General features: G+C 47.1%; 101 protein-coding genes, 1 tRNA gene and 4 pseudogenes (2 of these 106 running past the window's edge). 72 read left to right on the top strand and 34 right to left on the bottom strand.

The window, feature by feature from the left end; translation table 11 throughout:
* Positions 1-628, top strand: partial view of a carbohydrate-binding family 9-like protein gene (locus HMPREF0980_RS14155; protein ID WP_198146285.1) — the 3' portion only. Its footprint begins 17 nt before the window's first position; 628 of the gene's 645 nt are visible here — the last part of the coding sequence; its start codon lies beyond the left edge, outside the window; its stop codon occupies positions 626-628.
* On the opposite strand, the gene HMPREF0980_RS14160 is transcribed toward HMPREF0980_RS14155, so the two are convergent.
* Positions 625-1,539 (bottom strand): AraC family transcriptional regulator, encoded by a 915-nt coding sequence (locus tag HMPREF0980_RS14160; protein ID WP_049729758.1) that lies wholly within the window; start codon positions 1,537-1,539, stop codon positions 625-627. The genes HMPREF0980_RS14155 and HMPREF0980_RS14160 overlap by 4 nt on opposite strands.
* 207 nt (positions 1,540-1,746) lie before the next feature.
* On the opposite strand from HMPREF0980_RS14160, the gene HMPREF0980_RS14165 reads away from it, so the two are divergent.
* The 6 genes from HMPREF0980_RS14165 (at position 1,747) to galE (ending at position 8,127) form a co-directional block, all read left to right on the top strand.
* On the top strand, positions 1,747-3,102 hold the full coding sequence (locus tag HMPREF0980_RS14165; RefSeq protein ID WP_049729759.1) for an ABC transporter substrate-binding protein: 1,356 nt from the start codon (positions 1,747-1,749) through the stop codon (positions 3,100-3,102).
* A gap of 102 nt (positions 3,103-3,204) precedes the next feature.
* Entirely contained in the window at positions 3,205-4,110 is a 906-nt protein-coding gene (locus HMPREF0980_RS14170; RefSeq protein WP_049729760.1) for a carbohydrate ABC transporter permease, read from the top strand.
* Positions 4,111-4,125: 15 nt separating this feature from the next.
* The gene (locus HMPREF0980_RS14175; RefSeq protein ID WP_049729761.1) at positions 4,126-5,010 is read left to right on the top strand and encodes a carbohydrate ABC transporter permease; all 885 of its coding nucleotides are present in this window, start codon (positions 4,126-4,128) and stop codon (positions 5,008-5,010) included.
* A 40-nt stretch (positions 5,011-5,050) separates the two neighbouring features.
* Positions 5,051-5,977, top strand: a complete 927-nt coding sequence (locus HMPREF0980_RS14180) for a nucleotidyltransferase family protein (protein WP_049729762.1) — start codon at positions 5,051-5,053, stop codon at positions 5,975-5,977.
* Positions 5,977-7,095, top strand: coding sequence for a phosphotransferase enzyme family protein (locus tag HMPREF0980_RS14185; RefSeq protein ID WP_049729763.1), 1,119 nt, complete (start codon positions 5,977-5,979; stop codon positions 7,093-7,095). The genes HMPREF0980_RS14180 and HMPREF0980_RS14185 overlap by 1 nt, the downstream gene beginning before the upstream one ends.
* Positions 7,096-7,107: 12 nt before the next feature.
* Entirely contained in the window at positions 7,108-8,127 is a 1,020-nt protein-coding gene (galE, locus tag HMPREF0980_RS14190; protein ID WP_049729764.1) for a UDP-glucose 4-epimerase GalE, read from the top strand.
* Between the two features lie 64 nt (positions 8,128-8,191).
* Here the strand turns inward: galE and HMPREF0980_RS19940 are convergent.
* Positions 8,192-9,055 (bottom strand): annotated as a pseudogene (locus HMPREF0980_RS19940) (AraC family transcriptional regulator); the annotation flags it as partial.
* Between the two features lie 142 nt (positions 9,056-9,197).
* Here HMPREF0980_RS19940 and HMPREF0980_RS14195 point away from each other — a divergent pair.
* Entirely contained in the window at positions 9,198-10,385 is a 1,188-nt protein-coding gene (locus tag HMPREF0980_RS14195) for an MFS transporter (RefSeq protein ID WP_049729765.1), read from the top strand.
* A 47-nt stretch (positions 10,386-10,432) separates the two neighbouring features.
* On the opposite strand, the gene HMPREF0980_RS14200 is transcribed toward HMPREF0980_RS14195, so the two are convergent.
* From HMPREF0980_RS14200 to HMPREF0980_RS14210, 3 genes are all read right to left on the bottom strand, one after another.
* Positions 10,433-10,504, bottom strand: a tRNA-Val gene (locus tag HMPREF0980_RS14200).
* A gap of 86 nt (positions 10,505-10,590) precedes the next feature.
* Positions 10,591-12,123, bottom strand: coding sequence for a response regulator (locus HMPREF0980_RS14205; protein ID WP_049729766.1), 1,533 nt, complete (start codon positions 12,121-12,123; stop codon positions 10,591-10,593).
* Positions 12,098-13,882: a sensor histidine kinase gene (locus HMPREF0980_RS14210; protein ID WP_242847413.1), complete on the bottom strand. Its 1,785-nt coding sequence runs from the start codon at positions 13,880-13,882 to the stop codon at positions 12,098-12,100. The genes HMPREF0980_RS14205 and HMPREF0980_RS14210 overlap by 26 nt, the downstream gene beginning before the upstream one ends.
* Before the next feature lie 185 nt (positions 13,883-14,067).
* Between HMPREF0980_RS14210 and HMPREF0980_RS14215 the strand changes: the two genes are divergently transcribed.
* From HMPREF0980_RS14215 to hxlB, 5 genes are all read left to right on the top strand, one after another.
* A complete protein-coding gene (locus HMPREF0980_RS14215; RefSeq protein ID WP_049729768.1) occupies positions 14,068-15,123 on the top strand; it encodes an autoinducer 2 ABC transporter substrate-binding protein in 1,056 nt (351 codons plus the stop codon).
* 74 nt (positions 15,124-15,197) lie between these two features.
* Entirely contained in the window at positions 15,198-16,721 is a 1,524-nt protein-coding gene (locus tag HMPREF0980_RS14220; RefSeq protein WP_049729769.1) for a sugar ABC transporter ATP-binding protein, read from the top strand.
* On the top strand, positions 16,718-17,707 hold the full coding sequence (locus HMPREF0980_RS14225) for an ABC transporter permease (protein WP_049729770.1): 990 nt from the start codon (positions 16,718-16,720) through the stop codon (positions 17,705-17,707). The genes HMPREF0980_RS14220 and HMPREF0980_RS14225 overlap by 4 nt, the downstream gene beginning before the upstream one ends.
* Before the next feature lie 11 nt (positions 17,708-17,718).
* A complete protein-coding gene (locus HMPREF0980_RS14230) occupies positions 17,719-18,732 on the top strand; it encodes an ABC transporter permease (protein ID WP_049729771.1) in 1,014 nt (337 codons plus the stop codon).
* Positions 18,726-19,304 carry a 6-phospho-3-hexuloisomerase gene (hxlB, locus tag HMPREF0980_RS14235; protein WP_049729772.1) on the top strand — a complete coding sequence of 193 codons (579 nt, stop codon included), beginning with the start codon at positions 18,726-18,728 and terminating at the stop codon, positions 19,302-19,304. The genes HMPREF0980_RS14230 and hxlB overlap by 7 nt, the downstream gene beginning before the upstream one ends.
* Before the next feature lie 107 nt (positions 19,305-19,411).
* Here hxlB and HMPREF0980_RS14240 read toward each other — a convergent pair whose 3' ends face one another.
* A complete protein-coding gene (locus HMPREF0980_RS14240; RefSeq protein ID WP_049729773.1) occupies positions 19,412-20,263 on the bottom strand; it encodes an AraC family transcriptional regulator in 852 nt (283 codons plus the stop codon).
* Positions 20,264-20,503: 240 nt separating this feature from the next.
* Between HMPREF0980_RS14240 and HMPREF0980_RS14245 the strand changes: the two genes are divergently transcribed.
* From HMPREF0980_RS14245 to dnaB, 3 genes are read left to right on the top strand one after another with little or no spacing between them, the layout of a single operon-like run.
* Entirely contained in the window at positions 20,504-22,558 is a 2,055-nt protein-coding gene (locus HMPREF0980_RS14245; RefSeq protein ID WP_049729774.1) for a DHH family phosphoesterase, read from the top strand.
* A gap of 1 nt (position 22,559) precedes the next feature.
* Complete coding sequence (gene rplI / locus HMPREF0980_RS14250) at positions 22,560-23,009, top strand: 50S ribosomal protein L9 (protein ID WP_049729775.1); 450 nt, start codon at positions 22,560-22,562, stop codon at positions 23,007-23,009.
* Positions 23,010-23,021: 12 nt separating this feature from the next.
* A complete protein-coding gene (gene dnaB / locus HMPREF0980_RS14255; RefSeq protein WP_049729776.1) occupies positions 23,022-24,362 on the top strand; it encodes a replicative DNA helicase in 1,341 nt (446 codons plus the stop codon).
* Here the strand turns inward: dnaB and HMPREF0980_RS14260 are convergent.
* Positions 24,345-24,701: a hypothetical protein gene (locus HMPREF0980_RS14260; protein WP_049729777.1), complete on the bottom strand. Its 357-nt coding sequence runs from the start codon at positions 24,699-24,701 to the stop codon at positions 24,345-24,347. The genes dnaB and HMPREF0980_RS14260 overlap by 18 nt on opposite strands.
* Positions 24,702-24,912: 211 nt before the next feature.
* Between HMPREF0980_RS14260 and HMPREF0980_RS14265 the strand changes: the two genes are divergently transcribed.
* From HMPREF0980_RS14265 to HMPREF0980_RS14310, 11 genes are all read left to right on the top strand, one after another.
* Complete coding sequence (locus HMPREF0980_RS14265; protein WP_049729778.1) at positions 24,913-26,601, top strand: hypothetical protein; 1,689 nt, start codon at positions 24,913-24,915, stop codon at positions 26,599-26,601.
* Between the two features lie 38 nt (positions 26,602-26,639).
* A complete protein-coding gene (locus HMPREF0980_RS14270; protein ID WP_049729779.1) occupies positions 26,640-28,946 on the top strand; it encodes an FHA domain-containing protein in 2,307 nt (768 codons plus the stop codon).
* 12 nt (positions 28,947-28,958) lie between these two features.
* The gene (locus tag HMPREF0980_RS14275; protein WP_049729780.1) at positions 28,959-29,450 is read left to right on the top strand and encodes an FHA domain-containing protein; all 492 of its coding nucleotides are present in this window, start codon (positions 28,959-28,961) and stop codon (positions 29,448-29,450) included.
* A gap of 1 nt (position 29,451) precedes the next feature.
* Positions 29,452-31,458 carry a serine/threonine-protein kinase gene (locus tag HMPREF0980_RS14280; RefSeq protein WP_049729781.1) on the top strand — a complete coding sequence of 669 codons (2,007 nt, stop codon included), beginning with the start codon at positions 29,452-29,454 and terminating at the stop codon, positions 31,456-31,458.
* Positions 31,458-31,595 carry a hypothetical protein gene (locus tag HMPREF0980_RS18955; RefSeq protein WP_157039372.1) on the top strand — a complete coding sequence of 46 codons (138 nt, stop codon included), beginning with the start codon at positions 31,458-31,460 and terminating at the stop codon, positions 31,593-31,595. Before HMPREF0980_RS14280 ends, HMPREF0980_RS18955 begins: the two co-directional genes overlap by 1 nt.
* A 14-nt stretch (positions 31,596-31,609) precedes the next feature.
* Positions 31,610-32,590, top strand: coding sequence for a hypothetical protein (locus HMPREF0980_RS14285; RefSeq protein WP_049729782.1), 981 nt, complete (start codon positions 31,610-31,612; stop codon positions 32,588-32,590).
* A gap of 20 nt (positions 32,591-32,610) precedes the next feature.
* Positions 32,611-34,389 (top strand): WG repeat-containing protein, encoded by a 1,779-nt coding sequence (locus HMPREF0980_RS14290; RefSeq protein WP_049729783.1) that lies wholly within the window; start codon positions 32,611-32,613, stop codon positions 34,387-34,389.
* Between the two features lie 14 nt (positions 34,390-34,403).
* Entirely contained in the window at positions 34,404-34,664 is a 261-nt protein-coding gene (locus tag HMPREF0980_RS14295) for a zinc ribbon domain-containing protein (RefSeq protein WP_049729784.1), read from the top strand.
* Between the two features lie 69 nt (positions 34,665-34,733).
* On the top strand, positions 34,734-35,354 hold the full coding sequence (locus HMPREF0980_RS14300; protein ID WP_049729785.1) for a YARHG domain-containing protein: 621 nt from the start codon (positions 34,734-34,736) through the stop codon (positions 35,352-35,354).
* Positions 35,355-35,370: 16 nt separating this feature from the next.
* Positions 35,371-36,201 carry an N-acetylmuramoyl-L-alanine amidase family protein gene (locus HMPREF0980_RS14305; RefSeq protein ID WP_049729786.1) on the top strand — a complete coding sequence of 277 codons (831 nt, stop codon included), beginning with the start codon at positions 35,371-35,373 and terminating at the stop codon, positions 36,199-36,201.
* A 30-nt stretch (positions 36,202-36,231) separates the two neighbouring features.
* Entirely contained in the window at positions 36,232-37,137 is a 906-nt protein-coding gene (locus HMPREF0980_RS14310; RefSeq protein ID WP_049729787.1) for a serine hydrolase, read from the top strand.
* A gap of 39 nt (positions 37,138-37,176) precedes the next feature.
* On the opposite strand, the gene HMPREF0980_RS14315 is transcribed toward HMPREF0980_RS14310, so the two are convergent.
* From HMPREF0980_RS14315 to HMPREF0980_RS14325, 4 genes are all read right to left on the bottom strand, one after another.
* Positions 37,177-38,124 (bottom strand): C-terminal binding protein, encoded by a 948-nt coding sequence (locus HMPREF0980_RS14315; protein WP_049729788.1) that lies wholly within the window; start codon positions 38,122-38,124, stop codon positions 37,177-37,179.
* A gap of 13 nt (positions 38,125-38,137) precedes the next feature.
* Entirely contained in the window at positions 38,138-38,980 is an 843-nt protein-coding gene (locus HMPREF0980_RS14320) for a 2-dehydro-3-deoxygalactonokinase (protein WP_330375932.1), read from the bottom strand.
* A gap of 20 nt (positions 38,981-39,000) precedes the next feature.
* Positions 39,001-39,144 carry a hypothetical protein gene (locus tag HMPREF0980_RS19495; protein ID WP_242847414.1) on the bottom strand — a complete coding sequence of 48 codons (144 nt, stop codon included), beginning with the start codon at positions 39,142-39,144 and terminating at the stop codon, positions 39,001-39,003.
* Between the two features lie 68 nt (positions 39,145-39,212).
* The gene (locus HMPREF0980_RS14325; protein ID WP_049729789.1) at positions 39,213-40,076 is read right to left on the bottom strand and encodes a MurR/RpiR family transcriptional regulator; all 864 of its coding nucleotides are present in this window, start codon (positions 40,074-40,076) and stop codon (positions 39,213-39,215) included.
* A 247-nt stretch (positions 40,077-40,323) separates the two neighbouring features.
* On the opposite strand from HMPREF0980_RS14325, the gene HMPREF0980_RS14330 reads away from it, so the two are divergent.
* From HMPREF0980_RS14330 to dgoD, 9 genes are all read left to right on the top strand, one after another.
* Positions 40,324-41,472 (top strand): sugar ABC transporter substrate-binding protein, encoded by a 1,149-nt coding sequence (locus HMPREF0980_RS14330; protein ID WP_049729790.1) that lies wholly within the window; start codon positions 40,324-40,326, stop codon positions 41,470-41,472.
* 71 nt (positions 41,473-41,543) lie between these two features.
* The gene (locus HMPREF0980_RS14335) at positions 41,544-43,037 is read left to right on the top strand and encodes a sugar ABC transporter ATP-binding protein (RefSeq protein WP_049729791.1); all 1,494 of its coding nucleotides are present in this window, start codon (positions 41,544-41,546) and stop codon (positions 43,035-43,037) included.
* A gap of 21 nt (positions 43,038-43,058) precedes the next feature.
* Positions 43,059-44,024 carry an ABC transporter permease gene (locus HMPREF0980_RS14340; protein WP_049729792.1) on the top strand — a complete coding sequence of 322 codons (966 nt, stop codon included), beginning with the start codon at positions 43,059-43,061 and terminating at the stop codon, positions 44,022-44,024.
* Between the two features lie 18 nt (positions 44,025-44,042).
* Positions 44,043-44,729, top strand: coding sequence for a cyclase family protein (locus HMPREF0980_RS14345; RefSeq protein WP_049729793.1), 687 nt, complete (start codon positions 44,043-44,045; stop codon positions 44,727-44,729).
* 18 nt (positions 44,730-44,747) lie between these two features.
* Positions 44,748-45,635 (top strand): dihydrodipicolinate synthase family protein, encoded by an 888-nt coding sequence (locus HMPREF0980_RS14350; protein ID WP_049729794.1) that lies wholly within the window; start codon positions 44,748-44,750, stop codon positions 45,633-45,635.
* A complete protein-coding gene (locus HMPREF0980_RS14355; RefSeq protein WP_049729795.1) occupies positions 45,635-46,660 on the top strand; it encodes a 2-dehydro-3-deoxygalactonokinase in 1,026 nt (341 codons plus the stop codon). Before HMPREF0980_RS14350 ends, HMPREF0980_RS14355 begins: the two co-directional genes overlap by 1 nt.
* Positions 46,657-47,628 carry a C-terminal binding protein gene (locus HMPREF0980_RS14360; RefSeq protein ID WP_049729796.1) on the top strand — a complete coding sequence of 324 codons (972 nt, stop codon included), beginning with the start codon at positions 46,657-46,659 and terminating at the stop codon, positions 47,626-47,628. The genes HMPREF0980_RS14355 and HMPREF0980_RS14360 overlap by 4 nt, the downstream gene beginning before the upstream one ends.
* A gap of 20 nt (positions 47,629-47,648) precedes the next feature.
* Positions 47,649-48,308 carry a bifunctional 4-hydroxy-2-oxoglutarate aldolase/2-dehydro-3-deoxy-phosphogluconate aldolase gene (locus HMPREF0980_RS14365; protein ID WP_242847415.1) on the top strand — a complete coding sequence of 220 codons (660 nt, stop codon included), beginning with the start codon at positions 47,649-47,651 and terminating at the stop codon, positions 48,306-48,308.
* Positions 48,295-49,443 (top strand): galactonate dehydratase, encoded by a 1,149-nt coding sequence (gene dgoD / locus HMPREF0980_RS14370; RefSeq protein ID WP_049729797.1) that lies wholly within the window; start codon positions 48,295-48,297, stop codon positions 49,441-49,443. Before HMPREF0980_RS14365 ends, dgoD begins: the two co-directional genes overlap by 14 nt.
* A 115-nt stretch (positions 49,444-49,558) precedes the next feature.
* Here the strand turns inward: dgoD and HMPREF0980_RS18710 are convergent, their stop codons facing one another.
* The 4 genes from HMPREF0980_RS18710 to pflB form a co-directional block, all read right to left on the bottom strand.
* On the bottom strand, positions 49,559-49,729 hold the full coding sequence (locus tag HMPREF0980_RS18710) for a DUF362 domain-containing protein (protein WP_082912677.1): 171 nt from the start codon (positions 49,727-49,729) through the stop codon (positions 49,559-49,561).
* Positions 49,730-49,861: 132 nt separating this feature from the next.
* The gene (gene pflA, locus HMPREF0980_RS14375) at positions 49,862-50,614 is read right to left on the bottom strand and encodes a pyruvate formate-lyase-activating protein (protein WP_049729798.1); all 753 of its coding nucleotides are present in this window, start codon (positions 50,612-50,614) and stop codon (positions 49,862-49,864) included.
* A gap of 99 nt (positions 50,615-50,713) precedes the next feature.
* A complete protein-coding gene (grcA3, locus tag HMPREF0980_RS14380; RefSeq protein WP_049729799.1) occupies positions 50,714-50,956 on the bottom strand; it encodes an autonomous glycyl radical cofactor GrcA3 in 243 nt (80 codons plus the stop codon).
* Between the two features lie 59 nt (positions 50,957-51,015).
* Positions 51,016-53,130, bottom strand: coding sequence for a formate C-acetyltransferase (pflB, locus tag HMPREF0980_RS14385; protein WP_049729800.1), 2,115 nt, complete (start codon positions 53,128-53,130; stop codon positions 51,016-51,018).
* 242 nt (positions 53,131-53,372) lie between these two features.
* On the opposite strand from pflB, the gene HMPREF0980_RS14390 reads away from it, so the two are divergent.
* Both HMPREF0980_RS14390 and HMPREF0980_RS14395 read left to right on the top strand, forming a co-directional pair.
* The gene (locus HMPREF0980_RS14390) at positions 53,373-54,563 is read left to right on the top strand and encodes a substrate-binding domain-containing protein (RefSeq protein ID WP_049729801.1); all 1,191 of its coding nucleotides are present in this window, start codon (positions 53,373-53,375) and stop codon (positions 54,561-54,563) included.
* A gap of 53 nt (positions 54,564-54,616) precedes the next feature.
* Positions 54,617-56,053 (top strand): C45 family autoproteolytic acyltransferase/hydrolase, encoded by a 1,437-nt coding sequence (locus tag HMPREF0980_RS14395; protein ID WP_049729802.1) that lies wholly within the window; start codon positions 54,617-54,619, stop codon positions 56,051-56,053.
* Between the two features lie 5 nt (positions 56,054-56,058).
* On the opposite strand, the gene HMPREF0980_RS14400 is transcribed toward HMPREF0980_RS14395, so the two are convergent.
* The 3 genes from HMPREF0980_RS14400 to HMPREF0980_RS14410 are packed head-to-tail and all read right to left on the bottom strand — an operon-like array spanning position 56,059 to position 60,585.
* Positions 56,059-57,474 (bottom strand): sensor histidine kinase, encoded by a 1,416-nt coding sequence (locus tag HMPREF0980_RS14400; protein ID WP_049729803.1) that lies wholly within the window; start codon positions 57,472-57,474, stop codon positions 56,059-56,061.
* Positions 57,475-57,485: 11 nt separating this feature from the next.
* Positions 57,486-58,190, bottom strand: coding sequence for a response regulator transcription factor (locus HMPREF0980_RS14405; protein WP_049729804.1), 705 nt, complete (start codon positions 58,188-58,190; stop codon positions 57,486-57,488).
* A 19-nt stretch (positions 58,191-58,209) separates the two neighbouring features.
* On the bottom strand, positions 58,210-60,585 hold the full coding sequence (locus tag HMPREF0980_RS14410; RefSeq protein WP_049729805.1) for an endonuclease MutS2: 2,376 nt from the start codon (positions 60,583-60,585) through the stop codon (positions 58,210-58,212).
* Positions 60,586-60,703: 118 nt separating this feature from the next.
* On the opposite strand from HMPREF0980_RS14410, the gene HMPREF0980_RS14415 reads away from it, so the two are divergent.
* The 3 genes from HMPREF0980_RS14415 (at position 60,704) to rlmD (ending at position 64,400) form a co-directional block, all read left to right on the top strand.
* Positions 60,704-61,978, top strand: coding sequence for a S1C family serine protease (locus HMPREF0980_RS14415; RefSeq protein WP_084002864.1), 1,275 nt, complete (start codon positions 60,704-60,706; stop codon positions 61,976-61,978).
* 16 nt (positions 61,979-61,994) lie between these two features.
* Positions 61,995-62,936, top strand: coding sequence for a 3'-5' exoribonuclease YhaM family protein (locus HMPREF0980_RS14420; RefSeq protein WP_049729807.1), 942 nt, complete (start codon positions 61,995-61,997; stop codon positions 62,934-62,936).
* Positions 62,937-63,026: 90 nt separating this feature from the next.
* Positions 63,027-64,400 (top strand): 23S rRNA (uracil(1939)-C(5))-methyltransferase RlmD, encoded by a 1,374-nt coding sequence (gene rlmD, locus HMPREF0980_RS14425; RefSeq protein ID WP_049729808.1) that lies wholly within the window; start codon positions 63,027-63,029, stop codon positions 64,398-64,400.
* Between the two features lie 247 nt (positions 64,401-64,647).
* Here rlmD and HMPREF0980_RS18715 read toward each other — a convergent pair whose 3' ends face one another.
* Positions 64,648-65,580 (bottom strand): DDE-type integrase/transposase/recombinase, encoded by a 933-nt coding sequence (locus HMPREF0980_RS18715; protein WP_084002819.1) that lies wholly within the window; start codon positions 65,578-65,580, stop codon positions 64,648-64,650.
* 108 nt (positions 65,581-65,688) lie between these two features.
* Positions 65,689-66,720, bottom strand: coding sequence for an IS110 family RNA-guided transposase (locus HMPREF0980_RS14435; protein WP_242847416.1), 1,032 nt, complete (start codon positions 66,718-66,720; stop codon positions 65,689-65,691).
* 299 nt (positions 66,721-67,019) lie between these two features.
* Between HMPREF0980_RS14435 and HMPREF0980_RS14440 the strand changes: the two genes are divergently transcribed.
* The 9 genes and pseudogenes from HMPREF0980_RS14440 (at position 67,020) to HMPREF0980_RS14470 (ending at position 73,521) form a co-directional block, all read left to right on the top strand.
* Positions 67,020-67,589, top strand: a complete 570-nt coding sequence (locus HMPREF0980_RS14440) for a deoxynucleoside kinase (RefSeq protein WP_049729810.1) — start codon at positions 67,020-67,022, stop codon at positions 67,587-67,589.
* Positions 67,590-68,170: 581 nt separating this feature from the next.
* Complete coding sequence (locus tag HMPREF0980_RS20040; protein ID WP_442855435.1) at positions 68,171-68,275, top strand: GNAT family N-acetyltransferase; 105 nt, start codon at positions 68,171-68,173, stop codon at positions 68,273-68,275.
* Positions 68,276-68,541: 266 nt separating this feature from the next.
* Positions 68,542-69,486 carry an HTH domain-containing protein gene (locus HMPREF0980_RS14445; RefSeq protein WP_049729811.1) on the top strand — a complete coding sequence of 315 codons (945 nt, stop codon included), beginning with the start codon at positions 68,542-68,544 and terminating at the stop codon, positions 69,484-69,486.
* A gap of 186 nt (positions 69,487-69,672) precedes the next feature.
* Complete coding sequence (locus tag HMPREF0980_RS14450) at positions 69,673-70,062, top strand: helix-turn-helix domain-containing protein (protein ID WP_049729812.1); 390 nt, start codon at positions 69,673-69,675, stop codon at positions 70,060-70,062.
* A 6-nt stretch (positions 70,063-70,068) separates the two neighbouring features.
* A complete protein-coding gene (locus HMPREF0980_RS18960; RefSeq protein ID WP_157039373.1) occupies positions 70,069-70,242 on the top strand; it encodes a hypothetical protein in 174 nt (57 codons plus the stop codon).
* Between the two features lie 31 nt (positions 70,243-70,273).
* On the top strand, positions 70,274-70,705 hold the full coding sequence (locus HMPREF0980_RS14455) for an ImmA/IrrE family metallo-endopeptidase (protein WP_049729813.1): 432 nt from the start codon (positions 70,274-70,276) through the stop codon (positions 70,703-70,705).
* A 438-nt stretch (positions 70,706-71,143) separates the two neighbouring features.
* On the top strand, positions 71,144-71,467 hold the full coding sequence (locus HMPREF0980_RS14460) for a hypothetical protein (RefSeq protein WP_049729814.1): 324 nt from the start codon (positions 71,144-71,146) through the stop codon (positions 71,465-71,467).
* A 225-nt stretch (positions 71,468-71,692) separates the two neighbouring features.
* Positions 71,693-73,029, top strand: a pseudogene (locus tag HMPREF0980_RS19945) (hypothetical protein).
* Positions 73,030-73,105: 76 nt separating this feature from the next.
* A pseudogene (locus HMPREF0980_RS14470) lies at positions 73,106-73,521 on the top strand (phage holin family protein).
* Positions 73,522-73,606: 85 nt separating this feature from the next.
* On the opposite strand, the gene HMPREF0980_RS14475 reads toward HMPREF0980_RS14470, so the two are convergent.
* Entirely contained in the window at positions 73,607-74,866 is a 1,260-nt protein-coding gene (locus tag HMPREF0980_RS14475) for an IS110 family RNA-guided transposase (protein ID WP_084002822.1), read from the bottom strand.
* Between the two features lie 314 nt (positions 74,867-75,180).
* On the opposite strand from HMPREF0980_RS14475, the gene HMPREF0980_RS14480 reads away from it, so the two are divergent.
* From HMPREF0980_RS14480 to HMPREF0980_RS14535, 13 genes are all read left to right on the top strand, one after another.
* Positions 75,181-76,146, top strand: coding sequence for an N-acetylmuramoyl-L-alanine amidase (locus HMPREF0980_RS14480; protein WP_049729816.1), 966 nt, complete (start codon positions 75,181-75,183; stop codon positions 76,144-76,146).
* 119 nt (positions 76,147-76,265) lie between these two features.
* The gene (locus HMPREF0980_RS19500) at positions 76,266-76,514 is read left to right on the top strand and encodes a hypothetical protein (RefSeq protein WP_242847417.1); all 249 of its coding nucleotides are present in this window, start codon (positions 76,266-76,268) and stop codon (positions 76,512-76,514) included.
* 27 nt (positions 76,515-76,541) lie between these two features.
* On the top strand, positions 76,542-76,670 hold the full coding sequence (locus tag HMPREF0980_RS19620; protein ID WP_255351360.1) for a hypothetical protein: 129 nt from the start codon (positions 76,542-76,544) through the stop codon (positions 76,668-76,670).
* A 2-nt stretch (positions 76,671-76,672) separates the two neighbouring features.
* Positions 76,673-78,055 (top strand): recombinase family protein, encoded by a 1,383-nt coding sequence (locus HMPREF0980_RS14490; RefSeq protein ID WP_049729817.1) that lies wholly within the window; start codon positions 76,673-76,675, stop codon positions 78,053-78,055.
* 297 nt (positions 78,056-78,352) lie between these two features.
* On the top strand, positions 78,353-79,630 hold the full coding sequence (locus HMPREF0980_RS14495; protein ID WP_049729818.1) for a DNA cytosine methyltransferase: 1,278 nt from the start codon (positions 78,353-78,355) through the stop codon (positions 79,628-79,630).
* The gene (locus tag HMPREF0980_RS14500) at positions 79,605-81,197 is read left to right on the top strand and encodes an ATP-binding protein (protein WP_049729819.1); all 1,593 of its coding nucleotides are present in this window, start codon (positions 79,605-79,607) and stop codon (positions 81,195-81,197) included. Before HMPREF0980_RS14495 ends, HMPREF0980_RS14500 begins: the two co-directional genes overlap by 26 nt.
* A gap of 5 nt (positions 81,198-81,202) precedes the next feature.
* A complete protein-coding gene (locus tag HMPREF0980_RS14505) occupies positions 81,203-83,377 on the top strand; it encodes a Z1 domain-containing protein (RefSeq protein ID WP_049729820.1) in 2,175 nt (724 codons plus the stop codon).
* Complete coding sequence (locus tag HMPREF0980_RS14510) at positions 83,367-84,323, top strand: PD-(D/E)XK motif protein (protein WP_049729821.1); 957 nt, start codon at positions 83,367-83,369, stop codon at positions 84,321-84,323. The genes HMPREF0980_RS14505 and HMPREF0980_RS14510 overlap by 11 nt, the downstream gene beginning before the upstream one ends.
* 168 nt (positions 84,324-84,491) lie before the next feature.
* A complete protein-coding gene (locus HMPREF0980_RS14515; RefSeq protein ID WP_049729822.1) occupies positions 84,492-85,679 on the top strand; it encodes a restriction endonuclease in 1,188 nt (395 codons plus the stop codon).
* Between the two features lie 600 nt (positions 85,680-86,279).
* Positions 86,280-86,546 (top strand): hypothetical protein, encoded by a 267-nt coding sequence (locus HMPREF0980_RS14520; protein ID WP_049729823.1) that lies wholly within the window; start codon positions 86,280-86,282, stop codon positions 86,544-86,546.
* Between the two features lie 136 nt (positions 86,547-86,682).
* Positions 86,683-86,814, top strand: a complete 132-nt coding sequence (locus HMPREF0980_RS19625) for a hypothetical protein (protein ID WP_255351361.1) — start codon at positions 86,683-86,685, stop codon at positions 86,812-86,814.
* Between the two features lie 46 nt (positions 86,815-86,860).
* Positions 86,861-87,868, top strand: a complete 1,008-nt coding sequence (locus HMPREF0980_RS14530) for a PDDEXK nuclease domain-containing protein (RefSeq protein ID WP_049729825.1) — start codon at positions 86,861-86,863, stop codon at positions 87,866-87,868.
* 476 nt (positions 87,869-88,344) lie between these two features.
* Positions 88,345-89,541: an IS256 family transposase gene (locus HMPREF0980_RS14535; protein ID WP_198146308.1), complete on the top strand. Its 1,197-nt coding sequence runs from the start codon at positions 88,345-88,347 to the stop codon at positions 89,539-89,541.
* Between the two features lie 511 nt (positions 89,542-90,052).
* Here HMPREF0980_RS14535 and HMPREF0980_RS14540 read toward each other — a convergent pair.
* The 6 genes and pseudogenes from HMPREF0980_RS14540 to HMPREF0980_RS14565 all read right to left on the bottom strand — a co-directional run bounded on the left by HMPREF0980_RS14540 (position 90,053) and on the right by HMPREF0980_RS14565 (position 95,432).
* On the bottom strand, positions 90,053-90,772 hold the full coding sequence (locus tag HMPREF0980_RS14540) for a DUF4238 domain-containing protein (protein WP_049729827.1): 720 nt from the start codon (positions 90,770-90,772) through the stop codon (positions 90,053-90,055).
* A 1,124-nt stretch (positions 90,773-91,896) separates the two neighbouring features.
* On the bottom strand, positions 91,897-92,775 hold the full coding sequence (locus HMPREF0980_RS14545; protein ID WP_049729828.1) for a hypothetical protein: 879 nt from the start codon (positions 92,773-92,775) through the stop codon (positions 91,897-91,899).
* Entirely contained in the window at positions 92,772-93,191 is a 420-nt protein-coding gene (locus tag HMPREF0980_RS14550; RefSeq protein ID WP_442855436.1) for a class I adenylate-forming enzyme family protein, read from the bottom strand. The genes HMPREF0980_RS14545 and HMPREF0980_RS14550 overlap by 4 nt, the downstream gene beginning before the upstream one ends.
* Positions 93,192-93,236: 45 nt before the next feature.
* A pseudogene (locus tag HMPREF0980_RS14555) lies at positions 93,237-94,249 on the bottom strand (class I adenylate-forming enzyme family protein); the annotation flags it as partial.
* Positions 94,242-94,490: an acyl carrier protein gene (locus tag HMPREF0980_RS14560; RefSeq protein ID WP_049729831.1), complete on the bottom strand. Its 249-nt coding sequence runs from the start codon at positions 94,488-94,490 to the stop codon at positions 94,242-94,244. The gene HMPREF0980_RS14560 and the pseudogene HMPREF0980_RS14555, both read right to left, overlap by 8 nt.
* Positions 94,491-94,568: 78 nt before the next feature.
* Entirely contained in the window at positions 94,569-95,432 is an 864-nt protein-coding gene (locus HMPREF0980_RS14565; protein WP_049729832.1) for a hypothetical protein, read from the bottom strand.
* 362 nt (positions 95,433-95,794) lie between these two features.
* On the opposite strand from HMPREF0980_RS14565, the gene HMPREF0980_RS14570 reads away from it, so the two are divergent.
* On the top strand, positions 95,795-96,193 hold the full coding sequence (locus tag HMPREF0980_RS14570) for a hypothetical protein (RefSeq protein ID WP_049729833.1): 399 nt from the start codon (positions 95,795-95,797) through the stop codon (positions 96,191-96,193).
* Between the two features lie 225 nt (positions 96,194-96,418).
* Here HMPREF0980_RS14570 and HMPREF0980_RS14575 read toward each other — a convergent pair whose 3' ends face one another.
* Entirely contained in the window at positions 96,419-98,518 is a 2,100-nt protein-coding gene (locus tag HMPREF0980_RS14575) for a PTS sugar transporter subunit IIC/EAL domain-containing protein (RefSeq protein ID WP_049729834.1), read from the bottom strand.
* A gap of 362 nt (positions 98,519-98,880) precedes the next feature.
* Here HMPREF0980_RS14575 and HMPREF0980_RS14580 point away from each other — a divergent pair, with 362 nt between their 5' ends.
* From HMPREF0980_RS14580 to HMPREF0980_RS14600, 5 genes are all read left to right on the top strand, one after another.
* Entirely contained in the window at positions 98,881-99,333 is a 453-nt protein-coding gene (locus HMPREF0980_RS14580) for a DUF3788 domain-containing protein (protein ID WP_049729835.1), read from the top strand.
* 129 nt (positions 99,334-99,462) lie between these two features.
* A complete protein-coding gene (locus tag HMPREF0980_RS14585) occupies positions 99,463-101,454 on the top strand; it encodes a GGDEF domain-containing phosphodiesterase (protein ID WP_198146291.1) in 1,992 nt (663 codons plus the stop codon).
* 161 nt (positions 101,455-101,615) lie between these two features.
* Positions 101,616-104,426 carry an ATP-binding protein gene (locus HMPREF0980_RS14590; protein ID WP_049729836.1) on the top strand — a complete coding sequence of 937 codons (2,811 nt, stop codon included), beginning with the start codon at positions 101,616-101,618 and terminating at the stop codon, positions 104,424-104,426.
* Between the two features lie 21 nt (positions 104,427-104,447).
* Positions 104,448-105,464, top strand: coding sequence for a diguanylate cyclase domain-containing protein (locus tag HMPREF0980_RS14595; RefSeq protein WP_049729837.1), 1,017 nt, complete (start codon positions 104,448-104,450; stop codon positions 105,462-105,464).
* On the top strand, positions 105,445-106,179 hold the full coding sequence (locus HMPREF0980_RS14600) for a class I SAM-dependent methyltransferase (protein WP_049729838.1): 735 nt from the start codon (positions 105,445-105,447) through the stop codon (positions 106,177-106,179). Before HMPREF0980_RS14595 ends, HMPREF0980_RS14600 begins: the two co-directional genes overlap by 20 nt.
* A gap of 10 nt (positions 106,180-106,189) precedes the next feature.
* Here HMPREF0980_RS14600 and HMPREF0980_RS14605 read toward each other — a convergent pair whose 3' ends face one another.
* Positions 106,190-107,860 (bottom strand): FUSC family protein, encoded by a 1,671-nt coding sequence (locus HMPREF0980_RS14605; protein ID WP_084002870.1) that lies wholly within the window; start codon positions 107,858-107,860, stop codon positions 106,190-106,192.
* Positions 107,861-108,017: 157 nt separating this feature from the next.
* Here HMPREF0980_RS14605 and HMPREF0980_RS14610 point away from each other — a divergent pair, with 157 nt between their 5' ends.
* Complete coding sequence (locus HMPREF0980_RS14610) at positions 108,018-108,464, top strand: MarR family winged helix-turn-helix transcriptional regulator (RefSeq protein WP_049729839.1); 447 nt, start codon at positions 108,018-108,020, stop codon at positions 108,462-108,464.
* 22 nt (positions 108,465-108,486) lie between these two features.
* Here HMPREF0980_RS14610 and glgB read toward each other — a convergent pair whose 3' ends face one another.
* Positions 108,487-110,274, bottom strand: coding sequence for a 1,4-alpha-glucan branching protein GlgB (gene glgB / locus HMPREF0980_RS14615; RefSeq protein WP_049729840.1), 1,788 nt, complete (start codon positions 110,272-110,274; stop codon positions 108,487-108,489).
* A 187-nt stretch (positions 110,275-110,461) separates the two neighbouring features.
* On the opposite strand from glgB, the gene HMPREF0980_RS14620 reads away from it, so the two are divergent.
* Both HMPREF0980_RS14620 and HMPREF0980_RS14625 read left to right on the top strand, forming a co-directional pair.
* Entirely contained in the window at positions 110,462-111,004 is a 543-nt protein-coding gene (locus HMPREF0980_RS14620) for a TetR/AcrR family transcriptional regulator (protein WP_049729841.1), read from the top strand.
* A 72-nt stretch (positions 111,005-111,076) separates the two neighbouring features.
* Positions 111,077-111,427: an Hpt domain-containing protein gene (locus tag HMPREF0980_RS14625; protein ID WP_049729842.1), complete on the top strand. Its 351-nt coding sequence runs from the start codon at positions 111,077-111,079 to the stop codon at positions 111,425-111,427.
* A 138-nt stretch (positions 111,428-111,565) separates the two neighbouring features.
* Here the strand turns inward: HMPREF0980_RS14625 and HMPREF0980_RS14630 are convergent, their stop codons facing one another.
* The 4 genes in view from HMPREF0980_RS14630 to HMPREF0980_RS14645 are tightly spaced (at most 59 nt apart) and all read right to left on the bottom strand, a layout consistent with a single transcriptional unit that may run on beyond the window.
* Complete coding sequence (locus HMPREF0980_RS14630; protein ID WP_049729843.1) at positions 111,566-112,384, bottom strand: Cof-type HAD-IIB family hydrolase; 819 nt, start codon at positions 112,382-112,384, stop codon at positions 111,566-111,568.
* A gap of 59 nt (positions 112,385-112,443) precedes the next feature.
* Entirely contained in the window at positions 112,444-113,817 is a 1,374-nt protein-coding gene (locus HMPREF0980_RS14635) for a UDP-N-acetylmuramoyl-tripeptide--D-alanyl-D-alanine ligase (protein WP_049729844.1), read from the bottom strand.
* Positions 113,818-113,822: 5 nt separating this feature from the next.
* Complete coding sequence (locus tag HMPREF0980_RS14640) at positions 113,823-114,887, bottom strand: D-alanine--D-alanine ligase family protein (RefSeq protein ID WP_049729845.1); 1,065 nt, start codon at positions 114,885-114,887, stop codon at positions 113,823-113,825.
* Positions 114,888-114,905: 18 nt separating this feature from the next.
* On the bottom strand, positions 114,906-115,343 hold the end of the coding sequence (locus HMPREF0980_RS14645) for a nicotinate phosphoribosyltransferase (RefSeq protein ID WP_049729846.1). The gene runs 1,017 nt beyond the window's last position; the window shows 438 of its 1,455 coding nt (coding positions 1,018-1,455); its start codon lies beyond the right edge, outside the window — the gene reads right to left on this strand; its stop codon occupies positions 114,906-114,908.

A 115,343-nucleotide genomic window follows, 5' to 3' on the forward strand; every position in this document is an offset into this window, starting at 1 on the left:
CGAAGTAATTCAGAGCGCTGATGATTTGGAAATGCTGTCCCCTTTTAAAGTGGACAATAACTTGTGGGGCACGAAGACCGTCCCGGAAACGTATGGGTATCTCGGATTTGTCCCGGAGGACGGATTCTATCTGAAGATGATATGTAAGGAGCCGGATCCGCTGCGGAAATACAAGGATATGAATGCGCCTGTTTACCGTGACAGCGCCATGGAAGCCTTCTTTCTGTTTGAATCGGAGCGGGAAAGGTACATACAGCCGACGTACCTGAACTTTGAAGTGAATGCCAACGGTGCCCTGCTGGCGGCCTATGGCAAGGAACGTATATACCGCACTTATTTTGCAAAAGAGGAGCATCAGGAATTCGCGTGCAGCACCTTTATAGAAACAGACCGGTGGAGCGCAATGCTGCGCATACCGGTCTCGATTCTGGAACATATATACGGTCCCCTCTGTCTGGAGGCCGGCAGTACATTTACCTGTAATTTCTACAAGATATCGGAGGCGGCAGAGATAGAGCATTATGCCTCCTGGTCGATGATAGAGACGGATGTGCCGAGCTTTCATCTGCCGGAATACTTTGGAACGGCTGTGATATCCGACAGACGAAGGGGCCGCGGGCAGGACTAGAAGCTGCCCTCTGCCATCGCTTTTATGGAGGAGGCGTATTCGGAAGGCGTCATTCCAGTAACCTTTTTAAACTGCCTTGAAAAATAATGGATGGAAGTGTAGCCAAGGTGCTCGGATACCTGCGTGAAGTTCATGCGGTTCGTCCGTATCATTTCTTTGGCTGCATCTATCTTCATCTGGGAAAAATACTCGATAATGCCGAGGGAACTCCTCTCCTTGAAGATTTTCTGCAGCTGTGAACGGCCGATGAGATTATCGCGGCAGATCTGTTCTATCGTTACGTGCGAACTGATATTGCTTTCAAGATAATCGACGACGCGGTTGAATATTTCATTGTCGCTTCTGTTTTTGGTCGTCTTCTTCGGCGTAGTCTTTGGCAGCTTCTTATCAAATATGATCGGATTGGAATACCTTCTTATTATATGTATGAGAAACTGTTCCAGGAAGAGCCGGATGAGCTGTTCAGAACCGAACATGTCAGGTTCCTTCTGAGGCATGTTCTGCAGATAAGGATCGTCCAGCCTGCAGTCGAAACAACGGCGCGCTTCAATAATAATAGAGGCGAGGAGGTTGCGCTCCGTCTCGTCGATTTTCAAAATACGTTTTTTAAAAAAGCGCATGGCTTCATTGCGGCATTGGAACGACACTACGACGAGGTTAGGGGCAGAGTCGCCGGTCGCTTTTACATTATGAAATTCGTTTGGCTGGTGGAATGCCACATCGCCCTTCTTCAGCACGGTGAAAGAACTGCCGCCTGTCACTCCGACCTCCCCTTTGTCCACGCAGATGAACTCCCAGAAGTCGTGGGATTCTCCTTCAAATGAGAAATCGCTCATATATTCAAAGTAATGGATACTGTAGATCTTGCCGACAGAAATAGAATCTTTTAATTCAACTCCGTTATATCCCATAATAATCCCCCTGTTTTGTGTGTTTTGTAATATGAATGATGTAGATTTTTGTCTAATCTTACTAATATTATACCTCTTGTTTTGTGAAAAATCAAAACTTAAATGCTGATAGTGCAAATTAAGAGGATTTTAGGACAAAGATTTTTGTGCATATTTGTAATACAATAAATCTAGACACAAAGTAAACTTTATAGGAGGTAAAGTATTATGAAAAAAAGAGTTTTGAGCGTATTATTGTGCGTAACAATGATCGCTGCCATGGTTGTCGGATGTGGCAAGAAGTCTGACGGCGATGGGGGAGACAAGGGCGGAAAGAAACTTGTATACTGGGCGATGTGGAGTGAAGGCGAACCACAGGCGAAGGTAATCAAATCCGCCATTGAAAAGTATACGAAAGATACAGGAGTGGAAGTTGACGTACAGTTCAAAGGACGTAATGGACAGCGCGAAGGTCTGCAGCCTGCACTGGATGCAAAGCAGCAGATTGACCTGTTTGACGAAGACGTTAACCGTGTAAATGGTTCATGGGGCAAATACCTGCTCGATTTGGAAGACCTTGCAAAAGACTTTGAAGCGGAGCATGGCAATGAGACGCTGTACAAGATTGCCCGCAATGCTTATGCACAGAACAACGACGGAGACGAGACGCTGCACTCTATTCCTTACCAGCCGTCAATCTTCGGATTCTTCTACAACAAGACATTATTTGACCAAGCCGGCGTTGAAGCAATTCCTACAACATGGGAAGAATTAGATGCAGCATGCGCTAAGATAAAGGATGCCGGCATTACACCTATTACAGGCGATACTACATACATGACATCTTTCATGGGATACCACTTAGGACGTTACCTTGGACAGGACGGCGTGAAAGCTCTCGTCGGAGACCCGGCTGTTGCTGATAAGGTTGAGTCAGGCGATATCGAGAAAGTATCATGGGAGGATGAGAAAGTAGTTCAGGCTGCAAAAGATATCGAAGACTTCGCAGCAAAGGGATACTTCTCCAAGAACATAGCTTCCAACATCTACCCTGCAGGACAGAATCAGGAATTTGCTCCTGGTGAAGCTGCAATCATTCTCTGTGGTTCCTGGCTGCCGAACGAAATCAAGGTCGGAGAAAATGCGGAGGGCGATGACAAGATTGAAGTAGCAGATGACCTGACATGGGGTTACTTCAACTACCCATCTGTGAAAGACGGAAAAGACGACAGCACAGCAAACAATATTGCAAACCAGGTGCTGGCAATCAACAAAGATTCCAAGATGACAGAAGAAGCTTTTGAACTCATCACATATATCACGGCAGGAGATGCTGACAAGCAGATGACGACGGACGCTCTGTGTATCCCGGCAGACAAAGCTAACGCTGACGCATGGCCGACAGAGCTTACAGAAGTGAAACCAGGATTCGACGCTACGACGACATACTATGACTGGGCTGTAGGCGCAGAAAACAATGGTGACCTTACACCGGTTCTCAACGAAAATGTTGTGAAGCTGATGGCAGGAAGCATGACGGCAGATGATTTCATCAAGTCTTGTAAAGAGGCAGCAGGACAATAGGGCCTGCGCGGTTGACAAGAACAGAAGTAAATAGGTAATATATATATGGTGGCATGGCGTCATACGCCGCCACCATATTTTTTAAGACAAGGAGGTTGTCTGATGAAGAAAAATAAAGGAATGATTGTGGGGTTCCTCGCACCGGCCGTTATTATCTTTCTCATTGTATTCCTGTACCCGATTGTCCGTACGGTAATGATGAGCCTGTATAAGATAGAGGCCGTGACAGACACCATGGACTTATGGACATTCGTAGGAGTACAGAACTACCAGAAGCTTTTTACAACGGCTATTTTTAAGACGGCTATGATGAACATCGTGAAGATATGGCTTATCGGCGGCATTATCGTAATGGTCATATCGCTGTTCTTCGGCGTAATACTTACAAGCGGTATCAGAGGAAAGAAATTCTTCCGTGCCATCATCTATCTGCCGAATATCGTGAGTGCGGTGGCACTGGCTACGATGTGGCTGCAGTACGTGTACAGCCCGAAATTCGGACTTTTGAAGAGCGTGCTGGATGCGCTCGGATTACATAAGCTGGCAGAGACGCAGTGGACTGCCCCGGAAAACGTATTCTGGGCCCTGCTGCTTGCATACTGCTTTGGTATGATTGGCTACCATATGCTGATTTGGATGAGCGGAATCGAAAGAATCAGTCCGGACCTGTATGAGGCGGCCACGATTGACGGGGCGAACAAGCCGCAGCAGTTCCGCTACATGACGCTCCCTCTGCTAAAGGGCGTGTTTAAGACGAACATTACGATGTGGACCGTCAGTACGGCTGCTTTCTTCGTGTGGTCACAGCTGTTCTCGTCTGTTACGGCCAACCGGGCCACGATAGTGCCTGTACAGTATATGTACATGCAGATATTCGGCGCGGGCAATGCAGTGACAGAGCGTAACGCGGGATACGGCGCGGCAATAGGTATCATTCTGTGCCTGTGCGTAGTTCTTGTATTTACGGTATGTAACAAGTTCATCAAAGATGACGATTTGGAATTCTAGGAAGGAGGAGCGGTCATGTCTAAGAATAAGGAAAAGAAAGTTAGAGAGAAGATCAACTGGAAAAAAGAAGCAAAGCTGGCTCCGGGCTATATCGTCATCATTTTGTGGGTATTATTTACCTTGATGCTGCTTGGCTGGATTATCGCGGCCAGTCTGTCAACCACCGGAGATATATTCGCGGGGAAGGCGCTGAAGTTCCCTTCCGGGCTTCATTTTGAAAACTATATCGAGGCGTGGGGATCCGGAGGTGTCGCTACCTTCTTCATGAATTCCCTGATGTACTCGATCGTATCCTGTATACTGCTCATACTGATATGTGCGCCTGCGGCATATGTTCTGGCCAGATTTACGTTCCTTGGCAATAAGATTATCCAGACCGGGTTCGTATCGGCGATGGGCGTACCGATTACGATGATTGTGCTTCCGCTGTTCTGCATCGTCGCTAACATGGGGATCCTGAACAGTATCGTGGCGAGCAAGGCGACACTGATGTTTTTGTATATAGGCATTAACATACCATATACGACCATATTCCTGCTGACGTTCTTTGCGAACCTTTCTCGTACCTATGAGGAAGCGGCGGCTATCGACGGCTGTCCTCCGACGAAGACATTCTGGAAGATCATGTTCCCGATGGCGCAGTCAGGAATTGTGACAGTGACAATCTTTAACTTCATCAATATATGGAATGAATACTTCCTGTCCCTCATATTCGCAAACAGCGACGCGCTGCGTCCTGTAGCCGTAGGACTATACGGAATGCTTCAGTCCATGCAGTACACGGGCAACTGGTCTGGTATGTTTGCGGCCGTCGTCATCGTGTTCCTGCCGACATTTATCCTTTATATCTTCTTGTCGGAGAAGATTATCGGCGGTGTTACCGGTGGCATCAAAGGTTAACTGTTACTGTTGAATAAGAATAGAGCTTGGAGGAAAGACAATGAATAAACCGGTATTGGTCATCATGGCGGCAGGAATGGGCAGCCGCTATGGTGGATTGAAACAGATTGACCCAGTAGACGAAGAAGGACATATTATCATGGATTTCTCCATGTTTGATGCGAAGAGGGCTGGATTTGAAAAGGTCATCTTCATCATCAAGAGGGAGAACGAGGCTGACTTCAAGGCGGCCGTGGGTGACCGTATGGCGAAGTACATGGATGTATCCTATGCGTTCCAGGAGATTGATAATATTCCAGACGGCTATCAGGTTCCGGAAGGGCGTGTAAAGCCATGGGGAACGGCTCACGCTGTCTTAAGCTGCATCAATCAGATCGATGGTCCGTTTGCGGTCATCAATGCAGACGACTACTATGGACAGGAAGCGTTCCGGCTTATCTATGACTATCTTGCATCCCATGAGGATGATGATAAATACCGCTACACCATGGTCGGCTATGAGCTTGGCAATACGGTAACGGATAACGGGCATGTGGCACGTGGCATATGCGATATGAACGAAGAAGGCGAGCTACAAGCCATCCATGAGAGGACGCGCATTGAGAAGCGGGACGACGGAATCGCCTTCACGGAGGATGACGGCAAGACGTGGGTGAACGTACCCGCTGATACGACGGTGTCCATGAACATGTGGGGATTTACGCGTAGCATCCTGGAGGAAGTCGAGGCCGGTTTCCCGGCATTCCTGGACGAGGGGCTCAAGGTCAATCCGATGAAATGCGAGTATTTCCTGCCGGCCGTAGTAAGTGACCTGCTCGGTGAGGGCAAGGCTGCGGTTGCGGTGCTTAAATCTGCGGATAAGTGGTACGGTGTTACGTACAAAGAGGATAAGCCTGTCGTCATGGCAGCAATAAAAAAGATGAAAGAAGATGGCATCTATCCGGCTCATCTTTGGGAGGAAGCGTAATGTCACAGATAACAAGGGAGCAGCGTGATGAGGTAATTGCGCATTTCCAGTATGAAGGTATGCTGGTAGAGGAAGGTCCATATGGAAGTGGACATATCAACGATACGTTCCTGCTCGTGTTCGAGATTGCTGAGATGGGACAGATTAAAGTGATTCTTCAGCGGATGAACAAGGACGTATTCGAGAAGCCGGTGGAACTTATGGAGAATATCCTTGGTGTTACGTCCTACCTCAGGCAACAGATTATAGAAAACGGCGGAGACCCGGAGAGGGAGACGCTTAATGTGATTCCCACCGTGGATGGACGGCCATACTATCTGGATTCCAGGGGCGACTACTGGCGGTCCTATAAATTCATCACAGATGCCACAAGCTATGACCAGGTGGAGAAGCCGGAACATTTCTACCAGAGCGCGGTTGCTTTCGGCAACTTCCAGAGGCTGCTGGCGGATTATCCCGCAGAGACGCTGCACGAGACGATTAAGGGCTTCCATGACACGAAAGCCAGGTTCGCGGCATTTAAAAAAGTAGTGGAAGAAGATGTGATGGGCCGGGCAGCGTCTGTACAGGAAGAAATCCAGTTCGTGCTCGACAGGGAAGAGATTGCAGATTATTTCTGCGACCTGCTTGCCAAAGGGGAGATTCCGCTCCGGGTAACGCATAATGACACGAAGCTTAACAATATCATGATCGACAACAAGACCGGGAAAGGTATCTGCGTGATCGACCTGGATACGGTCATGCCCGGGCTGGCTATGAATGATTTCGGCGATTCCATCCGTTTCGGTGCCAGTACCGCGGCAGAGGATGAGCAGAATCTTGACAAAGTATCCTGCAGCATGGACCTTTTTGACTTATATGCCAAAGGATATATCGAAGGATGCGCAGGAAAGCTGACCCAAAGAGAGATAGAGCTGATGCCGATGGGGGCCAAGACGATGACTTACGAATGCGGCATGCGGTTCCTGACAGACTATCTCCAGGGTGATACCTATTTTAAGATACACAGGGAAGGCCATAACCTTGACAGATGCCGTACGCAGTTCAGGCTGGTTGAAGATATGGAGAAGAAGTGGTATACTATGCAGGACATCGTTAACAAGTATAGCAACAGCTAGGAGGCAGAACATATGGCAAAGATATTGATAACAGGCGGTGCTGGCTACATTGGCAGCCATACGGCGCTGGAACTGCTGAATGAAGGTTACGAAGTAGTCGTATATGACAACCTGAGCAATTCTTCCAGAGAATCGATCAAAAGAGTGGAGGAACTGACAGAGAAGAAGATTGCATTTTATGAAGGGGATGTGCTGGATGAGGCTGCGCTCGAGAAGATGTTTCACGAGCAGAAGGTGGATGCTGTCATTCACTGTGCAGCGCTCAAAGCTGTAGGAGAATCCGTACAGAAGCCTTTGGAATACTATCACAATAATATAACCGGAACGCTCAGCCTTATGAAAGTGATGAGGAAGGTGGGGGTGAAGAACATCGTGTTCAGTTCCTCTGCAACGGTGTACGGAAGCCCGGAGATCATACCGATTACGGAAGACTGCCCGAAAGGAGAGTGTACGAATCCTTATGGGTGGACGAAGTCTATGATGGAGCAGATTATGACAGATGTGCAGAAGGCGGAGCCTGAGTGGAATGTCATTCTGCTGCGTTACTTCAATCCGGTTGGCGCCCACAAGAGCGGCCGTATCGGGGAAGATCCCAAGGGAATCCCGAACAACCTTATGCCTTACATCTCCCAGGTGGCGGTCGGCAAGCTCGACAAGCTCGGCGTCTTTGGAGATGATTATGATACGCCGGACGGGACCGGCGTTCGGGACTATATCCATGTCGTAGACCTGGCGGTCGGCCACGTTAAGGCGATTCAGAAGATATTCGACAAGCCGGGGCTTGCGGTATTCAATCTCGGAACCGGTAAAGGATATTCTGTCCTTGACATGGTCAAAGCGTTCTCCAAGGCGAGCGGAAAAGAAGTGCCTTATGAGATCAAGCCCCGCCGTGAAGGTGACATCGCCATGTGCTACGCAGACCCGAAGAAAGCAAGAGAAGAGCTTGGATGGGAAGCGAAGCACGGGCTGGATGAAATGTGTGAGGATACATGGAGATGGCAGTCCATGAATCCGGACGGATATAGAAGTTAAAGGAAGTAATGTCAGACAATGAAGCGGAAGCCTTACGGCCTCCGCTTTTTTTATTTTTGTAATCCCTTGGCGTACAGCTATAGAAGCGACGGAACATTTTAGAAAAATTGCTTGGGCTGTCAAAGCCGCACAGGGCCGCGATTTCTGAGATGCTGCCGGAAGGACGTTCCGTGAGAAGCCTGGCACCGTGCATCATCCTATATTTCAGCAGGTACTGCATGGGAGAAAGCTGGATGGTCCGTTTAAAGCATCTCAGACACTCACGCTCCCCGATACCCGCTGTCTCTGCTATATCTGCCAAGCTGATGTCATTGGGAAAATTACAGTGAATAAATGTAAGCATCTTTCTGACACGAAGACTGTCCTGATCTAAAGTGCTGTCATCGGCTGGATTCTCCCGGCAATATTCCTGATAAAGCAGGAAGCATAGCCTGGATAACATTTCCCTTACGAAAAATTCGTAACCAGGCGTTTCCACGTCCAGTGCATGGAATGCGTTGCTGAAAAGTTCCGCTATGCTACAGTCCGCATTCCATAGATAACCATGAAATGCGGTGGAGGACAGAAGGGGATTCATATACTTTTGTGCATATACAGTCCCGGTATCCCCGGTAATGAGTGCAGAAGCAAAAACTACCGACTGTAGCTCGCAGAAGGGTGTCGCGGCGGCATAATGGAGGACGTTAGAATTTATGGCAAGGCAGTCGCCCTTTTTCAGTTCAAACGATGCTTGTGGAATACGAACCCGCATCCTCCCTTCTTTGATGAACACGATTTCCAATTCGTCGTGCCAGTGCCATGGAATTGCATCCTCCGTCCTGTCTGTATGCAGAGATGTGTAGCCTGCACATGGAAAGCCTGGAGTTCCGTGTGGCTGCAGTTCTCTGGATACGTGGTTTAAGTTTAAGCCGCATTTTTGTAGTGCCATACTGAACCCTCCCAAAAGTCGCTTTTGTTATATTATACGACGGTAATCGAATTGAATCAACCGCCAGATGGCGGTATTATTGTGATACATCAATATCACCTGCGCTGTTTCTGAGCAGGAGTCGTAATTGGAGGGTAATAGGATGTTTCAGTTATTATTAACAGTTATTTATGTGGCGTTTATCAGCCTAGGTCTACCAGACTCGCTTTTAGGTTCGGCCTGGCCGGCTATGTACCGGGAATTCGGGGTACCGTTCTCCTATGCAGGTGTAATCTCTATGATGATTGCAGCAGGAACTATCATATCCAGCCTGCAAAGCGATCGTCTGACAAGAAAGTGGGGTACGGGAAAGATTACAGTTATCAGCGTATTTCTGACCGCCGCCGCTCTGCTTGGTTTTGCCGCAAGCAGGTCCTTCTGGATGTTGTGCCTGTGGGCGCTTCCATACGGATTGGGCGCAGGAAGTGTGGATGCTTCGCTGAATAATTATGTGGCACTCCATTATGCAAGCAGACATATGAACTGGCTGCACTGTATGTGGGGGATAGGCGCTTCCTTTGGCCCATATGTCATGGGATATGTATTGACGGGAGGGCAGGGCTGGAATATGGGATACCGATATATTGGAATACTTCAGATTGGTTTGACGGTGATTCTGATGCTGAGTTTACCACTTTGGAAAAAGAGAGAAGATACCGGTAATGTTGTGGAAAAAGACTCTTCTGGTAAACCGCTCACATTGAAGCAAATTGTTAAAATACCCGGGGCTAAAGAAGTAATGGTTACCTTCTTCTGCTACTGTGCACTGGAACAGACGACGGGCCTATGGGCGAGCAGCTATCTGGTATTGTACCGGGGAGCATCGGCGGAATCTGCGGCCGGCTTTGCCAGCATGTTTTTCATTGGTATAACTTTGGGCCGGGCGCTTGGTGGCTTTTTGACAATCAAGCTGGACAATACACAGATGGTCCGGATTGGCCAGGGATTCATATTGACAGGTGTTTTATCCTTGCTGCTTCCATTTGGAGAAAGTTCTTCCCTTTTAGGGCTGATTTTCATTGGCCTTGGATGTGCTCCGGTATATCCGTCTTTGATACATGCGACACCTTCGCATTTTGGCGCGGACAGATCCCAGGCAGTTGTCGGCGTACAGATGGCTTCCGCTTATGCGGGAACCTGCCTGATGCCTCCCTTGTTTGGACTGATGGCAAACTATATCAGCGTAATGATGCTTCCGTTTTATCTGCTGGCTGTCCTGGCGCTGATGGCTGTAATGCATGAAAGACTGTTAAAAGAGGTTTCGGGCATTCAGACATCTATCTGTCTATGAAAAGAGCATAATTCAGTGTTTAATTAAAGTCTATCGGCATAAAAAAATGGAGACAACAGGACTTGAACCTGCGACCCTTCGCACGTCAAGCGAATGCTCTCCCACTGAGCTATGTCTCCATGACAGTATTATATCAATAGAAGGCAGGAAAAGCAACATATAATATAGCGGTCGGCAAGAAAGGGCGGGAGCGGACCGCTTTCTTCTACTCGATTCCGACGTCGCCGTGAAGCATCTTTATATATCTGCTTGGCGACATGCCGGTGGATTTCTTAAATATCTGACTGAAATATTGCGGATTGTTTCCGCAGCCTACCATATCCGCCACATTCTGAATGGAGTCAAGGTCGGAGGACGCGAGTATCTCCTTTGCCCGTTTTATCCTCATGTCCGTCAGATATCTGGAGAATTTGCAGCCGGTTTCTTTTAAAAATCTTTTGCTGAGATAGTCAACGTTCATAAATAGGTAATTTTCTGCAATCCATTTCAGAGAAAGTCCTGAATCACAGATATGTGCCTCCACGTATTCCTGTATCTTGTGGCTGATATCGCCGGTGTACCGCTGTGAATGGTATTCTTCAAAAAAGGAGGTAAGCTGCGCATCTAACAGTTTGGCTATTTCACCGCAGTCTTGTTCCTTTTCCAGCCTTATGAGGAATTCAGCGGCATCTACCATATCGAATGAGCGCAGCCTGGCGACAGAAAAGATTATCACTGAGGCCGCAAGCTGTTTTAAAAAGTCGGCGTCAGAGAGGGAGGCCAATGTACCTTTGAGCTCCAGATATGCCTGGGAGGAGGATGGCTTTTCCGGCGAGTATACGGATGCAGTCAGCCGTTGTACCTCCTTGATGATATTCTGGTAATTGTAGATGGACAGTGTATTGCTGCCCTCTGAGAAATATATGATTTCATATTTTCTAATGTGGGGAATAAGTTCTGTCAGCATATCCGCAAGGCTCGGGCAGTGACTGTGCCTGTGCTTAATGGAGACGGTCTGTTCCAAATCAACGGAATCGAGAAAATCATATATCTGTTCCTGATTGTCGTTTACCGACTTAAAGAAGAATATCATTGTGTTATATACGTAGATGATATGGAACGTAATGCCGGGGCAGGACCTATCGCGGAAATGCTGCAGCTTATCCAGCAGTATCGGATAGTTTTCCGGTGTTACAAAATAAATATAAAATATCTCATAAGATATATTGTCAAAATCAATGTAGCGCTTGTAGTTTGAAAAAACATAAGTAAAATCTGCATCTGTCTCCTGGCTGAGACAGTCATTGATAATGCCGACCATCAGATTCAGATTCATATTTCTGACGATAAAAGTCTGTGTGGGGTTATCTTTGGATGTGAGATAATTGGCATAATCCTTCTGCACGTCCCGCAGGCTTTCTATTATCTGATCCTCGTTGCAGGGCTTTAGCAGATAATGCCTGACGCCGTACTGCATGGCTTTTTTGGCATATTCAAACTCCCCGTACCCGGATAGAATGATAAACTGGGTATCTTTGTTGACCGCGTGTATACGTTGAATGAGGTCGAGGCCCGAGAGTCCGGGCATCTTGATATCCGTGAGAACAATCTCCGGGTATTCGTCCAGAATGATATTGTAAGCTTCTATTCCGTCTTTCGCAGTTCCGATGAGCTGAAGGGAGAGGGAATCCCAGTCAATCAGGTCTGCTATAGTCTCGCGTATTATTTTCTCATCATCTACTATCAATACTTTCAGCATGCGTTCCTCCTGGTATTATGATTCTTGCCACGGCGTGCTCTTCATCCCTGTTAAAGAGAATCAGGCCATAGCCGGTTCCGTAAGTAAGCTGGATACGTTTGTGGATATTAAGAAGCCCGATGCCAAATCCGTGTGGGGTGATGAGGCCATTTTCGAGCTTCTCGAGCAGATCAGCTTCAAACTGGGAGCCGTTATTGATGACATCTATGATAATCGTGTCTTCCAGACGGGTGCCCTCCAGCCTTATATGACACACCTCGGTGCTTTTTTCCATCGCGTAGTTGACAGAATTTTCTACGAGCGGCTGAATCGTAAAGTGAGGCAGGGAAATATCAAGTATGCCGGGCTCCACTTCTTGGGAGTAAGTCAGCCTGTCCTCAAAACGGATGCGCTGAATTGTCAGGTAGCACTGTACAATTTCCAGTTCGTGGTTCAGAGTAAAGTTCCGTGTGCCGGAACTTAAGGTTTCCCGCAATAGAGTTCCGAGTGCCTCTACCATGGAGGATATATCCTTTTCACCGATTGCCTTAGCCCGCCAGTTCACCGCCTCCAGCGTGTTATAAAGAAAATGAGGATTGATTTGGTTTTCCAGCGCCTTCAGCCGGGCGTCTTTGGAAAGAATTTCATTGACATAATTCTGCTGTATCAAGTCCTGTATCTTTATGGTCATCTGGTCAAACTGGTTGTGAAGAACGCCGATCTCATCTATCCTGCTGCTGTAATCGTAGCCGATATCAGGCGCTTTTGACTCATCTTTCCCAAAGGCCTTCATCTTATTAACAAGACGCCGGAAATCTTCTGTCACAGAACGGATCAGCATTCTGGACAGCAGAATCGCAATCAGCACGGAAATGAGGATGATGGCCAGCGCCAGCAGCATGGTAAAGCTCAGTGTCTGAAAGATGCGGTCATAGGGTATCAGGCATATATAATCCCAGGAAGTGTTCTTAATCGTTCCCTGCACCGCAAAATACCTGTCTGAATCAACAGTTACAACTCCATAGTCCGAACCTAGCTGACGGTTTATGTCCTTGAGCTGCTTTGAGCTGATGCCGTCGGAATGATAGAATTCCGTACCATTTTCCAGCAGTGCGTACTGTGTCTCTTCAGACGGCAGGACGGAACGGGTTGAAGACCGAATCAGCCGGTTCATGTCTACACATACAACGACAGTGCCGAGCCTGTGAAAATTCATCTGCTCCACCCTTCGGGAATCACGCCCGAGAAAGAGGCCGTATGAATTGCAGTATTCTGTAACAGCGCACGGGTATCCCGATACATTATTCGCCGCAGCAATCACTTCCTTGTGAACCTGTTCGGGTACGGAGGAGCTTTGGGCCTCATAACTTTGTACGACTCCGCCAGGATAATAGAGATTGATATAGCTGATGCTGTTGTTTTTGTATGTGGAATAATAATCTGCCAGCAGTGTTTCCAGAGCATTTTCCGCATTGCCGGTACGGATCCCAGATTCCTCATCATTCAGGGTAATCAGGTTCTTGCGTATATTTGAGTTAGAGACTATGGCACTTGTCATAGATTCTATATTGGATATTTTTCTGGAAATATCCTCGGCGCTGTAGGTTAAGGAACCGGCAAGGGCCTGATACAGCAGTTTGTTGCTTGAATTCAATACCATTGTAATACCTGCTATGGAGGAAGATATCATAAGCAGCATTACAATTAGTATGATGCCTACGATTTTAGTCCCAAGCTGCAGATTAGCGATTCTGTTTATCATTGTTTTTTTATTCTTCATCGTAAATATCTCCATGTCCGTGTGTCAACAATACTTATTATAATGTATATAAGCCGCAGGAAAAAGGCCTGAAACAAATAGAACGGAATTTTAGAAGAACAAGACGGAAAAGTTTATATCATATTAAAAATAAAGCCTCTATAATGTGCTTATGCAAAAGTAAACAAATGTAAGGAGGAATGAAGATGAAAAAATTGGTTTCAGTATTATTGTGCTTGATGCTGACAGCTGCAATGGTGACAGGTTGCGGGAGCAGTGATGCAGGTTCTGGGACAGGGGGCAAGAGTACAAAGGAGACAAAGGAGACGGGGGAGGAAAAGACTGCAGACCCGGAGGAGTATCAGGTTGTCATGGTCGTAAAGCAGAGCGATTCATGGTTCGATGACATGGCTACAGGCGTAGAGCAGCTGAAAAAGGATACGGGACTGAACGTCTCGGTCCAGGTTCCGGAGACGGGAGATGCCGCAAGTCAGATTTCTATTATGGAAGATTTGATTGCACAGGGAGTAGATGCAATCTGCGTCGTTCCAAATGACCCGGAAGCGCTTGTGCCGACGATTGAAAAGGCAAGGGAATCTGGTATTGTGGTAGTTACACATGAAGCGCCGGGTATTGCAGAAGATGTGGATCTGGATGTAGAGGCCTTTGTGAATGAGGAGTTCGGCAAGCTGTTTGGAGAAAAGCTGGCAACGGCCATGGGCGGCAAAGGACAGTACGCCGGTTTTGTAGGCGGGCTGACGATGGAGACGCATATGGCATGGTATAAGGCAGCTGTTGCCTATATAGAGGAGAACTACCCGGATATGGAATGTGTCTCGAAGGAACCGTATGAGGATGGAAACAGCATAGATGGGGCGCATGATAAGGCGTTAGAGATTCTGAAAGCATATCCGGATATTAAGGGATTCTTTGACTGTTCCGCACAGGGAGGCGGTATCTGTGAGACGCTGCAGGAGAAGAACAAGACGGATGATATAAAGGTCGTATCTCTGGCGCTGCCGTCCATGTCCGCCACTTATCTGGAGGACGGTTCCATGGCGGCAGGATTGGCATGGAGACCGGCGGATGCTGGATATGCGACCTGTTATGCCGCGTATCTGCTGGCATCGGGGCAGAAGGTAGAGACAGGAACCGACCTTAAGATTACCGGATACGAAGAGGTGGAAGTAAAGGATGGGGTTGCCTATGGTAATGCGCCTCTCGAATTCTCAGCCGACAACATCAATGATTACAATTTCTAAACAGAATCAAAGCTGCTGCCCGATTATTTCAATCGGGCAGCAGCTTTATGAGAGACATGCTTGGAGGTAGCATTATGGGAACAGTCTTAGAAGCCAGACATATATACAAGTCATTTGTAGGTGTTCAGGCACTGAAGGACATTAATATCAAGATTGAAAGTGGTAAGATTCACTGTCTTGCCGGAGAGAACGGATGCGGCAAATCGACATTTGTAAAAAACATCTCAGGCGTATATACGCCTGACTCGGGAGAAGTTGTCTTAAACGGCAGCCTGTATCATTCCCTGACACCATCGCAGGCCATGCGGGAGGGGATCCAGGTGATATATCAGGACTTATCGCTCTTTCAGCATCTGACGGTGGCCGAAAATATAGCAATCAGCAGACTCAAGTCCGATAAGAAGCGTATCGTAAACTGGAGGAAGGTGCATGCGATTGCGGAAGAGCAGCTGGATAAAATAGGTGTACATATGGACATTAATCAGCCGGTGGGAGAGATATCAATGGCAAACAGGCAGATTACCGCAATATGCAGAGCGCTTGCACAGGATGCCAGAATTCTTTTTATGGATGAACCTACGACGGCGCTTACGAGGACGGAAGTCGACAGACTGATGAAAATCATGCTAGATCTAAAGAAGAAGGGTCTGGCGATTGTCTTTATCAGTCATAAGCTGGACGAAGTGTTTTCGGTGGCAGACACCATTACGATTTTCCGCAATGGTGAGAAGATCGGTGACTTTGAGAGCAAAGAGCTGGATAAGAAAAGCCTTTCCTACCATATGACAGGAAGGGAAGTGGAGTACCCCCGATACCTGCGTTCCGTAAAAGATAACACACCGGTTCTGGAGATAGAAAATCTTTCGAGAAAAAAACAGTATGAGTCGCTCTCTCTTCGAGTACGTCCCGGGGATATCGTAGGGGTAACCGGACTTCTCGGTTCTGGGAGAACCGAACTTGCATTATCGCTTTTCGGGCTGAACCCCGCAGATAGCGGACGGATTAAGATAGACGGAAAGGAAGTTGCCATATCGTCACCCATGGAGGCTAAGAAACTGGGCATCGCCCTGCTCCCGGAGGACCGCTTTCATCAGGGACTGTTCATGGACAGAGAGGTGAAGGAAAATATATCTTCTGCCATCGTAGATGACATTTCTACAAGAGGCCTTCTGGATAAAGACAGAGAGAAAAAGGTTGCAGAAGATTACACGCGGCAGCTGAAGGTGAGGACGCCTTCTGTTGAAACCGCAGTCGGTACCTTGTCAGGCGGCAACCAGCAGAAAGTTGTGATAGGAAAATGGACTGCGTCCAAGCCGAGAGTATTTATCATGGACACTCCAACGGTTGGAATCGACATCGGTTCAAAGGCGGAGATATATGAACAGATACATAAGCTGGCGGCGGAAGGAATGTCAATTATTTTTATCTCTGATGAGATACAGGAGATTATCGCAAACTGCAACAGGGTAATGGTTCTTGCGGACGGAAGATGTGTACGGATGCTGGAAGAGGATGACTTGAAAGAAAATGCAGAGCAGACGATAACAGAACTTATCGGACGGCATGCAGAGGAGACCGCAAAGGGGGAAGCACTATGAAGACGAAAAAATTAGACCGGTTTCAGGGAATTCTTCTGCTGATAATTATCATGTACAGTGTTTTTGTCGCAATAAAGAATCCGGCGTTCATACATATAGAGACTATTTTTGATATCACCCGTGTCGCGTCAACTACGCTGATGGTTGCAATCGGCCTTCTCGTAGTGATGATATCGGGTGGGATTGACGTATCATTTATGGCGGTTGCTCTGTTTGGAAGCTACACGACAATCAACATTATGATTGGAACCGGAATAGACAATCTGGCATTCGCGTTCGTCAGCTCCGCGCTTATCGGGGGACTTCTTGGCGTTATAAACGCGCTGCTCATAAGCTGGCTTAAGCTGCCGCCATTTATCATTACGCTTGGAACGCAGAATCTGTTCCATGGCATCATGACTACGTTTATCAGTGACAAGTCCTTTGGCGCGGGCGTGCTTCCGGAAAGCCTGCATGCCTTCGGCCAGGCGTCTGTATTTAAAATCAAAGATGCCGGGCTGACGGCTTCCGTGCTCCCGGTACTGCTGGCCGGCCTCGCAACCTGGTTTATATTATACAGGACGATGGTCGGAAGAGGCATATTTGCAATCGGAAATGACGAAGAGTCAGCCAGAAGGGCGGGGTTCAACCCGTTTAGGATCCGACTGTTCGTATATGTGTATTCGGGGATACTTGCCGGGATCATGGGTATGATGTATGTGGCACAGACGAATGCCCTGTATCCAAACAAGCTCGTCGGGGATGAACTGATTGTCGTAGCCGCGGTTGTAATTGGCGGGACAAAGATCACAGGAGGACAGGGCAAGATATTTGGGGCAGTCCTCGGCGTAATCATTATCTATCTTCTGAATACAACGTTGATTATGATCGGTCTGTCATCCTCGTGGAACAATCTGTTTGTAGGGACTATTCTGGTCATTTCGGTAGCTGTGACATCATATCAGGAGAAGGTGAAAAATCGAAATAACCTTATCTTTACAGAATAGGGAGGCAGAAGATGAATAAAGTAAATAAAATAATCCGCAGAGATTTGAATCTCAGTATTCTTACAGGAGTGACCGTGCTTGTATTGCTGTGGTCGGCAGTATCCTTCGGGGACGCAATGTACTCCCTGAAAAACATACAGTCTATGACGTTCCAGATACCGGAATTTGGATTTTTGGCTTTGGCGATGATGCTGTCCAATATGATTGGAGGAATCGACCTGTCCATTATCGCCAATGCAAATACAGTTGCCATTACGAGCGCATATATTCTCAATGGACAGTGGGCATTTGGCCTGACTGGCTCATCAAGAATCGTGGCCGCTGTCGCGGCAGCAGTGATTGTCAGCCTGCTGTTCGGGCTCCTGAACGGATTGCTCATTTCCAGGACTTCGGCTCCGCCCCTCATAGCCACGCTTGGGACGATGACACTATTCCAGGGTATCGGGATGGCGGTAACTGGGGGCGCCAGCGTCGGAAATATTGACAGAGGGTTTGCGCAGATAGGCAAGGCCACATTGATGCAGCTTCCCCTCATTTTCTGGCTGTTTCTGCTGACGGCAGTGATTCTGGGCATGGTCTTGTCAAAAAGCAAGTTTGGAAGGAAACTATATCTGTATGGGGACAATCCTACCGCATCCAGATTCTCCGCAATCGATAATGATAAGATGTGCATCTGTACGTTTCTTCTGACAGGCGTTCTCGCAGGAATGGCAGGGCTGATTGTACTCAGCAGAGTCAATTCCGCCAAAGTAGGATACGGCGATTCCTACCTGCTTCAGACACTGATCGTATGCGTGGTCGGAGGGATTGATCCAAACGGTGGCAAAGGCAGGGTGTGGGGAGTGCTGATAGCAGTCGTGCTGATGCAGATTTTGTCCAGTGCCTTTACGATTATGTCATTGTCTCCTTATACGAAGAAATTAATCTGGGGTATTATGCTCGTACTTGTACTTGGACTGAATTATGCATTAAGAAAGTATACCAATAGGGTGGAACTTAGAAAAAGTCTGAAAGAGGGATGTTAGAAGTGAGAGAAGAGAGATATAAGGAATTATATAAGACCATACTTCTGGAACACGTAGAAGTGTTTGAAAAGCAAAATTTGCAAGAATTGGGACAGTTCATGGAACATATAAAAACAGCCGGACGCATATTTGTGATGGGCGTTGGAAGAGAAGGCATTGCCGCGCGTGCATTTGCAATGCGGCTGATGCATCTTGGAAAAGAAGTGCATTGGATCTGGGATGACACGACGCCGGGCATGAGAGACAAAGATCTATTCATCGCCGTCAACGGCTCGGGCAGAATAGGACATATTCACTATGTGACGGAACGGGCGAAAGAGAGCGGCGCGGCTGTTGCGGTCGTCACAGGCGGGCCGAAAGAGAAGACACCGGCGCTTGCAGACTGCGTACTGTTCGTACCGGCGTGCGTCTATAATGGTACGGATGACAGGGCTGTACCGTCCGTACAGCCGATGGGCAACTTGTTTGAACAGCATCTGTTCCTCTTGTTTGATATGATTATTATTCTACTGGAAGAAGAGATGCAGATTACGCATGCGCAGATGGAGGCAAGGCACAGAAATATAGAGTAGCTTCCAGATAACCCAAAGCAGCAGATGCATGACAGAACGCCGTGTTTTTGGCGGCAAGTCAGTATCTGCTGCTTTCATTGACGAAAAGGGGCGCTCCTGGATGTGCTTTATTCCTTCCGCGTGACAGGTATCCATACTTCGAACTTGGCATTGTCCGGATCGGCATTTTGATATACTTCGATATCAGGTGCGTCTCCATATTCATAACCAGAACCCGGCAGCCATTCGGTGACGATTCTCTGCTCCAGCTCCTGGATGGATCGGTTAGTCCCTGAACCAGAGAAGATAGCCCACGTAGCGGCCGGAACATGGTATTCTTCCAGACTGCCGGTCAGCTCCTGGCTGCTTGATACTGCCAGATAGTATCTCCATTCTTCATTGTCATGGCAGGCGCTCACGCCTAACAGCCCCATTGGCTCGCTGTCCATCATCTGTGCCAGTGCTGCGATCGTACCGTCCGCGGCTGCTTTCTGCCACATTCCCGGTACGACGTTAAAGTTCTGCTCAATCTCCTTATGAAGCGGCTCCGACACGCCGATAATGCGGAAAGATTCTTTTGATTCGATGCGGTAATTCATTTCTTCTACTCCTTTTACTGTTATTTGAAAACTTACAGGCGGAAATGACTTGAGCGGTGCACCTTCCTTTTTTGCGGCGGAAGGCGCAATCCCGTGCATGTTCTGAAACGCCCGGTTGAAGGCGGTAGGAGAGGAATAGCCGTATTTTAAAGCGATATCCACAATCTTCGCGCCGGCATCCTGAAGGTCTGCCGCGGCAAGAGTCATCCGTCTGCGGCGGATATATTCGGAGAGCGGTACACCTGCCATGTAGGCAAACATCCGCTGGAAATGATAGGTAGAGCAGCAGGCTGTCCTGGCAGCCTGCGTATAATCTATCTCCTCCGTAATATTTTCTTCTATATAATTCACTGCTTTGTTGAGACGTTCTATCCAGTCCATTCGCACCTTCTCCTTTTCATATGTATTATTATAGTTGCTTTTATTCACAGATACCTCTCTTTCCATGCACGATAAAGAGAGGATTTTTACATAAATGTATGGTGCTATTATTATACAGTTTTACCGAAAAGATACAAGTCCTTTCCTTTCGCCGGGAAAGATGATATAATATTGACGTATATTGTGGCTTTGTTTATGAAAAGAATGTGACTGAGGCCAGTCAGATTAGAGGATGGAGATATGAAAGAAAAGAAGAAAGTCCAACTGAAAGGTCAGCTGAGACTGTATATGCAGTGGCCGGCCATCATGGCGCTGTTCCTTGTGGCCGTGAACATATGGATATATAAGATCGATAAACGTGCAGGGGCGCTGATGTTCATATTCCTGCTCATCTATATCGTAATGGTCGGCATATTGTACCTGTACAGCAAGTCCATCATCATGAAGGATCTGGTTGAATTTGCAGCCCAGTACGGTATCGTGCAGAATACCCTTTTGCGGGAGCTGTCAGTTCCGTACGCGATTCTGCTGGAAGATGGCAAAGCGGTATGGATGAATGATAAGTTTGAGGAGATATTCGGAAAAAGGCCGAAAGGGGAGGCTTATATCAGCAAGTATATTCCGGAGCTGAACAAGAATATATTTCCGAAAGAAGAGAACGAATCCGTGAAGATGGACGTCTACTATGAGAACCGGGAATATAAGGCGGAACTGCGGCGTGTGTCGGTAGAGGGATTCAACGAGACAGAGCAGCTGATGGAACTTCCAGAAGAGAGGGAGTATTTCATCGCGGTACATCTGAATGACGTGACGGAACTGAACATATGTAAAAAGGAAAATGAAGAGCAGCGCCTCGTTTCGGGGCTCATCTATATTGACAACTATGATGAAGTGATCAACAGCGTGGAAGAAGTGCGCCAGTCGCTTCTGATGGCGCTCGTAGACCGCAAGATCAATCAGTACATCGCCAGGGTGGACGGAATCGTCAAGAAGCTGGAAAATGACAAATATTTTATCGCTATAAAGAAACAGTATTTTAAGAAGCTGGAGGAGGATAAGTTTTCTCTGCTGGAAGATGTGAAGTCCGTCAATATCGGGAACGGGATTCCAGCCACTTTAAGCATCGGGCTCGGCCTGAGCAATTCCGCATATTCACAGAGTTATAACTATGCCCGTGTGGCCATAGACCTTGCGCTCGCGCGTGGCGGAGACCAGGCTGTAATCAAGGACTGCAGCGGCATCACCTATTATGGGGGCAAGCGGGAGCAGACCTCGAAGAATACGAGGGTAAAGGCAAGGGTGAAGGCGGAAGCGCTCCGGGAATTCATCACGGTGAAAGAGCATATCCTTGTCATGGGACATAAGCTTACGGATGTGGATTCTTTTGGTGCTGCTGTCGGCATATACAGAGCCGCGGCGGCGCTAGAGAAAAAGGCCCACATCATCATCAATGAAGTGTCGGCGTCTCTTCGCCCGCTGTATGAGGTGTATGCCAATGACCCTGCTTATCCTGAGGATCTGTTCCTGAACTCGCAGCAGGCCATCGACATGGCGGACGGAGATACGATGGTCGTCGTCGTGGACACGAACAGGCCGCAGATGACAGAATGCGAGGAGCTGCTCCGCATGACGCGTACGATCGTCGTGCTCGACCATCACAGGCAGAGCAGTGATAATATCGACAATGCGCTGCTGTCTTATATAGAGCCGTATGCTTCATCGGCCTGCGAGATGGTCGCAGAGGTCCTGCAGTATATCGTGGACGATATCAAGATACCGAATATAGAGGCGAGCAGCCTGTACGCAGGTATTATGATTGACACGAATAACTTCATGAACCGGACGGGCGTGCGTACCTTTGAGGCGGCTGCCTTCCTGCGCCGCTGCGGCGCGGACATTACCCTTGTGCGCAAGATGTTCCGGGACGATATGGACGCGTACCGCGCGAAGGCGGAGATTATCAGCAGCGCGGAAGTATATGAGGAAAAGTTTGCCATAGCAAGGGGGGCAGGCCTTCCTATAGAGAGCCCGACCATCATCGGCGCACAGGCAGCGAACGAACTGCTTGACATCAGCCAGATCAAGGCGTCCTTTGTGCTGACAGATTATAATGGTAAGATATATATCAGCGCCCGCTCTATCGATGAGGTCAATGTACAGATTATCATGGAGCGGCTCGGCGGCGGCGGACATATGAATGCCGCGGGCGCGCAGCTGCTGGACATGGACATCGACGGGGCAGTGGAGAAGCTGAAAGAAGTCATACGTGACATGGTAGAAGGAGGAGACATCTAAGATGAAGGTAATATTAAAAGAAGACGTAAAATCACTCGGTAAGAAAGGGGATATCGTTGAGGTAAGCGACGGATATGCCAGAAACTTTATCCTTAAGAATAACAAAGGTGTAGAGGCCAACAGTAAGAACCTGAATGACCTGAAGCTTAAGAAAGCGAATGCAGATAAGGTGGCGCAGGAGCAGTATGAAGCGGCGAAGGAATTGGGAGCCAGAATCGAAGCCGGAAAGATAGAAGTGTCCATCAAGGTAGGAGAAGGCGGCAAGGCGTTCGGAGCCGTGTCCTCCAAAGAAATCTCCGCAGAGGTGAAGGAGCAGATGGGCCTGGAGATAGATAAGAAGAAAGTGCAGCTCAAGGAGACGATCAAGACGCTGGGGACGCACAATGTCCCGATCAAACTGCATCCGAAGGTGACAGCAGAACTGAAAGTCGTTGTTACGGAAGAAGTATAGGAGGATTGCGGTATGGAAGAGGCGCTCATCAAAAGAGTTATGCCCCATAGCGTGGAAGCGGAACAATCTGTCGTAGGTGCCATGCTGATGGATAAAGATGCCATTCTGACGGCGTCGGAGATTATCGGCGGGCAGGATTTCTATCAGTCCGCTTACGGAGTGATATTTGACTCCATGGTAGAACTCTTTAACGAGGGGAAGCCGGTAGACTTGATTACGCTTCAGGAGCGGCTGAAAGAGAAGGACGTGCCGGCTGAAATCGCTAGCCTTGAATTTGTAAAGGATCTGGTGACGGCAGTACCCACATCCGCCAACGTAAAATATTATGCGGATATCGTGTCCGACAAGGCTATGATGCGTAAGCTGATCAAGCTCAATGAAGAGATTGCCAACATATGCTATGCGGGAAAAGAGCCGCTTGAATCGGTACTTGAAACGACGGAGAAATCGGTGTTCGATCTGCTGCAGAGGCGCAATACCGGTGACTACGTCCCTATAAAAGATGTCGTGCTCAACGCGCTGGACCGCATTGAGAAGGCGTCCAAGAACAAAGGCACCGTGACAGGGATTCCGACAGGATTTGTGGATCTGGACTATAAGCTGTCCGGTCTTCAGCCGTCCGACCTGGTGCTCGTGGCAGCCAGGCCTTCTATGGGTAAGACGGCATTTGTACTGAACATCGCCCAGTATATCGCGTTCAAGAAAGAGAAGGGCGTCGCAATCTTCAGTCTGGAGATGTCCAAGGAACAGCTCGTGAACCGTCTGTTTTCCCTTGAATCGCAGGTGGATGCCCAGGCGCTCAGAACAGGTAACATGAAGGATTCAGACTGGGAGAAGCTCATAGAAGGTGCCGGAATTATCGGACAATCCAATCTGATAATAGATGATACGCCAGGCATCTCCGTATCCGAGCTCCGATCTAAATGTAGGAAGTACAAGCTGGAGCACGGGCTGGACGTGGTCATCATCGACTACCTGCAGCTTATGACCGGAAGCGTAGGTAAGAGTTCCGAGTCAAGGCAGCAGGAGATATCAGAGATATCCCGCTCCCTGAAGGCACTGGCGAGGGAGCTGAGCGTTCCCGTCATCGCCCTGTCACAGCTCAGCCGTGCGGTGGAGAGCAGGCCGGACAAAAGGCCGATGCTTTCCGATCTCCGTGAATCCGGGGCGATAGAGCAGGATGCCGACGTGGTAATGTTTATATACAGGGATGAATATTACAATAAGGATTCAGAATATAAAAGACAAGCAGAGATTATTATTGCAAAACAAAGAAACGGCCCTGTAGGGACCGTTCATCTGGCTTGGCTTGGCGAGTACACAAAATTTGCCAACCTAAGCAGGCAGGAATAATTTTTTGAGCTTTTCCACTGGGCCGGTTCCCGCTGCAGCTTTCCGGTAAGATTGCTGCTGGCGGATGAGCTGGTCCAGTTTTTTGAACTGTTCTTCTTCCTGACGCTCTTTTGCATCAAGCAGGAATGACATCTCTTTGCTGAACATGGAGAGAAGAACTTCATTGTTGTTTTCCAGCATACGCTTCATATACAGCTGCTCCCGCGTACGGCGGATATCAGGGATCAGGGCCTTCAGATCTGAAAAAGGCACCCCCTGCTCGTACAATTCTTTGATACAGCCATACAGTTTTGCGTCGTCTTTTGTCTCGCGTCTCAACTGTTCTAATGCGTTTCCCATTATTATACCCCCTTATGAATAAAGATTCTTTCATGGAGTTATCATAGCATACGAATGTGGTAAAACGAGTCAAAACCCGTCGAGGACAAGCAAAAAATAAAAAAGGCACATTTATTGTATTTTATGCAAAAATTATGAAAAGGATTCTGAAAAAATGATATAATAGACAAGGAAAGCAGATGTAAAAATATGGAAGAAATGAGGGTAAGAAATGTATTGCAGAAAGTGCGGTGCTGAAAATGATGCAGGCAGCAGATTCTGTTGTAGATGTGGTGTTCCGATAATAGAAGTTCAGGAAGAGGAAGCAGGCGGAGGCTCCCATAAAAGAAACAGGAAAATTGCGTGGATTACCGTGACTGCCTGTATCCTTCTGGCTGCTGCTGCAATAGCAGTAGTGATGGTTTCAAAGCAGAGTAGAGAAAAAAGGTTTGGCGACAATGTGGCCAGGGCGGACAAGTATATGGAAGAGCTGGATTATGAAAAGGCCGAGGACAGTTATCTGAAGGCTATCAGTATAGATGAGAAGCAGGAAGAGCCCTACATACAACTGGCACGCATATATGAGAAGAAGAATGAGCCGGAAAAAGCCAGGGCGATTCTGGAAAAGGGTGTACAAAAGACGGGAAGCGGCACTATAAAGAACAAATATAACCTTTATACATATGTGGATGAGGTGCTCATCCCGGAGCTTGGACAGTGCAGTCCGGGCACTTACACGACAGAATATAAAAAGTCCGGCCAATACAGTGCATATGTTGAGAGCATACACAGTGAGAAAGGGGTCGTCACGTCAAGGATAATGGACTTCGATTCCGACGGGGAGGAGGAGCTTCTGGCTGTTGTCATGGACAACACGGCAGAGGATGAACTGTTCCATACACAGAGAAATAAAATAGTTCTGCAGATGTACGAAAATTCAGGCGGTAAAGTTGTCAAGAATGCGGAGTGGGGCGTTATGTCAAATGTTCTCGGAACGATAGACTTTGAAGAGGATATGCTGTTTTTGAAAGAACAGGGAGAAACCGTCTTCATATGCGGGAGCTTTTCAAGCCTGGCATATACGCTGGCTGATGGCTGGGGATTTGAATCGTTCGTGCTGACATATGACGGGGGATTTCAGAAGTATACGGGAACAGATGGAGAGACAGGTGGCTCGTCCTTTGAATTCTACGAGAGCGAATCTTATATTATGGCAGACAGGCTCGAACGTATCGGGCTTACCAGATCTGCATCTGATATCCGGGATACATGGATGATGAAGCTGTCCATGGAAGACGAGAAGGACGATCTTCTGTTTACGATTGCCGGGAAGCGTCAGCAAGATAATTTCCCGTCCCATTACGGAGATATCAACCCGGAGGAGCTTGGAAAAATTGATTTGGAATTTGCTATCTGGCAGCAGGGAGCATACAAGAGGCAGGAGAGCCAGAGTACAGCCGTTTCAGGAAATGATACGAATCCCGGCGTGGATTACAGGGCGGCCTATGCACCCATTGTCGAACAGGTGCTGGAGGAATACGGGAAATATAACACATATGCGCTCTGGGATATAGACGGAGACGGGATACAGGAGCTGTTCATCCTCTGCGGACACTCAGAAGCAGACTACATGTATGAAGTATACACGGTATCGGATGGAAGTGCAGCCTATATGGGAGACTTCAGCGGGTCGCACACTGTTCTTTACGGCCCGGAGGAGGACGGAGAGACTTATGTTACAGCGGCCCAGTGCCATATGGACTGGGAGACGATATACCATGTCTCCGTGGCAGATGGAAAGATAACAAGCGAACAGATATCACAGCGGGAGGTACCCAGAGGTGCGGACTACTATACGAATCCGAACCGGCTGCCATATGCAGACGTGTCGGACTTGTCACTGCTTGAGGGGGCAGAGTAGGAGAGAATACAGAGGAAAGAGAGCGTACGGAAGATAATATGGAGACAAGGACACTGACGATTATTGATACGAACAGCCAGCTTACGGAAGTGAAGCTGGACAACTTCGGCAAAGAGAAGGTCACGCTGGGGCGCAGCCGGGAGCAGTGCGATATCGTCGTACCGGATAACATCGTGTCAAAGCTGCACGGGACATTTTACCTGGACGGAGAAGATACGTGGTATGAAGACAGCGGCAGCATGAACGGAACCTTTGTCGGTGACGGAGAGCAGAGGCGGCTGCTCACAGAAGGCAGCGGTTACTCCAAACTGTATGACAAGACGGTACTCCGTATCGGAGACGTTCACGCGCCGGATAAGATGATACTCATTTTGTACAGGATCGTCCCGGAAGGGGAGGTGTGGAAGAAGGCTTCTCTTGGGAAGGATGGCGCCAGCATCGGACGGGCGGACGGCTGTCAGATTAAGCTGAAGCATCCGGCCGTGTCCAAGGTGCACTGTCTTATCCTTAGACAGAACGGCGGATACGTGCTGAAGGACAACAACAGCGCCAATGGTGTGATGGTAAACGGGCGCAGCACAGCCGGTCCGGTGGAGCTTAAGGATAAGGACCTCATACAGATACTGGATTTCCAGCTGTTCTTTTCCGGCGAGTGCATCTACTATAAGGCAGTCGCTCACGGCATCTCCCTGAGAGCCTGCGGCATCAATAAATATGTGGGCAGGGGGAAGAAAAAGAAGCAGATACTGAAGAACGTAAGCTGTGAGATACAGGGCAATGAATTCGTAGCGATCATCGGGGGGTCCGGAGCGGGAAAGACTACGCTTATGAACGCCGTGAGCGGTTTTGAGCCGGAATTTGACGGCAAGGTATACTGCAATGGCATCGACCTGATAGAACAGTTCCAGAACTTGAAGAATATCATCGGCTTCGTGCCGCAGCAAGATATCATCTATGAGAATCTGACGCTGCGCAGGATGCTCTATTATACCGCCCGCATGAAGATGCCGGAAGATACACTGAAGCAGGAGATTGCGGAACGGATAGACGAGGTTCTCGCCATGGTGGATCTGAAAGATCACGAAAGCACTTACATCCGGAAACTCTCAGGCGGCCAGAAAAAAAGAGCGAGCATAGCGGTAGAGCTTCTGGCGGATCCGAAGCTGTTCTTTCTCGATGAACCGACTTCAGGTCTGGATCCGGGAACAGAGAAGAATCTCATGATGACGCTCAGCTCCCTATCCAAAGAGCAGAACAAGACGATTATCATGGTGACACATACGACGCAGAACCTGCATCTGTGCGATAAAGTCATCTTCATGGGGCCCGGAGGACGACTCTGCTTCTGCGGCGATGTCAACGCGGCAAAAGCGTTCTATGAGACAGATGACCTCGTCAACATCTATAACATGATTGCCGAGAATCCGTGGCTCTGGGAGCGCAGATATGCCGCTTACCGGAAAGATAAGGAGCCGGCTTTGGCGCCTGCGGGCAGATCGGAGCTGATGAAGCCGAAAAAGGTGTCTGCGTTCCGCCAGTTTTCCATATTGACGGTGCGCTATGCGGAACTTATGAAAAATGACCGTCCAAGGCTGGGAGTGCTTCTGCTGCAGCCGCTTCTTATCGCCGTCCTGCTCAACGTGGTGGCAGAGAAGAATATATTTAAGATATACGAGAGCACAAAGTCCATGCTGTTTGCGCTGAGCTGTTCGGGTATCTGGATTGGGCTTTTCAACTCTATCCAGGAGATCTGCAAGGAACGGGTCATACTGAAGCGGGAATATATGGCGAACCTGAAGCTGCCCGGCTATGTGATGTCCAAGTTCGTACTGCAGGCAGTGCTTGGCTTTGTGCAGGCGCTCATTCTGACATTGGTCTTTTTGAATCTGGTCGGAAAGGAACGGGAAGGCATCTTCCTGTCACAGTTCGCTCCTGAGATCGTATTAACGGTCTGGCTTACGATACTGGCTTCTGTTACGATGGGCTTCGTCATCTCCTCCCTTGTGGAGACCGGCGATAAGGCGATGGCGGTGGCTCCCTTCGTGCTCATCATACAGCTTCTGTTTTCCGGCATCCTGTTCACGCTCAAAGGGGCAGGCAAGATCATCTCTTACTGTACCGTCAGCCGCTGGTCGGTGGAGGGGCTTGGAAGCATTGCGAAGCTGAACCGGCTGGATCTGAAGCTGCAGAAAGATTATCCGATGCTGGAGCATACGGCGGAAAGCTTCTTCAAGGCGACAAAAGGGCATGTACTGATGACATGGGGGATTCTCATATGTATGGCCGTGTTGTTCATGGGGGTCAGCATCCTGATGCTGAAGAGAATATCGAAGGACCGAAGATAGGAGGAAAAAGTTATGAATTATCTGGAAGGATGGAAAGAGGCGGGGGAGGTGTACATACCGCCGCTGAAGAACAAAGGGTTTGAAGAGGATATTATCCTGCGCAAAAAGATAGAACCGGTGCAGGGTGGCGTACGTCTCATTGACAGGGAGGAAGAACAGCCTTCGTACTCAGGCAGCGAGCCGACCGTATTCGTAGCACAGACATCGAGGGCGTATCTGAAACGGCTGAAGGATGGAGAGACGACGGAACTGATTGGACGGGAAACCGTGATAGGAAAAGAAGCAGATTCTGACTACATCATAAAAGACAATCCAACCGTGAGCAGGCACCATGCCCGGATTACGGCTTCGGCAGACGGATATTTTCTCGAAGACCTTGGGTCATCCAACCACACATATGTAGACGGCAGTGAAATCGGGCAGCCGGTGAAGCTTATGGACGGTATGCTGTTTATGCTGTCGGATGAAGAATTTCAGTTCAGCATAGAGATGGGGCAGGAATAAGATGGGTATTACAGAACTACTTTCAGATACATATATCATAAGAGAGAAACTGGGAGAAGGCAGCGGCGGTATCGTATACCGGGCCTATCACAAACGGCTGAAAAAGGAAGTTGTCATAAAGCGTATGCGGACCCGGAGCGTGTCCGTGCTCGTGAACAGGCAGGAAGTGGATATCCTGAAGAACCTGCATCACTCCTATCTGCCGCAGGTGCTTGACTTTCTCACGATAGACGGAGAGGTCTATACGGTGATGAGCTATATACCGGGCAAGTCGCTGCAGCAGCTTCTGAAGGACGGCTATCATTTTACGCAGAATGAACTGATCAGGTGGGGCATGCAGCTGTGCAGCGCCTTGAACTATCTGCACAGCCAGAAACCGCCCATTATCCACAGCGATATCAAACCGGCAAATATCATGCTGACGCCGGAGGGGAACATCTGCCTGATCGACTTCAACATATCCTTTTTCATGGATGAGAATACGGTGCTTGGATATACCGACGGATATACGTCCCCCGAGCAGTATATCATCGCTCTGGACAGTGAATCGGTCCACAGCCTGCCGCAATATTCCAGTATTGACGAAAAGACAGATATCTATAGTGTGGGAGCGACGTTCTACCATCTTGCCTCGGGGAAGAAGACGAAGGACTATAAGGATCCGATAGACATGGAGCTTCTTACAAGAAAGACGGGAGAAGCATTTGCAAAGGTCATTGAGAAAGCGATGCAGATAGATCCTGATGACCGGTTCGACAGCGCTTTTGAAATGTTCCAGTCATTTAAGAGCATTACAAAGCAGGACGCCAGATACCGGGCGCTTCTGCGAAGGCAGAGGGGAATGAGAGCCGGAATCGTCGTGCTGCTGGCAGGCTTCATCGTGCTTGGAGGCTATGGCATCCATACCATAAAGGTGGAGAGGACAGCGGCTTACAATGAACTGGTAGCACAGCAGAAAGAGGAGCGGCTGTCCCGTGATTATGAGAAAGCAGAGGATACATATAAGAGGGCGGTAAAGATACTGCCCGGAGCGCTCGAGAGCTATTACCAGAATGCATATGCACTGTATGATCAGCAGAAATACAGCGAATGTATCGAATTTATTGAATACGATGTTCTTGAAAATGAGAAGATAGACACGCTGAAAAAGCGGATGGCGGATATCTATTACCTGAAAGCAGAAAGCCACTTCCAGCTCGGAGAGTATGGAAAAGCGGTGCAGGCGTATGAACAGCTGTTCAAGCTCGGCGGATATGACGGCGGATATTACAGAGACTATGCTGTCGCGCTTGCATATAACGGTTCGGAAGGAAAAGCGCGGGATGTACTGGATGAGGCGGTGGAGTATGGATTGAAAGAAGATTCTGTCTACTATGCTAAGGGTGAAATCAATAAATCGCTGAACGAGCTTGCAGGCGCGGCAAACGATTTCCAGCAGTGTATCAGCCTGACGGAAGACATGGGCCTTAAGAGCAGGGCCTACGTGATGCTCAGTGAGATATATGAGATGCAGGGACAGGACGTGAAGCAGCGGGATATTCTGGCAGAGGCAAGAACTGCCGTGCCGGCGGAATACAGGATGGTCATACTGGAGCGGCTTGCACAGGCAGACATTGATCTGGCAGAAGCCGGACAGTCCAGATACAGATCCGAGGCTGTCGAAGTCTTGAACGAGGTCATCAGCCTCGGATGGGAGACATATGACACGTATGACAATCTTGCCATACTGTACGAAAAGCAGGGGGAGCTTGACAAAGCGGCGGATACCCTTGCGGCTATGACCCGGCTGTACGGGGAGGACTACAATATCTATAAACGCTATGCATTCCTGGAAGTGGACCGGCAGGAGATGAAGGACAATACGGCACGTGACTACAAGGCGTTTGCCGGGTACTATGAGAAGGCGGAACAACTGTATTACGCGCAGCTTGCGGGCAATGACACGGACGCGGAGATGCAGCTTCTGGAACAGGTATATGCACAGGTGAAGTCAGGAGGATGGCTATAATGGGAATAACGGCAGGCTGGATCATCACTGCAGTCAGCGCGGCCGGCATCATCGGCTGTATCGCGGCACTGGCTGCCAGCAGGAAGGTATTTGACAGACAGAGGAAGAAGCTGCTCGACGAGATAGAGACCGAGTAAGAGGGAGGAAAAAGATGAAAGAGAAACTGAAGTACGTAGTGGGTGTATTGCTCGCCTGCTCGCTCATTGCCGGCTTTATGCCGCTTATCGGGGTGGGGGCGATGAAATTGTCGGTAATGGATATCTTAAAAATCGGGGCCGGTAACTACGGCGATACAGAGCTGGTAAGAGAAGTGATGGAATTGTTTAAAGAGTATCTGAGGCCGAGCGTCATCACGGTCATCATACTCATCGTCCTCATCCTGGCGGGAGCGTTCCTGACGGTGGTGCTTGATGCGTCAAAGGCATATATGGCAGCCATAGCAGGCGGGGTGGTCAACAATATTCTTGTCATCATTCTGGGCGTGACGGTAAAGGGCAAGATGGACGAAGTGGAAAATGCATTCAGCTTTTTTGGACTGAGCAGCGGCATTCATTTCCACATATCTACGATAGTGCTGTGGATGATACTTTATGCTGCTGTCTTCGGGCTGTCCGTTTTTGGGATGGTAATGAAGAACGGGGACAAGCCGGTTGGAAAGCCTCAGGATATTATGCCGGAGAGCTTCAGTGACAGGACGAACCCGTGGGATTCTCCCCAGGACCCGAAAAAGCAGGCTTATCTGGATCGCATCGGACAGCTGGAACGGGAGAGGGAGGCGGCGAAAAAGGCTGCCCCGCCTGTGAGGGAACAGACGGCCGCAGAGGACTTCCACGGCGCGATAGGAGGACGGAGCGGCAGATACGATTCAAAGGTATATCCGCTTCGGAAGAGAGTGCAGGTATTCATATCCAGGGACGGTACGGAGGTATATATAGCTGCAGAAAAAAATGCAAATGCCGCCGCCGGCGTATACTATGTGGCAGAGTATGAGGAATACTGTGTAGAGCCTTATGAGAAGAACAGCTTCTTCCTCTTGAGCGGACAGCCGCTTGGAGCGGGCAGGCGCTATTATCTCCCGCGGGGGACCGAAGTGTACATAGGAGACAGAAGCCACGCATTTGTGCTGGCTTAGAGGAAAGGCAGGAAAAGGATATGTATTGCCGAAAATGTGGCAGCCCTAATGAGGAAGGGGCGCGCTTCTGTGCCAAATGCGGGGTGGAAATAGAGCCTCCGCAGGTGCAGGAAGACAAGGTAAAGAAAGTAAAAAAGATCAGACTGTGGGCAGGAGCGGCAGTCATTCTTCTGGCAGCCGCCGTTCTGGCCGGCTACTTTGCGATGAAAAACGTAGATGCGAAGGGCGAGTATGAAGAATATATGGCGAAAGCGGACAAATACCTGGAAACGCTGGACTATGAGAAAGCCGAGACGGAATATCTGAAAGCGATTGCCATAGACCCCAGGCAGGAGGAGCCATACATGAAGCTTGCCGAGTTGTATGAGGCGAACGGGGAACCGGAGAAGGCGGAAAGCATCCTTGCGAAAGCAGATAAGAAAGTACCGGAAAAGAACCGTAAGAAGCTGGAACAGAAAAAGGAAGAGGCAAAGCAGAACACGGAACAGAAAGAGAATTACAAGGCCACGTGGGAGAGCGAACCTCAGATTGAAGCGGATGCCATCTATTATCTGGCGGAGAGCGACTACTATGAGAAGCCGGCAAATGAGCTGAAACGCCAGCTCCTCTCTCCATATGCCGTGATACAGACAGAAGAGGGCAAAGGGCTAGTCGGAATAGATGGCGAGATGGAAGGCGGCCTGGAGTATAAGGAGATACATACCTACGTAGGACAGTATCTGCTGGAACGGTCGGAGCCTGTGTACGATGATGAGATGCAGAACGAATGGACGATGTACCGGATAAGTGAGGACACGGATGGAATAGAGCCGGCATGGGGGCTTGGCGATGGGGCTCCGATGGATATCTTCTACGAATGTGATGGAGAGCTTATAAGTGTGCTTGATAATAGCAGCAGCTTTTATGAAGCACGTAAGGACATGCCGGAAGGGGCATTTCCGGTCCGGCACTACGAGGAGCCATATTCAGATAGCACAATAGGAAATAGCCTCTATGAATGGATGGAAACAGGCGGCCGGTATGCGGTTTACAACGATGGCGAGCCGGTTACGGACTTTATATATGAAGAGTGCGGCACGGCATCTTCTGGCCTGCTGGCCGTAAAGAAGGACGGCAGATGGGGATACGTGGATGAAAGCGGCAAGGAAGTGATTCCGGCAGAGTTCGATGCGTCCTGGCATTATTATTCGACACCGGAATCCTATGGTGAAGAGTACGAAGACTACTGCTATGCCGCAACGGAGGGCTACGTCGTGCTCTGCAAAGAAGGCAAGTGGGAGATGCGTGATACCTCCGGTGAGACTGTCATACCTTCCGGGATATACGAGGAGCTTCTGCCTGTATACGAAGGAAAGTGCTGGGCCAAGAAAGACGGCAGATGGGGCGTTCTAAAGATATACGAATGGAAGGAAGAGGAGACGCAGGAGAATGTCGATGAGGCAGACGCACAGGAAAGCGGGGAAGCAGACAGTGCATATACGGTCTACGAGAGCGGGCCGGTAGAACTGACCGGTACCATCCAGTATGAAAAGGGGATGCACCCGAACGGGGAGGAGCTGGACGTCCTGCTGCTGAAACTGGATACCCCTGCAGGCTTCCGTGTCGGTGGGGGAGCGGAGGAAGAGACGACTTATGATAACTGTACAGATATACAGATTTTTAATCCAATAAGCGATATGGATGAATCATGGAATGGAAAGCATGTAAAGGTAACGGGGCAACTGCGCGGAGATGCGCATACGGCGTATTATTTCCGCAATTATGTTATTGATAGTGCCAACATCAGCGAGATAAGATAAGGAGAGTGGAACATATGAGCGATAACGACAAGACAGTATTTGTAAATTATGAGAAGGGAGGACAGGAACCGGAGCTGGAGCGGGCGTACATGGAACTAGGAAAGGCGTATTACGAAGGACGTTTTGAAGATCCGCTGCCGGAACTTCTGCCGCTGTTCAATAAGATTACGAGGCTTAAGAAAGAAAGCGAGAAAGATGAGAATACATGCCCCCATTGCGGGAGCGAACTGAAGCCGGGCTCGCTGTTCTGTGCACAGTGCGGGCAGAGGGTATAGGGATGAGATATTGTGATAATACGGTAGTAAGAAACGGCTCATTTTGTTACAGTGAGGAGGATCAATGATATGCGGTGTCAGAAATGTGGAACACCTGTAGGAAAGGACGACCTTTTCTGCCCGGAGTGCGGCAGCAGGGTGGAGCAGAAATCAAATACAAAAGTAATTGTCATCGCGGCGGTCATCATGGCAGCCATCGTGGCAGGAATCATCTTCTGGGTCATGTGGGGAAGCGGGAGCAAGGACGGCGACAGCGGCAGGAATGAGACGAAGTCGGCGGATACAAAGGAAAAAGGCAGCGGTGACGAGGCGAAAAAGAAAAAGTCCAAAGGAGAGACCGAAGCAGGCACGGTAAAAGAACCGGCGGAAACAAAGCCCGAGAGCACAGGCTATATTCTGCCCGAAAGCGATGCCCGCTATCTGTCGGAAGCGGACATAGCAAGCCTGTCCCTAAAAGACCTGAACTATGCCAAGAACGAGATATATGCGAGACACGGGCGCAAGTTCAAGTCCAATGAGCTGCAGCAGTATTTTGACAGCCAGAGCTGGTATACCGGACAGTATGATCCGGACGACTTCGACGCCAATTACAGCCAGAGCGTGCTGAATGATTATGAGAAGAAGAATGCGGAGCTGCTGCGCAAGAAGGAGTTCTCTATCAATTCCGGCGGCTATCCGCTGGACCAGTGACGACAGGTGAGGGGATATGAAGAAGAAAAGAATCTATGTCATCATGACGCTTGTACTGCTGCTGGCAGTCGGGGCGGCAGCCATCATATATGTCTCAAAGAGTCCGTTTGACACAAAGAAAAGCCCGGTTTCCAATACGGTGAGAGAGGGTGCAGCTGAAAAGATGACAAAAGTGGACGGTGAAAAGCTCGTGCCGGATACGGCTGAGCCAAAAGGAATCAAGATAGCCATAGATCCGGGACACCAGGGACCTCACGTGGACATGAGCGCCCAGGAAGAGAATGCGCCCGGCTCTGGCGTGATGAAGCAGAAGGCGACATCGGGGACGACCGGTACTTATACCGGACTGGGAGAATACGAACTGAACCTTAACGTTGCCCTGAAGGTAAGGGACAGACTGGAGCAGCTCGGGTATGAAGTCATAATGGCACGGGAGGATAACGATACGGCTGTCAGCAACAAAGAAAGAGCACTGATGGCCAATGAAGCCGGAGCCGACGCGTGCGTCAGAATCCATGCCAACGGCAGCGAAAGCCCGTCGAGCGAGGGCGCGCTCTGCCTTGTCATGTCGCAGGACAATCCGTATGTGGGACATCTATACGGGGAAAGCAGCAGGCTGGCGGAAGCGGTCTTGTCGTCTTACTGTGAGGCGACGGGATTCTCGAATCAGGGCATCCAGGCAAATGATACGATGACCGGGCTCAACTGGAGCGAGATACCGGTGATGATCCTCGAGATGGGATTTATGACGAACGAGCATGACGATACGATGATGGCAGACGCGGCTTTCCAGGAAAAGATGGCAGACGGCATCGTGGCAGGCATAGAGAATTATTTTGCACAGTGACGAAGGGGACGGGAGGTAAGGAGTGTGGGAATGAAAAAAGGCGCGCTTGCAGTTCTGCTCTGTGCGGTTCTTTGCATGACCGCTTGCGGAGGCGGAGATGAAAGTGGAGATAAGAAGGCGGAAGAAGACGCCAGGACCAAGAAAAAGAACCTGGTCATTACGACGGAAGAGAAAGCCCCAGGTAAGCAGGGCGATGCAGGAACCGGACAGACACAGGATCCGCAGGTGCAGGACATACAGGCACAGGTGGACGGCCTGGTGTCGGGGCTTACCGGAGGCGGCGAGTGGGCGGTGTATGTATACGGGCTTGATACGGGCAGGGAAGCGTCGGTCCATAATAAGCCGATGCAGTCGGCCAGCCTCATCAAGCTCTTTATAGCAGGGGCAGCGTATGAACAGAAAGAAAGGTTAGATGCGCAGAGCGGCGCGCAGGACACGGAGGCTCTGCTTAGGGCGATGATAACCGTAAGCGACAATGACGCGGCAAATACGCTTGTGAAGCGGCTCGGGAATGGAGACGCCATTGCCGGGATGCAGGCGGTCAATGCGTTTGCGGCGGCCCACGGGTATGCAGAGACTCATATGGGGCGCCTTATGCTGGACTTTGACGCAAAAGACGACAACTATACGTCTGTGAAAGACTGCGGCGCGATTCTTCAGCATTTATACCACCAGGAGCTGGCAGGCGCGGAACAGATTATCGGATATATGAAGGAGCAGACACGGACGGAAAAGATTCCCGCAGGTGTCCCTGCGGGAATCGTCACGGCCAATAAGACAGGCGAGCTGGACACGGTGGAAAATGACGCCGCCCTCGTCTGGGGTGAACGGGAGCCCTATATCATCTGTGTCATGTCGGAAGGTCTGGCAGATGCGGCGGCAGCAAGAACAGGCATACAAAAGCTCTCGTCCGGGCTGTATGAACTTATGCGGTAGACAGCCATACAAGGTGGTACGCACGGAAGGACGCAGGTGTCATACGACCCGGTGGATTGGCTCGTTTCCCTTCAAGACATTGACGACTTCCTCTGCAGCTTTCTGCTGCAGAGCGTGTATTGCCGTCTCGCTGTACCAGGCGCTGTGCGGGGTGGCGATGACATTGTCCATCTGAAGGAGAGGGTGGTCCGGACGTACAGGCTCTTCTTCGAACACATCGACGCCCGCTCCGGCAATCTTCTTTTCCTTTAATGCATCTATCAATGCCTGTTCATCTATGATGCCCCCCCTTGCTGTGTTTATGAGGAAAGCGGAGGCTTTCATCTTATCTATCTCATCTTTTCCGATAAGGTGGAACGTATCCTTCGTAAGCGGGCAGTGGACAGAGATATAATCGCTCGTCTTCAGCAAGTGCTCTAAAGAGATGAGGTCTACGGACAGTTGGCCGGCCGTTTCCGGTCTGGCATAGGGATCATATGCATGTACCTGCAGTCCGAAGGCCTGCATTTTTTTTGCGACCATCTGGGGAATCCGCCCGAAACCGATGAGCCCGAGCGTACATTCTGAAAGTCTTTTGAGGGGAATTACGCTCGTATAGCCCCAGTCGCCGGATTTCAGCGCTCCGGCGAGGACGGGAAGCTTCCTGGCGAGCGACAGCATCATGGCGCAGGCGTGGTCGGACACTTCTGATACCCCGTAATCCGGCACGTTGCATACGTAGATGCCTTTTGCGGCCGCGGCCCCGCAGTCGATATTATTTACCCCAATGCCGTATTTGATTATCAGCTTGCAATGCTCCATACGTTCGATGACGGCGGATGTGATTGAAGAATACTGGGTAATGACAGCATCGGCATCTTTTGTGACCGGTATGAGCTCTTCTGGTTTTTTAAGCTGATAGTCGTACAGTTCAAATCCTGCACCTTCTATAAGTTTACGCTCTGTATCTATATTTTTATATTCATAATCTGTGATGACTACTTTCATGTTGCTTTCCTCCTTATAACAGCTGCATTTTTTCTGCCACGAGATATGCCCCTAGCGCTGACGCGGAAAAGCCCCGGTCAGGTTCAAAAATGGTCACATGTTCAAATAAATTTTCCGCACGGAGGATATCCCTCAATGCCAGATTCATCGGAGCCTTGCCGCTGATTATCACGTGCGTATCTGCGGGGAGGCTCAGTGCCTGAGAGTTCGTTATGGCAGTGATGTCCCCCTGCAGCACGGCTCCCAGAATGTAGTTCGCTATCTTGGATGGAGTCCTTTCCCTGAAAAGGCTTAGTATACGCCCGGAGAAACAGGCTCTTCCAAGGCCGACCCTTTTCGCGTTGTCATAGCCGAGAAGCAGCCAGTCCCTGTCGTAGTCGCCGCTCTTTACATAGCTTCGTCCGACAGACTTCGCGATAATCGTGTCGTTTGTGACAGATGCCAGCAGTTCACCGGAGATAGAGGTGAGACAACCGGTGATTCTGCCGTCTTTGTCCACGGACACGAACTTATTGTGGGAACCCGGGAGGATAAGGAGCATCGGATGGCCTTCGTGACATTTATGGATGATGGCAAGGCTCTCTACTTCCTCCCCTCTCATAATATCCATGGATTCGTAGTCATCGAAGCTTACATTGCCATCTGCATTCTTGATTCCCGGTATAAAGTGGATTGGTACCGGGCAGACGTCGGAGAGAAGGATCTCTTTCGTGGCCGATGCAATCTCCTCAAGGCCTGCCGGCGCGGTCAGGTGAGGCACCTCCACGATGCCTACGTCAGAAGTTATCATACCGCTTGCTATGACATGGCGGACATCGCGGTATGTAAGGGAGTTGCCGTCCAGAAGCTGTTCCAGACATTCCTTAACTGCATGTTTTAGTTTTTGTTATTGCCGTCTATGGCCGTGTTGCGGACGCCGATTTCCCTTCTGGCCTCATCGACACGGAGCCTGCGGTCATCCCACAGGATGCACCGGGTATTGGTCGTGCCGCCGTCAATGGTAATGGTAAATGTGCTCATATTATTCTTTTCCTTTCACAGTTAGATTTAATATAAGCATTCGTTTTTTCATTCAATCAAAGCGTTTGTCAAAGTTTATATTTCTTAAAGGTGTTCCTCGTATCCTGCAGCCTTGGGAGCATTTCATTCGCGTTCGCGATACTTATCATAGAAAATAATGCATCAATCAGGCAGAACTGGGATACTCTCGAGTTGAGCGCGTCAGTCAGAATGTTCCGCTCCTCGCTGACGGTACTTAATATGACCTGTGACAGTCTGGCGATGGAGGAACCGGGCGCCCCGGTGATGAGGATAGCCGGTATTCTGCGCTGGTACGCCATCTCGATCTGCTTGTACAGATCCGCAGTCTCACCGGACTGCGAGACGCACAGGATGACGTCGCCCGGACGCGGATGGGTTAAGATGGCGGCGTTCATATGTGCGTCCGGATTGCAGACACAATTCAGCCCGAGCTCCGTAAGCCTGAAAAAGGCGTACTGGCAGATGGAAGCGGAAGCGCCGTGGCCAAGGATGATAATCCGGTTTGCGGCTGAGAGCAGCTTTTGGGCGTCCATGCATTCTTCGGCGGCAATATCCGCGTTTTTGCTGAGAGACGACATAGCACCTAAAAAAACCTTTTTCTTGATTTCGGTCGGTTCGTCATCCAGCGTGATGTCGCTTTCCGAGTGATAAAAGGTTCTGCCTACGAGCTCCTGCGCCAGCTTGATTTTAAAAGACTTGAATCCGTCAAAGCCGAGAAGCCGGTAGAACTTTACGACGGAAGCCTCGCTTTTCAGGCTCGTGTGGCTTATGAGGTCGGTGATAGACTTATTTACCACTTCCGACGGATTCTTAAGAATATAGTCGGCCAGCTGCTTCTGCCCCTTTGTAAGCTGCGGATATAAGTCGCTGATCTTCGCCAGCGTGGGATAATGGTTGTTGTCTATATGCATATGTAACCTCCTTTTCCGTTATTTCTTACTACAAATATAACATAACGATATTTAAATTTCAAACTGAAAATAATAAAATTTTTTTATTAACTTAAGCATTATGCATATAAAATGACATGTTAAATAATGGAAAATAGACAAATTTACAAAAAGATATTGACAAAAAAATAAAAAAATTATATTTTATAATCATAAAGCATTTGTCGTATCATTCAATCAAAACAAAAAATTCAAGGAGGAAGACATTATGAAAAAATGGAAGATGCAAATGAAAAAAGCGGCGTCACTGCTTCTCGTCGGTGCGATGGTATTATCGCTGGCGGCTTGCGGCAGCAAAGGTTCGGATGGCAAATCGGACAAGGAAGATAAGAAAGCAGACAAAAAGGCAGAGCAGGAAGGCCAGGATTTTACGAAGGACGTGTTGAAAGACCTTGCATTGAAGGAAGACGGAACGCCGATTAAGGCGGCGATTACTGTTGCCGAGCTGGACAGCGAATATATCATCGCGGTACAGAAGTATATGCAGTACATACTGGAAGAGGCCGGGGCAGACGTCACGGTGAGCAGCGCGGACGGAGACGCTGAGAACCAGTGCAACCAGATATACGACTTTATCGAAAAAGGCGTAGAAGTCGTGCTCATCCAGGCAGCCGACAGCAACGCCGTGGCACCGGCAATCAAGGCATGTAACGATGCAGGAGTAAAAGTCATCGCGGTAAACAGGACTATCTACGGCGACTGCAAAGTTGACTACAGCGTACTGATAGACGACAAGGCGATGGGCGAGATGTGTGCCAAATATATCGCGGACAACGCCTCCGGAAAAGGCACGAAAGTGACGACCATGCAGGGGACGCTCGGAACTGCAACCGCAGATGACCGGGCCGAAGGATTTCATGCAGGCGTCCAGGCAAACGGGCTTGACAATATCAGGGACAATCCGTGTGACTGGTCTTCTGAGACAGCTATGGCAGCTATGAACGATGTGCTGACGACAGACTCTGATGTGGGCGCGGTATTCCTGCACAGCGACTGTATGCTGGCTGGTGTCGTATCTGCCCTTACGCAGTCCGACAAGATGAAGAATGTAGGGGAAGACGGCCATGTCATGATCGTATCAATTGACGGAGCCGCATCTGCCCTGGACTATATCCGCCAGGATGTGCTGGACATGACAGTAGACAATTCTCCACTTGCTATGGCTACGATAGCGGCCAAAGCAGTATTGACGAAAGTAGTCAAAGGCGAAGACCTGGGCGGCAATGTAATCACGGTAGACGCGACGGTCATTACGAAAGACAATGTGGATGACGCCGCGTTCTGGGGCAACTTCAATGTCGACGACGGATACTGGAGCGAGACGGCAAGTGTCTGGGATCAGTACACGATTGAATAGGCTTCTCATAACAAAGAGGGTGTTGCAATATACACCCTCTGACAATTCTATAATCGGAAAGGGAGTTAACTATGGAAAAACAGGGTCTGATTATGAAAAGCATTGGAAAGCAGTTCAACGGTGTCACGGTGCTGGAAGGTGTCGACTTTGAAGTCCGTCCCGGCGAGATACATGGCCTGCTCGGGGAAAACGGAGCCGGCAAGTCTACTCTGATGAAGATTGTAAACGGCGTGCTGCAGCCGACTGCCGGGGAAATCCATATCGACGGAGAAAAGACGGCTTTCGATTCGCCCCATGCGGCGTCCGGGGCCGGCATCCGAATGGTTTATCAGGAACTTGACCTGTTTGCACATCTCACGGTGGCAGAAAATATCTGCCAGGGAAATATACCGAAGAATAGCTTGCGACTCGTCAACTGGACGCGGATGCGGGAGATATCCCGTGAGCTGCTCGCGACGATTGATGTGGATATAGACGTGGACGAGCGGCTGGACAGGCTCAGTATCGCCCAGCAGCAGATTGTGGCAATCGCAAGAGCACTGAATGGAAACTGTAAGATTATCCTGCTGGATGAGCCGACTTCGGCTCTGCCCAAGAAGGATGTAGAAAATCTGTTTAAGATAGTAAGACAGCTGAAGGAAAAAAATATTTCCGTCGTCTTCATATCACACAAACTGGACGAGATGATGGAGATTACGGACCGTATCACCATTCTGAACAATGGAAGGAAGGTTGCCACGGTCGATACCGCGGACATCAATGAAGATATTCTGGCTGAGATGGTCGTCGGCAGGACCATCAAGAATAAATATCCCAAGATTCGCTATAAGGCAGGAGAGACCTTGCTTAAGATGGAGCATGTATCCCTAAAGGGGCGGCTGCATGATGTGTCATTTGAACTGAAAAAGGGAGAGGTACTCGGAATCGTAGGGCTTCTCGGCGCCGGAAAGACAGAGATAGCAAAAGCGCTGTTCGGCGTATATGGAAAAGGAAACAAACGGCTGACAGGCAATATATATATGAACGGCAAGGATGCAAGATTTGCCGCTCCTGCCCAGGCGGTAAAGGCCGGTATCGGATATATCTCAGAAGACAGAGGCTCTGAGGGGCTGCAGGTAGAGCAGGCCATTGACTTTAACATTTCGCTGGCGGCACTGAGAAAGATGAGCAGGCTGGGCCTTCTGAACCTGAAGAGGGAGAGGGAGACGAATACCCGCCTCATAGAGAAGCTTAAGATCAAGTGCGAGACTCCAAGGCAGAAGGTCAGCAGCTTAAGCGGAGGAAATCAGCAGAAGGTCGTCATCGCCAAGTGGTTCGCAACCCAGGCCAGGATCGTCGTGCTGGATGAACCGACGAGGGGCATCGACATTGGCGCCAAGGTAGAAGTCTACAACCTGATCAATGAGATGGTGGAAGCCGGAATCGGGGTGCTCCTGCTGTCCTCGGAAGTGCCGGAGGTGTTCGGCATGGCGGACCGTATACTTGTCCTGAAAGACGGGAAGATAACGGGCGAGATGGAGAACGGAAGCATCACCGAAGCGGAGCTTCAAAGACAAGTAATGTAAATGACACGAAGGAGAAGAGATATGAATAAAAAAGTTAAACTCTTTATGAAATCGCAGGGGTCTGTTTTTCTTATACTGGTGCTCATGTGTCTGGTGGCGTCTTTATTCACCGATAAATTTTTTTCACCTTCCAACTTAAGCAATGTGCTGACTCAGTCTGTGACTTGCGGGATATCGGCGCTTGGGATGACCTTTGTCATATTGACGGGGGGGATAGATCTGTCGGTGGGCGGCTGCATCGTGTTCACAGCGACGATAGGCATGAAATTCCTGGCGGAGGGAACGGTGGGAGTCGGGACGGCTGTGCTTATGATGCTAGGGCTCGGCATACTGGTCGGCGTGTTCAACGGCTTCCTGATTACCGTACTGAAGATGCCGTCCTTCATAGCGACGCTGGCTTCTTCAAGCGTGACGGCGGGACTTGCGCTTTATATATCTATGGGCAAGACCATCATAGGACTGCCGATTGAATACAGCGTCATAGGACTGAAGAAGGTGATGGGGCTGCCCATCTGCGTATGGATGATGTTTGCGCTTTACATCCTGTCATATATCGTACTGAAGTACACGGGGTACGGGCGCAAAGTATATGCCACCGGCAGCAACAGGAAATCGGCGTGGCTGAGCGGTATCAACGTAAGAATCGTAGAGTTCTCCGTCTATGTCATCAACGGACTTATGTCCGCTCTCGTAGGTATCGTCCTGACATCCAAGCTCTTGTCATCTACAAGCACGATCGGAAACGGCATGGAGGTTAACTCCATCGCGGCTGTCGTCATCGGGGGAGCGAGCATGACAGGAGGGGAAGGTGGCGTGGCAGGGACGATTGTCGGGGCGCTTATACTGACAATCATAAGCAACGCCATGAACCTTATGAGTGTCAACGCATATCTGCAGGAAGTCGTGATGGGGCTTATTATCATCATCGCGCTGCTGTTCGATATGCTGCGGAAAGGATATATTTTCAGGAAACCAGATGAAGAGTAAGGGAAGGCGGTGAAACATATGTTGGTTGAATTAAGTTATATGATAGATGAAGATGTGCCGAAATGGCCTACGAATCCGGAAGAAAGGTATGATTACAATCAGGCGTTCCGGTTCGGGGACGGGTGTAACGCGTCATCCGTATACCATCATCTGCACACCGGGACGCATGTGGACGCGCCTTTCCACTTCGACGCGGCGGGAAAGACGATCGACCAGATTCCGGTGGATGATTTCTACTACACTGCCCCGTTTGTGCTGGAGCTTAAGAAGGCAGGAGGGGAGCGGATAGAGCTTAAGGAACTGCAGGCGCATGAAAATGAGATTGCACGGTGTGACATACTCTTTATCTACACCGGGTATTCGGACTTGAGAGAGGGCAGCCCAGAGGCATTCGTGTCTGATTTCCCGTCCGTAGCTCCTGATGCGGCGCGGTATCTGAGAAAGCATTTTCCCGGACTTAAGGCGGTGGCTCTGGATTCTATCAGCTTTGACAGCGCAGTGACCGGGGCGATGGAAGGGTTTCCATCCCACCATGCATTGCTGGAGACGAACGAGGAGCAGAGGGAACGCACCCTCCTTCTGTATGAGGATGTCAACATTAAGAAGCTGATGGAACTGGAAGATAAGGTACGGGTGGTCTGCGCATTTCCTATAAGATTTGCGGGGCTGGAAGCCGGACCTGTGAATATGGTAGCAATAGTATAAAGAAAAGGAGCAGAAGTCATGAAAAAATTAAAAGGTGTGGTACCTCCCATGATAACCCCATTCGACGAGGAAGGACGTCTGGATGAATATAATCTTCAGAAGCTGGTGGAATACCTGTCTCCAAAGGTAGACGGACTGTTCATCTGTGGATCTTACGGCTGCGGGCCGCTTATGACGCTTCAGGAACGGAAGCGGGTTGCAGAAGTCGTAAAGAAGTATTCCGCTCCTGATACGAAGATTGTCGTACATACAGGAGCGCTTACGACGAAAGAGACGACAGAGCTTACGCTCCATGCGGCTGAGACAGGCTGTGATGCCGCTGCTGCAGTCGGCCCTTATTATTTCCACTACGGAGATGAGGAACTGATCCGATATTATTCTGACGTGATTGAGGCGGCAGGGGAGAAGATACCGTTCTACGCATATCACAACCCGAAATTCCAAGGTTACGAGACGAGCCTTCATGTTATGAAGCAGCTGAAGAACGTAGGCCTGTCCGGCATCAAGGACGCTACCTTCGATTTGATGAACTATGCCGTCTACGAGCGGGAGCTTGTGGATGACAACTTCGACCTTGCGCTAGGGACAGAGGCGCTCTGGATATCGGCTCACGCGCTCGGATGCCGTGCATATATCCCGGGTATCGGCAACGTATTCCCGGAACTGTGCCAAGAGATGTTTGAAGCTTCTATGAATGGCGAGAAGGATAAGGCGAGGGAGCTTCAGTTCTTGATCAATCAGCTTAGAGATATCATGTATCTTGCAGGTTCGACTCAGCTTGCCATCTATGCCATTGCAGAAATCAGGGGCATCATGACGGCTTATCCGCGCCGGCCGTTCCTGCCGCCGGCAGACGGGGAGAAGGGGGCTATCAAAGAAGCGCTTCAGGAACTGGGGGTAATCTGATGTATTACATTATCATTGACTGTGGAACGACCAATGCAAGAGCATATGTGGTGGGAGAGGACGGCAGCATAGCAGGACGGGCATCGAAGAAGGTAGGGGTGCGGGACACGTCCATCACAGGATCGAAGGTTGTGCTGACGGAAGGGCTTAAGGATACGGTTGCAAAAGCGGTGCAGGTTGCCGGCTTAGAAGATAAGGATATCCGCGCGGTCTTTTCTTCCGGCATGATTACATCTGAAATCGGGCTCTGTGAGCTGCCACATCTGACGGCACCGTGCGGAGCTGAGGACCTGGCCGCGCATATGGAGCTTGTGGAAGGGCTTGACCTGTACGCAGGCAAGCCGGTCTATTTCGTGCGGGGTATCAAGAACAAGATGGCGGAAGACATAGAGAACCCGTTTGCCGCGGCTGGCTGTCTGGATTTCATGCGTGGGGAGGAGACGCAGACGATGGGGATACTCCAGGACAAGGGCATCGTCCTTCCGGCAACAGTGGTGGTTCTCTCCTCGCATACGAAGTTCATATCCGTGGACAGCAGCGGGAAGATTCTCGGCAGCCTTACGACGATGAGCGGGCAGACGTTCGAGGCAGTAAAGAACAATACATTTCTTACAAAGTCGCTGGAAGATGACGGAAGCGGCGCCCCGGAGGGGTATTTTGATGAGGCTGTCGTTGAGCATGCAGCTTCGTGGATCCGCACGGCAGGGCTTGTGCGTTCCTTCATGTTCCCTCGTTTTCTCGATGTGCTTCTTGATACAAAATGGTATGAAAGGCGTCTCTTCTTTGAAGCGCTCATAGCGGCTGACGATATGCTCTCGCTGGGACAGATGGACATGTTCGGACTAGGGAGGCCGCACCGTTTTGTGCTTGTCGGCCTGAAAGAACGATGCAGGCTCTACGAGTATATCTTAAGAAAGGAATATGGAGAGATAGAGGTGTCAGCTATCTCGGATAAAGAGCAGGTTGACCGGCTGAGTATCGAGGGTATGCTCGCCATCGCAAAGAAGGCAGGGATTATAAGATGATGAAAATAGTGATAGCGGATTATTATTATCCGGATCTGAAAGAAGAATACAAGGTGTTTGACCGGCTAGAAGAGGTGGAAGTTGTCGATTTGACAAAGATAGCAGAGGGCGGCATAAAAGACCCGGCTGCGCTCATTCCTTATGTGAAGGATGCGGATGCGCTTATCGTGCAGTTTGCAACAATAGACAAGTCTGTCATCGACAGTATGGAACGGTGCAAGGTGATTGCCAGGTATGCAATCGGGGTAGACACGATAGATGTAGAAGCGGCAGGAGCCAAAGGCATCTATGTGGCCAATGTGCCGGATTATTGTATCGGCGAAGTGGCGGATACGGCAATCGCCCACATCATGAATGCGCAGAGGAAGATAGCGCTTGCCAACCGGCTTCTTCTGGCGAAGGAATTTGATATGGATAAGATAAGGCCGGTAAGGAGGATGGAGAATGAGGTCCTCTGCCTGATCGGATTTGGGCATATAGCCAGGAACGTGGCAGGAAAGATGAAGGCATTCTTCAAAGAGATCGTGGTATATGATCCATATGTTAAAGACTGTGCTTCCTATCCGGAATTCAGGTTCCTTAGTTTTGAGGAAGCAGTCAGCGGGGCGGATGTCATCTCTCTTCATGTCCCGTTGAACGGCTCGACGGCGCATATGCTGTCCGATGGTGCGTTCCATATGATGAAGGATGGGGTGGCTGTCATCAATACAGCCCGAGGCGGGCTGATTGACGAGGCGGCCCTCATAAAAGCGCTGGACAGCGGAAAGGTAGGGTATTGCGGACTGGATGTCGCAGCGACCGAAGACTTTGCACATTCCCCGCTGCTGTCAATGGAACATGTGCTTCTGACGCCTCATATGGGCTGGTGTTCAGAAGAAGCGATTGTGGAATTACAGCGCAAGACGGCTGAAAATGTTGCAGAGACGCTGCTGAACGGGAAACCCAGGTATTGTGTCAATAAGATATAAGCTGCAGGAGGGCAATGAAAATGGATATGTATCCTATTATATCAGAACATCCGGTGCTGGCCATTTTCAGAAATGTTCCGCCGGAGCTTACGATAGATTATGCAGAAGCTGTCGTAAAGGGAGGAATCTCGTTTTTTGAAATCGCGCTTAACAGCGCGGACGGCATCGGGCAGATCAAGGCGCTTCGGAATCATTTTGGAGACAGATGTATGATAGGAGCAGGCACGGCGATTACCGTGGAGTCAGCCAGGGAGGCGCTCGACGCGGGCGCACAGTTCCTCCTGACGCCGGGCACCCCGCTGGATGTGCTGCAATACTGCGCCGGCAATGATATCCCCCTTCTGCCTGGGGTCCTGACGCCGAGCGACGTGGCGGTAAGCCTGCAGTTCGGATTCAAAACGATGAAGCTGTTTCCGGCCAGGAGCGTGCCGCCAGGATATGTAAAGGCGTTGAAGGGACCGTACGATGACACGGACTATATTGCCATCGGCGGAGTGTCTCCTTCCAACATCGGACTATTTTTTGAAGAGGGCTATGCCGGTGTCGGGATGGCAGGGGGGCTGATGCCGGAAGAGATGGTAAAGAACGAGAAGTGGGAGGAAGGTGCGGAATATATCCGTTCGCTTTTAGAAAGTATCCATATACAGGACAAGAAGGGAATGTGCCATGAAGATAGCTGAGGTAAATACGTATACGGTCCGTCCGCGGTGGGGGTTTGTAGAGATAGTCACAGATGACGGCCTGACCGGATGGGGCGAGCCTGTCCTGGAAGGGCATGTGGGCGCCGTGCTGGCATGCGTGAAGGAGATGTCGGATTACCTGTACGGAAGGAATCCGCTGCAGATTGAAGACATATGGACGATGCTTTACCGGGCCGGCTTTTATCGGGGCGGCGGTGTGCTTATGAGCGCTATCGCAGGAATAGACCAGGCATTATGGGATATCAAGGGAAAGTATTACAACGCACCGGTGTATGAGCTGCTCGGCGGCGCATGCCGGAGCAGGATAAAGGTGTACAGCTGGATTGGGGGAGACCGTCCTTCTGATGTGGAAAAGGCGGCACTAGAAAAGAAAGCGGAAGGATTTCAGGCTGTCAAGATGAATGCGACGGAAGAATTGCAGATGATTGACAGCTATGAGAAGATTGACGCTGTACTCGAACGGACGGCTGCAGTGAGGGAGGCTTGTGGAAAATACTTTGGCATCGCCATCGATTTTCATGGAAGGGTGCACAGGCCGATGGCGAAGGTTCTGGCGAAAAAGCTGGAGGAATTCGATCCCATGTTCATCGAGGAGCCTGTCCTGTGCGAGCATATGGAGGCGTTTTCTGAGATTGCCTCATGCTGTAATATTCCTATCGCCACAGGGGAACGGCTTTTTACAAAATATGATTTCAAGCGTCTCCTGTCGGCGGGCGGCGTCTCTGTCGTCCAGCCGGATCTGAGTCATGCAGGAGGAATCACGGAGGTGCGGAAGATTGCAGCTATGGCGGAAGCGCATGATGTGGCGCTGGCCCCTCACTGCCCGCTTGGACCTATTGCATTGGGCAGCTGCTTCCAGATCGATGCGTGCTCGTACAGTGCTGTCATCCAGGAGCAGAGCATGGGCATCCACTATAATGTTGGCAGGTCGGTACTGGACTATGTCCACAATAAGGAGGACTTCTGCTTTGAGGACGGGTTTGCGCATCTGCCGCATCTGCCGGGAATCGGCGTCGATATTGATAAGGAGCTTGTGATCAGTGAAAACATGTCGCCTCACGCATGGAAGAATCCGGTTTGGCGTCACGAGGACGGTTCCGTGGCAGAATGGTAGGACAGAGGATAGGACGGCTGCCTGTCTCAAAGCCGCTGACAATAAAAAAGCATTGACTGTAACCGGGGTTGGTTACGGCAATGCTTTTTTCATTATCACTTGATTAAAAAACCGATTAGCCCTGAGAAATAGCTCCTGTAGGACATTGAGCTGCACATGCACCACAATCAACACAAGCGTCTGCATCGATTTCATAATGGTCTGCGCCCTGAGCAATAGCTCCTACCGGACATTCAGCTTCGCAAGCTCCGCAGCTTACACATTCATCACTAATTACGTGTGCCATAGTATGTACCCTCCTTCTTAATTATCGATAGACATAATCCAATTTTGTCTATTCCTATCATAATACAAATAAATTAAATATACAAGTAAAATCATGCTTTAAATTAAGTACAAAGCAAGAAGGAAATTCCCTTTATCCGGGTGCCTCCTTCGCTGCTTTATATGCGGATAATATGACCTTTCTGGCCGCCTCGGCGTCCTCTTTTGACGGCTCTTTTGTGTCCTTCAGCTGGTAGTCATATCCCATGCTCTCGTATTTGGAACGGCCCATGGAATGGTACGGCAGGACATCGAGCGCCGTTACATTTCCAAGCGTTGCCATAAAGCGCCCGAGCTCTTGCAGGTATTCCTTGTAGAACGTGATGCCTGGGACGATGACGTGCCGGATCCAGACCGGTATGCGCCTCTCATCCAGATACCGGGCAAAATCCAGGATCCTTTCATTGGAGTGGCCCGTCAGCACCTTGTGCCTGCTGTCATCCATGTGCTTTATATCCAGCAGTATCAGATCAGTTAATGATAATAATTGATCAAGCTGCCGCATGAACACTTCATTGTGCGGGTTGAACAGAATGCCGGACGTATCGACGCACGTGTGGATATCATGTTTTTTCAAATCCCAAAACAGCGCAGTGAGAAATTCCATCTGCATCATCGGCTCCCCGCCTGTCACCGTGACGCCGCCGCTTCTGTAGAACGGAAGGTTAGAGTAGAATCCGCCCAGTACTTCATCCACGGCCATCACATTGCCGGAGTGGGGTTCCCACGTATCCGGATTGTGACAGTAGAGGCAGCGCATCGGGCAGCCCTGGAAAAAGATGACATAACGGATGCCGGGACCGTCCACCGTCCCGCAGCTTTCAATCGAATGTATAAATCCTTTCAATAAATCCACCCCATTTCTATAGAAGGGACGGGGTAAAGAGCGGTTGGGGACGGGGGTTTTTTAAAAAACCCCCGTCCCCAACCGCATCTTGCCCTGTCCCTACATGTTATTGTGGAAGGTGCGGGCGATGACATCATCCTGCTGTTCTTTTGTAAGCTTGATGAAGTTTACCGCATATCCGGATACGCGCACGGTGAGCTGCGGGTAGTTTTCGGGATGCTTCTGTGCGTCCAGCAATGTCTCTTTTGAGAATACGTTTACATTCAGGTGATGTCCCCCCTGCTCTACATATCCATCCAGCATTGCTACAAGATTATCTATCTGCTGTTTGTTTACTGCCATAACGAGTTCCTCCTCTTTGTCTGTTCGTTATCAAGGCTGCCTATTGATTTGCAGCCGGGTTAATCATTGTCGATACTGTCTTCGATGTTTGGTATGTTGCAGGCAAGATCTCCGCAGTCTTCGATTCTGTCCAGATCCAGGTCTCCTGCAAATATCTGGTCTTCTTTGCCAAGCGCTCCGGGGATGATGGAAAAGGTGTTGGAGATTCCGTCTTGTGCATGACGGAACGGTATCTTGGCGACAGAGGCGAGGGAAGCCAGCGCTCCGTGCGTGTCGCGCTGATGCATCGGGTTCGCGCCAGGTGCCAGCGGTTCGCCCATTTTTCTTCCGTCCGGTGTATTTCCGGTCTTTTTGCCGTATACGACATTGGAAGTAATAGTCAGGATGGACATAGTCGGTACAGAATGGCGGTAGGTGTGGTGCTTACGGATCTTGTCCATGAAGCTGCGCACGACTTCTACCGCGATGTCATCCGCCCGGTCATCGTTGTTGCCGTATTTGGGAAAATCACCTTCTACTTCATAGTCCACGACAAGGCCGTCCTCATCTCTGACAGGCTTTACTCTGGCATATTTAATAGCGGACAGAGAGTCTGCCACGACTGACAGACCTGCGATTCCGGTTGCGAAGTAACGCTTCACTTCCCGGTCGTGAAGAGCCATCTGTAATTTTTCATAGCTGTATTTGTCATGCATATAGTGGATGATGTTTAATGTGTTCACATAGAGGCCCGCCAGCCATTCCATCATATCGTCGAACTTGGACAGGATGTCTTCATAGTCGAGGTATTCTCCTTCTGCCGGCCGGAACCGGGGGCCTACCTGTACCTTCATCCGCTCATCGACCCCGCCGTTGATTGCATAGAGCAGGCATTTGGCAAGGTTTGCCCTTGCGCCGAAGAACTGCATCTCCTTTCCGACGCGCATGGATGAGACGCAGCATGCGATTGCGTAGTCGTCGCCGTGGGTCACCCGCATGAGGTCGTCATTTTCATACTGTATGGAAGAAGACTTGATGGACATCTTCGCACAGTATTCCTTGAAGTTCCTCGGAAGCTTCGTAGACCAGAGCACGGTAAGGTTCGGCTCAGGGGACGTCCCGAGGTTGTCCAGCGTGTGCAGGTAGCGGAAAGAAGTCCGTGTCACAAGCGTCCTACCGTCGATGCCCATGCCGCCGATGGATTCTGTCACCCACGTCGGGTCGCCGGAAAACAGGGAATTATACTCCGGTGTGCGGGCAAACTTCACAAGCCGGAGCTTCATGATAAAGTGGTCGATATATTCCTGCGCCTGTTCCTCGGTAATCAGCCCTCTGTCGAGATCCCGCTGGATATATACATCCAGAAATGTGGACGTACGGCCAAGGCTCATGGCAGCGCCGTTCTGCTCCTTCACCGCGGCCAGATAGCCGAAGTACAGCCACTGGATTGCTTCCTTCGCATTGCCGGCCGGTCTGCGGATGTCGAAACCATAGATTTCACCGAGTTTCTGCAGGTCGCCGAGGGCACGGATCTGTTCGGAAAGTTCCTCTCTCAGCCGGATGTTGTCGCCTGTCATCCTTACGAGAGATGTCTCCAGCTGCTGCTTCTTGTCTTCTATGAGCCAATCTGTGCCATACAGCGCCACGCGGCGGTAATCGCCGATAATCCGCCCGCGTCCGTAGGCATCGGGCAGCCCTGTTATGATTGCCGACTTTCTAGCCAGGCGCATCTCTGGGGTATACGCGTCAAAGACGCCCTGGTTATGTGTCTTTCTATATTCCGTAAATATCTTTACAATCTCAGGGGCGACTTCATAGCCGTTTTCTTTGCAGGCATTTTCCGCCATACGGATGCCGCCATATGGCTGAAGAGAACGCTTGAACGGCTTATCTGTCTGGAATCCCACTATTTGTTCCCGGTCTTTGTCCAGATATCCTGGTCCGTGCGATGTGATTCCCGACACGATGTCCGTGTCCATATCAAGGACGCCGCCCGCCTCCCGTTCCTGCCTGGACAGATCCATCACCTGATTCCAAAGCCGGCTGGTAGACTCGGTCGGCCCGGCGAGAAAAGAGTCGTCCCCCTCATAGGGGGTATAGTTGAGCTGAATAAAATCTCTTACATTCACAGAGGTACGGTTCCAGCGCCCCGGCCTGAACCCGTCCCAGCTATCAGCATGCCATTTGTGTTCCATCATGTATCCTCCTGTTGATATATAAATTGTAAAATATTGGGTTAACCTAGACTAACTACTGCTCCATCATTATATGGGATACTATACGGCCCCGTCAATATATTTGCTTGTATAAAATGGGATACAGTATACATAAAAGAAAACCGAAGTAAAAATTAAGAAAAATTTCAACACTTTTTCACTGTTTTGGTGTATAGTGTTTGTTGGCAAAGCAGATTTTATTATATATGGGAGTTGGAATTATGAAAAGATTATGGAATGCTGTTGCAGCTGCACTCTGTGTGACGATGCTGGCCAGTGCGTGTGCCTCGGGGAATGTCAGTGATGCAAAAGCAGACGATTCAAAAGATAAAAAGAAGAAAAGTACGGAGAAAGAATATCAGGGAAACCTTGATATGATACAGCCGAGGGCGTACAGCAATATCAAAGGACTGGACCTGGAGCCCGGCTCTTACATCTCCATCATCGGTAAAAGTGCCGACGGCCAATACTGGGAAGCTATAGAGAAGGGCGTCCTACAGGCAGTCAGCGACTTGAACAAGGAGCTGGGCTATAAAGGAAAAGATAAGATTAAAGTGACATACAGCGGACCTGCCACCGCATATGATGTGGACGAGCAGGTAAACATACTTGATGAAGAGCTGGACAGATATCCGGTGGCTCTCGGGATTGCCATGGTAGATGCGAAAGCGTGTGATGTACAGTTCGACCTAGCTGCGGAGGGGGACATTCCGGTCGTGGCGTTTGATTCCGGCAGTGATTACCAGGGGCTGATGGCCACAGTCGAGTCGGACAATGATAAGAGCGCAAGGGCGGCGGCCGACAAGATGGCGGAAGCCATAGACGATGCGGGAGAAATCATCATATTCGCCAATGACTCGAAGTCAAAGTCTGCACAGGAGCGGGAACAGTCGTTCACGGCACAGGTTGCGGAGCAGCATCCGAATGTCGATGTCGTGGATGCCTACCACAGAGATCAGCTGCCTGAGATGCAGAAACGGGTCGCGGATGAGATAAATGCAGGAACATACCAAAGAGACGGAGAAGAGCAGCCGGCGGAAGAGATAGCCGCGGACAGCATTACGGAAGAAGATGTCATAAATTACCTCTTTGCAAAACATCCAGACGTCAAGGGCTGTTACGCCACAAGCGGAGAGGCCGTGAATATGGTCGTGGACGCCGTAGACAGACTGGAACGGAAGGATTTGAAAATCATCGGGTATGACGCGGATGACGCAGAAATAGAGTCTATGTCGGAGGGCAAGATTACAGGGCTCATCGTACAGAATCCATTTGGTATGGGGTATGCGACCGTGGTTGCCGCGGCGAGAGCCGCGATGAAAGCCGGCAATGAAGCGGTTGTGAATACAGGCTATACATGGGTGACGGAAGAAAACTATAAAGACAAAGCTATCAAAAAATTATTATATTAACATTCAGATTGATGTTCTGCGCGGCTGCCGCGCCGGACTGCGATGGGGAGAATATGGGGAATAGAGAGAAGCGGCTAGACGAATACAATTACCGTTCAGATAAAAATGGCTGGAACTTTGTCCATGTGGAAGGAAGCCCTCTGGAGAGAGGATATTCTTATGGAAGGCTCATGGCAGGGGAAATAGAGGCTGCCGTTCTGGAAGCGGCAAGCCTCGTGGAGCTGCAGACAGGACTGGACTGGAAGTTTTTCAGAGAAAGCGGCGCAAGCATCCTTCCTATATGGAAGAGACACATGAGCCGGGAGCCGTATCGGGAATTCCTGACGGAGATGGACGGGATGGTCCGGGGAGTAAGGGAAGAAATTCCGACCAGCCGTCTGACTGTAGACGATCTGATCCTATGGAATGGCTACGAAGAACTTATGAACTACTGGCTTCCGACCGCGGTAGATGAGATATACGACAGCCTGTCCGGACGGCACGTAAAAGGAGGGGCATCCAGACGCCGGGGAGGCGGGGCGGAGGACCGCTGCAGCGCGTTTATAGCGACGGGTTCCTATACGGCTGACGGAAGGATAGTCATGGCCCATAACAGCTTTACCCCTTTTGAGAACTGCAACTATATGAATGTCATAGCGGACATCGTACCGGAGCAAGGCAGCCCGTTTATCATGCAGACGCTGCCGGGATATATCCACAGCCTGTCCGACTTTTACGAAACGAGGACCGGCGCAGGACAAGGGCTTATGATAACCGAAACTACAATAGGGGGATTTGCGGTCTATGATGCAAAGATGGTTCCGGAATTTGCCAGAATCCGTCATGCGGTCCAGTATGCCGTGACGCTGGATGAATTTGCCGAGCTGTTCTGGAAAGATAACAATGGCGGTTATGCAAACACATGGCTGGCAGGAGACATCGGGACAAACGAGATCATGCGGTTCGAAGCCGGACTGAAATTCTGTCATATTGATAAGACGAAAGATGGATATTTTGCAGGCTTCAACGCTCCGTTGGATCCGCGTATCCGCAACCTTGAATGTACGGACAGCGGATTCGCTGACATACGCAGACACCAGGGTGCGAGACAGGTAAGGATTCCGCAGCTTATGGAAGAATATAAGGGCAGGATAGATAATGAGACCGCCCAGAGGATAATAGCGGACCATTATGACGTATATCTTAAAAAAGAGAATCCGTGTTCAAGGACAGTGTGTTCACATTATGAGCTGGATATGAGGGAATATATGTGCCAGCCGGGACGTCCGGCACCATATGAACCGAGAGGGGCCGTCGACGGCGTGACGGCGTCCGCCTGCGACGCGCTGGATCTCAGCCTGTGGGCCAGGTGGGGGAGCTCCTGTGGAATGCCGTTCTGTGCGGCAGAATTCTTAGAGAGCAATCCCCAATTTGGATATCTGGGACAATTCCTCAAAGACCGTCCGAGCCAGCCTTGGACAAAATTCGGACATAGAGAAAGCCGGCAGTAGGTTACCTACTCCGGCTTGCATTTTGGAAGGGAAAAGCTGAATTCCGTGCCGACGCCTTCCGTGCTCACTACATTTACATTTTCACCGTGCGCCTGGATTGCCTCTTTGACGATGGCAAGTCCGAGTCCGGTGCCTTTTTTATCCTTACCGCGGGACAGGTCCGTCTTGTAGAACCGCTCCCAGATTTTGTTAAGCGCATTTCTTGGTATGCCAATTCCATAATCCTTGACAGAGGTAAACACCTTTTCCCCACGTTCTGTAGTTTCTATCGTGACGATAGAATCCGAATCGCTGAATTTAATCGCATTGTCCAGCAGATTATAAAGCACCTGCTGGATTTTACGCTTGTCTGCATTTACACATAAGTGCTTTGTGGCAAATATAAGTTCAATGGATATCTTCTTCTGCGTGCACGTGCCCTCAAAAGAGGCAGCCACATTCTTTATCATCTCGTGTATATCAAATGGCTCTTTGTTCAGCAGAAGATTCTGCGTGTCAAATTCATTCAGGGTGAGCAGATCCTGTGTAAGATCGGTGAGCCGTTCGGTCTCGAATAAGATAATCTTTAGATACTTTTCCTGAAGCTCCTGCGGTATCGTGCCGTCCACCATAGCCTCCACGTAGCCTTTGATGGATGTGAGCGGAGAACGGAAATCATGTGACACATTTGCCACGAACTTCTTCTGGTAGTCCTCCATATCCCTCAGCTGTGATGACATATAGTTGAGGGAAGCGCCGAGATATCCCATCTCATCTTCCGTGTTCAGAGGAATCTCGTAATCCAGGTTGCCGGAGGCATACTGCGTGGCGGCTTCTGTTATCTTGCGCAGCGGACGGTAGACAAAGAACTGGAACGCCAGCAGGATGATAAAGGACAGGATATAGATGACTCCCATCGATATATATACGGAATTAAGAAGCAGGTCGCGGATCTCCATGACATCTGACATATGCTTGTGCATGATAAGATAGCCTTTTGGCGTATAGTTATATACGACCGGTGCGATGACGGTAATGACTTCCTCATCGAAGCATCCGTGATAATCCCCTACCTGATACTGAGAACTTCCGCCTTCCGCCGGATTAAAGTCTTCAATCTGTCCGGGCGCCATCGGGTAATCGTCGGACTGGGCGGAAACGATTATCTTGCCCTCCCGGTCCACGAACCATATGGCGGCATCCAAATGAGATTCCATGCCCCTCAATTGCAGATGCACGTCTGAGGAAGTCAGACGGTTGGAAAAGTAGTCCGGCAGATAATCGCTTGCCACGATATTGGCTTCCTTGTACATGCTGCCGGACGTATAATCCTCAAGCCGCCCTTCCGTAAGTCCGGAAGTCAGGGTGGCGATTGTAAAGAAGCCCAGGAATCCGAAGATGATATATACAATTATAAACTTTAGATACAATGTGCTGCGCATGCGTATTCCTCTTATTTTACTTCAAATTTATACCCGATTCCCCATACAGTGCTGAGTCCCCATGTACTGTGGTCTTTGATTTTTTCACGAAGCCGTTTGATATGGACGTCCACGGTACGGGTGTCCCCGATGTATTCATAGCCCCATATCTGATCCAGCAGCTGCTCCCTCGTAAAGACCTGGTTCGGGGAGGAGGCGAGGAAATATAGTAGCTCCAGCTCCTTTGGAGGCATATCTACATTCCCTCCGTCTACGACGACGGAATAGTTCGTCAGATTGATGACGATACCGGGATATTCCACGCATTTCCCCTTGTCTTCTGCCGGTTCTTCCACCTTCGGAACCGCCTGATAGCGGCGGAGGACCGCTTTTACCCTGGCCACCAGTTCCTTTGAGTCGAAAGGCTTCATCATGTAGTCATCAGCGCCGAGCTCTAGACCGAGCACCTTATCGAACACCTCTCCTTTGGCAGAGAGCATGATGATAGGAACATTGGATTTGGAACGGATTTCCCGGCAGACCTGGTAACCGTCAATCCCTGGCAGCATGAGGTCCAGCAAGATCAGGTTCGGCTGGTACGTATCATAAGCGATAAGCGCCTTTTCCCCATCATGTACCATCATCGTGTCGAAGCATTCCTTTGTCAGATACAAGGAGATGAGTTCGGCTATATTTTCATCATCATCTACGATTAATATTTTCTGCTTGTTTACCATAACTGGCCTCCTTCATATATTATTTCAGTTCCACTATCGTGACGCCTGCGTCCCCTTCTCCGAAAGCGCCCAGACGATATGACTTTACACGTTTCTGCCGCTTCAGGTAGTTATGGATGCCTGTGCGCAGGGCACCGGTTCCTTTGCCGTGGACGACACGTACTGCAGACAAATGAGCCAGCGAGGCATCGTCAAGATACTTATCCAGTTCCGCGACAGCTTCGTCTACCGTCTTGCCGAGAAGGTTGATTTCAGGACTTACCGAGAAGGCCTTGCCCATCTTCATCTTGCCCTTGCCTGTTTTATGCATCTGCTTTGCGGAGTAGGAAGGCGTGTCCTCAATAATCTCCAGGTCGGAGATATTGACCTGGGAACGGAGAATACCCATCTGAACGGTGACATTTCCTTTGGAATCGGGAAGAGAGCTCACAGTACCGTTCAGGTTCATACTCAGCACCCTGACGGATTCGCCGAGCCTGAAATCTCCTGGTTTGTGCTGCTTCTTCGGTCTTTTTGCTTCCTGGTTCATACCGGTGGCAGTGGACGTCATTTTTTTACGCAGCCTTTCACGTTCTCGCTCCATGTCTGCGGCTGAGATGTTCTCTTTGCCGAACTTGTGGAAATTACGTATCGTTTCATCAGCCACGTCCTTGGCCTCCGCCAGGATGGCATGTGCTTTCTCGTTTGCTTCACGGAGGATCCGTTCTTTCTGCTCCTCCAGTTTTTTCTGCTTTTGGCTGGCTTCATTTTTCAGCCGTTCCAGCTCCCGCCGGTAGGATGCTATCTCTTCCTGCTCTTTTTCTATCGTGCGCCTGCTCGTCTCCAGATCTGCCAGGAGATCTTCAAAAGATTCATCCTGTTCGGACAGGTGCCTCTTTGCCTCTTCTATAATATAGGAAGGGAGTCCGAGCTTTCCGGCGATGGCAAAGGCATTGCTCTTGCCTGGGATTCCGATGAGAAGATGGTACGTGGGCCGGAGTGTCTCCACATCAAATTCACAGCATGCATTTTCCACGCCGGAAGTTGTGAGGGCATACACTTTCAGTTCACTGTAATGGGTAGTTGCCATCGTGCGGATGCCCCGCTCATGCAGATGGTTCAGGATAGATATGGCCAGGGCGGCTCCTTCGGTCGGATCGGTGCCTGCGCCCAGTTCGTCGAAAAGGACGAGAGAGCGTTCATCTACCTGTTTCAAAAAGGATACGATATTCGTCATATGTGAAGAGAAGGTGCTCAGGCTCTGCTCGATGCTCTGTTCATCACCGATATCGGCATACACATCATAAAACACAGACAGCTCTGAACGGTCAAGAGCAGGAATGTGGAGTCCTGCCTGGCCCATGAGGGTAAAGAGGCCGACGGTCTTAAGGGAGACCGTCTTTCCGCCCGTGTTCGGTCCGGTAACGATGAGCAGATCGAAGGCGTCGCCTAATGTTATCGTAATCGGTACGACAGTATGCCGGTCAAGAAGCGGATGCCGCCCTTCCCGGATATGGATGCGGCCTTCTGTATTGAAGAGAGGCATGCTGGCATTCATGTCCAGGGCAAGGGAGCCCCTGGCAAAGATAAAATCCAGCTCCGTGAGCACGGAAAAGTCCAGCCGGACGGATGATATGTGCTCGGCAGCCGCGGCGCTCAGCCGCGCAAGAATGACCTGTATCTCTTCCTGTTCCTTTGCATATAACTCTTTTAAATCATTATTCAGTTTTACGACAGCCATAGGTTCGATAAAGAGAGTCGAACCAGTGGAGGACTGGTCATGTATGAGCCCCTGTACGTGGCTTCTGTGCTCCGCTTTTACGGGGATGCAGTACCGGTCTCCGCGCATGGTGATGATGGGATCCTGCAGATATGTCCGCAGCGGCCCATTTACCATGCTGTTCAATGTACCGTGTACCTTATCGTTGATCTGGCCCATCTGGCGCCGGATGTTCTTCAGCGTGCTGCTGGCATCATCACTGATTTCATCCTCTTCGATGATACAGCGGCGGATTTCACCGGACAGTACGGTAATCGGCTGGAGCTGTTCAAAACAGGAGTCCAGACAATCGGACGGCTCATCTGTAGTCTCATGACGTCCGTATGCTTTGGCACGGCCTGCGGCTTCCAGCAGCTTACAGATCCGAAGCAGCTCTCCGCTACCGATGACAGCTCCGATTTCCAGACGTTTCATAGAGTCCTCGACTGGGCAGCTGCCACTAAAAGAAAGCCGTCCCTTCTTTACTATCCGGGTAAAGGCGGCGGCCGTCTGTTCCTGGGCGGCCTGTATGTCCCCGGGAGCCGTTATCGGTTTCAGCCTACGGCACCGTTCCTTTCCGGCGTTAGAGGACGCGTGTCCGGCCAGCATTTCTATTATCTTGTTGTATTCGAGTTTTACTAATGTTTTTTGATTCATTTTATTCACCTAGACTTATTCTAACCTATTTGTCCCATAAAGAAAAGGATAAATATTGAACATTCACCGGCGATACGGTATACTATATTAAGGATTGTAAAGGAGTATTGCTATGTCTATGGAAGAACAGAAAGATCCACTAGAACATACAGAAGAGCAGGAAGAAGAGCAAGAATTTTCCTTTCTGCAGGAAACAATCAAGGACGAGGCGGGCGGAACAAAGAAGACAAGGAAAAATATACTGCGGATGATTGGACTTGGACTTGTATTCGGCATTGCAGCCAGCTTTAGTTTCTGTGTGCTTAAACCGTGGTTTGAGCAGCAGCTTCAGAGCAATCCTGAGAAAGTCACGATTCCGAAAGAAGAAGAGCAGGAGGACACGGCGGACGAGGACGGCACAAAAGACGGCACGCAGCAGGTTCTCGACGAGGAGAGCTACCGCCAGATGAACCAGGCTTTAAACGCGGTCGCGCAGGAAGCGGCGAAGAGTGTTGTAGAGATAAATGGGATATCGGGAGACGGAAGCTGGCTGGAGGCCGATTACGATCAGAAGAACAGCGTGTCAGGCCTTATCATTGCGGATAATGGACAGCAGCTTCTCATGCTTGGAAAGACCTCCATATTAAAAGAGAGCAATGAAGTGACCGTTACCTTTTATGACGGAAAGACATATAAGGCGGGTGTGAAGAAAAAGGATTCCAACCTCGGGCTTGGCATCTATGCGGTCAACAGAAATGACATCCAGGAGAGTACCTGGTCCCAGTCGAAGATTGCAGTGCTCGGAAGTTCGAATTCATTATCAAAGGGGGAGACTGCCATAGCGGTAGGAAAACCGTTTAATTATGCGGGGGGCACGGGTTACGGTATCATCTCTTCCAACAAGAATGTCATTGATGCCGCGGACGGACAGTACCGGCTCATCTGTACGGACATACCGGGTACGGCGAAGGGGACCGGATTCATCGTCAACCTGAAGGGGGAAGTGACCGGCATCATCGACCAGAGCATTTCCGATGAGGACAGTATGAGGCTTACGACCGCATATGGGATATCTGACTTGAAGGAACTGATTGAGCTGCTTTCGAATGGGAAAGCGGTGCCTTATATCGGGATACTGGGCATAGACGTGACAGAGAGCATCGAACAGCAGGGGATTCCGCAAGGTGTGTACGTGAAAGAAGTAGAGGTGGATTCGCCGGCCATGTCTGCAGGAATCCAAAGTGGCGACATCATCACGAGCATCGGGGGCGCAGAGGTAAAGACCGTATCGGCCTACCAGTCCGTGCTCATTGACAAGGCGGTTGGCAGCAAGGTAAAGATAAAAGGCCAGCGTCAAGGATCCGGAGGTTACGTTGACATTGATTTTAACGTGACGATAGGAAGTAAAGAATAAAGAAAGAGGCAGCTATATGAGATACATTAATACCCTACAGGAGGGCGAGACAATAAGGAACATCTACCTTTGCAAAGGGAAACGTTCCGCAGAGACTAGAAACGGCAAGCCATATGATAACCTGCTGCTGCAGGATAAGACGGGAACGCTGGACGGAAAAGTGTGGGATCCGAATTCCGGCGGAATCGCAGATTATGATGAGATGGATTTTATAGAATGTTATGGAGAAGTGACGAGCTACAATAACAATCTCCAGTTGAACATAAAGCAGATCAGAAAGGCCCAGGAAGGGGAATACGTGGCGGCAGACTATATGCCGACGACGGAGAAGAGCCCTGACAGCATGTACGAGGAACTGCTCGGATATATCAGTCAGATTGACAATTCATACCTTCGTCAGGCAGTAGAATACTATTTTGTGAACGACGAAGCATTTGTCAGGAAATTCAAAGGGCATTCCGCCGCGAAGAGCGTACATCACGGATTTGCGGGAGGACTGCTGGAACATACATTGAGCGTCGTAAAATTATGTGAATATATGGTGGGCGCTTATCCGATACTTAGCAAAGACCTGCTCTATGCAGCCGCAATCTGCCACGATATCGGCAAGACCGTGGAGCTCTCCGCGTTTCCGGAGAACGATTACACAGACGACGGACAGCTTCTCGGGCATATCGTCATCGGAGTAGAGATGGTAAGCGATGCCGTACGCACGATACCGGACTTCCCGGATAAGCTCGCCAGCGAGCTGAAGCACTGCATCGTGGCGCACCACGGAGAACTCGAATACGGCTCTCCAAAGAAGCCGGCCCTTGCAGAGGCGCTGGCGCTCAACTTTGCAGACTGCACCGATGCGAAGATGCAGACACTGACAGAGATATTCAAAGACAAAAACAGCAACGACTGGCTCGGCTATAACCGCCTGTTCGAATCAAACCTGCGGAAGACCAGCGTGTAGAGAATTAAATTGGGGACGTAACAAAATTCAAAAGTGTTACGTCCCAAATTAACTTTTGCCCTGTACCTTTTTGTGAAAAGGAGTATTATTATGCGGAAAAATGATGTGGTTACGGTTGCAATAGAAGATATCGGAATTAACGGCGAAGGGATAGGAAAGGTCGATGGATACGCCTTGTTTATTAAGGATGCGGTTATCGGCGATGTGGTGGAAGCCAAGGTGACGAAGGCAAAGAAAAATTATGGGTATGCAAGGCTTGTGAATATTCATACAAAGTCCAAATTCCGTACGGATCCGAGGTGTGATGTGGCCCGCCAGTGCGGAGGCTGTCAGATTCAAGCGATGTCTTATGAAAGGCAGCTTGAATATAAGAAGGAGAAAGTCAGGAACAATCTCATACGGATAGGCGATGTACCGGAAGACTTGCTGCGGAAGGTGATGGAGCCTATCTGCGGGATGGAGGATCCTTATCATTATCGTAACAAGGCGCAGTTTCCCGTCGGTACGGACAGGGAAGGCAATTTGATTACTGGTTTTTACGCAGGGCGGACACATCAGATTATTCCCCATATGGACTGTGCTATCGGTAGAGAGGAAAATAAAGACATTCTGGACATCATCTTAACGTTTATGAAGGAATATAAAATTCTGCCTTATGATGAGACGAGCCACAGGGGGCTTGTCCGCCATATTTTAATCCGCAGCGGGCACAGGACGAATGAAATTATGGTGTGCCTCGTAATTAATGGAAACGAAGTTCCTTATAGCCAGATCCTGACGGAACGCCTGGCTAAAATTCCAGGGATGAAGAGTATTACCTACAGCATCAACCGGGAGAAGACGAATGTAATCATGGGCCGGGAAACCGGGATTTTGAGGGGACAGGAGTACATCACGGACTATATCGGTGACATCAGGTATCACATCTCTCCGCTTTCATTCTACCAGGTAAATCCTGTGCAGACGGAACAGCTCTATGGAACAGCATTAGAATATGCTGGCCTCAGTGGCAATGAGACAGTTTGGGATTTGTACTGTGGCATCGGTACAATCTCTTTGTTTCTGGCAAGGAAAGCAAAGCAGGTGTATGGAGTGGAAATCGTTCCACAGGCTGTCGAAGACGCGAAACAGAACGCGCAGTTAAATGGGATTAAGAATGCGGAGTTCTACGCTGGTAAGGCGGAGGAAATCCTGCCGGAGAAATATGAAAAGGACGGAATCCAAGGGGATATAATCGTCGTGGATCCACCTAGAAAGGGCTGCGAGGAATCCGTGCTGGAGACGATGGTGAAAATGAAGCCGGAGAAAATCGTGTATGTGAGCTGCGATTCTGCCACGCTGGCCCGGGATGTAAAGTACCTGAGGGAGAGAGGGTATGAGGTGGGGAAGGTGAAGGCAGTGGATATGTTTCCGCATAGCGTGCATGTGGAGACGGTTGTGTTGCTGGAGAGAAAAGCCCAGTAAATCAAGGGGTTTCGGGGTTTTGAGCAGGATATGTAGGTGTGCTTTTGTGGGTGGTAGAGGTGTAATATGTTACCGATGACCGTGGTGGGGTAAGGAAAATGAACGTTTGGGCAATAGATTGTATATAAGTTTAAAGGGGGGTATATGAAGAATCATTTTATATATGAAAAGATTACCCTATTCACGGTTAGAAAAAATGGTTTGTAGAGGGGCTGTTTCTTGTCTATGTAGGTTTGTCAAACATTTGTTACAGTGACCGTAAATAATCCTTTAAGACCTCATTCGGTGTTTTCCAGCCTAGAGGGCGCATGGGGAAATTGTTATAGTCCCTACGGTTATACACCTTCAGCTGCGCAGCAAAGTCCTCAAAGGAATAGAACAGATGGGTCGCATAAAAACGCTCATTATCTTTCCGATAGCTGCGCTCTACCTTCCCGTTGTGACGAGGGGTAAAGGGACGGATGACCTTGTGCTTTATCCCATGTGTTTCCAAGCGCTTTTGGAAGAGGGTCGGCTTGTCCCGATAAGAAGTAAAGCGGTTGGTGAACTCCGATCCATTATCCGTCTGGATGCACGCGATGGAGAGGGGGAACGCTTTTACGAGGTGTTCCACAAACTGCGCGGAAGAATAGGTGCTGTGTTCCTCAAAGGCTTCCACGAAGCGCCATCTGGAATACTCGTCAATGGCAGTGTACTGGAAGAACTGCTTCCCGATGACCCTGCTGTTTTTGAGGCAGGCGGAAGGGACGAATTTCATATCCACCTGAATACACTGGCCGGGATACTCCATCTGCTCATAGGGCTTGGGGATGTACTTTGGATTGGGCGGATGGACGGCCATGATGCCCCGTTTTTTGAGGAAGCGGTAGAGTCCGGTGATGGAGCGGGAATAGCCGCGCTGCCTGAGCTTGACCCAGAAGACGACCAGTCCGGCATCCGGGTTGCGGCGGCGCATATCCGAGATAAGCTTAGCCTCCTGAGGGTTATGCTGGCTGGGGTGATGGTGAGGCCGTCTGGAGCGGTCACGCAGGGAATCCATGGAGCCGTCAAAGCGGCGTTTCCAGCGGTAGATATACTGCCGGTTGGTCTTGTATTTGACAGCGGCCTTGGTGACGCCATGGTTCTCAGCGTATCGGATCAGGGATAGACGGTATCTCATATCTTGTGTTATACTAGCCATAGCAGAGAACTCCTTTTTTGTTTGTTTTTGTTGTGGTGACTAAAATATAACACAAAAGGCAGTGTCTCTGCTTTTTAAATATTCAGTTGTAACACATGTATTGTAATCCTACATGACTGCAAAGTAAGGTTCCTTTTTACACTTGACAGCAGCGAGAGCACATTGAATCATTAAAGGTTTTAAATAAGCACCTGCTTTTGCAATCCGAACAGATTTCTTTTTCCCGGCAGACTCATTGTTGGCTGGGGATAGACCGCACCAAGAGGAAAGATGTTTTGTATCTTCAAAAACATCCATGTTTACGCCGATTTCCGCAAGAATGATAGTGGCACTGATATCAGACATACCAGGTAATGCGGCAATTAGTTCTACGAATGTCCAGTAAGGCTTCATTCGGACATATAGTTCGACCTCCGTTTGAGTGACCATATCTTCTAGGTATTCAAGGTGGCCTCTGGCAAGAGTAAGCTTTTTGGCCTGGTCAGATTCTATTTTATAACCAGAGATAGCAGCAAAGATTTCATCCGAACTGGCCTTCGTGTTTTTGCGAATCAGCTTGCGAACAACCTTATCCTCAATGGATTCAGAGGTGTTCTCCAGGAGATAAGACATAATCTCGGTAGCTGTTTTACCGAACGGATCGGAAAAGATATTTCCGATGCCAATATTTGAGACAGTCATGCAGTTTTGAATCCGGTTCCTTTCAGAGGATTTCATACAGACGAGTTTAAAGCGATAGCGAGCCAATTCGCGAAGTTGACGAAAATCTCTCGGAGGAATAAAGGAACTTCTGACCAAATCGAATTTATAAAGGTCAGCAATCCAGCGAGAATCTTTTTTGTCGGTCTTCTTACCTTTAATAGCTTTCACATACTTAGGGTGAGTGAGACAGACGTCCATGTCAGCTTCAAGGTAATTAAAAATAGGAATCCAATATTTACCCGTGGACTCCATGCAAACATGATAGCAATCATTTTCAAGTAACCAATCGTGAAGTTTTTGGATATCGGAGTTGATGGTAGAGAACGTTTTCTGTTCATACTCAGATATTCCGTTTGAATCAGTGAAAACAATGGTAGCAACGATAAGTTTTTTGTGGACATCAACGCCACAACAGATGGGGTATTGCAGCTTTAGCATAATATCACCACCTAATCTTAGGAAAAGAAATAGCAACAGTGACTGTCAACCTGCGACTATTTAAACATGGTTTAATACCGATGATAAGAGTCCGGGCTCAATGTCCCACTTGTTTGTGCTTGAAAGGTTGACGGCACATATATATATATGCGGGGCCGAAAATAAATTCGCCACTTCTCCTCCCGTGCTCTGTAGTATGCTGCTATTTCATACAACAATTATAAAATAACTGGAGGGTGGGCACAACCATTTTCATTACCTGTTTGTGCCTTGAGCGAAGCGAAAGGAATGTAGAATATATGAAAGATAGAATTGAAATTTGTGGTGCAATAGCATCTGGGAAAACCACCATAGCAACGGCATTTTTAAATGTAGGTTACAAAACTGAATTTGAGGATTTTTCGAAAATTTCTATGTTAGATGATTTCTATTCCGAGCCACTCACTGTGTCATTTGAGACAGAGATATCTTTTACGTTGCAGCACTATTATCAAATTAAAAAGGCATTATGGAATAATGAGCATATTGTTTGCGATTTTTCATCTGTTGACGATTACGCTTTTGCATTATCAATACTAAATAAAGAAGAAATGGAAATCTACGATCGGATTTTTGCATATATAGTTAGTCAAATAGATAAACCACAAAAACTAATTAAACTTAATGCCTCTTCTGATGAATTGATTAGAAGGATAAAAACGCGTGGTAGGGCGAACGAACAAAGTATTAATATGTCCTCGCTATTAAAGTTTGAAGAAAGTCTTAACATTGCAATCAAAAAGTTTTATGGAGGTATTCCATTAATAGATATAAATACGGAAAAGTATTCACCATCTGATTATCGCAAAGATTTTTTAGAGAGCTTATGAATACCATTTTGAAAAGACGAAGAACAATATGCATATTCAAGCCAGCATAAGACTTTTCATGTTTTAAGCTGGTTTTTATAATATCCATTTTCTCCACTCGACTATGCGATGTTATTGCATAAAATAATCTCGTTAACACAAACCGAAGTAAATGCAATAATAGAGTCATCTCACCGCATACGGAATGTGTGTTGTTGATGGAGAGGAAAGTGCGGTAAATCAAAGGGTTTCGGGGATTTGAGTAGGATATGCAGGTGTGCTTTTGTGGCTGATTAGGGTGAAATATATTCTTAGTTACCGTTGTGGTGTAAGGAAAATGAACATTTTGGCAAAAGGTTAGAATTCTATCAATTTTACTATTGTAGAAAATTATGATGGCCAAGGAGCATCCCGATTACACAAAAAGAACACTTTATAAGCCTATAGAACGGATATAAGTTTTGGATACAGATATGAATATTTTTGCTGAATTACTTGCAACTCTCATAGTTAAATATATCGATAAAATTGATTTAGAAAGTTTACCTAATCCATTGCCATCAGACCTACCAGAAAAATTAACAGAATAAATTGTAGGTATTATTGGAACAAGAAATAACGGCAAGCGCATAGCGTTGTTTTTTGTTGACAGTAGGTATCAGCGAAGAGGCATAAGGAAGTTGCTGTTACAGGCGGTGTTTGATTAAAGTGTATCGGATGAGATAACTGTCAATTCTTCGCTTTATCCCAAAGCAATCTATCATCCTGTCAACATAGAAAAAGGTATAGGAAAAGAGTTTCGCTAAAATGTATACTCACATTAGGGAAGCCCTTGCATTAAATAAGGATTGTAACTTAGAGTGATTTCTTTTACTATATTTCTAATTGGTACATCCTTTACTGGGTATTCTCCCAATATTTCCAAATTCATGATACAATAAAAAATAACTGATAAGAAAGGGGCAATTAATGTATGGCATATAGTTTTTTAACTTTAGCAAAGGATGTGCTGGAAAAAGAAAACATCCCATTATCCATTGAAGAAATGTGGGATACCGCAAAGAATCTGGGACTTCTTGAGAAGCTATCTTCTTCAGGAAAAACACCAATCCGCACCCTTTCAGCCAGAATCTATGTTGATATAAAAAATAATCCAGACACCATATTTGAACAGGTATGCAAACGTCCGGCAAAATTCTTTTTAAAAGGAAAAACTGCAGGGCTTAAAGAATATGAAGATAAGCAGAAACAGGAGAAGCGACACCAGAAACATAAATTTGGAGAAAGAGCGTTACATATTCTACTGTCCAGCTTCGTAAATGCCGATGAGCATTTTAAATGCTCCACAAAAACTATTTACCATGAGACATCCAAACGGGAAAAGAGCGGCAAGAATAAATGGCTGCACCCGAATATTGTCGGCGTACATTTCCCCTTTGAATCTTATACCGAGAATACACTCAAATTATTTGATATTCTAAAAGTAAACCCATATAAGCTGTATTCTTTTGAGATGAAGATTGATATCAACCTATCCAATCTCCGAGAATATTACTTCCAGGCTGTATCCAATTCCAGTTGGGCACATGAAGGCTATCTGGTGGCATTACATATTGCAGACGATCCGGAACTGATAGACGAAATGCGCCGCCTGAACAATGCTTTCGGAATTGGAGTTGTTCGGTTAGATGCCGAACATTTCATGCAAAGTGAGATCCTCTTTTCAGCAAAAGAAAAAGAATCGCTCGACTGGGATACCATTAACCGGTTGGTAGACAGTAACCCTGATTTTAAGAAATTCCTCGATGATTTAATGGAGGACATCAAAATCGGAAAGATAAAAAGCCGATATGATGAGGTGTACCTGGAAGAGGAGCAGATGTATCAGTATGCTCAGAAAAACAGCATACTGTCCTGACCACAAGTCCTAAAAGTCATTAATATCAAATACATTTTCATATCCCCACCGCTCATTATTTGTCATGCGGCTGTGGATATTTCTATTTAATTTCAATCCAATAATATGTAAATCAGTTAGTTGACGAATAAATGTTCTGTTTTCTGGTAATGCTCTCCATATAAAATAATTCAGAGGAGATGAACCATGAATACAGTCCAGAGGCTTAGATTCGGCAGATACGTGGAAACCCTGCGGAAAAGCAGAGGAAAATCCCTGCGTGAAACAGCCAAAGCAATAAAAGTATCCCCCCAGTATTACAGTGAGGTGGAAAAAGGAAGAAGCAGCACATTTACTGCTGAAAGACTCAAATTACTGTCTCAGTTCCTGCTGTTAAATGAGGAAGAATCCCATACCCTTTATGATGTAGCTGCCCAGTCCAGGACATCAAATGATGTGGTAACCCCTCAGGATTGTGCAGATTATATGCTTAGTAATTCATATGTGATAGATGCTCTGCGCCTGTCGATGGAAACCGGAGCGGGTGAAAAGGAGTGGCGGGTATTGCTGGATGAGCTTAGAGCAAGAAAGGGGTGATGGGCTATGTATCAACCAAAATTGAAAAAGAAGAGAAATGGTATCCCGGTCATGAGTAAAAGCGAAATGGATGCTCATGCTGAAAGAGTTCCTGTATATTTGCTGAAAGAGAGATGTGCCGATTATCTGTATGCAAAAAGGGGGACGTTGCTTATAGATAATACACTACTCAGTGAGTAGAAGGAATACAGGCTGCAATCTACGAAAGGGCATGAGTGCGGGCACCTGGCTGTTCCATTCCGATTATTATACAAATGTTGATTGCAGAAGTTATGATGCCTATAAATCAGAACCGGAGTTAACCGGATGTAAAAAAACAGATATCGAAGGCGGCGAAGAACAGGCTGGGAGGAGAAGACTGCTTACTGACCATGATTGGCTTGAGCACCAATCCAAATATTTCAGTGCGGCAATCCTAATGCCGAAAACACCCTTTCTCACAGCGGTATCAGATTTACTGGAAAACAGTGGGCAGGATACAACTACTTTAGCAGAATCATTATCAGAGATATTTCATGTATCCCCTAGTTCAGCAAATATCCGTTTAGCACAGTTGGGTTTGAAAGAGTATATAGGCAGGATGGGTAGAAAGCAAGAAAAAGAACCCTTTCAATTATTTTCACAGATATCAGGCACTTTGTGAACGGCAAAGTGCTGAATTTTAGGATGTGGTGTCAGTCAGTTGGCTGACACACCCAATGAACTCTTTATTTTTTTGATTATAGTGTCAACCAGCCAATTGATAGAAAAGGAAATGTATGCAAATGAAAGAAAAAGTAAATTGCCCTGTTTGCAGGAAACGGGCGTTTGATATTTGTTCATCGCCAAAAGGTGAGATTTGGATTGAGCTGAAATGTCCTCATTGTAGGAATATCGTTCAAATCCACCACAAGGGAATCAATCCTTCTGAAAGATGTAAACAAGTATCAATAATTTAATAAATACTACTGAGCAACGGATCCGCATTAGCGAGATACCAAATAGCCGGAGTAAAGCGAAATATCAGCTTACTCCGGCTATTTTTATGCCTATTTTTAGGTTGCTGCCACCGCTTTACTCGCCGGTAAAGAAAGGAGCAGCAATGAAAATTAAGTATGAATTTGTCACAGGTGAGAGACTGGAAATCGAAGTGGAGGATAACATTGGGGAGATAGTGGTTGAAATGGAGGTAATGCAGTCCCGGCGGAACCGGACGGAAACACGAAGGCATAATTCGTATGAGTCGATGCAGGAGCAGCGGCCGGGGTATAATCCCCGGCAGTTTATTGATGAGAAGGCTGACATTGAACAGTATATTGTGGATTCGGAAGATTGGGAGCGCCTGCATCAGGCAATTAGGAAATTAGAAGCGAAGGATGCTTTAATTGTCCACAAATACTTTTTTGAGAATAGGACGATGTCTTAAATCAGCGGTGAATTAGGCGTTCCAGCTATGGCAATTTCAAAACGGCTGAAAAAAATCCCCGATAAAATAAAAAAGTTCATGATTTAGTTTAAAAACGGGTTTTCCCGTGGCTATAAAGTAGAAACAAAAAATTTGAAAATGAAAGGAGTTTCTTAATGACGGAAAAATCAAAATTATTTTGAAAACAAAAGAGAATCCCACAGAAGCTGCGTTAAAGCAGGGGAAGTGGAGACGGTGTCAGAGGAAAACATGGTCACCAATGCGGTGAATAACATTTTAGGGCTAAACCCGATGGGCGTGTTTTATGAAGCCGGAGACAGCATTGATGGGATTGAATGGAATAACAGCCTGCTTCCCATCTGTCCGAACATGATTGGCGGTATTCTGCTGTTCTCCCAGGCACTGCCGGAGGAAGCGGATTACATCTATGCAGCTTCCAGCAATCTTCCGGTCGCTTATGCTTCCAACAATGTCAACTCTACAGCAAATCTGGCAAGGGGAAGCATGAACCTGACGGAGAGCAAGGCGTTAGAAAACGGATACAAATTTGTCTGGGAATTTACTCCCAGCCAGGGAAACGGCACGATTGCAGCGGTCGCCCTGACTAGTGCCCAGGGCGGAACGAATGGCTCTGGCAGCCAAGTGGGGGATGCCAGTACCTTTTTACAATTGAAAAGCATCCGTTTGGATGATTTGACCCAAGCGAAGCAGATGGTATTATTCGAGGCGGTAGAAGTGGATTTTGAGAATAACTTGCTGTATTCCATCATATATCAGGATACCGGAGTCCGTATTCGTAAGGTGCAGATTCCTATTTTCAGTTGGGGTTGAATGAGAAGCTGGATGATACAACATATGTGGTTCTGGATGACCAGGTGGTTCAGACCAGTACGTTTCAGTTCCTGGGCAGCTATACTTTATATGGGGAGTTTCTGGATGGCGGTGATGGATATTGGTACGGTTTTTCTAATGAGGGGAATTCCTTTGGCAGTGCGACGATGGTATGAGCGAAGATTAAGAAAGAGGATTATTCCGTCACGGAAGGGCAGTGGACACTTTCCAATGCCAAGCTGATGGATGTGGGCAACCGGGATGCAAATGGTTCATTTCCGGAGCGGGTGTTGAAATGCTGTATGCGGAATGGCTATTTATATGTAATGGCAAACAACAAGAAGGGCATCTATAAAATCAATACAGCGAATTCTTCTGATGTAACGTTGATACCCCTTGGATTTACTTCCAAATGGAAGCCACTGTGTGAGACAGGGACTTGTGAAGTATACATGACGCTGATTGGGGATTTGATTGTAGGCGGGGATTTTCAGGTAACAGCGAATGATGCCATTATCCGCGCCCAGGGAAGTTCCCAGCTGAATGATGCGGCAACACCGCTGTTCCAGTATAAGAATTTTCTTTTAGGCTGGGGCGGCAGTTATGGGACAGAGTACCGGACGATGTATCTTTTGACGCCTTATCTGGCAACGATTAACAACCTGTCTTCGGCAGTGGTGAAGACGGTGGATAAGACGATGAAGATTACCTATACCCTGACACAGGAATAAAACAGTTGATCAAGATTGGCATACAGGCAGCCTCCGGGCTGTTATTTTTATGCTTAAAAGTAAGGAGGACAACAGAATGAAGGATGTTGCAAATACAATGCAGTTTATATTTGCCGCTATAGGCGGTGCGATTGGAGCGGTAATGGGAGGATTTGACGGGTTTTTACATGCACTGATTGTTGTGGGCGGGGTGGATTATGTAACCGGGGTGATGGCCGGGATTTTAAATAAGGAGCTTTCCAGCCGGATCGGGTTCCGTGGAATTTTTAAGTAATTGTGATCTTCTGCCTGGTGGCCGTGGCTCATATCATTGATACCCATGTGATTGGGAATGGAAGTGTGCTGCAAACGGCAGTAATTTTCTTTTACCTGTCAAATGAAGGGATTTCGATTCTGGAGAATGCGGCCCATGTGGGCTTGCCAATTCCGAGGAAGCTGAAAGCAGTGCTGGAACAGATTAAGGAGGAAGATAAGTTTGAAACAAAAAAGTAGAGGTTACCCAAGAACAATAGGACATAGGGAAATAAACCATCGTTAAAGGTGGTCTTGAAAAGTAAATATAGACATAACACACTAATCAGGAAACAGAAGCTACATCATCTTTGATGGTATATCCTCGTTGTTTAAGCAGATTAAGCGCTTGTGAAGTAGTCAAGACTTTTGATTCGTTCACAGGACGTTGTTCAAGAAAGCCCTCTGATGTATAAGGTTTTAAATCTGTAAGTATGTGCCAGATAGCGGTCAGGAGCATACGACAGATGGCAATGACAGCTTTCTTGTGACCACGCCGTGCTTTGATATGTCGATAACGGTTAGTAATTTCAGGATGTTTCTTGGATTTAATTAAAGCATTTGCAACTTGCACCAAAACTGGTTTAAAATAAGAACCAGCACGGGAAATCCTAGTGGATTTGATTTTGCGATTGCTTTGGTCATTACGAGGACAACATCCAGCCCAAGAGGCGAGGTTTTTAGCTGTAGGGAAAACAGACATATCACCTCCGGTTTCAGAGAGCACCTGAATAGCAGTTAATGGGTTCTTATCGAATCCCGGTACGGTTCGGATAAGAGTAAGGGCTTCTTCGTATTTATCGCTGAGACGAAAGATTTCCCGTTCTATTTCTGTTTTGTGCATTTCTAATTCATCGATGTGGTTAAGGCATTGTCTGAGTTTCACAGCCTGTTCTGTAGAGATAGCACCATCAACAGCAGCCTGTATTTCTTCGATAGGAGTTTTACATTTGCCATCAACAAAAGGTGCTACATCAAAGTTTTCCCCAGGGTGTTGCAAAATCTGTTCCGTAATGGAACGAGAAGATTTACCAAATACATCAGAAAAGACATCATCTAGTTTTAGGTTAGATACGGTAAGACAATTTTGAGCACGATTTTTTTCACCGGTAATCATACAGGTGAGTTTATATCGGTATCTTACCAAATCTCTCAATTCACGGATGTCAGCAGGTGGAATAAAGGAAGGCTTGACCATTCCACACATATATAAATCGCAAATCCACTTGGCATCTTTACGGTCAGTCTTGTTGCCCTTTTGAGGCTTGGTATATTTGGGGTGGGAAAGAGTAATCCAGATCTTATTCTTCTCCAAAATATTAAAAACAGGAATCCAGTACTTGCCAGTTGATTCCATACAGACATCGGTACAATTATATTTGGCAAGCCAGTCACACAACTCTAGCAATCCTTTGGAAAAGGAAGAAAAGCGAGCTTGCTTATACTCTGTACGGCTGTGGGAATCCGTAATACCAATGCAGGCAAAGATCCATGTTTTGTGGACATCAAGTCCACAGCAGTTATTTTTTAGAATTTTAAACGACACAAAATAACCTCCTGGTGATTTATCATTATAAAACTGACAGTGACTGGCCATCCGGCAAAATCGAGTCGACTTTGGAAGAGATAAGTTTACGGGCTACGGAATGCGCCACTCATTGATGCCTTAACGGATGACCGACAAACATATAGCGATGCGAGGTTGCCGCTATACAGCCCCGCCACTCACCTCCACGTGTTCTGTAGTGTGTCAGTCTTATAAAAGAATCATATCAGAAGGAAAAAAGATTAGAAAGCGAAAAGCAGATAAAGGGTTTCATAACCCCATCGGTGCCTTTCGCAGAAAGGCGGATTATAGCGATGAAGATAAATAAACAGTATGTGTCAGATAAGAACACGTATTCGGGGAATACACCCCGGTATATCGTGGTGCATAACACAGACATCTTTGCAGCAGGAGCAGATGCCCTGGCTCATGCTAAGGCACAGTACAACGGTAACCTGAACACTTCCGTCCATTATTATACCGATGATAAGAAGACGGTTTATCAAACAGCTCTGCATAACAAGGGGTGCTGGCATGTTGGGGTAAACTACGGCGGCCGACTATTTGGTTCGGTGAATAACAAGAACAGCATCGGTGTGGAAATGTGTGTCAAGACCGGATATGACTTTAACAAAGCCTTTGCTAACACGGTAGAGTTTGTCCGGCAGTTGATGGCAGATACTGGTATTCCGGCAGACCGGGTGGTGCAGCATTATGATGTCTGTGCCAAGAACTGTCCGTCCCAGATAAGGAAGAAGGGGCTGTGGGAGGAGTTTAAGAAGCAGCGTGGTCATTTGAATGATGTAAAAGATAACAGTAACAAACAGAGCGGATCTGCCCAGACAATTAAGCCATTATCAGGATATGTGAAGATATTTTATAAAGGAAAAGATGGTTTGAATATCCGGAAAGCCCCTTGCATGGGTGACAATGTGGTAGATACTGTCTTTGACGGAACTTATACGGTTATTGGTATCAGCGAAGATGATTATTGGTATCAGCTTAAATCTGGGCTGTTTATCACCACAGGCCGGGAATATGTGCAGTTTATTGAAGAGGTATCGTCTGCCAACTATATGGTCAAGATTTCTATTCCCAATCTTCGGATTCGTAAAGGGCCGGGAACAAATTATGAGATTCAGCCAGGCTTTACAGGCAAAGGAGTATTTACAGTGGTAGAGGAAGCAGGTGGCCCCGGAGCTTCAGGATGGGGGCTGTTAAAAGCGTATCAGAAGGAGCGGAATGGGTGGATTTCGCTGGATTATGCCGTCCGTGTTTAACCGCCAGCAGATTTAAGAAAGAGTTGGATAAAGCCGCTGGAAACCGCTGAATTGCTTGACTTTAGAGGGCTTTAGAGTGATTAATAGACTACCAAAAAACGAAAGGAGTTCTTGTATTTATGGTGGTTGCAGGACGAATTAACAAGTTGGCATTTTACTGCCGGATGAATCACAGAAACCGTGACTATACACAATTTATTCCAGAAGTCAGTCAGACCTTAGATAAGCGGTTTGGTAAAGGAAATTGGGAGATGCAGATGTTTTATGAGATTGCCTCCGGGGTGGATCCGGCCAGAAAAGAATTTAACCGCCTTAAAATGGAGATGAGAGCCGGGAAGTTCGATGCCGTTATTATTATTACAGCGTAAAGATTATCAAGGGATTGGACGCAGTTTATGGATTTTATGAAGCTGTGCCTGGAGATGCAGATTGAAGTGATAACTGTCCGCCAGCCAGAGGATGCTCAACTGATTTATGACCGGATTATGAAGTTTGAAGAAGATTATTTTGAAGGGCGTGAATAGCAATGAGGATCCGAATTTTAGAGCCTATAGCAGAAATAAAACAGAAGAAAAAGAAGGTCTGTGCTTATGCCAGGGTTTCAACGGACAGCAGAAGACAGGAGGACTCGCTTGAAAAACAGCAGGAAACCTACGAGATGTTAATCCGTTCCAACCCGGAATATGAGTTTGCCGGTGTGTATTCAGACCAAGGTATCTCTGGCTATTGTGAAAAACGGCCGGGATTCCAGGAGATGATAAGAAAAGCGAAGGCGGGAGAAATTGATTTAATCATTACCAAGTCTATATCGAGGTTTGCCAGAAATACCGTTACCGTCCTGAAGGTTGTACGAGAGCTGAAGGGACTGGGAGTTGGTATTTTTTTTGAAGAAGAAAACATTAATACATTGGATGCCAAAGGTGAGGTTCTGCTGACTATTCTTTCTTCCCTGGCACAGGATGAGAGCAGGTCTATATCTGAAAATTCTACCTGGGGGATCCGCAGGCGGTTTGAAAAGGGGCAGCATAAGATGAGTACCAAGCGATTTCTGGGCTATGATACAGATGAGGATGGGAAGCTGGTGATTAACCGGAAGCAGGCTGTGATTGTAAAACGACTGTATTTTGAATATCTTAGTGGTAAAACGGTGGATTATATAAAACGGATATTTGAGCGGGAGGGTGTTGTTAATTGGGATGGCAGTACGAAGTGGCAGGCGACCACTCTGCAAAGTATGCTGGAGAATGAGAAGTATAAGGGCGATGCGGTTTTGCAGAAGAGTTATACAGTGGATTTTTTGACTAAGAAGCGGGTGATGAATCAGGGAGAAATACAGAAGTTCTATATTGAAGATGCCCATGAGGCGATTATTGAACCGTGGATTTGGGAATGTGTGCAGTTGGAGATTAAGTGGCGGAAGAGGTATCTGGAGGAGCATGGAACGAAGTCATATTCCAATAATACAGAGAAGAATCCATTTGCTTCAAAAATTGTCTGTGGAGAGTGTAATAAGGTATTTACCCGTAAGGGGTGGCAAAGCAGCACTGGGGAAACCAGGAAGATTTGGCAGTGTAGTGAGCGGTATAAGGTGAAAGGCGTTATGGGGTGTGGCAATCGACATGTTGAGGAGAGTACGTTGGAAAAAGCATTTGTCATGGCCTGGAATGGGATTTTGAAAAATAACGAATATTTTCTGCGGAAGTGGGAGGAACAGGAGAAGAGTGAAGATTTGCTTGAGGTATATCGAGCGAAGGATTTTCATGGGGTGTTAAATCAAACTGCAGAGTTAAATTATGTGGAACTAGATTTTATGCTAAGAATTCTACAATGCATTAAAGTTTTTGAGGGCGGAGGATTACTTGTTGTATTTTTGGATGGTACAGAGGTTGAATGCAAAAATACAGACTAACCTTTTAGCATATAGGTATAAACTGTTGTACTTAAGTATTTTGAGTGTTAAATTACAAAAAAAGTTGGTTGGAGTATAGTCCATAATTTCAAGCTCAAAATAAAACGAAAGTAAATAATTTGTGGTATCAAGGTAATGAGTATGATATAATTTAAGTTAATATTTTAAAATGTAAAAAGCAATATATGGTAATATGGGATGGCTTTTGAAGCCAGAACAGTAATAATATTTCCTGATTCACATTACATTTTTGATGAAGTTTTCTTAAATAAAAGCAAATATAGGATGGTACAAACGATGAAACCGTTTAACTTTAGATTTATTGATTTATTCGCTGGAATTGGTGGTTTTCATCAAGCAATGCGTTATTTAGGCGGAACATGTGTTATGGCAGCTGAAATCAATAAGGAATGTGTTAACACATATAATAAAAACTTTTCTACAGAAGAAGGGATTGTACGTGGGGATGTTAACGAAATTGATCCGGCATCAATTGCCCATTTTGATGTACTCTGTGCGGGATTTCCATGTCAGCCATTTAGTAAAGCGGGTCAGCAGAAGGGTTTTAGTGATAAGCATCGTGGGAACTTATTTTATAAAATCATGGATATTCTGGACGGACATCCTGAGGTGAAGTTCATCATTTTGGAGAATGTTAGGAATCTTGCAGATAAGACTGAAAATTGGGATATCATCACTTCAGAATTGAGGAGCAGAAATTTTTATATTACTGAAAGTCCAGTTATCCTTTCGCCTTCTGATTTCGGTATACCTCAAATCCGAGAGAGGGTATATATTCTGGGTATAAGAAAGGATATTCGCAATGAAAATATATTAACAAATGGTTTTATTCACATCGAAGATATGAATCTTGAAAAACACCGCAAAAGTTGTAAGTTAGGAGATGCCTGGTCTATTCTTGAAAAAGATGTTGATGATTCCTATATTATACCTGCTGAGCAAGAACTAATGATTCAGGCCTGGGATGAGCTAAGAATTAACACGGGAATTAAAGTTTTAGGTTTTCCTTTGTGGCTTGATAGTTTTGGGATTGGAAATGATGATACAGAAGTTGTTTATGCAAGTCAAGGATATGATGATATGCCTGGATGGAAGAAAAATTTCTTGCGTCGTAATAGAGAATTCTATCTTTCACATCATGAATATATTGATGTTTGGGTTGAAAAGTACAACATGAAGAATCGCATAAAATTATATAAAAAGTTTGAGTGGAACTGTGGTAAAGATGTAAAAGATATAAAAGAGTCACTTATACAGGTTCGTCAGTCGGGTATTCGAGCTAAACGACCGACATTTTATCCATCTTTAGTTGCTATAGTTAATACTCCCATTGTATGGGATAAAAGAAAAGGACATTATAGATGGATTACTCCAAGAGAAGCAGCAAATCTTCAGAGTTTTCATGGGAGATATAAATTTAGTGGCTCGGATAAGATTATCTATAAACAACTAGGTAATTCGGTAAATGTACGGATACTGAAGTTGCTTGGAGAAAATTTATTTAATCTAGCGAACAAAGGATGGGACGGTGATAGTAGTGGCGAAAAGAATTAATATTAGACCTACTAGTAGCGTTTATGGTACCTATAAAAGGCTTAGCTATCAGCCGTGGACTGCAATAGCTGAATTTGTAGATAATTCAACACAAAGCTTTTATGATCACAAAGATGAATTAATGTCCCTTAAATATGCTAAGGGATTACATATTGAGATCGATTATATTAACGATGATATTAATGGGGATCGTATTGAGATCTATGATGATGCATATGGAATGGAGTGGAATGATTTTCAACGAGCAGTTGTACTTGATCGTCCACCTAAAAATACCAATGGCAGAAACGAATTTGGTATGGGTTTGAAGACAGCTGCATGTTGGTTTGGTTCAATCTGGTCAATTGAGTCTACTAGTCTTAACTCGAAGAATAAATATTATACAGAAATTAATATTGATGAATTAGGAAAATACAAAACGGAAGAGATTGATGTTAAAGAGGAAGTTGTAAGTCCGAAAAAGCACTATACTAAAATTGTTATTAGAAGGCTTAACAAGAGAATTAATGGGTCTCGTACAGTTGCTAAAGTCAAAGAGCTATTAAGTAGTATTTATCGAGAAGATATTCGTAGTGGACTTGTTGAAATTTACTATAATGGAGTTATGTTGCAGTTCAAAGAGGCACCAATTTTTGTTGAGCAAATTAATGACAAAGAACAAGCTTGGAAGAAAGATATAGAATTTTCAGTGAGACATGAGGGACAGGATTTAAAGGTATCTGGTTTTATTGCTATTCGAATACCGGGTAGTGTGAAAGATGCAGGTTTTACACTTTTAAGACGTGGACGAGTAATAGTGGGAGGTTCTGAAAAGAACTATAGGCCGACAGAGTTATTTGGAGATGCCAATTCCTATGCATGGCAGCGTCTATTTGGCGAATTACATATGGACAATTGGCCAGTTACACAGGCAAAAGATAATTTTGACTGGCATAATAGTGGACTTGAAGAAGCTTTTATTAATGAGTTGTGTATCTATACCCAGGATTATAGGCGGAAAGCAGAAAGCATTAGAGTTCGTGAAAAAATAAATACAAATGACTTGGTTAAAAATGCTGTTAGCGGATTGTCTGATGCGGGAATTGTTGAAGATGCTGTAGTTGAAATTGTAGAACGGCCCAAAATAGATATAGATGAAACCAATGTTGAGAAAAATGATTCTGAAAATGGAGATTCGGAAAAGATAATAGAACCTGAGGTGGTTGTTAACCAGAATGACGATGGTGTAATCATAGAGGGGGGAGATCAAGTTAATTATACATTTAAGTATAAGAATAACAGTTATCTCTTTCATATATTATTTGAGATGAATGATCCAACAATGGATTGGCTTATTGTTGAATCGAACGGAGTTTCAGAGTATACATTATCTATTAACATGAGGCATTCCTTTTTTAAGCCTTTAATAGAGAAGAAAGAATTTTTGCCTATTATGACACGTATGTGTATTGCTCTCGTTTTAGCAGAAATTGAGGCTATGCTGATTTCACCTGATGGTAAAATCGAGGCTAGTGCAATTCGTTTAAAGATGAATGAAATTCTCGAAAATGTACGAAAGGGGATTTAAAGAGAATGGAGGAACAGTGGATTTCTGTTATCGATGATGAAGATACAAGTCTATGGACAATAGAAGTTGATGGTTTTTTTAAATCGAACGTGGAGAAACAAATGACTGCGGATGAAATGACACAAGATGCAATCGATTCTGTGTTTATTAATGCTGCTCGCATTCTCGGTCATTGTCCAAATCCTCACAATGACGAAGAAGTGGCAAAGACTGGAATTGTAATTGGCAAGGTACAAAGTGGTAAAACTTTAAATTTTATCTCTGTTCTAGCATTAGCGTTTGATAACGGCTATGATATTGCTATTGTATTAGGGGGGAACAAATTACAATTATTAAAGCAGAATGCTTCTCGTATTAACTCAGCTTTTAATGTCGATTCCGAACGACTAACAGTATTAAAAACAAATAGTAATAAGTCTTTGATAAATCCATCAAGTATAAAAGACTTCATAGAAAATGGGAGGAAAGTAATAATTGTTGGTTTAAAGCATGATAAGCACATAAGTCAAATTGCGGAGATATTTAATAACGAATTTCTTTCGAGTTTACCAGTATTGGTTGTAGATGATGAAGGCGATCAAGCCACTTTAAATACTCGTGCATTTAAAAACTCTATGAGTACAACATATAATTCGGTTTTAGATTTGAAAGCAAAGTTAAAGCGTCATTGTTTTCTATCTGTTACAGCCACCCCACAAGCTAATATTTTAATTGAAGCATTTGACAAATTGTCTCCTGATTTTGGGGAATTAGTATATCCAGGAGAGGGGTACTGTGGTCTTGAAGCATTTCATGGCGAGAATTGTGACAAATATATCTATGAGATACCAACAACTGAAGGAAGCCTTCTGGAAGATAAGGGGGTTCCTGAATCAGTTTATAAAGCAATAGCGATGTTTTTTGTTGGAAATGCCATTAGATATAGCCGAGGAGATATGGGGAAGCATGCTATGCTTATTCATCCAAGTCAGAAAAAGTATGATCATCGTATTGTATTAAATAAAATTCAAGGAATTATTGATAATTGGAAGTCTAAGGCTAAAACAAAGATTTCTGGCAGAAATGATATTTCATATTTGACCCTTAGAAAATATCTTGTTTTGGCATACGAATCCTTTATAAATGATGGAATTGTCTGTGTACCGTTTGAAGAATTAGAAAATACGGTACTTAATAGAATTAAGCTATGTTCGCCTGTACATATTTGCAATAGTGATGAGAATGCGACTGATAATTCCAAATTATATAAAACAAATATCTTTGTTGGCGGGAACCTCGTTGAACGAGGCATAACTATCAAAGGGCTTGCTGTAACATATATTACTAGAAGAGCCAAGGGTAAAAGTAATGTTGATAACACAGAACAAAGGGCACGGTGGTTTGGCTATAAAGCTGGATATTTAGATGTATGTAGAGTGTTTACTACAAAAGATATTAAAGACGATTTTTCCAGCATACTGGAACATGATGATGATATGTGGGCATCAATAGAGCGTGCACAGGAGAGAGGTATTCCTTTTAAAGATATGCCACGGATATTTTTATTAGCACGTACAGCCTTTTTGGAGATGACACGTAAGAATGTTGCTAAGACTGCGAACTATGCTTTATCAGAATGGAAAGCACAGAGATATTTTGTCATGGATAGAACTATAGCAAATCAAAATACTCATGTATTGCTAAAGTTTAGAGAAAAGTATAATCAGTTAATTGATGTCGAGAGATATAATAAAGTCCAAGTACATGCAATAATTAGGAATATAAAATACCAGTTAGTTTATACTGAATTATTGGCTAACCTGTCATATCTTAACAAAGAAATTCTTGATGGACGATATTTTGCTGTTTTAAATGAGGCACTTAACAAATTAAATCTGAGCCCTCTAGTAGATATTTATTGGGTCCGTGATATAGAGCATTCTACTCGAAAAATTAATGATGATGGATCAATACAACAATTATTTCAAGGACGCAACCCTAATATTTCTAGTCCATCGTATTATGAAGGGGATCGTAGTTTAGTAGATAAAGAACCGGATCATATACAGTTACAAATTCATTATGTAAAACCAACAAACTTAGAGGGAATTGATTTTTATTCCCCAGCGTTGGCAATATATATTCCTGAAAGCTGTTCACAAGAGTTATCAAAAATGGTGGTGAGATTGAATGGATTGTAATACGATATTTAGTAGAATAAAAAATAAAGTAGAAATAACTCAACCTTACGAGGTATTCTTAGTGGATGATGGGAAATGTTTTTTCGGAAAAGATAGGGATAATTATACTGTGTTTATGATAACCTCCACATCTAATAAAATGCCACCTGCATGCCAGGAAACTCGTTCATTGCGATTTGCGTTTAATAAAAAATGTACATTTCAATGTAATGAAGAAAAAGAGACAAAAATTATGCATGTACTTACGTGCAAAGAAAAAGATGAGGATAAACTGCTTGCATTTATTCGACTAACGAAAGCTTTTGCAATTAACGGAAATGAAAATGATCAATATTACTTAGCAAAGTTATTCTCTTCTCTATCAGCGTTATTTGATAAGAGAAAGGATGTTTCGGAAAAAGAATTGCAAGGTTTATATGCAGAGTTATATATTATACTTCATTTTAATAAAAATGGCTGTGATATATCTCGTTTTTGGCAAACAAAGAATATGATGAGATTTGATTTTACTATAGGCGATAAAAAGAGAATGGAAATAAAATCAACTACTAATCGTAGCAGAACACACCATTTTAATCATGACCAATTGCTGAGTGAACTTTATGATATTCGTATTGTATCTGTTATGCTTCGTAAGTGTGATGGAGGAATATCTTTAGGTGAGCTAATTGATAAAATGAGAGATATCTTTGCTGATAATTACGCTCTGCAGATTCACATTGAATCACAAATTGCGTATATAGAAAGAGAAGTTTTAGATGGAATGAAATATGATCATATATTTCTTAATGATAATCTTAGATTTTATAATGCAATTTCAATACCTCATTTTAATGAAAAAACTCCGGATGGGGTTTTTAATGCTGAATATGATTGTAATCTTGATACAAGTCCGACTTTGCAAGAAGTTGACATAATAAGATGGATTCAAGAGGGTGATATTTAAGATTGATTTTGTTGCTTTAATATAAAGCATTGCTATTGATATAAAAATTTGAAATATCATAGCATTGGCAGCTTAATAAGAATGGAAATATTTGTAAACTTAGGGTAGGGTAAAACCTTACAGATTACTATATGTGTCTAAATTTTTATAAAGGAGTATATAGGTATTATGCGTGTCTTTTCATATGAAGAATTGGAAGAAGCTCCGCTTATAATAGATGCTATATATAAAGGGGGATCCGAGGGTAATGTAAAAGATGATCCGCTAACTAAGTTGTTGCCTAGAACATCTAATCAAGGCGGTTTCAGGATTACTCATAGAGTAGACGATATGACTAAGCCTGCTTATGTTGTAATTTATACATCGTTTATGGAGCTTGAATGGCCGGATTTTTTGGATGCGGAAAAGGGTGTGTTTCGTTATTATGGAGATAATAGAAAGCCAGGGAGAGGGTTACATGAGACATGGAAAAAAGGTAATCTTCTTTTAAAGACGGTGTTTACCTGGTTAAACGAGAATGGTGATAGTTTAAAAGAAATACCTCCATTCTTAATTTTCAAGAAAGCAGGAGAAGGTAGAGATGTGCAATTTCTTGGTTTAGCAGCTCCGGGTAACAATAATCTCCCGCCAGACAGAGAGCTTATTGCATTTTGGAGAACAAATAAACAACAGCGATTCCAGAATTATGAAGCTTATTTTACAATATTAGATTCGGGTGATGAAGAGATATCTAAAGAATGGTTAAATACTTTGGTTTTTGAGCATGAGAAGAACATTAACTATGCGCCAAGGTGCTGGAGATATTTCGTTGAAATGGGAAGGCTTGGTGCAAAGGCATTAAAGGCACCAAAAGTCACGATGATTCGTAATAAAGTAGAACAAATCCCAAGTACGGAAGAGGGAAGAAAATTAGTACAGATAATACATAAATATTATGTGGACAATCCTTATGGTTTTGAGAAATGTGCATTATCAATTATTTGCTTAATGGATAAAAACTTTGTCGACTTTGATTTGACTAGACCGTGGCGAGATGGTGGTAGAGATGCGTTAGGAAAGTATCGGATTGGCTTAGAGAGTAACTACTTACATGTTGAATGTGCGCTTGAAGCAAAATGTTATGCGTTAAATAATTCTGTGGGTGTAAGGCAAATGTCTAGGTTGATATCAAGAATAAAGTATCGACAATTTGGAATTATGGTTACAACAAGTTATGTTCATGAACAGGCATATAAAGAGGTTATTGAAGATGAACATCCTATTTTAATAATATCAGGAAAAGACATTGCGGATATTTTAAGAAACAATGGAATTGATTGTCAAACAGTAGGTGAATGGCTCAAGTCTATTTGCTAATCTTTAGTTAATTTGACATTAGATAATTAACTTTATTGATAGTGAGTCGTATTAAAAGCATATTTGTTTTTTAGGGGGTATTCTGATTATTACGCCATGTAGTATAAAAAATACCTTTCCCCGCATGTGGAAACCGCCGTGCTTCTCGTGCGGAGACCTTGATTCCAGGCGGGTTTGCGGGATTATTTGGAGAAAATGGTGTTGTGTTTTAACAGAAGGTGAGATGGATAAGTTTCCATAGAGGCAAGGTGGGGGAAATATTTCGATAGGGTTTTGTTACATGGTTTTCGGAAAATAGATACCATGGGGCAAAACCCTTATTTTTTGGCAAAACGTATACTATATAGCCAAAGTCCCACTTATGACGACAATGTTTTCCCTTATGGCAATGGACTGTTCGATTAAAATATAGTAAACTAAAGTCAGTGACAAAATGGATTTTGGAGGGGATTGTTATGATAATAAAAGGCTTTCCGTTAATCAAATTTCAAAGTGCAAAGCGAATTGAGGACTTACAAAATGGTCTTATTTATATGAACTCGTTAGAATGGTACCGTAAGCACGAGAGTGAAAATGGTGATATTGTAGTGGGGGATTCGTTTGAAGCAAAATTTCATAATTAATGAAGCAAAATTTAAATTACTTGATACGGGTGAAGAAATTGATATTAATGATGAACTCATAACAACTAGCGTATCAAATGATTATGCGTATTGCATGTTTGGTATTAATCCATACAGTAATAGCTTTAGTTTTATAAATGAACAAAAAGAAATTATAGAAAATTTTGGAGATACTGCTCTGTTAATATTAGACAAAGATGAATTTATCAATAGAATTCAAACTGAAGCATTAAAAAAAACTTAATGTTTAAAAGGGTTTTGTTCGATATTATGAGGAAAAAGAAGATTCAGTAAATTTGATTTTGTCTTTACTTTCTGGAATGCATAATATTGCTTTTTGGAAACGAAAAAAGTACATTTATCAGCAGGAGTATAGATTTTTGATTCATGCTCAAAGCTATGAAAGTGAACATTTGGAATTGAATATTGGAGATATACGTGATATTTCAAGGGTTTTTAAAACATCAGAGATATTAAACGCCAGAGTTGTTAAAATTGAAGAAAAGGTATAATTAATGATATTATTCTTATAACAGTATATTGAAGGAAGGATGAACCATGGAAAAGCAATTTTATGAACAGATTAAAAGAATTCTTTTAGAAGCCAGAAACAAAGTATATCAAACAGCAAACTTTGCAATGGTGGAAGCGTACTGGAATATAGGTAAAAGTATCGTGGAACAGCAGGATGGTTATGAAAAAGCAGAATATGGGAGTAGATTAATAGCAGAATTATCCAAACAAATGACTGTAGATTTTGGTAAAGGTTTCACACCGACTAACCTTAAATATATGAGACAGTTTTATCTGACATTTCCAAATAGTCACGCACTGCGTGACGAATTGAGTTGGACACATTATCGCCTGCTCATGCGCGTGGAAAATGAAAATGCCCGTGAATTCTATACAGAAGAAGCAATAAAATCGAATTGGAGCACACGGCAGTTGGAACGGCAAATTAATTCTTTCTTTTATGAAAGGCTGCTATCCAGTCAAAATAAAGAAAAGGTTTCAGAAGAAATCCAGAAATTGGAGCCTGCAAAAGTTCCAGAGGATATTATACGCGATCCATATGTATTAGAGTTTCTGGGATTAAGTCCGAATGATGCTTTTTATGAGAGCGGCCTTGAAGAAGCGTTGATAACTTATTTGCAGAAATTCCTCTTAGAGTTGGGGCGAGGGTTTTCTTTTGTTGCCAGACAAAAGCGAATTACATTTGACGGACGCCATTTTCGAATAGATCTTGTCTTTTATAATTACATTTTGAAATGCTTTGTATTAATTGATTTAAAAATTGGGGATTTGACACATCAGGATTTAGGTCAGATGCAGATGTATGTACATTACTACGAACGTGAGTTGATGAATGAGGGAGATAATCCACCGATAGGAATTGTTCTTTGTGCGGACAAAAGTGAATCTATAGTAAAGTATACCTTACCAGAAAATGAAACGCAGATTTTTGCGTCAAAGTATAAGCTATATCTGCCAAGCGAAGAGGAGCTGTTACAGGAATTGCAAAAAGAGTACAGGGCATTGGAATATGATAAAGAAAAATTAAAATAACTTTACATAAAGAAAGTGTAATTTGGGAGGGAAGGGGTAAATTTATTCATAAAGGGGTGATTTTCGTTCAAAAGGGGTAAGAGGGGTAAAATTAACGAAGAAATTTACCCTACCATTAGGTAATGAAATACTTTTGCTATGTAGTATAAAACTTCTGTCCCACCGCATGTGGAAACAGTGGCGTTGCTTGCGCGGAAACCTTGATTCTAGGCGGGGCTGCGGGGTTTTTAGCGGGAAATGGAGTTGTGTTTTTAAAGGAATAGAGATGGATAAGTTTCTGTAGATAGGGGGACGGGGATAACGCTGGATGGTTTGAAAATGAGGTGGTGTCGGGAAAAAGAAAGAATCCGAAAACCCGGGGAGTATCCCAAAGATTGTGTAAACCTCCAAACTGATGTAAGATAAAATTACTCAGTTTGGAGGTTTTATTTATGGCAAGAAAAAAAGATTCACCACAAAAGGCTGCACTTAGAGAAATGATGAGCTGCTACATGAAAGACAATGGAGTCAAAATCAAGGATGGTACCGATGCAAACTCCATCATGCGTGACATGATGTCCGTCATCCTGGAGGGTGCCCTGGATGAAGAGTTAGAGGAAGAACTTGGGTACAGCAAGTATGATTACCGCAATAAGGATACAGATAACAGCAGAAACGGACACTCCCAGAAAACCATGCATACCAGTTATGGAGATATAGAGCTGGATATCCCAAGAGACCGAAAAGGCGAGTTTGAACCACAGGTCGTTAAGAAGTATCAGAACACGATCACACAGGACATGGAAGAAAAAATCATCTCCATGTATGCCAAAGGCATGACCACGGGAGATATTGAAAGCCATATGCGTGAGCTGTATGGCATTGATATCTCTGACAGTACAGTCAGCCGAATCACGGATAAGGTCCTCCCAATCGTAAAGGAATGGCAGGAACGGCCTTTGGAAGATGTTTACGCGGTTGTATATATGGATGCCATCCATTTTCATGTGAGAAACGAGGGGCGTATTGTGAAACGTGCTGTCTACATAGCGCTTGGAATCGATATGGAAGGAAGGAAAGACGTACTGGGAATGTATGTGGGGCAAAACGAGAGCGCTAAGTTCTGGCTGTCCATCCTGAACGGATTGAAGAACCGTGGCGTTGAAGATATCCTGATTGCCTGCGTGGACGGTCTGACCGGTTTCCCCCAAGCGATAGAAGCCGTTTTCCCTCAGACGGAAATCCAGCAATGCATCATCCACCAGATACGAAACACCACCCGGTTTGTATCCTACAAAGAGATTAAGACGCTGATGGCCGATTTAAAGCGGGTATATGCTGCACCGACAGAAGAAGCCTCATTGGTGGAACTGGAGGGTTTTGATGAGAGATGGAGTGGGAGATACCCTAAAATCGCGAAATCCTGGCGGGATAACTGGGCCAACCTATCCACCTACTTTAAATACCCGGAAGCCGTCCGTCGTCTAATATATACAACCAATGCCATAGAAGGATTCAACCGCCAGCTCCGGAAGGTGACAAAGTCAAAGAGCGTGTTCCCATCCGATGACAGTCTGCTGAAAATGTTGTATCTTGCAATGATGGATATCACAAAAAAATGGACGGGGCACCGTCAGGATTGGGGGCAGATTCATTCCCAGCTAGAGATATATTTTGAAGAACGCTTATCCTGATTAAAAGCTGAAATGGGCTGCCAAAGACAGTTCTGCTTGACATGCCCCAAAACAGCATTATAATACAAGCAAAGGACAAAACCCGAAAAAACTGGCTTTGCCCTTTGGTAACTAATGACATGTCTTATGTCAGTTTTTGCATTTACACAAAACTTGAAACGGTCTCATATTAGATTATCAATAATTAATTTCAGGCGTTTTTTCCTTTATTTCTTTAAATTTAATATTTTGCTTTTCTAAATCTTCTATTTCTTTTCTCAAGTTAGATTTAATAATAGGCTTCTCATCATACATTCATTATCTTCTAAACTATTAGCAAATAATTTTAAATTATAATTTAAAACTTTTTTATATGGTAACGTGGAATTGCCCATTTATATAAATACCTGTCGCGACGCCTGAATCATTTGTCCGTAATTCTGAAAGTCAATTATCTCTTTTGTACCATCAATAATACAATCTACATATTCACCAAAGGCATCTAACTTGGTATTATTAGAGGGAAGAATCATCAGAAACAGCTGCGTTGATATAGGAAAAAAATAAAACTATTGTTATCAGTAATATAATTATCTTCAATTTTATATGATTTTAGTTTTTCATTATATAGAACAACTGGATTATCACTTGTAAAAATTTTTTTATCATTAAGCTTAGATCTAATTAAAATCCAGTTTCTATCCATTAATATTTGGTGAGAAAGATTTAATGTAATTTCATGGTTTGCTAATTCAAGATATTGATTTTTAGCAAATGCCTCTAACCCTGTTTTAGAAATATAGGTTTCTCCTGTTCGCTCCTTTAACAAATCCAACTTTTCTTTTATATTTTTTAAAATAAGGGGAATCTTAGGACTAAAAGAATTATAACTATGCCTTCTCCACTTTTCTGTTCGAAAGAGTTGTGTAATAATAATTATTGACATCTTGTTTTTAACTTCATCCACTAAAATTTTCTCCGTAGATTTTAACTTAGTACTTTTATTTATAATTTTCTCAAATGTTTCTGGCAAACTATTTTCTATATTCATAGAATAAAACTCTTCCCAAATCAGCTCATTGTTTCTTAAATAATCTCGATAAAAATCTCTCTTAACAGCTAAATCTTTGGGAGATGCATAATATTCACAAATTTTCAATTTATCAAATACCTTAATTTTACCACTATCACTAACAAAATATTTTAAATAGCACTGGGGAACAATATGATGTCTTCTCGGTATATTATTCACTTATATCTCCTTAATTACAAATATTAAACTATTCTTCTCTATAAATAAATCTGATTTCACGTATATTTTTTCCACCAATGTTATCAACTAATTAATCATCAGTCATTAAAAGTCCTTCTTTTTCGTAAAATTTTCTGGCTCTCAGGTTTTCTTCTAGATTACACAAAAAAATATATACCTTTAAATACATATATCCAACTTTTAATCATTTATCCTGCTGATTATTATTTTGTCATAAATAGGCGTAATATACCGGACCTCCGGAACTTCCTATATTTTCTCTAAGTGGGTTTACTACACTTAAGGTAAACCGTTCATAATAAGAGTAGTATTTGGAATGTGAAAGACATGGCCGACCATGATTTTGCTACATAGTATAGGTTATTTTCCAAGTGAAGAAGAGCATTCTTAGGAAATATAAAGGGCTATGAGGCACTGGAATATGACAATGAAAAATCAAAATGACTTTGTTTAAAGAAAGAGTTATTTTTATGGGAGGGGTATTAAAAGGGGTAAATTTATTCATAAAGGGGTCATTTTTGTTCAAAAGAGGTATGAGAAGTGAAATTGACGAAGAAATATACCCAACCATTCTGTAATGAATATGCTTTTGCCATGTAGTATAAAATGTCCGTCCCACCATATGCCGAGACAGTAATCCTTTTGTCCAAACTAAGGTCGGTCCATTCCATTGAAGCTAAAAATGAGCTGGATTTAACAACTGCGGATAGTAAAGCGACCCATGAAGAGATTAAGTAGTATGTGTTTGATAATACGGGGCTTAAGGTATTACGATATTATGAAGCACAGGTTAAGAGCGAGTATGGTTTAAATGTAAGTATGTAACATAAACTGACAAAGAATCCGGTGATACTGGAGAACAGTGTTCTTGTATGACCGGATTTTTTCTTGGAAACATCTTGATGGACAAGCAGGCATATCATAGAGTGATATAATCGCAGCTGTTGAATTTATCTGCTCAAACATCTCATGATAATTCTAACCGGAATTATGCAGAAAAGCATGTTGTTGCAGATAAAAAACGTATCAAGCTTAAATCATAAAAAAGCAAGTCAGAAAATATGGCTGTGACATAGGTGCCGGGTTTTTGGCAAAGCCGCTTTCTAATAATTGCTGCCTGCGGCGCTGATCTGCTCTGCCAGTTCAAGTTCCTGTTCAAACAGGCCGGCGAAAAGGCGGCATGATTCATCGAAGACGGCTCTGCTTTGTCTGGTGAGCGCGGCTTTATAAAATCCATTTTTAACTGCCATCCATTCCTCATAGAATGGATGTGAGAAAAACAGGGGGGCCCTTTTTGCGGCTTTGTACTGACCTGACAAGAAATGTCTGTATAGATGACGTCCGGCCAGCATAGTGTCAACATATTTTGCAGGAAGCAAAGTCCTCTTTTCTTCCCCCTTCATCCAGACAGCGGCCTGTTCAAGAAAATGTCGTAAGGTTCCGGGATGGAATCTCAGCACTTCCTGTGACTGCGTGTAGAGTGGGTCAAGTGTGCTATCTATAGTGAGGGCGCAGGTATGACACGTCTTGACAGTGATAAGGGCAAAAGCATTGGGAATCAGATCTTGCGTAGCCAGTCTTTGGCAGCTTAACCCGTACGTCGGATCGAAACATTCGTGCTGCTCTGCCCTTCCTTTTTGAACGATAAAGTAATGTGGCCCGTGGAGAAGCTGATGGAGCGGACTCCATGGAATGAAGCAGGCATCCATGCCAATGATGGCATAGTCCCCGGCAGGAGTGTCAGCCCACTTCATCTCACGCACCGCCTCTTCCGTAAGGGGTGCGTCTAACTCCATACCCATGGATTCCAGCGTTTCTTGTATCTTCCGGGAGAGAAATACGTCGCAGATCGGGTCGTAACGCAGATGACCTTCTGCCCAGAGTTTCGAAAAGGCGGCAGTATAGTCAAGTCCGAAAGCGTTGGCTAAGGTAATCATACAATCATGGTAGCAGTTAAGTCCCTGAAAGTGGATAAGCTTCACTTCGATGCCCCCTCCTGGGCACGCCTGTTCTTCCCGGTCGCTGTTTTATCCAGCTTATCAACGAACCGGATATTGTGGGGGCGCTTATAATCTGCAAGATGCCCCGCACACCAGTCGTGGATGGAGGTAAGCGGTGCCCCGGCTGTTGCCGGGACTATGTCGGCGCAGACACAGTCGGTGCCCGGCACATCAGTTCTGCCGTATACCGTGCAGTCCTTCACGAGGGGACAGGCCTGCAGACATGTTTCTACCTCCTCAGGAAATACATTAAATCCCCGTACAAGCAGCATATTCTTCTTTCGGCCGCAGATATACAGATACCTGTCGTTGTCAAAGTAACCGATATCTCCTGTGTGAAGCCAGCCGTCTCTTAAGATTTCAGCGGTAGCTTTCTCATCCTTATAATAACCGAGCATCACATTGGGCCCCTGGACTATGATTTCTCCCGGCTGATTCGGCTCATCCGTCCTGCCGGTCTCTGTCTCGAGGCAGACTTTTACGCCAGGCAGCGGTACACCCACGGAACCTAGCTTATCCTCGGGAAGTCCCCGGAAAGGCTGGGCGATGAGGGGAGAGGCCTCGGTCATGCCGTAGCCTGACCAGAACCGTATGTGAGGGTAGGCGGCGGAGAGACGTTCGAATGTGCCGTCAGGGGCCTTGCTCCCCCAAACCCGAAATAACGCAGTGTGGTAATATCGTAGGGGATTGATCTCCCAAGAGTACGGTCCAGCAGTATGGCGGCAACTGTACCGCCGTCGTAATGGCTTATGCCCTGCTCCTGTGCAGCCTGAAAAAGGGCATCCAGCGAAAATCCTTCAGACATTGGATACATTGGGAAGCCACGCATAACACAGGCAAAGATGATGAGCAGCCCATATATTCCAAAAAAAGGAGTGCCAAGAGCGTACCGGGGCGAGGGATCCCGGTATTTTTCATACCCCATATGCCGGATATAGGCTGCTACGTTAAATGCCATGTTGGCTTCTGAGAGCTGAACCAGCTTAGGATGCCCTGTAGTGCCGGATGAAGCCAGCAGAAGCATGGGATCATAAGGATCGGCTTTTTGTATATCGGGCTGTTGCTGTGAAGACGATTGCACCGTATCCTCACATAAGATGACCGGGGCATATGGACAAGCCTTGACAGCGGCCTCGCACAGAGGGCGCATGGAGTGACAGGTAATTACCGCCCTTACCGGCGCGCGGCTGAGCAGGTGGGTGAGCTCTGCCAAGGTCAGGTGTATGCTCAGCGGGAAAGCCGTCCACCCGGCTTGAAGAACAGCGAAAAGCCCGGAGAGGAAATGGCTCCCATCGGGGAGAAGGACTGCTGCGGCCGGTTGACCGTCCGCCTGCGGCAAGGCGGCCTGCAGGGCCGATGCCCGACGTGCCAGATCCGCATATGAAACAGTGTCCTTTTCTCCCAGTACGGCAGGAAAATCTTGATTCCATCTCGCCTGTAATGCGTCTCTAATCATGTTCCGTTTCCTCCCTGATTTTCTTTTCCACTAAATTTATAAGCTGCCCGACAATGTGGCAGTCAGCCATTTCCGACAGCCCAATCGTAATATTATATTGTTCCTCTATATCCATCAGCAGGCTCACAAAAGAGAGAGAGTCCAGGTACAGATCTTCATACAGATCAGTTGTCTCCGTAATTGGTACCGAAATGACGGTTTCTTGGCTGATGAGTTCCATGATAGCTTTCGTTACAGACATGGTAGCCGCTCCTTTATTCATTGTGCAGGCAAGCCCCGTAAGATGGCCGGAGCCAAATCCGGGGCTTCTTACAGATTGTTACTCAATATATATGCCTCCACTAATCGAAGCAGTAATATATTGCTCTGTGGCAGAACCTGCTGCTATGATTCCAAAGATAATCGTAACAAGAGTTCCGGCTGACAGCGGAATATCCAATCCTGTCTGGCTGGCTCTGCGTATGGTATATTTAGGGATTTCTTCTCCTGCTACATAGGGCGGAAAATATACGATACTGTTTTGAAGCACCGTGAAGGCAAGTCTGTCGGCCGCCCCTACAGCGAGACACATAAATGGACGCAGGAGCACCCCTTCCTCCAGAAATAGTTCCTGGCGGTTTGCAAATACGCCATAAAAGTTACGTACCGTACCGTCATAAGGCATGACAAAGGAAGAAGGATATGAATCATTTGTATTAATGGTGATGACTCCCGAGGCCCATTCCCCAGTGTCCAGCCGTGAAAAATATCCGCCATCCCCTCCAAAGCCGGCGTAGGCAATCTGGGCCGGCGCACCTGTATTATCGGTACTAAGCGGAACCCCAGATGAATTTTGATTGGAGTAAGAAAATGGTATAGTCGCGGCAGTTGGTCCCGGCTCGCCCTGAGGTCCGGAAGGCCCCGGCTCGCCTTGAGGTCCGGAAGGCCCCGGCTCGCCCTGAGGTCCGGAAGGTCCCGGCTCGCCCTGCGGCCCGGAAGGTCCCGGCTCGCCCTGAGGTCCGGAAGGTCCCGGCTCGCCCTGAGGTCCGGAAGGTCCTGGTTCACCCTGAGGTCCGGCAGGCCCCGGTGCTCCGGGACAGCAAGGAGGGCAGCAGTCTGGCTGAGGTGGCCGGCAATTATTCTTACGGCCGCAGTTTGCTTCGCATTTATCTGGAATGTTGTCAGAATGTTCATTATAAAACATCGAAATACCTCCTCTTGGGAAGATAGGTTGGTGGTTACTCCCTATATAATTTATGCATTTAGTTCCGCAAGAGTGCTTGCTTGACTTCTTTTTCTGTCCGTACACGAACGCACCTGCTTTTTGGCCGGCGCATACATTATATGGAGATGACGCTGTGGTCATCTGTATAAATAAATGTCAAGATAGGAGATTATACGATGTATCAGAATAATCAATCAGATAGATATGGCAGCTGCTGCCCTCCGTGCTGCGAGGGCCCTCCGGGACCTGCCGGGCCTCAAGGGCCGAAGGGAGAACCGGGGAATCAAGGCCCCCGGGGGGAACAAGGGGAGCCCGGAACAGTTGTTTTAGGATATGGGTCTTTGAGAGGAAGCAGCATAGAGGTGCCGGGTTCGGCTTTTGGCAGTGTGCCATTCAGTACTCCCGGACCGTTATCCAGGGGTGTAACTGTAAGCCGGACCGGTAATGAACTGGTCGTAAACGAAAGCGGCATTTACCAGATAACAATTTCAATCAGCGCAGAAGCCACAACTTACCCGGATGCGGAACAGCCGTATCTGAATGCGGCTGCCATGGTCAATGGGCAGCCTGCATTTGGAGATATTTCTACTTTTTTTAAGATTATGAATAGAGGAAGTTCTTCATATGCCGTTCAGGCATACCTCAAAGCCGGTGATGAGGTGGGCGTCAATATCGGAACGGATTTTCCTGCATTAGGATATATGAACCGTTCTTTAACGCTGGTTCAGCTGAGCATGTAAAATATCCTTCGAGCCGGCGGCGGATGTTTCGACAAATCATGAGCTGTGCACACCAATGGACGTTGCTGTCATATGTATCATATGACAGCAAGCGGTGAAAAGTATTTAGAACAAGAGCCGTTTAAGCAATAATAAAAGAGATGAATGGCAAGGAATATTATCTCGTCACGGGAGGACATGGAATGCATCTGCAATATGCCTTATGCGTTCCATGTCCTCACGCGTTTACTTGTGCTGGTCCATGTATCCAACAAGGTCCGTGAGACTAAGCGGCCTGCTGTAGTAATACCCCTGATAGATGCGGCATCCGAGTTCCAGGAGCATATCCCGCTGCTTTGCCGTCTCTACGAACTCTGCGACCACACGCAGGTCCAGGCTGTGTGCCATCGAGATGATACCTGACAGGATATCTTTGGAGCGTTCATTGTCCGGGAGCTGGGATACAAGCTTGCCGTCCAGCTTCACCTCGTCAAAAATCCGTTCCTGCAGATACAGGATAGAATTATGTCCCATGCCGAAGTCATCGAGGCTGAAGCGGATTCCTCTGCTTTTCAGGCGTTCCATATCCTGAGTCAAGGAATCCGAGATGACCATCGCGGAGCGCTCCGTAATCTCCATTATGGGGTGGACATGCTCCAGTTCATAACCCTCAATGATATCAAGCAATTTATTGAAGAAGCCCTCCTCTTCCATCTGTTTTGAAGAGATGTTGACAGACAGATACAGGTCGTTCTTTAAATGAGGCTCCAGAAATCTGGCGTCACGGCAAGCCTGATGCAGAAGGTAGCGGCTCAGCTCCAGCAGGAACCCTCCCTCATAAGCAAGGGCGATCAGTACCGGGGGCGCGATGTATCCGGTGACCGGGTGCTTCCACCTCAAGAGCGCCTCAATGCCGTGCAGAGAGCCATCTGCCGATGTCTGAGGCTGATAGAACAGATCTATCTGCCCGCGGTGGAGCGCGTTGCTCAGATCCATGGCAAGTGTTTTGGCATAGGAGTAGTACGGGTATCTGTGATGGAGAAAATGCGGCAGGGTGCCGCTCTCCTCACCTGCGGCCATGTCCCGTTCCATACGGCGGACAATCTTTTGGAATGCCAGTGTTTCCTTTTGTTCACTCCGTTTGATAAAGGGGATATAGATCAGAACCCCAATCAGGAGGTTGACAAGCTGAAGTATGCTTCCCGCCACAGAACCGGTAGCCTTGTACCCGCTGAGCACGATTGGGACGGTCCATTCTACCGACTGTGTCACGACGGGTACAAGGCCTGCCTTGACAGCCAGCGTACTTGTAAAGGTTAATATGACAGGGGTCAGTATGAAGGGAATCATCATCGTAAAGTTAAATATAATCGGGAATCCAAACACAGCTATCTCGCTGATATTGAACAGCGCGGAAGGAAGCGCCACATAAGCAATCTTACGGTTATGGCTCTTTCTTGACTTGATGCACAAGGCAATGATAAAGCTCAGTGCACACCCGCAGCCACCCAGAAATACAAACGTGTCCAGGAATGTCTTGGAAAATAGTTCTGTCGGTGCATTGCCGGCCAGCATCAGTGACTGGTTGACAGAGATGTTCTGTTCAAATAATTTCTGGGACACGGCTTCCAGCGTGTTCGTACCGTGTATGCCGAAGAACCAGAGCACATGAGTCACAATGACATAGAGCAGAATCCCGGACAGGTTGCCACTCAGCTGGTCGAATATTTTCAGAAATATGTAGGATCCAAAGTTCGTTATGTTGCTGCTCCCCCATGCCGTTCGGAGTACATAGCCTACGATGCTGAACCCGACGATGATTACGATGACAGGCAGCAGACTTTGGATAGATATATTGAACAGATATTCCGCACCGGTGGCATGCAGCTTCCTGAGACGCCCGCCAAGCTTCAGCAGCCACTGGAAAAGCATACAGGACAGCAGCGTGATGCACATGGCGGTAAATACCCATTCTGCTTTAAACACATATTCATCATGTCCCTCTATCCCGCCGCAGAACGCAAGGTAAGAGCAGACGGATACGATAGGATACAGTATGAAAGTATCGGTCTTAGCCAGCAGCCCGTAGGAAAGGCTGATGGTAACGCTCAGCACAAGAGCCAGAGAGCCCAGGCTGACCGTATATAACGTTTCAAAAAGTACGGCTGCCGCGCCGCCCAGAAAGTGTTCAAGAAATGACTGATACGCGTCGCTTGGAAAATTTCTCAAAAGCAGGGAGAAAGATCCCATGATGAGAAACGGAATGGCCAGCGTGAGTCCATTCCGTATGGACTGTGCCGAGATTGAATTTCGAAACCGGGATATTGCGGTACTGAATGATTGCATAATATTACGTCCCCCTGCATGCCCCTGCGATACGCGTTGAAATTGACGGGCTGCATTTTTATGATGATTTGCTATGTAGATATACTGCCATTTTAGTTTATAACAAATTGACTTAATAAACAATATGGAAAAGATACTTGTCAGATATTTTTTTGCCAGAACTAGATTGTACGATACAATTGGAATATATTACCATCCATTCTTGTGGCAACGGATTTTATAGTATGGTAGAATTCCATTAAAGAACAGGAAATGAATATGACATGTAGTTGTCATATTACGCATGTTATGATGATAGAGAATGGATACAGACAGACGAATTACGTACAACTAGACTCAGTATGACAGAGGAGGAAGAGGCAATGAATTGGAACGAGCTATTTGACTCCGGTAATCAGCCGGATATGGAACAGATAGGGGACTATGTAGCGAGCAGCCTGTGGGATGATTTGTGCAGCCATCTGGAGCAGGAATACAAGACGGTGCCGAAGATTGAATACAGCCGCTGCTCTATGCAGCCGGGATGGAATGTGAAATATAAGAAAGGGGGCAGAGCCCTCTGCACGCTGTACCCCGCGGAGGGGTACTATACGTGTATGGTGAGCATAGGAAGCAGAGAGGCCGTGGAGGCAGAGATGCTGCTTGAGGCTTGTACGCGGTATGTAAAGGAGCTCTATCATAATGCGGGATGCCTCAACGGAAGCAGATGGCTGATGATTGACGTTACAGACGGCGACATACTGACGGATGTGATGGAGCTTATCGGAACCCGGGTACAGAAGAAGGCAGGGGTGGCAGGAAAAGCGGCCTTATGAGAAGGGATACCGTATCACTTCCTGCGAAAAGATAAAGACAGGCAACTGGGATTCTCTCCGCGGCCACGCTATGGAAAAGAGACGCTGACAGGCGTCTTTTTCATTGCCTTTTCATGTGGGGGTGGTATAATGATAGTGCTGGAAAAAAATTGCCACAGGCAGAAGTGGAAGGTGGAAGCAGTGAGTTGGAACATAGCGCCAGAATCGATATCATTAGTCATATTGACGATCATATGGGTGTATTCCCGTAAGGGCAGCCATATCCCCACACTGAAGAACAGAATGTTTCAGGGGTGCCTGATGGTTACGTTCAGTGCCATGCTGACGAATATAGTTTCCACGAGTATGATATACCACTATGAGGTCATCCCCCTGTGGATGACGTGGTTAGTAACCACTATATATTTTGTGCTTACTCCTCTGATGGGGCTTGTATATTTCCTATACAGCATATCGGTCATATATTCAGAAGAAGCGGCGAGAAATAAGATTATGGGCTTTGGCCTGATTCCGGGCGTGATATATTCGGTGCTGATACTGCTTAATCCATTTACAAAAAATATATTTGAAATAAATGCCTCGGAAGGCTATGTAAGAGGCAGCCTCATAGATGTTACATATGTAGTCTTTTATGCCTATTGCGTGGCAAGCATCGTGACTGTGCTCGTAAACAGAAAAAGAATTGAGTCTAAGATATACCGCATCTTATCGACGTTTCCGGTACTGGCAGTGCTGGTAATCATCGTACAGCAGTTTTTCCCCGATATCATCCTCTCTGGTTCGGCGGCTACGTGTGCCATGCTCATCATCTACCTTCACCTTCAGAACAAGCAGATATCCATGGATTATCTGACCAATGTGCCAAACCGGCAGGAACTTCTCAACATGCTCAGCCTTACGCTGCACAGGCACCCGGAGGCGCGGTTCACCCTTGTAGTCGTATCTCTCAGAGAATTCCGCCAGATCAATAGTGTATGCGGACAGCAGATTGGGGACGGATTTCTGAAGGCTGTCTGTCGGTTCCTCTGCGCTCTTGGGAAGGAAGGGAACGTATATCGTTTTAACGGGGATGAATTTGCAGTGCTCTTTACAGAAGAAAGTGATGCACTGATACATAAGTATGTAACAGACGTCAAGGAACGGATGGAACGGCCCTGGACGGTAGAGGATTATCAGTTCAGCCTGTCGGCGGCCATGGGTATCATACGGCACCAGGATCCAGAGGACACGCTGGAGCATATCATCAATGCGATTGAATATGCCGTGAATCAGGCCAAATCAGGGAAGGACGGCCAAGTCTGTTACTGTGATGAAGAAATGCTCCGGAAGCTGCGGAGGAGAGAGCAGCTCGTGCAGATATTGAAGGAGAAGGTGGCAGATAAAAGCTTCGAGATGTATTACCAGCCTATATATTCGGTAGAGACCGGAACTTTCAACTATGCAGAATCACTCATGCGGATGAACGATACCCCTATCGGTCCTGTATATCCGTCAGAGTTCATTCCGATTGCCGAAGAGACCGGTATGATAATTGATATCACATATATCGTTCTCGACAAAGTGTGCATGTTCATCAATGAGCTGATAGAGGAACATATACCGATAGAGGCAGTTCATGTCAACTTTCCGGCCGTCCAGTTTACGCAGCCGGATCTTGCGGGAAAGGTGCTGGAAATCATACGGAGGAATGGCACGCCTCCCGCTGCCATCAAGATAGAGTTTACGGAAAGTACATTGGCGGAGAAGCCGCAGGCTGTCATAGATTTTGCGGCTGAGATGAAAAAGCACAAAATAGAGATGGGGCTGGATGATTTCGGAACGGGGTATTCTAATTTTTCCATGGTAATCAATATTCCGTTCGGTACGATCAAATTAGATAAAAGCCTTGTATGGGCTATGATAGGCAACCGGAACTCCGCACTTGGCGTCAAGAATATCGTCCGTACATTCAAGGAGCTTGGGATGACTATCGTGGCTGAAGGGGTGGAGACAGAGGAGCAGAGACGGATGGTCGTGGATTCCCAGGTGGACCAGATTCAGGGCTTTTATTACGCCACACCTATGCCTGAGGAAGAAACCAAGGTATTCTTAAAAGGGAAATGCGGCCATTTTCAGAAGTAGCTGATATACGGCAGGGACGCAGACTTGATATGTGCGCCCTTGCTGTTTTTTGATGGATTCGCTATAGTAAAGCGTATGTAGGAAAGGCTGTTTATTTATGTGGCAAATAAGCCGCCCGCATGATAGAATAGGGTATAAACAGTATGAAAAAGGAGTTTTTTATGAAAGGTAGATTACATCGGGTTGTGAAAATATGCGGCAGGCTTATGCTCGGCCTGATTATATTGTCTGCTGCGGTTTTCGCACCTCATGATAAAGTACAGGCGGGTGAGACGGATCAAGGCCGTGTTCTGAAGGTCGGGGTTACTGACGCCCCTGGAATCACCGAGATTGATGAAAACGGCACAAGGCATGGCATCGTGGTGGATTATCTGAATGAGATAGCGAAGTATACCGGATGGGAATATGAATATATAGATACAGAAGGCGATGCTCTGGTAGAAGAGTTCCTGGAAGGGAAATATGACTTGATGGGCGGGGCTTATTACCAGGAAGGGCTGGAGGAGTACTTTGCATATCCTGACTACAATACGGGATACAACAAGTCTGTTCTCATGGCACGCCGGGATGATGACAGCATCCGGTCTTATGACTGGAAGAGTCTGGAAGGCAAGACTATCGGTATATATGACCGGGCCGTTGAAAACGTACGGCGGCTGAAAGTATTTCTGGATAGCAACGGAATCAACTGTACGCTAAAGGCGTACACGGTGGAACAGATGGAGGGAGGGAACCTGTATTCTTATCTGGAAAGCGGGGAAGTGGACATGCTTCTCGGCAATGCCGTAGGTGATTCGGGTGCGTTCCGTGTCGTTGCCGAGTTTGACTCACAGCCTCACTATATCGTCACCAGGCCGGACGAAACGGAGATACTTGACGGCCTTAATATGGCGATGGAAAAGATATTGGATTCTAACCCGCATTTTGCACAGGAGCGGTATGACGCCAACATTCAGGACAGCATTACCGCCAGCATAGCCCTTAATGAAGAGGAGAAAAGTTATATTGCGGAGAAAAAGACAGTGTCAGTAGCAGTGATGAAGGGCTGGCATCCTCTGTTCTGCGAGGGGTCGGATAAGGAACCTCACGACGGAATCATCTCGGATATGCTTGAGGAAGTTTCAGACTTCACTGGTCTGGAATTTACATACAAATTTGCAGACAGTTATGCGGAAGCGCTGAAGATGGTGCAGGATGGCGAGGCCGATCTGCTTGGGGCTTACCTCGGGACAGATGAGGAAGGCACGCAGCAGGAACTGGCGCTTACGAAACCATATGTAGATCTGAATGATATCATAGTAAGAAACAAATCAGTGAGCTATCCGTCGGAGGGGCTGACTGGCAGCGTGCTGAAAGGCCGGGAACTGCCGGCGGACATTAAAGCTTCAGAGGTGAAGTATTACAGAAGCGCGACAGAGGCGCTAAGAGCGGTGGACCGGGGGGATGCAGACTTCTATTACGGCGTGTCCGCCGTTATGGAGCAGGAAATCCAGAACCATCATTTTTCTAACGTAGTTCCGAACACCCTTATCAATGACAGGAATGACATCAGCTTTGCCATGGCAAGACCTGCGCAAGGGCAGCTTCTGACGATTATGAACAAAGCGATAAACAGCATGGGTGCGGAACAGAGAGATACGCTGGCCAACCAGAACATGATATCTACGGGCACGGGAAGCCTGTCGCCCGTCGAGATGATATATGCCAATCCGCTTCTGTTTATCGTAATCTGCGGTGGCGTGTTCTTTTTGATTGTGGTGCTGATTCTCGTGATGGCACGCTCGCGCGTACATTCGGCAAGGATGCAGAGCAGCCTCGCCAAGGCGGAGGAGCAGAACCGTGCCAAGGGCGAGTTCCTGTCCAGGATGAGCCATGAGATACGTACGCCTATGAATGCCATCGTAGGACTGAGCGACCTGACATGCATGCTGGACGATGTGCCGGAAAGCGTGAAGGAGAATCTGTCCAAGATACGTTCCTCTTCCCGTTACCTGCTCGGGCTTATCAGCGATATTCTGGATATGAGCAGAATCGAGCAGGGCATGATGACGGTAGACAGCGAACCATTTTATATGGATCAGGTGATGAATGAGATCGAGAGCATGATGACAGCAGAGGCCAGGAGGCAGAGACTGAAATTCCAGATGAATCTAAAGGTTGAGGATGAAAGGCTTTTGGGCGATGCGGTTCGCCTGAAGCAGGTCATGATGAACCTGATTTCCAATGCATTCAAGTTTACGTCAGCCGGGGGGCATATACAGGCAGACGTGACAGAGAAAGAAAGTTCCTCCGAAAAAGCTGTCTTTTTCTTCCAGGTCACCGATGATGGCATAGGAATCTCTGAGAAGGATCAGGAGCGCATCTTCGAGTCGTTTGAACAAGTCGGGACTAACTATACGAAGAGCCAGGGGACGGGGCTTGGACTTGCCATAAGCAGAAATATCGTAGAGCTTATGGGAGGGAAGCTGGAACTGAAAAGTGCACCGGGAAAAGGGAGCGTATTTTATTTTACTGTGGCATTTCCTGTTGACATGACAGAAAATACAGTCAGAAAAGACCAGCTGGAAGACATGCCGGAAGGTTATCTGAAGGATGTATGCATCCTTCTGGCGGAGGATAATGACCTGAATGCGGAGATTGCCATGGATCTGCTGGAGATGCAGGGTGCATCGGTACGCCGCGCACAGAATGGAAAGGAAGCGGTAGAGATATTTGAGAGCAGCAGTCCCGGGGAGTATAAAGCAGTTTTGATGGACATACAGATGCCGGTAATAGATGGACTGGAGGCATGCCGCATGATTCGAAGGATGGAGCGGAAGGATGCCGCCGATATTCCGATTATCGCGATGACGGCAAATACGTTCAAGGAGGATGTAGATCTGGCAACTGAGGCAGGAATGGACGGATTCGTGACGAAGCCCGTCGATGTGCAGTACCTGTACCAGATATTGCGTAAGGCTATCAGAAGATAGACTGTTTGGGAGGTTAGAGTGATGAGAGCTGAAGAGCTGTTATGTGAGATGACGAAAGAATTATGGCATTGTTATCTGCTGGAACCGACGGAGGAAAATTACGGGAATATCATCCGGGTCTGTGACGAAAAGCTGAGCATGATAGGTACCGGAAGACATGAAATATTTAATACCTCCAAGGAGGCGGTCAAAAATATCCAGGACAACCAGAAGGAGGCCAGACAGATATCTTTTGACGTTCTCGACGAATGGTATAAGGCAGTAATGATACGCGATGATGTGGGAATCGTATACGGAGGCATCTGGGTCAGGGAGCACAGAGATGAGGATGCGGACGCGCTCATCGAGATGGATACGAGGTTTACCATCGTCTATGCCCTCAATGAAGACAAGGAGTGGAAGACAGTCCATGTCCATCATTCGATGCCATACTTTGACCAGGCGGACGGCGAGTTCTACCCGAAAGCACTTTCGGCAAAGGTAAGAGAAGCACTGGAACTGGTTGAACTGTTTAAGAAGAAGGCGGAGCTGGATCTTATGACAGGGATATACAACCACGATTCTTTCCAGCGCAAGGTCGAACAGAGACTTGCGGAAGAAGGCGGGATGTGCTTTTATATTATAGATTTAGATGATTTTAAGTTGGTAAATGACACGTATGGACACAGTACAGGGGATGCTCTCTTGAAACTGCTGGCAAAGCTGCTCAGGGAGCATTTTCCGGATAACGCGGTTATCGGCCGTCTCGGCGGGGATGAGTTTGCTGTCTGTGAAACCTGTTCCGGTACGAAGGAAGAGCGGGAAGAACGGCTCGGCAAGATTCGTTCAGAATTCCAGCGGCTGTCCGGCAGCATGCTGGAAGGGCGGCCCGGCAGCTATTCTGTCGGTATCGCTGAAAAGAGAAGCGAAGGAATCACTTACCGTCAGATATATGAGAAGGCTGATGAAGCGCTTTACCTTGCAAAACAGCAGGGGAAAGACAAGGCTTCTTTGCCGGCCGGACCGGGGGGACAAGGCATTGAAAGAGAATCAATATGACAATGAGGCATTCTTTAAAAAGTACAGTGAGATGAACCGCTCTAAAGAAGGGCTGAAGGGTGCGGGAGAATGGTCTGAACTGCAGAAGGTTCTGCCGGAATTTTCGGGTAAACGTGTTCTTGACCTTGGGTGCGGGTATGGATGGCACTGCCTTTATGCAGCGGAACATGGTGCGGATTATGTGCTCGGGACAGACCTTTCGGCCAGGATGCTGGAGACGGCGGTCCATAAGAACAGCCACAAGAAGATCGAGTACCGGCGTTGTGCCATGGAGGAGATAGATTTTCCGGACAATTCTTTTGATATTGTCTTAAGTTCTCTCGCCCTTCATTATGTTGAGAATTATAAAGAGCTCGTGCAGTGTATCAGCCGCATTACGGCCCCTGGCGGATACTTTGTATTTTCAGCAGAACACCCGGTATTTACCGCATATGGCACACAGGACTGGTATTATGGAGAGCAGGGAGAGATACTGCATTTTCCTGTGGATCGTTACTTTTATGAAGGAAAGAGGGACGCGGTATTTCTTGGAGAGCCTGTCACGAAATACCACCGGACCCTTACGACATATCTGAATACGCTGCTGGAGAATGGCTTTGAAGTGCTCAACATCATAGAGCCGCAGCCGCCGGAGGAAATGATGGATATTCCGGGAATGGCGGACGAGATGCGGCGCCCGATGATGCTGATAGTAAAAGCAGGGAAGAGACTATAACACGTTATGATCAAATATGAGCTGTATCAGGAGCGATGTCCCGGTTTAAATGCCGGGGCACCGCTCCGTTCTGCGCCAGCTTTTCTTCCATCAGATAGGCCTGTATGACAAGATGGTAGTATAACTGGGAATCAGCCTGGCCGGTACGGCTGATCTCCGCAAGGAGATCAGAAGACGTCTTATATTTTTTCCAGAGATGTGTGGTCGCCATCTTCCTGGTATATGGGAAAAGAAGGCAGTTGGCTGCAAACGCCGCCGCAATCCCGACCAATATGTAGCCAAGCCTGATAAGGAAGATATGACCGACAGCCTGCAGCCCGAATGCATCCATAAGCACGGCGCCGCCCAGCGCACCTATGGTGGAGCAGGCAAATGTCTGGGTGTAGTCTTTGAAGTAGAAAGATATATAGCCGGACAGCATCATGGCGGCGGTACGTCCGGCGGCGGAGGGGACGAGGGTATAGATAGCTACGGAGAGGAGCCCCCCTGCAAGCGTTGCGGCGAGCCGTTTTTTCATCTTGGCGGGCACATCATCTGCATAGGGCAGGGAGACGGAAGCAAGGGTAAACATGAGCCAGCGCCCGTGAGGAAGGGCGCAGAGCTGTACAAGCATCGCGGCGCAGGATAAAAGCAGGGCGGTTCTTACGGCGTAGACGGCACGGACAGGACTCAGATCCAGAGCAGCCTGCAGCCGCACCTTTACGGACAGGGCTGTCCTGCGGTAATGGGCTCTGCGCTGAGGATCCGCCATATGGAGCAGCTGGCCACGGATGTAGAGAAGTATCCCGCAGAACTGTCCCGATGTCCTGCCGGAATGGGAAGAGGATATGCGGCAGAAGTCTGCCGCCGGCAGCCTTTCAGATTCACGGCAGACATAGGCACGGAACAGTTCCAGGACAGCTTCAGTGTGACAGAGCAGCTTCTTGTCCGAAACAGACATGCCGGACGGCAGTTCCCTGACAAGGAGCAGGAGCTGTTCCAGACCACGTCCGGCGGCAATCATAGAAAATGCAGCGTCGGAAACGCACAGTACCCTTCGGCGGCGTTCATATACCATTTGGCTTAAGCGGCTGAGACTGTGGTGCATGCCAGAGGGTGAGGGACCTTCCGAAGATTCTCTGTTCTTATGCGCTATCTGAAGGAGTACATCGTCTATCATATCGGCCAGGACATCCCTGGCTGTCTCGGCAGCCCTGTTCCGCCCCATGAACCACTGGTATAAGAGGATGGATATCGCTCCCGCCAGCATGCCGAGCAGCCGGCGTGGAAGCTGCCCGGCGTCTGCCGGTGATATAAATACGAGGAACAGATAGGACAAGATATACGGAAAGTACATATGATCTGAATATTCATAAGTAAAAGCATACAGAATGATTAAAATTGTGATAAAATTAACTGCAAAGGACAGAGGTGCAGACAGTGTGTTCACAAGGTAAGCGGCTACCGCCATCCCTACGAGTACGACAGCCTGGATCAGCAGATGCTTCGCCGGCGCGGCTGTCAGGTCCCGCACCATGGAGGCGGACATCATGATAGTGAGAATGACACCTACGATAGTGTTTTCCGGACCGAAAACGAGCTGGAAGATATTCACGTAAGCAATGATAAAAAGAAAGTTCAGCGTGCTGGACAGAACCTTTTCTTTTGCTATCCGGGGCATATGCCGTTTTTTAGTCGTCATCATCAGATTCTGCATCTCCTTTTAAGCTTGAAATGATGTTCTGGGCATAGTATAATCAATCAAATGATTAAACATATATGATAGTCATACTTTATTTACTAATATACAAGAATATAGGATAGCATTTTCAAATTCATTTGTCAATAAGGAGAAAAAGATGGAATCAGAAAAGACATCGGAGAAATTTGTCCGGAACCTGCTTCTTGTCATGCCTGACTGGCATGCGAAGCTCGTACGCCCGTTCAAGGATTCGCTGAACAAGGAGATGAGCCTGGAAACCTATTATTGTCTGGAGACGCTTAAAGTATGTGGGTCTGTCACGATGACGGAGCTTGCCCGGCGTCTTAAGATACCGAAGCAGCAGGCTACGAAATTGATCGATAGGCTGAGCGGGCATCAGTTTATAGAACGGATATATAAAGAAGACGACCGGAGGGCAGTCTGGATAAAGCTTACCCCCACGGCCATCGCCTATCTGGACGGATACTATCTGAAAAACAGTGCCTTTCTCTCCATGTTGGAAGAGCAGCTGACAGAAGAGGAACTGAAGCGGCTCAACCGTGCTGTCGCAGACCTCGGTGAGATTCTGCCCCGGCTCAGCTAGCCGTGAGTCCGTGGGTGGCCGCTTAAGATAAGAGATAATAGGCAGCGCTGAAGGGGTCCAGGTCCAGTGGGATGCAGCCGTCTTCCGGTATGAGGGAGACAGCTCCACTGGTTCTGTCTTCGCCGTTCAAGCCAAACTTGCTGGAGAGCAGGAGCTCAATCCGGGCAGCGCCTTGTGCGGGAAGAAGATATTCCTTCTGCAGTTCATCTGAGAAGTTGAATACGGCCAGGATCCGTTCCGTTCCGTCTGTCCGCTCGAATGCATAGATGCAGCGTTCCTCCTGGGTACAGTCTATCCAGGAGAATCCGCATTGCTCATAATCCATGGCATAGAATGCGGGGTGGGAAAGGTAGATATGGCTGAGCTCTTTCATAAAGCAGTGGAACGCCTCGTGGATAGGATATGCCAGAATACCCCAGTCCTGTTCCCGCTTTTCATCCCATTCCCTGAGCTGGCCAAATTCATTTCCCATAAAATTAAGCTTCTTGCCCGGATGGGCGTACATGTACATATATAACGCCCTTGCCTGGGGAAACTTGCCTTCATAGTCTCCGTACATCTTCTGGAGGATAGTGGCTTTGCCGTGGACGACTTCGTCGTGGGACAGAGGCAGCAGGAAGGTATCGTTGTGATAGTATTGCATGGAAAAAGTGAGCTTGTGATAGTCTCGGCTTCTGTACTCCGGTGCCGTGCGGAAATATTCCAGCGTATCGTTCATCCATCCCATATCCCATTTGTAGTCAAATCCGAGGCCGCCGGCTTCCGTGCTTTTCGTCACGCCCGGATAGGAAGAGGAGTCCTCTGCGGACAGTATGGCGGAAGGGTGACGCTCTTTCAGACCCCGGTTCATTTCCCGGATAAATTCTACGGCTGTCTTGTTCACGCCCCGTGCGGCATCTCCCTGCCAGTAGATTATATTGCTTATGGCATCCATACGTATGCCGTCGGCGTGATATTCCGTGAGCCAGTAGTTGGCGGCGGACTGCAGAAAGCTTCGCACTTCGCCGCGGGAGTGCATGAAGTTGCAGCTGCCCCATTCGCTGAGTCCTACGTCCACATGCGGGTATTCATACAGGCTCGTGCCATCGTACCGGGCAAGGGCATAGTCGTCTACCGCGAAGTGGACAGGGACAAAGTCAAGGATGACACCGATATCGTTCTGATGGCAGAGGTCGATGAATGCCATGAGCTCCTGGGCCGTACCGTACCGCGAAGTCGGGCTGAAGAAACCGGTGTTCTGGTAGCCCCACGACTCATCGCACGGGTGCTCGCTCAAGGGCATGATTTCTACGTAATTATAGTGGTATTCTTTCAGATATGGAATAAGAAGCTCCGCCATCGCGGTATAAGAATACCAGTCGTCTTCCCTGCCGGAAGGCTTTCGCCAGGAACCGAAATGTATCTCATATATATTGAGCGGCTTTGATCTGCAGTCTGTACGCTTTGACATCCAGCGGGAATCGTGAAAGCGGTAGCTGTCCAGGCTGCGGATGATGGAAGCGCTGGCCGGACGTAGCTCCATACCGAATCCGTACGGATCGCAGTGGTCGGCAGATGTGCCGTCCTGGCGGCAGATCCGGTATTTGTACATCATGCCAGGCGCCGCATCCGGCACATGGCATTCCCAGAAGTTGCCGTCATATATCCGGTTCATGTCGTATTCCTCCCACCCGTTGAATTCTCCAATCAGGCTGATTTTCTGTGCGGCGGGGGCAAAGGTGCGGAATGTGGCGCCTCCATTTTCCGGGTGTGCACCCAGATACGTATATGCGTCAAATACTTTTCCCGTATAAAAGCCGTAATAATCCATTTACTTTCCTCCTACATATCAAATAGGCGGCTGCCATAATTATACGTAATAAATAATGGACAGCAGTCGTTTATCCTGTTTATAATGATTATACAGGCTAATATAGGCGGCATCTACCATCGTTAAAGGATAACAGTTGCATAAACAACTAATATTATAATAAGTTGGATAAGACAGGAGGATTCGTTTGGACTTACGGATGGAAAAGACAGAGAAAAGTATTAAAAATGCGTTTATAGAATTACGTTCCAGAAAACCGCTGGAGAAGATTACGGTCAAAGAGCTCTGCAGTATTGCACGGATCAACAAATCTACATTTTATTCCCACTACAGAGACATTTACGACCTTTCCGATGCCATGGAGGCGGAGATTGTTGAGTCGGTGACGAACAGCATCTCCCACCCCGAATATATCATAGAGAATCCGGCGGCATTTACGCAGGAGCTGTTTGTGGCGTATCTGTCCCAGAGTTCTCTGACAGACACGGTATTCTCCGGAAACGAGAGCAGCCATCTGGCGTCCAGGATTGAGGAGAGCGTGAAGAAGCTGCTGTTTGAAAAGTATCCGGCTTTACGGAAAGACATGGTCCTGAACTTGGTGCTCAGCTACTGCATCCAGGGGGCATACCATGCGTTTCGCGGTAACAGCCGGTATGACACGGACGAGAAGATTGCCGTCATCAGCACAATTACGGAGAACATCGGGCCGATGCTTGAAGATTATGAATAAGGAGTATATTTTTTAACTGATTCATGCTATACTTAGAGCTATAACCTGTATGATTCATAAAAGGAGATTGCTATGGAGTTTATAGATGTACTTATAAAGATGGAGATTGATCCACAGGAGACGATTCGCAGGTTCTGCCAGAACGAGTCGCTGCTCAAGAAGTATCTGCTGAGGTTCCGTGATGAAGCCACATATCCGAGCCTGAAAAAGGCGATAGAAGAGAAGGACTATAAGGAGATAGAGACTTGTGCGCATACGCTGAAGGGATTGTCCGCCAATCTGGGGATGAATAATCTGAGCAAGAGATGTGCGTATATAGTGGATGCGGTAAGAAATAATACATATGATAATCTTGACGAGATGTTTGCAAAGGTGGAAGAAGAGTACGACCGTCTGAGGGAATGTCTGAAAGAGCTGGAGTAAGCCGGCCGGGAGGGCAGTACCCTCTGGCAATCTGCCGGGGCCTGTGATAGAGGAATATAAAAGGAAGCTTTGTGTTTTATATACAGAGCTTCCTTTTCTTCATTTGCAAGCAGATTTAATCTTGGTAATAGCATTTGGCTAATCCATCATGAACTTCTCTATCACATGAAGCACGCCGTCCTCATCGTTCGACTTCGTTATGTAGTCGGCCTTTTCCAGCACAAGAGGCTGAGCGTTGGCCATGGCTACTCCCAGGCCGGCGGTCTCTATCATGGTCACGTCGTTATATCCATCGCCGCAGCAGACCATCTCATCTGCGGTCAGTCCGATGCTTGTCAGCAGACGGAGCAGGGAGTGGGCCTTATCGATGCCCGGAGGCATGATTTCCAGAAAGAAGGGGTCGGACAGATAGATATAGAGGTAGGAGCGGAAAGAATCTGCGACCTCGGCCTTCACCTCCTGTATCACATCCGGCTCTCCCGTAACGAGAAACTTGTTTGCCGGCGCGGTAATGTGAGACGGAAAATCATCCACGGATTTTATCGGCATATGATTGATGTGGGATTCCAGCTCGCTGTACCTGTTCGTACTGCCGCCTGACAGCAGCATATCAGAAGTGTACCCGACAATATCAACGCCCCGTCCCCGGTACTTGTCCACGATATTGAATAAAGGCGCGACGATATCCATAGGGAGCGTCTTGTTATAGATGACCTCCCTGCTCCGGCAGTCCGTAATCCGCCCACCATTAAAAGACAAGATATAACTGCCGTAACAATCCAGGTTGAGCTGGCCTGCCAGCGGCAGCACACCCTGCGTGGGACGTCCGCTCGCAAGCACCACCTTCTTGCCCTGCTCTTGTATATGAATCAAAGCCTCAAGCGTCGGCCTGGAAATCTCCTTCTTAGAGTTGGTCAGGGTACCATCCAAATCCAATGCTAAAATCTGATAATTCATACGTAACTCCTTTAATTTTGAAGGGGGTCAGACCCCTGTTACACATAGGGGTCTGACCCCTATGAAAATTTTACGAGTTGTTCGACAATTTCGGGGAACCACATTCCGTGTGACGCTTTCACCAGGACATTGTCCCCTTCTTTTATTATGCTGTTCATCTGCGCGAGGAAATCCTGCTTTGTGGCGAAGGAGAGCACTTCGATGCCTGTATTTCCGGCAGCCCCGACGGCGATTTCTTTTGCCAGATCTCCGATGGCGCACAGGACGTCTACGCCGTGCCTTGCTGCGTATTCCCCGACTTCACGGTGGAGCTCTTTTTCGTTATTGCCGAGTTCTCCCATGTTGCCGAGAACGGCTACTTTCCGGCCGATTGCCATGTTCAGGACATCAATCGCGGCCTTTGTGGACACCGGATTGGCATTGTAGCAGTCATCCAGTATCATGAGACTGCCGGTGGAGATAATGTTATTGCGGCCCGGGAGGGTCGTGTGTGCCTCGATGCCGGCCTTGATTTCTTCTACGGCAAGGCCGAGGGCAGCGCCTACCGCAGCGCCCGCCAGGGCGTTGGACACCATATGCGCGCCGGGGGTAGGGATAAGGCAGTCGAAAGCTTGGCCGTCCGGCATGTGTATCGTACAGGCCGTTCCTTTTAAGCCCATGGGCACGATGTCGGACGCATGGCACTGGCAGCCTTCCGTCGTTCCGAAGAGGACAGGAGTTACCCCTTTCACCGGTCCCATCCTGGACAGCAGGTCATCATCGCCGTTGAGGATGATGCTTCCCCCATTCTTCATATCCTGTATCATCTGGGATTTCTCCTGGAGAATCCCTTCTCTCGTCTTAAAGAATTCCAGATGGGCCACGCCGATATTCGTAATGACACAGATATCAGGGCTGGCGACAGAAGAGAGGCGGCGCATTTCCCCGAAATGGTTGACCCCCATCTCCAGGATTACGACCTCATGCTCTTCATTCATCTCGAATATCGTGAGGGGAAGTCCCCATTCATTGTTGAAGTTGCCCAATGTCTTGTGGACATTGTATTTCTGTGACACGACAGAAGCAATCATTTCCTTTGTACTTGTCTTGCCGACGCTTCCCGTGATACCGACTACCGTCACATCAAAAGAGTCCCTGTACAATTTGGCAATGTCCAGCAGCGCCTGTCCGGTAGACTCCACGAGAATATATGGAAAGTCCGTATCACCCAGGTCCTCGTGGGACACGACGCAGAGAGCGCCCCTTTCAATTGTATCAGGGATAAACTTGTGCGCATTGACATTCTCTCCGTCAATGGCGACAAACAGGTAATCCTTCTCGACTTTTCTGCTGTCGATTACGACACCCGCCACTTCCCGGCTCTTTTTACTATCGTCGCCGTGGTACGTGCCGTGACAGGCGTCCGCAATATTTTCCAGTGTAAGGTTCTTCATATTCCTTATCCTCTTACTTTCATTGATTCTTCGATTATTTTCTCACACAGTTCTCCGTAATTCATGCCGGCATTCAGGGCAGCCCTCGGAAGAAGGCTTGTAGGGGTCATGCCCGGCAGCCCGTTCATCTCAAGGCAGTAGAATCTGCCGTCCGTCTCATCTACGATAAAATCAGCGCGGGCGTAGACATCCATGCGCAGCGCCTCGAACGCTTTCTCTCCGGCACGCTGGATTTTCTTCATCATCTTCGCGTCCAGTGAGACCGGCGGGCATATTTCGGTGGCGCCCCCGTCCTGGTATTTGTTTTCATAAGAAAATACCTCGTCCCTCGGTATGATTTCTACGAGAGGCAGCGCCTTGCCTGCAAAGATGCCGCATGCATACTCGCGTCCCCTGATGAAAGGTTCGATGACGACTTCGTCCTGATGGTCCTCGTCAAAGGAACGGCGGACCGCCTCCTTATAATCCTCTTCGGTGTGGCAGATATATACGCCGAGGCTGGAACCGCTGGAACAGGGCTTGACGACGAGAGGAAGATAATATCCAAGCTCATCCAGCGTCGTATTCTTCGTCTTTTCCGTGAGAGAGGTTCCCCGCGGCGTAGGTACACGTGTCATCTTGAACACCTGCTTTGCGACAAGCTTATTCATGGACATGGCGCATCCGAGCGAATTAGGTCCCGTATACTTGATTCCAAGGACATCGAAGGTGGCCTGCATCTTTCCGTTTTCCCCGACGGAACCGTGAAGTCCCATGAACGTAATGTCAGCCAGACGGCACAGCTCGATGACATTCGGACCAAGGTAGCATTCAGACTGGTCTGGGCGGGAAGCTTTGACTGCCTCGATATCCGGTGCGGTCGTCTTGATGCCCTGGGCAATCTCAAGTCCCGCGCCGGGAAGGTCGAATACTTCTTCCAGCTTATCAGAATCGTAAGGTAATCCAAGATAGACATCAAGCAGAAATGCCTTGTGTCCCCGTTCTCTTAAGGTTCTGCAGATACCGGCGCCTGAGATTAGGGATACATCCCGCTCAGGGCTCAGTCCTCCTGCTAAAACGATAATCTTCATAAACAAATGCTCTCCTTTTTAGTTAGTCGTGCTGATCTGATCTAAGAGTGATTTCTTTACTTCATACAGTTCCTGTGACAAATCAACATATACGCGGTGCGGATAGAACAGCCGCTTCGTCTCTTCCCACAGCGTCTTCTTCTCCTGACGGCAGTATGCGGCAATCTCTTTTACAGAAGGAGACTTATACACACATTCCCCGTTCTTGAATACGGGAACAAGAATTTCACGCATCGTATAGGAACCACCCGGCAGCTTTGTCTTCTTCCAAGTCTCAATCGGGTCGAAGAGAAGCAGGTCCTCGCCTGTGTCATATTCTTCACCGACAAAGCAGATCAGATCGGCTTTTACTTTACCTGTTGTTTTATCATAGATTCTATAGATCGTTTTGTTACCAGGATTTGTTATTTTCTCAGTGTTTTCTGATATTTTTATCTTCGGTATGAATGCACCGTC

It is taken from the genome of Dorea sp. D27 (assembly GCF_001185345.1).
Taxonomy (GTDB): Bacteria; Bacillota; Clostridia; order Lachnospirales; family Lachnospiraceae; genus Extibacter.

What these genes read in the sequence shown, in the direction of transcription:
- HMPREF0980_RS14160 (WP_049729758.1), bottom strand. Translation starts at nt 1,539, where the DNA reads ATGGGATATAACGGAGTTGAATTAAAAGATTCTATTTCTGTCGGCAAG.
- HMPREF0980_RS14530 (WP_049729825.1), top strand. Translation starts at nt 86,861, where the DNA reads ATGGAAAAGCAATTTTATGAACAGATTAAAAGAATTCTTTTAGAAGCC.
- HMPREF0980_RS14285 (WP_049729782.1), top strand. Translation starts at nt 31,610, where the DNA reads ATGAAAGAGAAACTGAAGTACGTAGTGGGTGTATTGCTCGCCTGCTCG.
- HMPREF0980_RS14165 (WP_049729759.1), top strand. Translation starts at nt 1,747, where the DNA reads ATGAAAAAAAGAGTTTTGAGCGTATTATTGTGCGTAACAATGATCGCT.
- HMPREF0980_RS14390 (WP_049729801.1), top strand. Translation starts at nt 53,373, where the DNA reads ATGAAAAGATTATGGAATGCTGTTGCAGCTGCACTCTGTGTGACGATG.
- HMPREF0980_RS14180 (WP_049729762.1), top strand. Translation starts at nt 5,051, where the DNA reads ATGAATAAACCGGTATTGGTCATCATGGCGGCAGGAATGGGCAGCCGC.
- HMPREF0980_RS14330 (WP_049729790.1), top strand. Translation starts at nt 40,324, where the DNA reads ATGAAAAAATGGAAGATGCAAATGAAAAAAGCGGCGTCACTGCTTCTC.
- HMPREF0980_RS14480 (WP_049729816.1), top strand. Translation starts at nt 75,181, where the DNA reads ATGAAGATAAATAAACAGTATGTGTCAGATAAGAACACGTATTCGGGG.
- HMPREF0980_RS14245 (WP_049729774.1), top strand. Translation starts at nt 20,504, where the DNA reads ATGAAAGAAAAGAAGAAAGTCCAACTGAAAGGTCAGCTGAGACTGTAT.
- HMPREF0980_RS18955 (WP_157039372.1), top strand. Translation starts at nt 31,458, where the DNA reads ATGGGAATAACGGCAGGCTGGATCATCACTGCAGTCAGCGCGGCCGGC.
- HMPREF0980_RS14360 (WP_049729796.1), top strand. Translation starts at nt 46,657, where the DNA reads ATGATGAAAATAGTGATAGCGGATTATTATTATCCGGATCTGAAAGAA.
- HMPREF0980_RS14415 (WP_084002864.1), top strand. Translation starts at nt 60,704, where the DNA reads ATGGAAGAACAGAAAGATCCACTAGAACATACAGAAGAGCAGGAAGAA.
- HMPREF0980_RS19500 (WP_242847417.1), top strand. Translation starts at nt 76,266, where the DNA reads ATGGTGGTTGCAGGACGAATTAACAAGTTGGCATTTTACTGCCGGATG.
- HMPREF0980_RS14340 (WP_049729792.1), top strand. Translation starts at nt 43,059, where the DNA reads ATGAATAAAAAAGTTAAACTCTTTATGAAATCGCAGGGGTCTGTTTTT.
- HMPREF0980_RS14315 (WP_049729788.1), bottom strand. Translation starts at nt 38,124, where the DNA reads ATGAAAGTAGTCATCACAGATTATGAATATAAAAATATAGATACAGAG.
- HMPREF0980_RS14435 (WP_242847416.1), bottom strand. Translation starts at nt 66,720, where the DNA reads ATGCTAAAGCTGCAATACCCCATCTGTTGTGGCGTTGATGTCCACAAA.
- HMPREF0980_RS14625 (WP_049729842.1), top strand. Translation starts at nt 111,077, where the DNA reads ATGGAGTTTATAGATGTACTTATAAAGATGGAGATTGATCCACAGGAG.
- HMPREF0980_RS14185 (WP_049729763.1), top strand. Translation starts at nt 5,977, where the DNA reads ATGTCACAGATAACAAGGGAGCAGCGTGATGAGGTAATTGCGCATTTC.
- HMPREF0980_RS14395 (WP_049729802.1), top strand. Translation starts at nt 54,617, where the DNA reads ATGGGGAATAGAGAGAAGCGGCTAGACGAATACAATTACCGTTCAGAT.
- HMPREF0980_RS14175 (WP_049729761.1), top strand. Translation starts at nt 4,126, where the DNA reads ATGTCTAAGAATAAGGAAAAGAAAGTTAGAGAGAAGATCAACTGGAAA.
- HMPREF0980_RS14445 (WP_049729811.1), top strand. Translation starts at nt 68,542, where the DNA reads ATGGCATATAGTTTTTTAACTTTAGCAAAGGATGTGCTGGAAAAAGAA.
- dnaB (WP_049729776.1), top strand. Translation starts at nt 23,022, where the DNA reads ATGGAAGAGGCGCTCATCAAAAGAGTTATGCCCCATAGCGTGGAAGCG.
- HMPREF0980_RS14335 (WP_049729791.1), top strand. Translation starts at nt 41,544, where the DNA reads ATGGAAAAACAGGGTCTGATTATGAAAAGCATTGGAAAGCAGTTCAAC.
- HMPREF0980_RS14495 (WP_049729818.1), top strand. Translation starts at nt 78,353, where the DNA reads ATGAAACCGTTTAACTTTAGATTTATTGATTTATTCGCTGGAATTGGT.
- HMPREF0980_RS14590 (WP_049729836.1), top strand. Translation starts at nt 101,616, where the DNA reads ATGAAAGGTAGATTACATCGGGTTGTGAAAATATGCGGCAGGCTTATG.
- HMPREF0980_RS14295 (WP_049729784.1), top strand. Translation starts at nt 34,404, where the DNA reads ATGAGCGATAACGACAAGACAGTATTTGTAAATTATGAGAAGGGAGGA.
- HMPREF0980_RS14515 (WP_049729822.1), top strand. Translation starts at nt 84,492, where the DNA reads ATGCGTGTCTTTTCATATGAAGAATTGGAAGAAGCTCCGCTTATAATA.
- rplI (WP_049729775.1), top strand. Translation starts at nt 22,560, where the DNA reads ATGAAGGTAATATTAAAAGAAGACGTAAAATCACTCGGTAAGAAAGGG.
- HMPREF0980_RS14210 (WP_242847413.1), bottom strand. Translation starts at nt 13,882, where the DNA reads ATGAAGAATAAAAAAACAATGATAAACAGAATCGCTAATCTGCAGCTT.
- HMPREF0980_RS18715 (WP_084002819.1), bottom strand. Translation starts at nt 65,580, where the DNA reads ATGGCTAGTATAACACAAGATATGAGATACCGTCTATCCCTGATCCGA.
- HMPREF0980_RS14280 (WP_049729781.1), top strand. Translation starts at nt 29,452, where the DNA reads ATGGGTATTACAGAACTACTTTCAGATACATATATCATAAGAGAGAAA.
- HMPREF0980_RS14605 (WP_084002870.1), bottom strand. Translation starts at nt 107,860, where the DNA reads ATGACGACTAAAAAACGGCATATGCCCCGGATAGCAAAAGAAAAGGTT.
- grcA3 (WP_049729799.1), bottom strand. Translation starts at nt 50,956, where the DNA reads ATGGCAGTAAACAAACAGCAGATAGATAATCTTGTAGCAATGCTGGAT.
- HMPREF0980_RS14205 (WP_049729766.1), bottom strand. Translation starts at nt 12,123, where the DNA reads ATGCTGAAAGTATTGATAGTAGATGATGAGAAAATAATACGCGAGACT.
- HMPREF0980_RS14510 (WP_049729821.1), top strand. Translation starts at nt 83,367, where the DNA reads ATGGATTGTAATACGATATTTAGTAGAATAAAAAATAAAGTAGAAATA.
- HMPREF0980_RS14630 (WP_049729843.1), bottom strand. Translation starts at nt 112,384, where the DNA reads ATGAATTATCAGATTTTAGCATTGGATTTGGATGGTACCCTGACCAAC.
- HMPREF0980_RS14595 (WP_049729837.1), top strand. Translation starts at nt 104,448, where the DNA reads ATGAGAGCTGAAGAGCTGTTATGTGAGATGACGAAAGAATTATGGCAT.
- HMPREF0980_RS19620 (WP_255351360.1), top strand. Translation starts at nt 76,542, where the DNA reads ATGGATTTTATGAAGCTGTGCCTGGAGATGCAGATTGAAGTGATAACT.
- HMPREF0980_RS14460 (WP_049729814.1), top strand. Translation starts at nt 71,144, where the DNA reads ATGAAAATTAAGTATGAATTTGTCACAGGTGAGAGACTGGAAATCGAA.
- HMPREF0980_RS14420 (WP_049729807.1), top strand. Translation starts at nt 61,995, where the DNA reads ATGAGATACATTAATACCCTACAGGAGGGCGAGACAATAAGGAACATC.
- HMPREF0980_RS14585 (WP_198146291.1), top strand. Translation starts at nt 99,463, where the DNA reads ATGATAGTGCTGGAAAAAAATTGCCACAGGCAGAAGTGGAAGGTGGAA.
- HMPREF0980_RS14450 (WP_049729812.1), top strand. Translation starts at nt 69,673, where the DNA reads ATGAATACAGTCCAGAGGCTTAGATTCGGCAGATACGTGGAAACCCTG.
- HMPREF0980_RS14490 (WP_049729817.1), top strand. Translation starts at nt 76,673, where the DNA reads ATGAGGATCCGAATTTTAGAGCCTATAGCAGAAATAAAACAGAAGAAA.
- HMPREF0980_RS14290 (WP_049729783.1), top strand. Translation starts at nt 32,611, where the DNA reads ATGTATTGCCGAAAATGTGGCAGCCCTAATGAGGAAGGGGCGCGCTTC.
- HMPREF0980_RS14300 (WP_049729785.1), top strand. Translation starts at nt 34,734, where the DNA reads ATGCGGTGTCAGAAATGTGGAACACCTGTAGGAAAGGACGACCTTTTC.
- HMPREF0980_RS14170 (WP_049729760.1), top strand. Translation starts at nt 3,205, where the DNA reads ATGAAGAAAAATAAAGGAATGATTGTGGGGTTCCTCGCACCGGCCGTT.
- HMPREF0980_RS14275 (WP_049729780.1), top strand. Translation starts at nt 28,959, where the DNA reads ATGAATTATCTGGAAGGATGGAAAGAGGCGGGGGAGGTGTACATACCG.
- HMPREF0980_RS14305 (WP_049729786.1), top strand. Translation starts at nt 35,371, where the DNA reads ATGAAGAAGAAAAGAATCTATGTCATCATGACGCTTGTACTGCTGCTG.
- HMPREF0980_RS18960 (WP_157039373.1), top strand. Translation starts at nt 70,069, where the DNA reads ATGTATCAACCAAAATTGAAAAAGAAGAGAAATGGTATCCCGGTCATG.
- HMPREF0980_RS14635 (WP_049729844.1), bottom strand. Translation starts at nt 113,817, where the DNA reads ATGAAGAACCTTACACTGGAAAATATTGCGGACGCCTGTCACGGCACG.
- glgB (WP_049729840.1), bottom strand. Translation starts at nt 110,274, where the DNA reads ATGGATTATTACGGCTTTTATACGGGAAAAGTATTTGACGCATATACG.
- pflB (WP_049729800.1), bottom strand. Translation starts at nt 53,130, where the DNA reads ATGGAACACAAATGGCATGCTGATAGCTGGGACGGGTTCAGGCCGGGG.
- HMPREF0980_RS14220 (WP_049729769.1), top strand. Translation starts at nt 15,198, where the DNA reads ATGGGAACAGTCTTAGAAGCCAGACATATATACAAGTCATTTGTAGGT.
- HMPREF0980_RS14230 (WP_049729771.1), top strand. Translation starts at nt 17,719, where the DNA reads ATGAATAAAGTAAATAAAATAATCCGCAGAGATTTGAATCTCAGTATT.
- HMPREF0980_RS14440 (WP_049729810.1), top strand. Translation starts at nt 67,020, where the DNA reads ATGAAAGATAGAATTGAAATTTGTGGTGCAATAGCATCTGGGAAAACC.
- HMPREF0980_RS14455 (WP_049729813.1), top strand. Translation starts at nt 70,274, where the DNA reads ATGAGTGCGGGCACCTGGCTGTTCCATTCCGATTATTATACAAATGTT.
- HMPREF0980_RS14365 (WP_242847415.1), top strand. Translation starts at nt 47,649, where the DNA reads ATGGATATGTATCCTATTATATCAGAACATCCGGTGCTGGCCATTTTC.
- HMPREF0980_RS14265 (WP_049729778.1), top strand. Translation starts at nt 24,913, where the DNA reads ATGTATTGCAGAAAGTGCGGTGCTGAAAATGATGCAGGCAGCAGATTC.
- HMPREF0980_RS14560 (WP_049729831.1), bottom strand. Translation starts at nt 94,490, where the DNA reads ATGTCTGTAACGAAAGCTATCATGGAACTCATCAGCCAAGAAACCGTC.
- HMPREF0980_RS14195 (WP_049729765.1), top strand. Translation starts at nt 9,198, where the DNA reads ATGTTTCAGTTATTATTAACAGTTATTTATGTGGCGTTTATCAGCCTA.
- HMPREF0980_RS14215 (WP_049729768.1), top strand. Translation starts at nt 14,068, where the DNA reads ATGAAAAAATTGGTTTCAGTATTATTGTGCTTGATGCTGACAGCTGCA.
- HMPREF0980_RS14505 (WP_049729820.1), top strand. Translation starts at nt 81,203, where the DNA reads ATGGAGGAACAGTGGATTTCTGTTATCGATGATGAAGATACAAGTCTA.
- HMPREF0980_RS14410 (WP_049729805.1), bottom strand. Translation starts at nt 60,585, where the DNA reads ATGAATCAAAAAACATTAGTAAAACTCGAATACAACAAGATAATAGAA.
- hxlB (WP_049729772.1), top strand. Translation starts at nt 18,726, where the DNA reads ATGTTAGAAGTGAGAGAAGAGAGATATAAGGAATTATATAAGACCATA.
- HMPREF0980_RS14310 (WP_049729787.1), top strand. Translation starts at nt 36,232, where the DNA reads ATGAAAAAAGGCGCGCTTGCAGTTCTGCTCTGTGCGGTTCTTTGCATG.
- HMPREF0980_RS14550 (WP_442855436.1), bottom strand. Translation starts at nt 93,191, where the DNA reads ATGCTCGGTTATTATAAGGATGAGAAAGCTACCGCTGAAATCTTAAGA.
- dgoD (WP_049729797.1), top strand. Translation starts at nt 48,295, where the DNA reads ATGAAGATAGCTGAGGTAAATACGTATACGGTCCGTCCGCGGTGGGGG.
- HMPREF0980_RS14535 (WP_198146308.1), top strand. Translation starts at nt 88,345, where the DNA reads ATGATGAGCTGCTACATGAAAGACAATGGAGTCAAAATCAAGGATGGT.
- HMPREF0980_RS14345 (WP_049729793.1), top strand. Translation starts at nt 44,043, where the DNA reads ATGTTGGTTGAATTAAGTTATATGATAGATGAAGATGTGCCGAAATGG.
- HMPREF0980_RS14225 (WP_049729770.1), top strand. Translation starts at nt 16,718, where the DNA reads ATGAAGACGAAAAAATTAGACCGGTTTCAGGGAATTCTTCTGCTGATA.
- HMPREF0980_RS14350 (WP_049729794.1), top strand. Translation starts at nt 44,748, where the DNA reads ATGAAAAAATTAAAAGGTGTGGTACCTCCCATGATAACCCCATTCGAC.
- HMPREF0980_RS14575 (WP_049729834.1), bottom strand. Translation starts at nt 98,518, where the DNA reads ATGCAATCATTCAGTACCGCAATATCCCGGTTTCGAAATTCAATCTCG.
- HMPREF0980_RS14610 (WP_049729839.1), top strand. Translation starts at nt 108,018, where the DNA reads ATGGAATCAGAAAAGACATCGGAGAAATTTGTCCGGAACCTGCTTCTT.
- HMPREF0980_RS14270 (WP_049729779.1), top strand. Translation starts at nt 26,640, where the DNA reads ATGGAGACAAGGACACTGACGATTATTGATACGAACAGCCAGCTTACG.
- HMPREF0980_RS14260 (WP_049729777.1), bottom strand. Translation starts at nt 24,701, where the DNA reads ATGGGAAACGCATTAGAACAGTTGAGACGCGAGACAAAAGACGACGCA.
- HMPREF0980_RS14565 (WP_049729832.1), bottom strand. Translation starts at nt 95,432, where the DNA reads ATGTTTTATAATGAACATTCTGACAACATTCCAGATAAATGCGAAGCA.
- HMPREF0980_RS14580 (WP_049729835.1), top strand. Translation starts at nt 98,881, where the DNA reads ATGAATTGGAACGAGCTATTTGACTCCGGTAATCAGCCGGATATGGAA.
- HMPREF0980_RS14640 (WP_049729845.1), bottom strand. Translation starts at nt 114,887, where the DNA reads ATGAAGATTATCGTTTTAGCAGGAGGACTGAGCCCTGAGCGGGATGTA.
- HMPREF0980_RS19495 (WP_242847414.1), bottom strand. Translation starts at nt 39,144, where the DNA reads ATGAGCACATTTACCATTACCATTGACGGCGGCACGACCAATACCCGG.
- HMPREF0980_RS14240 (WP_049729773.1), bottom strand. Translation starts at nt 20,263, where the DNA reads ATGGACTGGATAGAACGTCTCAACAAAGCAGTGAATTATATAGAAGAA.
- HMPREF0980_RS14325 (WP_049729789.1), bottom strand. Translation starts at nt 40,076, where the DNA reads ATGCATATAGACAACAACCATTATCCCACGCTGGCGAAGATCAGCGAC.
- HMPREF0980_RS14355 (WP_049729795.1), top strand. Translation starts at nt 45,635, where the DNA reads ATGTATTACATTATCATTGACTGTGGAACGACCAATGCAAGAGCATAT.
- galE (WP_049729764.1), top strand. Translation starts at nt 7,108, where the DNA reads ATGGCAAAGATATTGATAACAGGCGGTGCTGGCTACATTGGCAGCCAT.
- HMPREF0980_RS18710 (WP_082912677.1), bottom strand. Translation starts at nt 49,729, where the DNA reads ATGGCACACGTAATTAGTGATGAATGTGTAAGCTGCGGAGCTTGCGAA.
- rlmD (WP_049729808.1), top strand. Translation starts at nt 63,027, where the DNA reads ATGCGGAAAAATGATGTGGTTACGGTTGCAATAGAAGATATCGGAATT.
- HMPREF0980_RS14400 (WP_049729803.1), bottom strand. Translation starts at nt 57,474, where the DNA reads ATGCGCAGCACATTGTATCTAAAGTTTATAATTGTATATATCATCTTC.
- HMPREF0980_RS14405 (WP_049729804.1), bottom strand. Translation starts at nt 58,190, where the DNA reads ATGGTAAACAAGCAGAAAATATTAATCGTAGATGATGATGAAAATATA.